A 111,371-nucleotide genomic window follows, 5' to 3' on the forward strand; every position below is an offset into this window, starting at 1 on the left:
AAACGCCCGGTTACATTCCGAACCCGGAAGCTAAGCCTTACAGCGCCGATGGTACTGCAGGGGGGACCCTGTGGGAGAGTAGGACGCCGCCGAACTCCCTTTAGAGCTCCGGCTCTTGGGCATCACAGCCCGAGAGTCGGAGCTTTTTTGCGTTGAGGTAAGGTCAGGGGGCATCGTTGGCACGTTTCCCCAGGAGGCACCCGGGTGGAGGTTCAGGAGACTCGCGTCCAGACGGACCGTGTGCTCACCATCCCGAACATCCTCAGCATGGCGCGGCTCGTCGGCGTGCCCCTCTTCCTGTGGCTGATCCTGAGGCCTGAGTTCGGTGGGCCCAAGAGTGACGGCTGGGCCCTCCTGGTGCTGGCTCTGAGCGGCATCAGTGACTACCTGGACGGCAAGCTCGCACGGCGCTGGAACCAGGTCAGCAGCCTCGGCCGGCTGCTCGACCCCGCGGCCGACCGGCTCTACATTCTCTCGACTTTGGTCGGCCTCACGTGGCGTGAGATTCTGCCCCTGTGGTTGACGGCTGTCCTTCTGGCGAGGGAGCTGGTTCTGCTGGTGATGGTGGGCATCCTCCGCCGGCACGGCTATCCGCCGCCGCAGGTGAACTTCCTGGGGAAGGCCGCCACGTTCAACCTGATGTATGCCTTCCCCCTGCTCCTGCTCAGTGACGGAAGTGGTTGGATCTCGTCACTGGCTGCTATTTTCGGATGGGCGTTCGCCGGATGGGGTACAACGCTGTATTGGTGGGCAGGAGTCCTCTACGTAGTACAAGTCCGCCGCCTGGTCCGTGCGGACGCCCTGACCGATTGAACTCGCGGATTCCTCCGCCCAGCGCGGTGCGATGGCCCGTGGTCGAAAAATGCGGGAGAATCCTCGCGGGGGAAGTCGGCTAGACCGTCGTCTCTTCGAGGAGGACGCTTCCGACATGAAGGCCGTCGTGATGGCCGGAGGCGAAGGCACACGCCTTCGTCCCATGACCTCAAGCATGCCCAAGCCGCTCCTGCCTGTGGCCAACCGCCCGATCATGGAGCACGTGCTGCGGCTGCTCAAAAGGCATGGGCTCAACGAAACAGTCGTGACTGTCCAGTTCCTGGCCTCGCTCGTCAAGAACTACTTCGGTGACGGCGAAGAGCTCGGTATGGAGCTCACCTATGCCAATGAGGAGAAGCCACTCGGTACCGCCGGAAGCGTCAAGAACGCGGAAGAGGCGTTGAAGGACGATGCCTTCCTCGTCATCTCCGGCGATGCGCTGACCGATTTCGACCTCACCGAGCTGATCAATTTCCACAAGGAAAAGGGAGCGCTGGTCACGGTCTGTCTGACCCGCGTCCCCAACCCTTTGGAGTTCGGCATCACCATCGTCGACGAGGAAGGCAAGGTGGAGCGCTTCCTCGAGAAGCCCACCTGGGGCCAGGTCTTCTCCGACACGGTGAACACCGGCATCTACGTCATGGAGCCGGAGGTCTTCGACTACGTCGAGGCCGATGTGCCCGTCGACTGGTCCGGTGACGTCTTCCCGCAGTTGATGAAGGAAGGCAAGCCCATCTACGGCTTCATCGCCGAGGGCTACTGGGAGGACGTCGGCACGCACGAGAGCTACGTGAAGGCGCAGGCCGACGTGCTCGAAGGCAAGGTCGATGTCGACATCGACGGATTCGAGATCTCGCCGGGTGTGTGGGTGGCCGAGGGCGCCGAGGTGCACCCGGACGCCGTTCTGCGCGGGCCCGTCTATATCGGCGACTACGCCAAGGTCGAGGCCGGCGCCGAAATCCGTGAGCACACCGTCGTGGGCTCCAACGTCGTCGTCAAGAGCGGTGCCTTCCTGCACAAGGCCGTCGTCCACGACAACGTCTACGTGGGCCCCCACAGCAATCTCCGCGGCTGCGTGGTCGGAAAGAACACCGACATCATGCGTGCCGCGCGGATCGAGGACGGGGCGGTCATCGGTGATGAGTGCCTGATCGGTGAAGAATCGATCGTGCAGGGCAATGTCCGGGTCTACCCGTTCAAGACCATCGAGGCCGGTGCCTTCGTCAACACCTCGGTGATCTGGGAGTCCAGGGGACAGGCGCACCTCTTCGGTGCCCGGGGCGTCTCCGGAATCCTGAACGTCGAGATCACGCCGGAACTGGCCGTGCGTCTTGCGGGCGCGTATGCGACGACCCTCAAGAAGGGCTCGACCGTCACCACGGCGCGGGACCACTCGCGTGGTGCCCGTGCGCTGAAACGGGCGGTGATCTCCGCACTGCAGGCCAGTGCCATCGACGTACGGGACCTGGAGAATGTGCCGCTGCCGGTGGCACGGCAGCAGACCGCGCGCGGTAGTGCCGGCGGCATCATGATCCGGACGACTCCAGGGGTCCCGGACTCCGTCGACATCATGTTCTTCGACGGCCAGGGCGCCGACCTGTCGCAGGGCAGCCAGCGGAAGCTCGACCGGGTGTTCGCGCGGCAGGAGTACCGGCGGGCCTTCCCCGGCGAGATCGGTGACCTGCACTTCCCGTCCAGCGTCTTCGACTCGTACACCGGTTCGTTGCTGCGGAACGTCGACACGACCGGGATCGCGGACTCCGGGCTCAAGGTCGTCGTGGACGCGTCCAACGGAAGCGCCGGTCTGGTGCTGCCGAGTCTGCTCGGGAAGCTGGGGGTCGACTCGCTGACGATCAACCCCGGCCTCGACGAGTCCCGGCCGACCGAGACGGCCGACATGCGCCGGTCGGGCATGGTGCGGCTCGGGGAGATCGTGGCGTCCTCGGGGGCCGCGTTCGGCGTACGGTTCGACCCTGTCGGTGAGCGGCTGTCGCTCGTCGACGAGAAGGGCCGGATCATCGAGGATGACCGGGCGCTGCTCGTGATGCTGGACCTGGTCGCCGCCGAGCGGCGCAGCGGTCGGGTCGCCCTGCCGGTGACCACGACCCGGATCGCGGAGCAGGTGGCGGCGTACCACGGGACCCAGGTCGAGTGGACGACGACCTCTCCCGACGACCTCACGCGCGTGGGCGGTGAGGAAGGGACGATCTTCGGCGGCGACGGCAAGGGCGGCTTCATCGTCCCCGAGTTCAGCAGCGTGTACGACGCCACCGCGGCCTTCGTGCGGCTGCTCGGGCTGGTGGGGCGGACGCAGCTCACGCTCAGCCAGATCGACGCGCGGATCCCGCGGGCGCACGTGCTGAAGCGGGATCTGGCGACCCCGTGGGCCGTCAAGGGGCTGGTGATGCGGCGGGTCGTCGAGGCGGCCGGGGACCGTTTCGTGGACACCACGGACGGGGTGCGCGTGGTGGAGACCGACGGCCGCTGGGTGATGGTGCTGCCCGACCCGGCCGAGGCCGTCACCCACCTGTGGGCCGAGGGACCGGACGACGCCTCCGCGCAGGCCCTGCTGGACGAGTGGTCGGCGATCGTGGACAGCGCCGGCCGGTAATACCGCCTGCACGCGTGCGTGCCGGACAAGTGTCCCCAACGGGGCCTGTCCGGCACGCCGGTGGGGCCGTTCGGCGGCAGTGGCCGCGACGTGCGACGATGTGCGGCATGCCGCAGCAACCCCCCATTCGGAGCACACCCGCGCGGCCCCGGCGTCCGGACGCGTCCATGTCGTTGATCACCAACGTGATGGACCACAGCCTCGACGACGGCTACGCCGAGGCCGCCGCGCGGAAGAGGGCCGCAGGCGACGGCGGCATGCCGAAGACTCTCCGGGCGAAGCTGGGGCTGGCCGCCGGCCTGGTGCTCGCGGCGCTGGTCGTGACCGTGGGAGCGGCTCAGGCACGGGTCGCCGCCCCCGTCGTCGCCAAGGAGCGCGAGGAGCTGATCGACCGCATCGACCGGGAGACCGAGGCGGCGGACCGGCTGGAGGACACGGTCGACGAACTGCGCGAGGACGTCAGCGCACGCCAGCGCGAGGCGTTGAAGCACAGCGGCGGAAGCGCCCGGTCGGAGCTCGTCGGCATCCTGTCGGGGTCCGTCGCCGTGCACGGTCCCGGTGTGAAGCTCGTGGTGAACGACGCCGAGGAAGCCGGCACCGGCGGTGACGGTGACCCGCGTGGCAGCTCAGGCTTTTCCGACACCGGCCGGGTGCGTGACCGGGACATGCAGCGCGTGGTCAACGGGCTGTGGGAGTCGGGGGCCGAGGCGATCTCCATCAACGGGCAGCGGCTGACGGCGCTGTCGGCGATCCGGGCCGCGGGAGACGCGATACTGGTCGACAACAAGCCGCTGGTGCCGCCGTACACGGTGCTCGCGGTGGGGGACGGGCAGCGGCTGAGCACGCGGTTCCAGGACAGCGCGGACGGGTTGTATCTGAACGCGCTGCAGGAGAGCTACGGCATCAGGACAGGCATCTCCGTGGAGGACGACCTCCGGCTGCCTGCCGCGCCGAGCGTGATCGTACGTACAGCACAGCCGAGCACTGAGAAGAGCGAGAAGGGCACATCGTGATCGCCGTACTGGGCCTCGTCGTGGGAGTCGTGGCCGGCCTGTTGGTCCGGCCTGAGGTTCCGGCGGTGGTGGAGCCTTATCTGCCGATCGCCGTCGTGGCGGCTCTCGACGCGGTCTTCGGGGGGCTGCGGGCCATGCTCGACGGGATCTTCGACGACAAGGTCTTCGTGGTGTCGTTCCTGTCGAACGTGGTCGTGGCCGCGCTGATCGTCTTCCTGGGCGACAAGTTGGGCGTGGGGGCCCAGCTGTCCACCGGTGTGGTGGTCGTGCTCGGTATCCGGATCTTCTCCAACGCCGCGGCGATCCGCCGGCACGTGTTCCGGGCGTGAGGCCGATGAGCGAGCACGACGAGACGCGTCCCGACGAGCAGGGCGACACGCGCGCGGAGCGGCCCGAAGCCGGCGGTGACTCGGGGAACAGGCTCCGCAAGGAGCTGCCGCAGGAGGTGTCCGCCCCGGTGCCCGCCGCTCGGGAGACCCCGCGGGCCGAGGCCGGGTCAGCACCCGAGCCCACGGTCGAACCGGAGGCGGAGTCCGGGCAGCGGCTGACCGGCAGGCAGCGCCTGGTGCAGGGGCTGTGGCCGCCGCGTGTCACCCGGGCTCAACTCATCGTCGCGCTGCTGTTGTTCGGCCTCGGCTTCGGTCTGGCCGTGCAGGTGGCGTCGAACAGCGACGGCGACAGTGCCCTGCGCGGGGCCCGGCAGGAGGATCTGGTCCGCATCCTCGATGAACTGGACGACCGCACTCAGCGTCTTGAGGACGAGAAGCAGGGTCTCGAGAAGCAGCGGGACGAGCTGGAGAACAGCTCGGACCAGGCCGAGGAGGCCCGGAAGCAGACGATCGAGAAGGAACGGCAACTCGGCATCCTGGCGGGCACGGTGGCCGCGCAGGGGCCCGGGATCACCATGACCATCGAGGACACGAAGGGGACGGTCGAGGCGGACATGCTGCTCGACGCGATCCAGGAGCTGCGTGCGGCGGGTGCCGAGGCGATCCAGGTGAACGGCGTACGCGTGGTCGCCGGCACGTACCTCGCGGATTCCGGCAAGGGCGTGAGCGTCGACGGGAACAAGATCAACGCGCCCTATCGTTTCAAGGTCATCGGCAAGCCGCAGGACCTCGAGCCGGCGCTCAACATCCCCGGAGGCGTGGTGCAGACTCTCGAGAAGGAACAGGCCACGGTGATCGTCGAGCGATCGACCAAGATCGTCGTGGATGCCTTGCGAGCGGCGAAGCGGCCTGACTACGCTCGGTCGTCCTCCCAGTGAACCGGGGGTGCATGGGCGACGTTCGGCGAGGGCATGAGGTTGCGGGGGGTCGGCGCACCGAATGGGTGGTGCGTGGTGGAAACTGTCTGGTGCAGACGGACGTTGTCAGGATGTCCGGGTCGGCCAGAGTGTTCAGTCAGGGTTCGTCCTGCCCCACGGGCGGGTCTGTTTCGGTCAAGGGGAATCGCCCGTGAAGTTGTTTGCGAAGTTGTTCGGCAAGAGCGCGCGAGAGGGCAGCGACAACGCCACCGCTCGTCATCGCGCACAGCCTGACGCGGAAGGCCAGCGGCCGCTCTTCCGCGATCAGGTCGCTGGTCCGGGTGGTGACGTCGCCGGAGGTCAGGGCGCGCCGTCGGTTGACCCTGCGCAGCCCGGCGGCATAGGTTTCGGCCAACCGTCAGCCTCAGGTGCGGGTGGAGGGTTTTCCGACCCGTATGCGTCCCACGCTCCCGGCGGGCAGCCGCGGCAGGAGGATCCGATGTCGGCCCTGGTGTGTACGAGGTGCGGTAACCGCAACGCGGAGAACAGCCGCTTCTGCTCGAACTGCGGCGCGCCGCTGCGGGCCGGCGCGACTCCGGAGCGCCCGTCCGAGACGACGTCCACGATCTCCATCTCCGGCCTCGAGGCCTACGACAGCGAGACCACCGGCCAGACGCCGATGCCGACGCTGTCTCCCGAGGCGCAGGCGGCCGTGGACGCGCTTCCCCTGGGTTCCGCGCTCCTGGTCGTGCGTCGCGGGCCGAACTCGGGCAGCCGCTTCCTGCTCGACGGCGACCTGACCACGGCCGGGCGTCACCCGCAGAGCGACATCTTCCTGGACGACGTGACGGTCTCCCGGCGGCACGTGGAGTTCCGCCGCGGCCAGGACGGCTCGTTCACGGTGGCCGACGTGGGCAGCCTGAACGGCACGTACGTCAACCGCGAGCGGATCGACCAGGTCGCCCTGAACAACGGTGACGAGGTGCAGATCGGCAAGTACCGGCTGGTCTTCTACGCGAGCCAGCGGGGCTACTGACCCCCGGCCCGTCCGGGGAGCTCAGCGAAGGTCCGTCCGTCAGGGAAGGTCCATGCTTCGAACACCGAGCGGCGGTGCCGGACACGGCACCGCCGCCACGGACAGTGGGCTGATGAGCATCGGCACGGTGCTGAACGTGCTGCGCGACGAGTTCCCCGAGGTCACCATCTCCAAGATCCGTTTCCTGGAGGCGGAGGGGCTCATCGAGCCGCAGCGGACCCCCTCGGGGTATCGCAAGTTCAGCGCACACGACGTCGAGCGCCTCGGCCACGTCCTGAGGATGCAGCGGGACCACTATCTGCCCCTGAAGGTGATCCGCGAGCATCTGGAGGCCGTGGAGCGCGGGGAGGCCGTCCAGCTGCCCGTGGTGGGCCGCCAGCGTGACGGCGAGCCCGTGGCCGAGGCCCCGGAGGCGCCCACGGCGGCCAGGATCGGGCGGTCGGAGCTGCTCGCCGCCGCCGGCATCGACGAGCAGGAGCTGAAGGAGTGGGAGTCCTACGGGCTGCTCACTCCACTGGAGGACGGCGCGTACGACGCCGAAGCGGTCACGGTGGCCTCGCTCGTCGTCGAGCTGGGGCGGTTCGGGATCGAGCCGCGGCATCTGCGGGCGATGAAGGCGGCGGCCGACCGCGAGGCCGGGCTCGTGGACCAGGTGGTGGCCCCGCTCAGGCGGCACCGGAACCCGCAGACCAGGGCTCACGCGGAGGCGCGCACGAAGGAGCTGGCGGGGCTCACGGTGCGGCTGCACGCCGCGCTGGTGCAGACGGCTCTCGGGGTGCGGCTGCCCTGAGCAGCGGGCCGCGCGGGGGGCCGGATCAGGTGCCCGATCCGGGCCCGACTACCCAAACATCCCGAGCACGGCCTAGGGTTGCTGTGTGAACGAGCTCGATGTCGTAGGTGTCCGGGTCGAAATGCCCTCCAACCAACCGATCGTGCTGCTGCGTGAAGTGGGAGGAGACCGTTACCTTCCCATCTGGATCGGACCGGGGGAGGCGACGGCGATCGCCTTCGCCCAGCAGGGCATGGCTCCCGCACGGCCGCTGACCCACGACCTGTTCAAGGACGTGCTGGAGGCTGTCGGCCAGGAGCTCACGGAAGTGCGCATCACGGACCTGCGCGAGGGCGTCTTCTACGCGGAGCTGGTCTTCGCCAGTGGCGTCGAGGTGAGCGCCCGTCCGTCCGACGCCATAGCGCTTGCGCTGCGCACCGGGACGCCGATCTACGGCAGCGACACGGTGCTCGACGACGCCGGTATCGCCATCCCGGACGAGCAGGAGGACGAGGTGGAGAAGTTCCGCGAGTTCCTCGACCAGATCTCTCCGGAGGACTTCGGCACCAGCAGTCAGTGAGCTCCCGTCCCCGACAAGAGGGGGCCGGAGGCAGCAGCGGTCGGTGAGGCGAAGGGGCGGCCCGGCGGACGGTGTGGTCCGCGGCGGGGTCGCCCGACGCGTTGTGACGGGTGAATTGCCCGCATGTGCCGGTGGCGCGTGAGAGCGTCACACGGCCCGAGCCGAGCGCATTCGGCTAGCCTTTCCCCGCGGTGGGGCACGGGAAACCACTCTCAGGGTGATTATCACTCGGCGTGGCGAGTGTGGCGATCGTTGACGCACCCCTGGTGACTGCCTACCGTCGAGAAGGCAGGTCAAGGACGGAGGTCGGCGTGAGTAGCAGCGGCGGCGGTACGGCTGGGGGCGGCCCCGAGCGCAGTCTCAGGGCGAGCGGTCCGTACCCTCCCCCCGGCTCATGGCTCCGCGCGAGCGGGGGATACCCCCAGCCCGGCGACGCGGCCGATCACGCTCCGCAGCGACCGACGGCCGTGCCGAGCAGCGGAGGGACGACGTCCATGGCGTCCGAGCAGATCGGCTACCGCGGTCCGACGGCCTGTGCGGCCGCTGGCATCACCTACCGGCAACTGGACTACTGGGCCCGTACGGGTCTGGTCGAGCCGAGCGTGCGCCCCGCCCACGGGTCCGGGACACAGCGGTTGTACAGCTTCCGCGACGTGGTCGTCCTGAAGATCGTCAAGCGGTTCCTGGACACCGGGGTGTCGCTGCAGAACATCCGCACGGCCGTGCAGCACCTCAGGGAACGCGGTTTCCGCGACCTGGAGCGGATGACGCTCATGAGCGACGGTGCCACGGTCTACGAATGCACCTCGCCGGACGAGGTCCACGCCCTGCTCCAAGGGGGCCAAGGGGTCTTCGGGATCGCCGTGGGCGTCGTGTGGCGGGACGTCGAGAGCGCGCTGTCCCAGCTGCACGGGGAGCGGATCGACACCGGCGAGACGCTGGTCGGGCCCAATCCGGCGGACGAGCTGGCGCGACGGCGCAACCGAGCCGTCTGAGACCGCCCCACAGGTGGTGTTCCCATTGCTCCCCGGAGGCGGGACGTTTCCGCAACCGGCGCGCGGACCCGTGCGCCGAGCCGCCTGGAAGCGGTTGCCCCGAGGCGGTCACGGCCGGGCGGGGTGGCCGATCGGGGCATTGTCAGTGGCGTAGGGCAGCATCGGAGATGTGAGAACCGCGCCCACGATCCTGCATCTCGACATGGATGCCTTCTTCGCCTCGGTGGAGCAGGCGTCCAAGCCGAGTCTGCGTGGGAAGGCCGTGGTCGTGGGGGGACTCGGGCCGCGGGGTGTGGTGGCCACGGCGTCCTACGAGGCGCGGGTCTTCGGGGTGCATTCGGCGATGCCCATGGGGCAGGCCAGGCGACTCGCGCCCAACGCCGCGTACCTCGTGCCGCGCTTCGGGCTCTACAAGGCGATCAGCGAGCGCGTCATGGAGCTGCTGCGAGCGCTCTCGCCGCTCGTGGAGCCGTTGAGCCTGGACGAGGCGTTCGTCGACCTGGAGGCAGGACAGGTGGCCTGGGACGAGAAGTCCGCGCGGCTGGTCGGCGCCCAGCTGCGTGCGGACATCCGCGCGGTCACCGGGCTCACGGGATCGGTCGGGCTCGCCGCCTCCAAGATGCTCGCGAAGATCGCCTCGGAGCAGGCCAAGCCCGACGGACTGGTGGTGATCGAGCCGGGCACCGAGCGGGCCATGCTCGGGCCGATGTCGGTGCGGACCCTGCCCGGCGTCGGACCGGCGACGGGCGACCATCTGCGGCGCGCCGGGATCACCACGGTCGAGGAGATCGTCGAGGCGGGCGAGGACGAGCTGGTCCGGCTGCTGGGCAAGGCGCACGGGCACGGGCTGTACGCGATGGCCCTGGCGCGGGACGACCGGCCCGTGGTGGCGGAGCGCGAGGCGAAGTCCGTGTCCGTGGAGGACACCTACGACGTGGACATCCACGACCGGGTGCGGGTCGGTCTGGAGGTGCAGCGGCTGGCCGACCGGTGCGTGCGGCGGCTGCGCGGGGCCGGCCTCTCCGGGCGGACGATCGTGCTGAAGGTACGGAGGTACGACTTCTCGACCCTCACCCGGTCCGAGACGCTGCGGGGGCCGACGGACGACCCCGCGGTGATCGGGGAGGCGGCGGCCCGGCTGCTGGACTCGGTGGACACCACGGGCGGGGTGCGGCTGCTCGGGGTCGGGGTCAGCGGACTCGCCGACTACACCCAGGAGGACCTGTTCGCACAGGCCGCGGGGGAGCGAGCGGTGGTCGAGGGGCCGGTCGAGGAGCATGCCGCGGCGCAGGCCGAGGAGCAGCCGTCGCTCGCCGAGCGGCGCTGGCCCGCCGGACACGACGTGCGGCACGCCGAGTTCGGGCACGGATGGGTGCAGGGCAGTGGGCTGGGACGGGTCACCGTGCGCTTCGAGACGCCCGGCTCGGAGCCCGGACGGGTGCGGACCTTCCGGGTCGACGACCCCGCGCTGGAGCCGGCGGATCCGCTGCCGCTGGTGTTACGAAGACCCGGCGGATCCGGGGACGGATTCGCCGGTCCCGTGGTTACGCCGCCGGGGGCCGCTTCGTCCGGGGAGTCCGGGCATCAGGTCGTCTGCTCGTCGGAGCCCGCCAGCTTGCCGAACTCGTGATCGGGCAGCGCGGGAGGGGCGGCGATGTCCAGGCCGTAGTGGTGGTAGAGCTGCAGTTCCTGCTCGGGGGAGAGGTGGCGGCCCACGCCGAAGTCGGGGGCGTCCTTGATCAGGGCGCGTTCGAAGGGGACGTGGAGGGCACCCTCGATCAGCTCGCTGGGCTCCAGAGGGACGAATGCGTCCCTGCTGAACAGGCCCGTCCGTATGGCCGCCCACTCGGGCTCGCCAGTGGCGTCGTCGAGGTAGACCTCGTCGATCGTGCCGATCCGGGTTCCGTTGCGGTCGAATGCCTTGCGGCCGATCAGGTTGCGCGGATCGATATCGGTACGCACGGGACCTCCACAGGGTCGCAACTCATCCGTAAGCACTACAAAACGGCACAATCGAGGAGGCGGCCACTCGAAGGTTCGTGCGTTGACCTCGCTGGTACGCTGGCAACGGCTGCTGACCCCGTGCGGGAGAGTCCTCCGGACACCATCGGAGGCGCCGAAGGAGCAAATCCTCCCCGGAATCTCTCAGGCACACGTACCGCACGGACGAGGTCACTCTGGAAAGAAGAGCGGGTGTCGACGGCTTCCGCTCTCACCGACGGTGAAAGCCGGACGCCTTCGGGCGATCCGGTGAAGCTCTCAGGTTGAGATGACAGAGGGGGAGGCCGTCCGGGTACCCGCGCCGTGGTGCCCCTCGAAGGTCGTGTCAGACCAGGAGGCCTCCGTCCATGACCGCCCATCGCATTCCGCTTTCCGAGCTCGAAGAGGCAGTCCCCTTCGAGCAGCGCCACATCGGCCCCGACCACGAGGCCCAGGCCAAGATGCTCGCGCAGGTCGGCTACGGCTCGCTGGACGAGTTGACGGCCGCCGCGGTCCCGGCCGTGATCAAGAGCGCCGAGGCCCTCGACCTGCCGGGCGCCCGCAGCGAGGCCGAGGTGATCGCCGAGCTGCGCTCCCTCGCCGACCGCAACCAGGTCCTCGGCTCCATGATCGGCCTGGGCTACTACGGCACGTTCACGCCGCCGGTCATCCTGCGCAACGTCATGGAGAACCCGGCCTGGTACACGGCCTACACGCCGTACCAGCCGGAGATCTCGCAGGGGCGGCTCGAGGCGCTGCTCAACTTCCAGACCATGGTCGCCGACCTCACCGGACTGCCGACGTCCGGGGCCTCCCTGCTCGACGAGGGCACCGCGGCCGCCGAGGCCATGGCGCTGTCGCGGCGCATGGGCAAGAACAAGAAGGGCCTGTTCCTGGTCGACGCGGACGCGCTGCCGCAGACCATCGCCGTGATCCAGACCCGGGCCGAGCCGACCGGCGTGGAGGTCGTCGTCGCCGACCTGTCCGACGGCATCCCGGCCGAGGTCGCCGAGCGTGAGATCAACGGCGTGCTCATCCAGTACCCGGGCGCCTCCGGAGCCGTACGGGACATCAAGCCGGTCATCGACCGGGCGCACGAGCTCGGGGCGGTCGTCACCGTCGCCGCCGACCTGCTCGCGCTGACACTGCTGAAGTCGCCCGGCGAGCTCGGCGCGGACATCGCCGTCGGCACCACCCAGCGCTTCGGTGTGCCGATGGGCTTCGGCGGTCCGCACGCCGGTTACATGGCGGTTCAGGAGAAGATGGCGCGCAGCCTGCCCGGGCGGCTCGTCGGCGTCTCCGTCGACGCCGACGGGAACAAGGCCTACCGGCTGGCGCTGCAGACGCGTGAGCAGCACATCCGCCGCGAGAAGGCGACCAGCAACATCTGCACCGCGCAGGTGCTGCTGGCCGTGATGGCCGGCATGTACGCCGTCTACCACGGCCCGGAGGGCCTGAAGGGCATCGCGCGGCGCACCCACCGCTACGCCACGGTCCTGGCCGCCGGGCTCGCCAACGGCGGGGTCGAGGTCGTGCACGGCTCCTACTTCGACACCCTGACCGTGCGCGTCGAGGGCCGGGCCGCCGAGGTCGTGGCCGCCGCGCGTGACAACGGCGTCAACCTGCGTCTGGTCGACGCCGACCACGTCTCGATCGCCTGCGACGAGACCACCACCCGCGCCCAGCTGCGGGCCGTGTGGGCCGCCTTCGGCGTCGAGGGTGTCATCGAGGCGCTGGACGCCGCCACGGAGGACGGGCTTTCGGCCGGTCTGCTGCGGACCGACGACTACCTCACGCACCCGGTCTTCCACCAGCACCGCTCCGAGACGGCCATGCTGCGCTACCTGCGCCGGCTGTCCGACCGTGACTACGCGCTCGACCGCGGCATGATCCCGCTGGGCTCCTGCACCATGAAGCTCAACGCGACCACCGAGATGGAGCCGGTCACCTGGCCCGAGTTCGGGCAGCTGCACCCCTTCGCCCCCGCCGAGCAGGCCCAGGGCTACCTCACGCTCATCCACGAGCTGGAGGACCGGCTCGCCGAGGTCACCGGGTACGACAAGGTCTCCCTCCAGCCGAACGCCGGGTCCCAGGGCGAGCTGGCCGGTCTGCTCGCCGTGCGCGGGTACCACCGGGCCAACGGCGACGAGCAGCGGACCGTGTGCCTGATCCCGTCGTCCGCGCACGGCACCAACGCCGCCAGCGCGGTGATGGCGGGCATGAAGGTCGTCGTCGTGAAGACCGCCGAGGACGGCGAGATCGACGTCGAGGACCTGCGGGCGAAGATCGAGCAGCACCGCGACGAGCTGGCCGTGCTGATGATCACCTACCCGTCCACGCACGGCGTGTTCGAGGAGCATGTCGCCGACATCTGCGCGCAGGTGCACGAGGCGGGCGGCCAGGTCTACGTCGACGGCGCCAACCTCAACGCGCTCGTCGGGCTCGCCAAGCCGGGTCACTTCGGTGGCGACGTCTCGCACCTGAACCTGCACAAGACCTTCTGCATCCCGCACGGCGGTGGCGGCCCGGGCGTCGGCCCGGTGGCGGTGCGCGAGCACCTCGCGCCCTACCTGCCGAACCACCCGCTGCAGCCCGAGGCCGGCCCGGAGACGGGCGTCGGGCCCATCTCGGCGGCGCCCTGGGGCTCGGCCGGCATCCTGCCGATCTCGTGGGCGTACGTCCGTCTCATGGGGGGCGAGGGCCTGAAGCGCGCCACGCAGGTGGCGGTGCTGAGCGCCAACTACGTCGCCAAGCGGCTGGAGCCGCACTACCCGGTGCTCTACACGGGTCCCGGCGGGCTCGTCGCGCACGAGTGCATCATCGACCTGCGGCCGCTGACGAAGGCGACCGGTGTGAGCGTCGACGACGTCGCCAAGCGGCTCATCGACTACGGCTTCCACGCGCCGACCATGTCGTTCCCGGTGGCCGGGACGCTGATGATCGAGCCGACCGAGTCGGAGGACCTGGCCGAGCTGGACCGGTTCTGCGACGCGATGATCGCCATTCGCGCGGAGATCGAGAAGGTCGGTTCCGGTGAGTGGCCCGCCGAGGACAACCCGCTGCGCAGCGCCCCGCACACCGCCGGCGCCCTCGCCGGGGAGTGGGAGCACGCCTACAGCCGTGAAGAGGCGGTCTTCCCGGCCGGGGTCTCGGCGGCCGACAAGTACTGGCCGCCGGTACGCCGTATCGACCAGGCCTTCGGTGACCGGAACCTGGTCTGCTCGTGCCCGCCGCTGGACGCGTACGAGGACTGATCCGGTGAGGTGGCTGATGGGGCGAGCCGGCTGATCCGCCGCCGAGTGGACTGATCTGCCCGATCCACCCATGGGAGGGGCTCCGCGCTGCGGGGCCCCTCCTGTCATGCGGTGGCACGGTCATGTGGTGGCGCGGGGTACCCGGGGCGGCCGTGGTCGATGCCCCTTCGCCGGCCTCGCAAGGTCCGCTGGGCGGCCTCTGGCAGCGGGGCCGCGGCCGCCCGCGGCCCGGCGGGTGATCGCCGTGGCCGGGTCTGGCGGGATTGACCTGATCGGGGGATGGCCGAAGACTATGACGCGATATAGCGTTAGTCCTGTCGGGAGTCGCAGAGTGCGGTGGCCGAGGAATCGGGGTGGGTGTGATGGGGGAACTCGTGCGCAGTGTTGGGTCACCCGAGGTGAGGGCCTCGCACGCGGACCGGGACCGGATCGTCGAGGTGCTGCGTGTCGCCGCGGGTGACGGCCGGCTGACGCTGGAAGAGCTCGACGAGCGGCTGGAGGCCGCGCTGTCCGCCCGTACGGTGGGGGAGCTCGCGGTGCTCACCTCGGATCTGCCCGAGACGGCCGGGGGCCCCGGCTTCGAGGAGGTCATGCGGATCGAACAGGTGGGTTCCTCCACCGGGCGCGCCGACGCCTGGGTGGTGCCGCGGCGTCTGGAGATCCGCTCGGCCTGGGGCGAAGTGACGCTCGACTTCACCGACGCGGTGATCACGCACGACAGCCTGGACATCGACCTGGACCTGCGTGCCGGTGCCCTCAAGCTGGTGACCAGGCCCGGCATCGTGGTGGACACGACCGGGCTCGTGACGAACTACTCCGCGATCAAGGAGCGCCGGGTTGCCGAGGCGCCCGACGTGCTGCGCGTGCGGATCACCGGCGAGATCGAGTACGGGCAGATAGTGGTGCGCCCGCGCCGCCGGGGCCTCGGCAGACGCTGAGGCGCGTGCCGGCTCAGCCCACGTGCACCCTGGGGCGCCGTGCCCGGTCCGGTTCCGCCTCGCGCAGGATCTCGCGGGTCACGGGGGCGACCTCGCCCTGGCCGAACAGGAGGAAGCGCAGCAGGTTGGCGAACGGACCCCCTTCGGTCCACTCGAAGTACATGTGCGGGGTGCGGCCGGTCGTGTCGCGGACGTGCAGCAGGAGAGCCGCCAGCGCGTTGGGGACGGAGGACGACTCCAGGGTCAGCACGCGGTAGCGGTCGTGCAGGACCTCGCCGCGTACGGTCAGGCCCGCCTCGAACTCGGACGGATCGGTCACCGTCACCTCCACGAAGACGAAGTCCTCCGCCTCGGGCACGTCGTTGTCGTGCCGGATCTGCTCGATCTTGTCGCGGTACTCGGCGATGTCCCGCCGGTCGGGCTCATTGGCGATGAACCGCATCCGGCGACTGGCCATGTCCCGGACGAAGCGGTCCGCCACGCCGTCGAGCGTCACGCCGGTCACGCGCAGCTCGAAAGCGCGGGCCAGACGTGACAGCAGGGAGACGAGGATGATGCCGGCGATGAAGCACGCGCCGATCTTCACGCCGTCCGGGCGCTCGATCACGTTCACGACGGTCGTGTAGAGGAACACCGCGGCGATGACGGAGAACGCGATGGTCCAGTTGCGCTGTCCGGCCTTGCGGGCGGCGATGGTCACCGCCATGGCGGCGGAGCTGATCAGGACCAGCACACCGGTGGCGTAGGCGCCGCCCTGGGCGTCCACGTCGGCGTCGAAGATCCAGGTGACCAGGAAGCCGATCAAGGTGAAGACGATGACCATCGGGCGGACGGCCCTGGCCCAGTGCGGGGCCATGCCGTACCGGGGGAGGTAGCGCGGCATGAGGTTGAGCAGGCCGGCCATCGCGGAGGCGCCGGCGAACCACAGGATGGCGATCGTGGAGGCGTCGTAGAGGGTTCCGAAGGTGTTGCCCAGGTAGTCGTGTGCCAGGAAGGCCAGGGCGCGGCCGTTGGCCTGGCCACCCGGTTCGAACTCCTTCGCCGGGATCAGGAGGGTGGTGATGAAGCTGGTCGCGATCAGGAAGACGCTCATGATGACAGCGGCCGTGGTGAGCAGCTTCCTGGTGTCGCGGATACGGCCCGCCGGGCGCGCTTCGGTGTCGTCCGGGTCGCCCTTGACGTGCGGCATCACGGCGACGCCCGTCTCGAAGCCGGACAGGCCGAGGGCCAGCTTCGGGAAGACGAGCAGGGCCACGCCGATCATGACGAAGACGTTGCCGTGCTGGGTGGTCAGAGCGCCGGACCAGTCGGTGACCACATGGCCGGCGGTGGCGACGTGGTAGAGGCCGACCACCACCACGACCGCGTTCAGCGCGAGGTAGGTGCCCACCAGGGCGACGGCCACGCCGATCGCCTCCAGGAAGCCCTTGAGGAACACGGCGCCCAGCAGGGCCACGAGGATGAGGGTGATCAGCATCTGACGGTCGTGCAGGACGCCGTTGAGGTGGGGATTCTCCACCAGGTGGGTGGAGGCGTCGGCGGCCGACAGCGTGATGGTGATCAGGAAGTCGGTGGCGGCGAAACCCAGCAGGGTCAGCACGAACAGCTTGCCCTGCCAGAAGGAGAGCAGCCGCTCCAGCATCGCGATCGAGCCCTCGCCGTGCGGGCTCTCCTGGGCGACCCTGCGGTAGACCGGCAGGGCGCCCGCCAGGGTGACGACGACCAGGACGATCGTCGCGATGGGTGACAGCAGCCCGGCCGCCAGGGCGGCGATGCCCGGCTGGTAGCCGAGGGTGGAGAAGTAGTCGACGCCGGTCAGGCACATCACGCGCCACCAGGGCTGCCCCTGATGGGGAGCCTCGGGCGCGGGACCCGGTCCGGTGCGGCCGCCGTTCTTGCCCATGTCGGACAGGCCCTCCAGCATCCAGGCGCGCAGCCGGCTGGGTGGAGGGGGCTCCGTACGGCTCGGCGGCTGCTCGGTGGTGGCCATCGTCGTGCTCCTGATGTGCGGATCAGCTGGTTCCGGCCATCACTGGACGGCCGGATCAGCGTAAGCGGAGCGTGATGCCGTGGCCCGCGAATGTGGGGGTGGTGCGCGTCAAGCTTCCGTTAAGACTGGTGGCGCGGATGCCCGCCGGAGGTGAAAGGCCAGGTGGGGGAGGGGGTGGCGGCTTTGTCTGGGATGAAGCGGGGCGGCGGGTGCGCGGCTGCCGGGTCAGTACTCAGCGTGATCGGCTGATCCGTAAAGTTCGTCGTTCTGATCGAATGTTTCGGCGGACCCTTACGGGCGCCGTGGCGAGCAAAGATTCACTGTGTACAAGGGGTTGCCACCGTTTACCGGCTGTCTCTAGGGTGCGGCATCAACGCATCTTTCTGGATCTCATTCGAAACTTTCGAGGAGCATGATGGGCGACCCGGCACTGTCCCGCCGCGGCTTTCTGGCGGCCTCCGCCGCGGCCGGTCTGGGAATGACGGCACTGACCGCATGCGGCGGGGACTCGGACGGAGGGTCGTCCGGGACGACCACGATCGAGTGGTGGAACATCTCCACCACCGAACCGACCAAGAGCGTCTGGGCCGCTCTCGCGCGCAAGTTCGAGGCGCAGAACCCCACCGTCAAGGTGAAGATCGTCCAACTGGAGAATGACGCCTACAAGTCGAAGATGACGGCTCTGACCTCCTCCGGGAAGCTGCCCGACATCTTCCACACCTGGGGCGGCGGGGTCCTGCGGCAGCAGGTCGACGCCGGGCTCGTCGAGGACCTCACGGACCGCACCAAGCCCTGGGGCGACGCCCTGCTGCCGGTCGCCCGGGAGCCGTACCTCATCGACGACAAGGCCTACGGCATCCCGTTCGACATCGGCATGATCGGCTTCTGGTACAACAAGGCGCACTTCGCGAAGGCCGGCATCAGCGAGCCCCCGACCACATGGACCGGCTTCCTCGACGCCGTGCGCAAGCTCAAGTCGGCCCGCATCACGCCCCTCGCCCTGGCAGGCAAGGAGAAGTGGCCCGGCATGTACTACTGGGCGTACCTGGCGATGCGCACCGCCGGCGCCGAAGCGCTGCAGAAGGCCTACGAGGACAAGGACTTCACCGGCGCGCCCTTCGTCGAGGCGGGTGAGCACCTGAAGGAACTCGTCGGCCTCCAGCCCTTCCAGAAGGGCTTCCTGGGCGCGGCGTACTCCAGCCCCACCGGCCAGGCCGCCACCGTCGGCAACGGCAAGGCAGCCATGGAACTCATGGGCCAGTGGGCCCCCGTGGTGCAGGCCGACGCCGGCAAGGGCCTCGGCAAGGACCTCGGGTTCTTCCCGTTCCCCGCGGTCGAGGGCGGCCGGGGCGCCATCACCGAGGTGTTCGGCGGAGGCGGCGGACACGCGCTGCGCCGGGACGCCCCGCAGGCGGCCGTCGATTTCCTGAAGTTCTTCGCCTCGGAGGCCACCGACCGGGAGCTGGTGAAGAAGACCGGGGTGCTGCCCGTCGTCCCGGCGGCCGAGAGCGCCATCGCGGACCCGAACATCAAGGCCGTGCAGGCCGAGCTGAAGAAGGCCACCGGTTTCCAGCTCTACCTCGACCAGGCGTACGCGCCCGCCGTCGGCCAGGAGGTCAACGACAGCGTCGCCGCGCTCATATCGGGTTCCAAATCGCCCGAGCAGGTCGCGCAGTCCGTGACGAAGACCGCGAAGGAAGAGCAGTAGCCGGCGATGACGTCCACGTTCCTGCCGAGCGAGCGGACCGGCCCCGACACCGGTCCGCCGCCCCCGGCCCCCGACCGGGCCCGGGGGCGGGCCCGGCGACGCACCCTGAACTGGCTGACGGCCACCGGCTTCCAGCTCCCCGCCCTGGTGCTGTTCATCGGGCTCGTGCTGCTGCCGATGCTGTTCGCCCTGTACGCGGCCTTCTTCCGGTGGGGCGGCTTCGGCATGCCCTCCGACTACGTCGGCGGTGAGAACTTCACGCGGCTCCTCCAGGACGAGGTGTTCCTGGGCGACCTGTGGCGCTGCCTGGTGCTGGTGGTGCTCTCGCTGGCACTGCAGCTGCCGTTCGCGCTCGCCATGGCCGTGCTGCTCAACCAGCGGATGCGCGGCCGGGCGGTGTACCGGATGCTGTTCTTCGCGCCCTACGTCCTGTCGGAGGCGATCACCGGAATCCTGTTCGGCATGATCTTCGCCCCGGACGACGGCTTCGCCGACCAGGTCCTCGGCCGGATCGGGCTGGAAGGGCTGGGCGGGGAGTGGTTCGCCGATCCGTCCACGGTCATGGCGACCCTGTTCCTGGTCATGATGTGGAAGTACTTCGGCTTCCACATGATGCTCTACCTCGCCGGCCTCCAGGCCGTCCCCAAGGAGCTGACGGAGGCGGCGCTCATCGACGGGGCCGGTCCCTGGCAGCGCTTCCGGAACGTGACCCTGCCGCTGCTGGCGCCCACCCTGCGCATCAGCGTCTTCCTGTCGGTCATCGGGTCGATCCAGCTGTTCGACCTGGTGTGGGTCACCACTGCGGGCGGCCCGGACCACCATTCCGAGACCATGGCCGTGACCATGTTCCAGTACGGCTTCAAGCGCTACCAGGTCGGCTATGCCAGCGCCATCAGCGTGGCCATGTTCGCCATCAGCCTCGTCTTCGCCCTCGCCTACCAGCGGTTCGTGCTCCGGCGCGACCTCGAAGGAGCCACCACCACCATGCGGGGTGACGGAAAGTGACGGTCAGTCGCAAGACCCGCGGGGGCGGGAAGCTGTGGAGCCTGCACCTCGTCCTGGTCGTCGTCGGCGCGGTCATGGCCGTGCCCCTGCTCTACGCCGCGCTCTCCGGCTTCAAGTCCACCGACGAGCTCTCCCGCAACCCCGTCGGGCTGCCGGAGTCGTGGATCACCTCCAACTACACCGGGATCCTCGCCTCGGGGGACTTCTGGCGGCTGATCGCGAACAGCACGCTGATCGCCGTGGGCACGACCGTGCTCGTGGTCGCCGTCTCGGCGCTGTCGGCCTTCTCCTTCGCGCGGTTCGCCTTCCGCGGCCGGGAGTTGCTGTTCACGCTGTTCACCATGGGGCTGATGTTCCCGTTCGCGGTCGCGGCCCTGCCGCTGTTCCTGCTGCTGCGCTCCATGGGGCTGCTCGACAACCCGCTCGGGGTGATCCTTCCGCAGGCGGCGTTCGGGCTGCCGATGACCATCATCATCCTGCGCGGCTTCTTCCGGCAGATCCCCGGCGAACTGGAGGAGGCGGCCACGCTCGACGGGTGCGGCCCGTTCGGCTTCTTCTGGCGGGTGCTGCTGCCCATGGCCCGGCCCGCGCTCGGCACGGTCTCGGTGCTCGCCGTCGTCACCAGCTGGAACAACTTCTTCCTGCCGCTGCTGGTGTTCACCGACGCGCAGTGGTGGACGCTCCCGATCGGTGTCCAGCAGTTCCAGGGGCAGTACTCCGCGGACTACGCCAAGGTCTTCGCCTACCTGGTCCTGGCCATGGTCCCCGCCCTCGCCTTCTACTCGGTCGCCGAGCGCCAGCTCGTCGGTGGCCTCACCGCCGGCGCCACGAAGGGCTGACGCGCGCCGCGGACGTACGGCTCTGTCCACCCATTCGTCGTGAGGAGTCGCACCATGCGCAAGAACCGTCTCAGACTCGCCGGTGCCGTCGCCGCCTTCGTGGTCGCCGCCGGGCTCGGTGCCGGCTCGCCCGCCCAGGCGAGTGACCGGCCGGCGAGCGAACGGCAGGCGAGCGAACAGGAGGCAAGTGATCGGCAGGCGGGCGACCGGCAGCCCACCCTCGCCGACCTGGCCCAGCGGCACGGCCGTTACTTCGGCAGTGCCACCGACAATCCCGAGCTGACCGACGGGCCGTACGTGGCACTGCTCGGCAGCGAGTTCGACCAGATCACGCCCGGCAACGGCATGAAGTGGTACGCGACCGAGCCCGAGCAGGGCGTGTTCGACTTCTCGCAGGGCGACGAGGTCGTGAACCTCGCCCGTGCCAACCGGCAGAAGGTGCGCGGCCACACGCTGGTCTGGCACAGCCAGCTGCCCGAGTGGCTCACCGCGCGGGAGTGGACGGCCCCGGAGCTGAGAGCCGTGCTGAAGAAGCACATCCAGACGGAGGTGCGGCACTACCGGGGCAAGGTCTTCGCCTGGGACGTCGTCAACGAGGCGTTCAACGAGGACGGGACGTACCGCGAGACGGTGTTCTACAAGACGCTGGGCCCCGGCTACATCGCCGACGCGCTGCGCTGGGCCCACCAGGCCGATCCGCGGGTGAAGCTGTACCTCAACGACTACAACATCGAGGGGATCGGCCCCAAGAGCGACGCCTACCACCGGCTGGCCAAGGAACTGAAGGCCCAGCGCGTCCCGCTGCACGGCATCGGCTTCCAGGCCCATCTGGCCCTCCAGTACGGCTATCCCACGACGCTGGAGGACAACCTCCGCCGCTTCTCCCGGCTCGGTCTCGACACCGCGCTCACCGAGGTCGACGTGCGGATGCAGTTGCCGGCGACCGAGGAGAAGCTGGCGCAGCAGGCCCAGTGGTACCGGGACCTGACGGAGGCGTGCCTGGCCGTGCGCCGGTGCGTGGGCGTCACCCTCTGGGACTACACGGACAAGTACTCGTGGATACCCGCGTTCTTCCCCGGCGAGGGCGCGGCCCTGCCGTGGGACGAGCAGCTGCTGCCGAAGCCGGCGTACTTCGCGCTGCGGGAGGCGCTCGGGGGGAGGTAGCCGAGGGCGCGGCGGGCCGGGTTCACGGGGGCTGAGGCCCGGGCAGGTCGGTCAGGTTCGGCGCACGGGGGGTGCGGCTCGGGCAGAACCGTCAGGCCCACGGCGATTGCGGCTCGGGACCGTGGGTCAGGGCCGGGTCGGGGGCGGGGCGGTGCTCGATCGGGTCATCAACCGGGTGCCCAGCTCCACCCGTGGGGTGTCCGGGGATTCGCCGTGGGTGAGGCGGAGCACCGTGCGGGCGGCCAGTTTGCCCATGTCGGCCAGCGGCTGGCGGACCGTCGTCAGCGGTGGGGCCGACCAGCGGACCTCCGGCAGGTCGTCGAAACCGACCACGCTCATGTCCTGCGGCACCCGCAACCCGCGCCGGCGCAGTGCCTCGACGGCGCCGAGGGCCATCCGGTCGCCGGCCGCGAACAGCGCGGTCGGCGGCTCGGGCAGGTCGAGCAGGGCGTTGCAGGCGGTGAACCCGGACTCGGGGCGAAAGTCGCCGGGGACGACGAGCGACGGGTCGGGAGCGATGCCGGCGCCTTCCAGGGCCGCGTGGTAGCCGTCCAGCCGGGCTCGGGAGCACAGCAGCCGCGGCGGCCCGGCGATCAGACCGATCCGGCGGTGCCCCAGGGACAGCAGGTGCTCGGTGGCCGCGAGGCCGCCCGACCAGTTGGCGGCGCCGATGGTGGGCACGTCCAGGGCGGGGGTGCCCGCCGGGTCGACGACCACCAGCGGCACGCCGAGGATCCGCAACTCCTCGTGGAGCGTCGGCTCCAGCGCCGAGGTGACGAGGATGACGCCGTCGGAGGCCCGGGCACGGAGGTTGCGCATCCAGTCGCGCGCGTCCCCCGACCGGCCGTGGAGGGCCGAGACGACCGTCCCCACCCCGGACGCGTGCGCGACCTCCTCCACCCCGCGGATGATCTCGACGGCCCAGGGGCTGTCGAGACGGTTGAAGACCAGGTCGATCAGGGCCGCCCGGGTGCCCGGCGGCGCGGGGCGCCTGCGGTAGCCGTGCCGGCGCAGCAGGTCCTCGACGCGGGCCCGGGTCTGGGGCGAGACGTCGGAGCGGCCGTTGACGACCCGGGACACAGTGGGCACGGACACTCCGGCCTGCCGGGCGATCTCCGTGATCGTGACCCTGCCCCCGGCGTCCGCCTCACGTGCCGGCACTGCCCCCACCTCCGTCACCCGGTGATCGCGAAACCTCCAGGAGTCTTCCGGAAGACCGGCATGCGTGGGAAGCCAGACGGGCCGGGAGTGCGGGGCGTCGCCGCCGGTGACGGCGAGTGACCGGGCCCGGACACGCGTCGGGGCCGGTGCGCGGCGTCTCCCGCGTCCGGCCCCTCATGTCTGCGGGCGGGGTCGTGTGCCCGCCCCGGCGACCTCAGGCCGCCGTCATCACCTGGCTGCCCGCCAGGGGGCGGTGCGGGGCGATGATCCTGCCGTCCGGCAGGAGCTCACCGGTGTCCTCGAAGAGCAGCACGCCGTTGCACAGCAGGCTCCAGCCCTGCTCCGGGTGGTGCGCCACGAGTCGGGCGGAGTCCCGGTCGGCGGAGTCGGCGGACGGGCACGGTGTCTGGTGCTGGCACATGGGTGGGATCTTTCGCTCTGTCGTGGTGGACGATGTGAGGGAGTTCGATGAGTCGGTCGTCGTGTCTGTTCCGCGGCTAGAAGTGTCGTTCATGGCCGCCCCCCGTTGTGATAAGTCGTCGGAACCCAGTGTTGCCCCACGGGCGTCGATCCGCAGGGATTTCGCCGCACCGCTTCTCACAGGTTCATGACGCATCACCCGCGCGGACGGTTCATCCCAACTGGACTGTCACTTCGGGTGGTTCGCAGTGGCCTGATGGGGCTAGTCCGTCGGGGTCGGTGGCCTATTCGGCTCGTACGAGCTATTCGGTGCTCGTAAGAGCGATCGAGTGGGCAGGAAAAAGCCGACCCCGTCGCCGGGAATTCGGCGGCGGGGTCGGCAGACGTATGTCCGCTGGGGTGTTTCAGGCGGGTGAGCCGAGCAGCCGTGGCGGAGTGGCCCGGTGGGTCAGCACCGGGAGGAGTTCGTCGACGCGGTGCGGGCGGTGGGCCGCGATGCCGGGAGGGGCGGGCGCCAGCGGGACGAGCAGGTCGGTGGCGGCGGGGTGGCCGGCGGCACCGTCGGCGGTGCTGTCCTCGTGCAGCCAGAGCGTCAGCATGTACAGGCTGGGCACCGACAGCAGGCGGGGCTGGTACGCCTGCGGCATGGTCTCGGCCTGGCGCAGGGCGCGCTCGGTGGAGGTGATGTACGGGCCTTCGAAGAAGTGCGAGAAGGCCCAGCCGTCGGGAGTCAGCATGGTGTCCGCCGCGGCCACGGCCCGGTCGCCGCAGCGGATCAGGAAACGCCAGCCGGCCACCCGGGTGGCGGAGACGCCCTCGGCGGTCACCCGGTCGAGGACGTGGACGGGCAGGGGGAGCTCGGGAGTGGCGGGCCCCTGGCTGCGGAGGAGGGCGGGAGTTCGGGCTTCGCGGACCGCGGTGGGAGAGGAGAGCGCAGTCAGGACGGAACGGAGTGCGGGCGCGGGAGCCGGAGGGACATGCAGCGGCATGGTGGGTCGCCTCTCATTCAAAGGCACGGTGGCGCGAGGGCGGGGGCGGACGGCGCTGTCAGCTCACGAGGGTCAGAGAGGCAGGGGCCGGGGTCGTGAACGAGAGGGGGGTGAGGTCCGCCGAACGTCGCCTCGACGGCAGGACCCGTCGACCGTGGGCGCCAACCTTCTGCCTTGTTCGCGGAGTTTATACGACACGGGTTCAGACTGTGTTTCGCCTAGCCGTTTCCGGTGAGTAGAACAAGGGTACATTCGGTCGGCGATATGCGAGAATCATCCCGATTCCGGGCGGTGGTGTGCGGCGATGACCTCGGCGAATGTCCGCGGACCGGTCGGCCCATTCTCGTCGGCGTTTTTCACGAGTTCCGGGTGCCGTGAAACCTGTCGTGCGCGTCATGCCGGGTGAATGTGCCACCGGTCACAGATGGACAGCGTAGCGGTCGGCGGGTCCGTCCGGGACGTTATCGATCGCTTTCGCTGGGCATCCTCCACCTGACCGGGAGGCCGACGGCCGATCCCGGCCGGATCATCCGAGGAGGGACACGTCGATGGGCGAGAAGGTCGTGGCAGGGCGGTTCGACCTGTCCGATCGCCAGCGCTACCGCGACAAGCTGCGTCAGTGCCTGACGGGGCTGGAGCGACTCCTGGCGGAGCAGCGGTTCGATCGCCCGAAGAACCTCATGGGGCTCGAGATCGAATTGAATCTGGCAGGCGCGGACGGCATGCCGAAAATGTTGAACGGGCAAGTCCTGGAACGGATCGCGAGTCGCGATTTCCAAACAGAACTCGCCATGTTCAACCTGGAAGTGAACATCCCCCCGCACCGATTGGGGGATCGCGTATTCGACCGCCTGGCGGAGGAACTCCGTACGTCACTGGCATATGCCGACCGGAAAGCCGGAGAGGTCGACGCGGGGGTCGTGATGATCGGCATCCTGCCGACCCTCGACCGGGACGATCTGGTGTCGTCGAACCTCTCCGACGTCGACCGCTACACGCTCCTGAACGACCAGATCGTGGCCGCGCGCGGTGAGGAGTTCACGCTCGACATCGACGGCGTCGAGCACCTCACCTGCACCTCGAAGTCGATCGCGCCCGAGGCCGCCTGCACGTCCGTGCAGCTGCACCTGCAGGTCACGCCGGGGCGGTTCGCCGACGTGTGGAACGCCGCCCAGGCGGTCGCCGCCGCGCAGATCGCCGTGGGGGCCAACTCGCCGTTCCTGTTCGGCCGGGAGCTGTGGCGCGAGTCGCGGCCCCCGCTGTTCCAGCAGTCGACCGACACCCGCCCGCCCGAGCTGCAGGCCCAGGGCGTGCGTCCGCGCACCTGGTTCGGGGAGCGCTGGGTGGAGTCGGCGTACGACCTCTTCGAGGAGAACCTGCGCTACTACCCGGCGCTGCTGCCGATCTGTGACGACGAGGACCCGCTGGAGGTGATCGACCGGGGCGGCACCCCGACGCTCGCGGAACTCGTCCTGCACAACGGCACCATCTACCGCTGGAACCGTCCGGTCTACGACGTCGCCGACGGCGTCCCGCACCTGCGCGTGGAGAACCGCGTCCTGCCCGCCGGGCCCACCGTGATCGACGTGGTCGCCAACGCCGCCTTCTACTACGGCGTCGTCCGCGCCCTCGCCGAGGAGGCCCGGCCGGTGTGGACCCGGCTGCCCTTCGAGGCGGCCGCGGCCAACTTCGACGCGGCGTGCAAGGACGGCATCGAGGCCCGCTTCACCTGGCCCCGGCGCGGCCGGTACGGCGGCACCACCGAGGTCGACGCGGTGAGCCTGGTCCGCGACGAACTGCTGCCGCTCGCCGAGGCGGGACTGGACGCCTGGGGCGTCGAGCCGGCCGACCGCGATCTGTACCTGGGCGTGATCGAGGAGCGCTGCCGGCGCCGGACGAACGGGGCGAGCTGGCAGTCCGCGACCTTCCACCAGGCACTCGACGCCGGCCTCGGCCGGGAGGAGGCCCTGGCCGCCACGACCCGGCGCTACCGCGAACTGATGCACAAGGGCGACCCGGTGCACACCTGGCCGGTGGGACTGCCGGAGCCGGTGTCGCTGGGCTGACGCGCCCGCGGGCCGGCGACCCCCTGCCGCCATACTGATCCGACAGGTCGGTGAAGTGGAGGCAGGGGTGCAGGCGGAGGCGAGCCCGGCGGACGGTTCCATTCCCCAGCAGGGGCTCTCGCGGCGGATGCTCCGCAACGAGACGCTGCTGGTCCTCGCGCTGTCGCTGGGCGCGAGCGGCGTTTCCGCGCTGATCAGCTTCATCGGGTCGGTGACCAGGCCGGGCGGGCTGAAGGACCAAGCGGCCACGATGAACGCCTCGGCCGCACCCGGCCGCCCCTGGCTCGACCTCGCCTGGCAGCTCTTCGGGATCACCACGGCCCTGGTGCCGGTCGCGCTCGTCGCGCACTTCCTGCTGCGCGAACGGGCGAGCCTGCGCACGATCGGCTTCGACCGCACCCGCCCCTGGTCCGATCTCGGGCGCGGGGCCGTGATCGCGGCGGTCATCGGCAGCACGGGCATCGCCTTCTACCTGGCGGCCCGGGGGCTCGGGTTCAACCTCACGGTCGTGCCCGAGGCGCTGCCGGAGGTGTGGTGGAAGTACCCGGTGCTGATCCTCGCCGCGATCCAGAACGCCGTACTGGAGGAAGTCATCGTCGTCGGCTACCTGCTGCGCCGTATGGGCCAGCTGGGCTGGACGCCGACGGCCGCGCTGGTGGGCAGTTCCGTCCTGCGCGGCTCCTACCACCTCTACCAGGGCATCGGCGGGTTCATCGGGAACCTGGTCATGGGCCTGGTCTTCGTCCACCTGTACCGCCGCTGGGGCCGTGTCGGCCCGCTCGTGGTGGCGCACTCGCTGCTCGACATCGGGGCGTTCGTGGGCTACGGGCTGCTGGCGGGCAAGGTGGGCTGGCTGCCGACGGCGTGAGATATCGCGGAAGGGGCGTACGACGGCGTCGTACGCCCCTTCGTCGGTCTCAGGCCAGCAGGTCGCCGTCGATGACCGTGACCGCGTGGCCGGTGAGCAGAGTGCGGTCGCCGCGCAGCTCCGTGCGGACGCGGCCCGCGCGGGACGAGGCCTGGAGGCCGGTGAGGGCCGGGCGGCCGAGGCGCTCGGACCAGAACGGGGCGAGCGCGGTGTGGGCACTGCCGGTGACGGGGTCCTCGTCGATGCCCACGTTCGGGAAGAAGCAGCGCGAGACGAAGTCGTAGCCGCGATCCGGGTCGTCGGCGCGGGCCGTGGCGATGACACCGCGCTCGGAGTGGGCGCCGAGGGTCCGCAGGTCGGGAGCGAGGGCGTGCACGGTCTTCTCGTCGGCCACCTCGACCAGCAGGTCGCCGACGAGGGGGCCGGTGTCGAGGGTCGTGAGCGGCTCGGTGCCGAGCGCTCCGGCCAGACCGGCGGGCGGGTCGACCAGGGTGAGCGGGGCCGTCGGGAAGTCCAGGGTGAGGGAGCCGTCGTCCGCCGGCGTGGCGACGAGGACGCCGCTGCGCGTGGCGAACCGCACCGGGCCCTCGTGGGCACCGGTGGCGCGCAGGACGTGGGCGGTGGCCAGGGTCGCGTGGCCGCACATGGCGACCTCGGTGGCCGGCGTGAACCAGCGCAGCGCCCAGTCGGCCGCGCCGCCCGGCGCCAGGGGGTGGGCGAAGGCCGTCTCGGCGTGATTGACCTCGCGGGCGACGTGCTGCAGCCAGGTGTCGTCCGGGAAGGCGTCCGCGCCGTCCAGGAGCAGGACACCGGCCGGGTTGCCGGAGAAGGGTCGATCGGTGAAGGCGTCGACGATTCGGATCCGCATGCCGCTGACGCTAGGGGCCCGGTGAAGCCGCGGGCCAAGGCCAATGGGCGAGTCGTGGACCGATTCCGTGGGGCCGGGTCCGAGCGTCATGGACCGATCCCGTGGCGTCCGGTCCGGCGCGCGCCGGAGGGCCGGGTCTTGCCGACCCAGCGCTACCGATATATCGTTGAAGCATCGCGACAGATCAACGATGGAATGGAGTGGTTGCCATGCGTACCCACGGATTCGAGCACGGCCACGGTCACGGCGGACCACGTCACGGTGGCCGGGGCGGTTTCGAGAGCCTGCGCGCGGCCTTCGGGCCCTTCGGTCCCGGCGGGCCCAACTGGGGAGGCCCTGGCGGCCCGGGGTTCGGCCCCGGCCCCTGGGGCGGCCGAGGGCGCGGCGGGCCGAGGGGAAGGGCGCGGCGCGGTGATGTCCGGGCCTCGATCCTGGCCCTGCTGAAGGACCGGCCGATGCACGGCTACGAGATGATCCAGGAGATCGCCGAACGCAGCGGCGGCGCGTGGAAGCCGAGCCCCGGCTCGGTGTACCCCACCCTGCAGCTGCTGGAGGACGAGGGCCTGATCATCAGTGAGTCAGAGGGCGGCAAGAAGCTGTTCTCGCTCACCGAGGCGGGCCGCGCTGCCGCCGACGAGGGCCCCGAGGCGCCCTGGGAGGAGGCCTCCCGCGGAGTCGACTGGGAAGCCCTGGGCGAGATCCGTCAGGCCGGTTTCGGCCTGATGGAGGCCTTCGGCCAGGTCTGGAAGACCGGCAGCAAGGAGCAGCGGGAGAAGGCGCTCGGCGTCATCAACGAAGCCCGCAAGAAGCTGTACCTGATCCTCGCCGACGAGGACTGAGGCCACCTCGCCGGGCCGGCCGCACCGGCCCGGCGAGGGAGGCGGCCTGATCTCCTCCGTAAGGAGGAGATTCCGGTCGGCCGTGTCCACTTCCCGTGGGAGCCGAAGATGCTTCCCTCCGGGGATGCCCCCGGCCCGCGGGACTGATGGGGTGGGGGATGTGCAATCCCGTATCCCCCGCCAGTCGGCCCCTGAGCCCGGCGTCCACCGCGCGGACAACGATGCCGGGCTCAGCGACGAGCTGGCCTCGGTGGTCGGCGGTGCCCGCCGCAGAGCGGTCAGGGACGGGGACCGCCAGGTCGACACCGCCCATCTGCTCCACTCCCTGCTGGAGTCCGACCCCGAGGCCCGTGCGGTCGTCGGTGACGGGCCGCAACTCGCGCGGCTCCTCGGCTATCTCGTGCAGCGCAGCATCGGTTACGGCCTGCGCTGGCAGAGCGGCGTCGAGGACTCCGGGACCGTCCCCGTGGTGAGCGGGAGCACGGGCTTCTCGCCGCTGGCCGCGGCCTCGATGGAATGCGCCCGCGCCCGTGCCGCCGGGCGCGGTGGACCGGCCCGGGGCACCGACCTGCTCGCGGCGATCGTCGTCGACCCGCAGGCCCGTGCGGTCGAGGTGCTCCAGCGGGCCGGGATCGACGCACGCGCCGTCCTCGCGCGGCTCGACGGCTGGGCGGGCGTCACCGAGGAGTGCGGCGAAGCCACTCACTGAGCCGGTCCGTCCGGCCGTCCAGGCAGTGAGACAGGTGCCATAGGGGATGACGCTCCTGTCATGGCCTGTCATCATGTGCCGGTGCCTACGTCTGACAGCAGCCCGAGCGGACGCGGCAGGGGGATGGGCCTCGGCCTGGCGCTCCTGTCCGCGGTCGCCTTCGGCGGATCCGGTGTCGCGGCCAAGCCGCTGATCGAAGCGGGCCTCGACCCGCTGCACGTGGTGTGGCTGAGGGTGGCCGGGGCGGCCCTGGTGATGCTGCCCCTCGCCGTGCGCCACCGCGGACTGCTGCGCCGCCGCCCCGGGCTGCTCGCCGGCTTCGGCCTGCTGGCCGTCGCGGGTGTCCAGGCCTGCTACTTCGCGGCGCTCTCCCGCATCCCGGTCGGGGTGGCCCTGCTCATCGAGTACCTGGCGCCCGCCCTGGTGCTGGGCTGGGTGAGGTTCGTGCAGCGGCGGCCCGTGACCCGTGCCGCCGCGGTCGGTGTCGTGCTCGCCGTCGGCGGCCTCGCGTGCGTCGTCGAGGTGTGGTCGGGCCTGCGCTTCGACGCCCTGGGGCTGCTGCTCGCGCTCGGCGCGGCCTGCTGCCAGGTCGGCTACTTCGTCCTGTCCGACCAGGGCAGCGACGCCGGCGACGAGGCCCCCGACCCGCTGGGTGTCATCGCCTACGGCCTGCTCGTCGGCGCCGCCGTGCTGACCGTCGTCGCCCGGCCGTGGACCATGGACTGGTCCGTGCTGAGCGGTACCGCGCGCATGGACGGCACACCCGTCAGCGCCGTGGTCCTGCTCGGCTGGATCGTCCTCGTCGCCACGGTCGTCGCCTACGTCACCGGCGTGATCTCCGTGCGCCGGCTCTCCCCGCAGGTCGCCGGGGTCGTGGCCTGTCTCGAAGCGGTCATCGCCACGGTCCTGGCCTGGGTGCTGCTCGGCGAGCACCTGTCGGCGCCGCAGCTCGCCGGCGGGGTGATCGTGCTGGTGGGCGCGTTCATCGCGCAGTCCTCGACGCCCGCGAAGTCCTCCGGGCAGCCGGTGGCGAGCGGCGGCCCGGAAAGGGAATTGTCCCGGCGCGGAACCAGCGCATAGGGTGGCGATCATGCCTTCGACCGCGCTCGTTCTTCCGCCTCCGGCCGCCTGAGGCGGGCCCTCCGGAATCCGCGCCCGGCGCTCTCGCCGGGCCGAACGGTGCTGCCCGCAGACGAAGTCCGCGGACCCCGCTGATCACGACCGATCCGGGGCCCTTCCCGAACTTCCGCGCACCCGCCGCCGCCCCCGGGCCGCGGCGTGCCGTGCGCGTCTGCGGAGAGAACACACGTGTCGAACACTGCCTCCGGCCTGCCCATCGGGCGAGGCCTCCTCTATCTGATCGTGGCCGGTGTCGCCTGGGGCACCGCGGGCGCGGCCGCCTCCCTGGTCTACCGGGCCAGCGACCTGGGGCCCGTCGCCCTCTCGTTCTGGCGCTGCGCCGCCGGTCTGGTGCTGCTGCTCGCCGCGCGCCTGGTGCGGCCGCGCACCGCGCCGGCGGTACGCGAGCCGCTGGGGCGCCGGGCGGTGCGGGCCGGGGTCACCGGCCTCGGGCTCGCGGTCTTCCAGACGGCCTACTTCGCGGCCGTCGCCGCGACGGGTCTCGCCGTCGCCACCGTCGTGACCCTGGGCGCAGGGCCGGTGCTCATCGCGCTCGGCGCGCGGCTGACCCTGGCCGAACGCCTGGGCCGGGGCGGGGCGGCCGCCGTCGTGGGCGCCCTGGCCGGGCTCGGGGTCCTGGTCCTGGGCGGCGGTGGCGCGACCGTACGGCCCACGGGAGTGCTGCTGGCGCTGCTGTCCGCGGCCGGGTACAGCGTGATGACGCTGCTGACCCGGCGGTGGGGCCGGGACGGCGCGGCCGACGCCTCCCGGACGAGCGTCGAGGCGTTCGCCGTGACGAGCCTGTGCCTGCTGCCGTTCGCCCTCGCCGAGGGGCTCGTGCCGCACACCGCCGAGCCCGTGCGGCTGCTGGTGCTGCTGGCGTACGTCGCCGCCGTGCCCACCGCCCTCGCCTACGGTCTCTACTTCGCGGGCGCCGCGGTCGTCCGGTCCGCCACCGTGTCGGTGATCATGCTGCTGGAACCGGTGAGCGCGGCGGTGCTGGCCGTCGTCCTGCTCGACGAGCGGCTGACGCTGGCGACGGTGGCCGGAACCCTGTTGCTGCTGGGGTCGGTGGCGGGACTGGCCGTGGGGGAGGCGCGGACGCCCGCGGCGCGGGTGGTGCTCGTCCGGCGTCGGCCGCGGGCCACCGCCTGGTCGCGTTCTCCGCGTCCCTAGGGGGTCACCTGCCCTGGAGGTAGTCCGGCAGTGCCGTGTCCGCGGACAGGTCGGGGTCGGGGACCGGGGTGCCGTACGTCTTGCGGACCGGCACGACTCCGGCCCAGTGGGGGAGCGCGAGGTCCTCCGGCTCGTCGTTCACGCCGCCGGTGCGGAGCTTGGCGGAGACCTCGTCGAGGTCCAGGCGGAGCACGGCCGTCGCGGCCAGCTCCTTCTTGTTGGCCGGGCGCGAGTCCGCGGAGCGGCCCTGGACGACATGGTCGACCAGGGCGTCCAGGGCCCGGCGCTTCTCCCCGGGGTCCGTGACGTCGCGGGCGACGCCGTGCACCACCACCGAGCGGTAGTTGATCGAGTGGTGGAAGGCCGAGCGGGCCAGGACCAGACCGTCGACGTGGGTGACGGTCAGGCAGACCGGCAGCCCCGGGTCGGCCTGGCCGGCCGCCCGCAGCGGGCGTGAGCCCGTCGAGCCGTGCACGTAGAGCGTCTCGCCCACCCGGGCGTACAGCGTGGGCAGCACGACGGGCGCACCGTCGCGGACGAAGCCGAGGTGGCAGACGTAGGCCTCGTCGAGTATCGCGTGCACCAGGTCCCTGTCGTACGAGGCCCGGTCGGGGGAGCGTGTGGGGACGGTGCGGTCGGTCGGCGTATAGGCGGTCTCGGACGGCGACGGCGTCCGGGCGGTCCCCTGCATGGCACTCCTCATTGCACTAGTGCATAATGTGTTTTGTGCTAGGAGAGTATCCGATCAGTGGGCGTCGTGCAGCGGACATTTCCGCGAGCGTGGAGCGGGCGGTGGGCACCGGTGAGCTGAGGCCGGGGCAACTGCTGCCGCCCATGCGGGAGTTGGCTGAGCGGCTCGGGGTGAATCCCAACACGGTCGCGGCCGCGTACCGGACCCTGCGCGAGCGCGGTGTCATCGAGACCGCCGGCCGGCGCGGCAGCCGGGTGCGCCCGGCGCCGGCCACGACCGGGCGGGACCACATCCGGGTCGACGTCCCCGAGGGCGTGCGGGACGTGGCGAACGGCAACCCGGACCCGGCTCTGCTGCCGCCGCTCGCCGGCGCGTTCGCGGCGGCCGCCGCCGAGGGCGATCGCGCGCCGGTGCTCTACGGAGCGGACCCGCTGGACCCGGAGCTGGCCCGGCTCACCCGCGCCGGATTCGACGCCGACGGGGTACCGGACGGGCCCCTCGCCGTGGTCTCCGGCGCCCTGGACGGGGTCGAGCGGGTGCTCGCGGCCCACCTCAAACCCGGCGACACCGTCGCCGTCGAGGACCCCGGCTGGGGCCGCACCCTGGATCTCGTACCGGCGCTCGGACTGCGCACCGTCCCCGTCGGCGTCGACGACGAGGGACCGCGCCCGGACGACGTGCGCCGGGCCCTGGAGGCCGGAGTGCGCGCCCTGATCGTCACCGGCCGGGCGCAGAACCCGACCGGCGCGGCGGTGAGCGGCCCGCGCGCGCGTGCCCTGCGCGCCCTGCTCCACGCGCACCCCGAGGTGCTGCTCATCGAGGACGACCACGGCCACGGCATCGTCGACGTGCCGCTCCACCCGCTGGCCGGGACCACCCGCCACTGGGCGTTCGTCCGCTCGGCAGCCAAGGCCTACGGCCCCGATCTGCGCCTGGCGCTGCTCACCGGGGACGACGTCACCGTCGACCGGGTCCGCGGCCGGCAGCGGCTCGGGCCCGGCTGGGTGAGCCGGCTGATGCAGCGGGCCCTGGTGCGGCTGTGGGCCGACGGCGCCGTCGACACGCGCGAGGTGGCGGCCGCGTACGGGCGGCGGCGGGACGCGCTGATCGGCGCGCTCGGTCTGCGAGGCATCGCGGCGCACGGGCGCAGCGGCATGAACGTGTGGGTGCCCGTGCCGGACGAGACCGGGGCGGTCGCGCGGCTGCTGCACGCCGGCTGGGCCGTCGCGCCCGGCGCCCGCTTCCGGATGAGCGCGCCGCCCGGCATCAGGGTCACCGTCTCCACGCTCACCGAGCGGGAGACCGAGGCCCTGGCCGACGCGATCGCCTCGGCCCTCGGCCCGGCCCCGCAGCGCGGCTACGTCTGAGCAACCGCCCGCGGCTTCGGCCGCACCTGCGTCAGTGCCGCCCCCGCCAGGACGATCACCGCACCGACCGGGGTCGACCAGACGAGGGACTCGCCGAGGATCGCCACGCCCGCGGCCGTGGCGATGACGGGGATGAAGTACGTGACCATCTGGGCGGTCGTCGGGCCGACCTCGTCGACCAGGCCGTACTGGAGAAGTACCGCGAGGCCGGTGCCGAGGGCGCCGAGGGCGGCGATCGCCAGCAGGGGACCGACGGAGAGGCTGCCGGGCAGGGTCGTGAACAGCGGGGTGACCACGGCCAGCTGCACCGTGGCGAGGAGCAGCTGCGCGCCGGTCATCGACAGGTGCGAGTGGCCGGTGCCCGCCAGGGTGCGGCGGACGTAGATCCAGCCGACCGGGTAGCTGAGGGACGCCAGCAGGGCCAGCGCCGTGCCCGTGGCGTCCAGGCCGTGGAAGCCCTGCCAGGCGCCCAGCACGGTCAGCACGCCCAGGAAGCCCAGCCCGAGCCCCGCCACCCGCACCCGGGTCGGGCGGTCCTCCGACAGGGCCACCAGCGACAGCGCCATGCCCCACAGCGGCGAGGTCGCGTTGCAGATGCCCGCCAGCGTGGACGGGATCGTCAGCTCCGCGTACGCGAACAGCGAGAACGGCAGGGCGTTGAGCAGGAACGCGGCGACCGTGAGATGACCCCACGTGCGTGCGCCGCGCGGCAGCCGCTCACGCCGGACCGCCATCGCCGCCGCCAGCACCGCCGTGCCGAACACCAGCCGGCCGAGCGTCACCTGGAACGGGGCGTACCCCTCGGTGCCCACCTTGATCAGCAGGAAGCTGAAACCCCAGATCAGCGACAGGGCGGCGAAGCGGAGCCGCCAGTCGAGACGGCGGCGGGACGGTGCGGGCGGGACGGAGGCGGCCCGGCCGGGCGAGATGGTGACGGTGCTCATGGAGAACACGATGCGGGACCGAACCTCGTAGCACAATCGAGAATTCGCACGCGATATTGCGTAGCATTGCTTACATGTTGAACCTGGAGCGCCTGCGCACCCTCGACGCCCTCGCCCGGCACGGCTCGGTCAGCGGTGCCGCCGAGGGCCTGCACATCACGACCTCCGCCGTCTCCCAGCAGCTGTCCAAGCTGGAGCGCGAGGTCGGTCAGCAGCTCCTCGCGAAGAACGGCCGGGGCGTGCGGCTCACCGACGCCGGCCGGCTGCTCGCCGAGCACGCGGCGCGGATCCTGTCCCAGGTCGAACTCGCCCAGTCCGATCTGGAGGCGCAGCGCGGGCAGGTCGTCGGCGAGCTCAGACTGGCGGCGTTCCCGACCGCCGCCCGCGGCCTGTTCCCGCAGGCGCTGTCCGCACTGCGCGAGCGGCACCCCGGCCTCCGGCTGCGCTCCTGCGAGCTGGAGCCGGAGCAGGGCATCGCCGGAGTGGTCCGCGGTGACCTGGACCTCGCCGTCGTGCTCGACTGGTACAACAAGCCGATGGCGCTGCCCGAAGGCCTGGTCAAGGCGTCCATTCTGGACGATCCGGCCGACGTGGCCATGCCGGTGGACCACCGGCTCGCGGGACGCGCGGAGGTGGACCTCGGCGAGTTCGCCGACGACGAGTGGATCACCTGGGGCGACGGCGAGTTCTGCCACGAGTGGCTGATGTTCACGCTCCGCTCGAAGGGCATCGAGCCCATCGTCGGCCACCGCGCGGCCGAGACCCACACCCAGCTCGGGCTGGTCGCCGCCGGCCTCGGGGTGTGCATCGCCCCGCTGCTGGGCCGCCACCCGGTGCCCGACGGGGTCGTGACGGTCCCGGTCAGCCAGCGGGTGCGGCGGCACGTGTATGTCGTCTGGCGCGCGGACGCCGACCGCCGCCCGTCGATCCGGGCCGCGGTGCAGGCACTGCGGGAGGCGGGGCAGAGCGTGGGCTGACCGCCCACCGGGGCGCTACCGGCCGGCCAGCTTGCGGAAGTCCCAGGAGACGATCTTCTGCGGGGTCAGCCGCAGCCAGGCGTGCCGGCCGTCGTGCGGCATCTCCTCCAGGCCGAAGTTCTTCCGTGCGAACAGCGTCTCGGGGACGTCGAGTTCGGCGCACAGCTCGCCCGTGCGCGGGATCTCCCCGACGAACTGGACGGTGCCCGACAGCTCGGCGCCGCGCAGCTCGTCGTACTCCTCGCCGGTGTCCACCACGATCGCCACGCGCGGATCGCGCCGCAGATCGGTCCACCGCTTGGAGCGCACGACCGAGTACAGCCACATCGAGGTGCCGTCCCAGGCGAACCACAGCGTGCTCACGTGCGGCGCGCCGTCGGCCGAGACCGTGGCGACCCGGCAGGTGCGCTGCGTGCCGAGGAAGTCGTCCAGCTCACCCGGCGTCATCATGATCTTCCGGCCCCGGCGCTGCTGCGTGACGGTCATGCTCCGCCTCATTCCTTCTCTCACGTCGTGCCAGAGGTGATCCTCTGACATCACGTCAGAAAAAGCATGGGTTCTCTTCCGTCCGTGCGCAACGGTGGCTACGCTCGCCCGACCGGTCGCCGGCGACAGGGGAAAGCCGTGCCCTCGTACGAAGCGCTCAGCGAACTCCTCGATCCGCGGACCACCGCGCTGCTCACCGTCGAGTGCCAGGAAGGCGTCGTCGGAGAGCACAGCGCGCTGCCCGAACTCGCCGACGCGGCACGCTCCGGCGGGATGCTCGGCAACGTCGCACGGCTCGTGGCCGCCGCGCACGGGGCCGGCGTCCAGGTCGTCCACGCCGTCGCCGAACGCCGCCCCGACGGCCGCGGCGCGAGCCGCAACGCCCGCCTCTTCCGCGCCGCGGGACGCCTGCCCGTCCAGCAGCTGTCCGGCACGCCGGCGGTGCGCGTGGCCGCCCCGATCGAGGTCGCCGAGCAGGACCTGGTGGTACGGCGCCTGCACGGGCTGTCGCCGATCCAGGGCACCGACGTCGACCCGCTGCTGCGCAACCTGGGCGTCCGCACCGTGGTCGTCACCGGGGTGTCGGCCAACGTGGCCGTCCCCAACGCCGTGTTCGACGCCGTCAACCGCGGCTACACCGCCGTCGTCCCCGCGGACGCCATCGCGGGAGTGCCCTGCGCGTACACCCCCGCGATGATCCGCCACACCCTCGCGTTGGTCGCCACGGTCGCGACCACGGACGAGGTGCTGGCGTGCCTGACGCGTCCGCGTGACGGCCTCAGGCGAGCGTGATCGAGTCCCCGTCGACAGTGATCTTCATCTCCGGCAGCGGCTTGGTCGCCGGACCGCTCTTCACACTGCCGTCGGTGATCGAGAAGTTGCTGTTGTGGCAGGGGCAGTTGATGACGCCGTCGGCGATGCTCTTCACCGCGCAGCCCTGGTGGGTGCAGGTGGCCGAGAAGGCCTTGAACTCGCCCGCGGTCGGCTGCGTCACGACCACCTTCTGCTCGGCGAACACCTTGCCGCCGCCCTCGGGGATGTCCGCGGTCGACGCGAGAGCGGAGCCGGCGCCGCCTTCTCCGCCCGACGGGGTGCTGCCCGCCCCCTGGTCGCCCTGGGCGGTGCCGGAGGAGTCCGCGGAGCCGGACGAGCCGTCGTCCGAGCCTCCGCAGGCGGTCAGCGCGACGGCGAGGCCCGCCGCTCCGGCCGCCGCCACGACGGTACGACGGGCCGGTCCCGATGCGGGCTGGAGCGATGCGCTGGTCATACTGGCGTTTCCCTTCGGGAGGGTTGCGATGATCTGCCGGGAGGTACGGGCCCGGCGGACCGCCTGTTCAGACGGTGTCGAAATCCTGACCCGCGCGGAGGCGGCTGTGCACCAAACCTCGCTGTCGGTTCGCTGTCGGTTTGCCGTGCACCGCAGCGGTGCCGGTGCGAGAGCCGGCCGGTGCGTCAGTAACCTGGGGCGATGCTCAAGGAAGTGATCGCGACCCGCTTCATCACGCCGCTGCGCGAGGGCGGTTCGCTGCCGGGCCTGGTCGAGGCCGACGACTTCGGCACCTACGTCCTGAAGTTCAGCGGCGCGGGACAGGGGCGCAAGACGCTCGTCGCCGAGGTGGTCTGCGGGGAACTGGCCCGCCGGCTCGGGCTGCGGGTGCCGCGTCTGGTGACCGTCGAGCTCGACCCGGACCTCGGGCTGGGCGAGCCCGACGAGCAGGTGCAGGGGCTGCTGCGGTCCAGCGGCGGCACCAACCTCGGCATGGACTTCCTCTCCGGCGCGCTCGGCTTCGACCCGCTCGCCTTCCGGGTGAGCCCCGAGGAGGCCGGGCGGATCGTCTGGTTCGACGCCCTGGTCAACAACGTCGACCGGTCCTGGCGCAACCCCAACCTGCTGATGTGGCGGGGCGAGGTGTGGCTCGTCGACCACGGGGCGACCGTGATCTGGCACCACAACTGGCGCGGCGCCGAAGCCTCCGCGGGCCGTCCGTACGACGCCTCCGACCACGCGCTGGCGCCCTTCGCGCCGGACGTCGCCGCCGCGGCGGCCGCGCTGGCGCCCCGGGTCACGGAGGAACTCCTCGCGGAGGTCACCGCGAGCGTCCCGGACGCCTGGCTCGCCGGCGAGCCGGGCTTCGACACGCCGGACGACCTCAGGCGGGCCTACGCGCGGCCGCTGCTCGCCCGGGCCGCCGTCATCCACGAGCGCATCCAGGGGATCCAGTGAACGACCGGCACATCATCAGGGGCGGCCCGCGCGACCGCCAGGTGTACGAGTACGCGCTCCTGCGCGTCGTCCCGCGCGTCGAGCGGGGCGAGTGCATCAACGCCGGGGTGCTCGTCTACTGCCGGGCCGAGGCCTACGTCGGCGCGCGCACCCACCTGGACGAGGCCCGGCTGCTCGCCCTCGACCCGCAGGCGGACGTGGCCGGGGTCCGGGCCGCGCTGCGCGCGGTGGAGGGCGTCTGCGCGGGCGGCACGGCGGCCGGCCAGGCGGCGGCCGACGACCCGGGCCGCCGCTTCCGCTGGCTCGTCGCACCCCGCTCCACGATCGTCCAGCCCGGCCCCGTGCACACGGGCCTGACCACGGATCCGGCGGCGGAGACGGAGCGGTTGCTGGACCTGCTGGTGCGCTAGCCGCGGGCGGTGGGTGCTCGTCGGTCAGCGCCTGCGGCGGCGCTTGATCAGGTAACCGGCCATGAGCGAGGCGCCCACGGCGAACGTCAGGCCCAGGCCGACGTCCCAGTCGGTCGGACCCGAGGCGACCGCGCCTCCGACGCCGCCCCGCACGCCTTGCGACGGGGTGGCGGCGGCGGGTGTGGTGGCCCCGGGCGTTCGCGTTGCGGGCGTGACCGGCGTGACCGGGGTGGCCGGCGTCGTGGCCGGTGTGGCGCTCACCGAGGCGGACGGCCGGGCCGGCGACGTGGGGGAGATGATCCCCGTGCCGCGGCGCGGCAGCGCCTCGCACGCGATGCCGTCGTCCGGGCCCCGGTCCTCGTCCAGCCGGTGCGGGTCGCGCGGATCCGCGTCGAACACGGCCTGCGCGTCCTCCTGGAAGGCGAAATCGCGGCAGTCCCGGTCCGGCTGGGCATGGGCGGGGGCGGACAAGGGCACGATCGCGGCGATCGCGAACAGCGTGCCGATGACACCGGTACGACGGCGCATGGTGCGCCTCCTTTCCGGCCACGTGGGGCTCGCGCTCCGACGCTAGGACGGGGCGGACGGCGGCGACCTGCGGTCCTGGGCCGTTCGGGTGTTCCTCGGCGCTGTGCCGGGCAGGTCGGCGCGGGTGATGGATCACATGCCGCGCCCGGCCGTTGACACCGCGTGCCAGGGCTTCTAGCGTCACACCCACTGAAGGTACTAAGCGGTCGCTCACCTGAGGAGAACGAGTCATGTCCACCACTGAGCAGCGGGTCGCCGTCGTCACCGGTGCCGCGCGCGGCATCGGCGCCGCCACCGCCGTACGACTGGCCGCCGAGGGCCGCGCGGTCGCCGTGCTCGACCTCGACGAGGCCGCCTGCAAGGACACCGTCGAGAAGATCACCGCCGCCGGGGGCAAGGCCGTCGCGGTCGGCTGCGACGTCTCGGACGAGGCGCAGGTCGAGGCGGCCGTCGCGCGGATCACCGAGGAGCTCGGCGCGCCGACGATCCTGGTCAACAACGCGGGCGTGCTGCGTGACAACCTGCTGTTCAAGATGAGCGTCTCCGACTGGGACACCGTCATGAACGTGCACCTGCGCGGCGCCTTCCTGATGTCCAAGGCGTGCCAGAAGCACATGGTCGACGCCGGCTTCGGCCGGATCGTCAACCTGTCCTCGTCCTCCGCGCTCGGCAACCGCGGCCAGGTCAACTACTCCGCCGCCAAGGCCGGTCTGCAGGGCTTCACCAAGACCCTCGCCAAGGAGCTCGGCAAGTTCGGCGTGACCGCCAACGCCGTCGCCCCCGGCTTCATCGCCACCGAGATGACCAAGGCCACCGCCGACCGGGTCGGGATGGGCTTCGAGGACTTCAAGGCCGCCGCCGCCACCCAGATCCCGGTCGCCCGGGTCGGTGAGCCGGAGGACATCGCCAACGCCATCGCCTTCTTCACCGGCGAGGCCGCCGGGTTCGTCTCCGGCCAGGTGCTGTACGTGGCCGGCGGACCGCTCGACTAAGGGACCCAGAACATGACTTCCGTGGAACTCTCCGGCAAGGTCGCCCTCGTCACGGGCGCCAGCCGCGGCATCGGCTACGGCGTCGCCGAGGCGCTCGTCGCGCGCGGCGACCGTGTCGTCATCACCGGCCGCAACGAGGACGCCCTCAAGGAGGCCGTCGAGCGGCTCGGCGCCGACCGCGCGGTCCACGTGGCCGGCAAGGCGCACGACGAGGCCCACCAGACCGTCGCCGTCGAACGGGCGATGGAGGCCTTCGGCCGCGTCGACTTCCTGGTCAACAACGCCGGCACCAACCCGGTCTTCGGCCCGATCGCCGACCTCGACCTGAACGTGGCGCGCAAGGTGTTCGAGACCAACGTCGTCTCGGCGCTCGGCTTCGCGCAGAAGACCTGGCACGCCTGGCAGAAGGACAACGGCGGCGCGATCGTCAACATCGCCTCCGTCGCGGGCCTGTCGCCCTCGCCGTTCATCGGCGCCTACGGCGTCAGCAAGGCGGCGATGATCAACCTGACCGTGCAGCTCGCGCACGAGTTCGCGCCCCGGGTGCGGGTCAACGCGATCGCCCCGGCCGTGGTGAAGACCAAGTTCGCCCAGGCCCTGTACGAGGGCCGGGAGGAGGAGGCCGCGGCGGCCTACCCGCTCGGCCGGCTCGGCGTGCCCTCCGACATCGGGGGCGCGGCCGCGTTCCTCACCTCCGAGCAGTCCGACTGGGTCACCGGCCAGACGCTCGTCGTGGACGGCGGCATCTTCCTCAACGCCGGCACCGGCTGACCCGCGCGTACTCGACCGGCACGGGCGCTCCTTGACGCGAGGGGCGCCCGTGTCGACGTAAAAAGGCCGCAAAAGGCGATGACAACGTCGTCAAAGGTTTATCGATCAAGAAGTCATGTTCCAGGGAGGGTCAGCCGCCCCGGCACTGCGGTATGGTCTGCCGACCCTTGGTATGGCAGATCGAGGAGCGTGCGCGTGTTCAACCGGAACCGATGCCTGCGGCGGGTGGCGGCCATCGCGTCCATATCGTCCCTGGTCGCCGGATGCGGCGTGCTGTCGTCCGACACCCCGGACGACGCGGGGCCGATCGTCGTCGGCACCACCAGTTCTCCCAGCACGCTCGATCCCGCCGCCTCCTGGGACAGCTCCTGGGAACTGTTCCGCAACATCTACCAGACGTTGCTGAGCTATCCCGTCGGCGAGACCACGCCCCAGCCGGACGCCGCCGAGAGCTGCGAGTTCAGCGATTCGTCGAACCAGGTCTACCGCTGTGAGCTGCGCGAGGGCCTGAAGTTCTCCAACGGCGAGGCGCTCGACGCCCAGGCCGTGAAGTACTCGTTCGACCGGATCCGCAAGATCAACGTCAACGGCGGGCCCGCCGGTCTGCTGGGCAGCCTCGAACGGGTCCAGGCGCCGAACGACCGCGAGGTGGTCTTCCACCTCAACAAGCCCGACGCCACCTTCCCGTTCGTCCTCGCCACGCCCGCGATGTCCATCGTCTCCCCGAAGGACTACCCGGCCGACGGCCTGCGCAAGAGCACCGACGTCGTCGGCTCGGGGCCGTACACCCTCGACTCCTACGACGAGGGCGAGGAAGCCGTCCTCGTCAAGAACGACGCCTACCAGGGCTTCGCCGAGCGCCGGAACGACGCGGTCACCATCCGCTACTTCCAGGACTCCGGCGAGATGGTCGAGGCCCTGCGGGACAAGCGGATCGACGTGACCTACCGCGGTCTGGCCGCCGGGGACGTCGTCGACCTGCAGAGCAAGACCTCCAAGGAGGAGGAGATCCAGCTCGTCGAGGGCACCGGCACGGACATCAACTACCTGGTGTTCAACCCGAAGGACCCCTGGGCGAACAAGAAGCCGGTGCGCCAGGCCATCGCGCAGGTCGTCGACCGGGCGGCGATCGCCCACAAGGTCTACAAGGACACCGTCGACCCGCTCTACTCCATGGTCCCCAAGGGCCTCACCGGCCACACCACGGGCTTCTTCGACGACTACGGCGACCCGGACGTGGCCAAGGCCCGCAAGATCCTCACCGAGGCCGGCATCAACCAGAAGGTCCCGCTCACCTTCTGGTACACGAGCGACCGCTACGGCTCCGAGACCGCCGCCGAGTTCAAGGAGCTCGAACGCCAGCTGGAGGACTCGGGCCTGTTCTCGATCAGCCTCAAGAGCCGCCCCTGGAAGACCTACGTGGGGGGCTACCAGAAGGGCGAGTACCCGGTCTTCGGACGAGGCTGGTTCCCCGACTTCCCGGACGCCGAGAACTTCATCGCGCCGTTCGTCGGCGAGCAGAACGCCCTCGGCACGCCCTACCCGGCCCCCGAGATCACCGGCGACCTGCTGCCCCGCTCGCGCCGCGAGAGCGACCGCGCGAACGTGGAGAAGGAGTTCGAGGAGGCCCAGCGGATCCTGGTCGACGACGCGCGGCTGCTGCCGCTGTGGCAGGGCCGGCAGTACGTGGCGGCCAGCCGGGACGTCTCGGGCGCCGAGCGGGCCCTGGACCCGTCGACGATCATGATGATGTGGGAACTGCACCGCAAGACCGCCTGGTAGGCAGCCGGGCAGCCGGCGTTCCCGGGCGCGTTGTCAGTGGTCGCCTGTAGGTTCTGGCCTGCAAGTGACCACACATCGTGAGGACGTTGACGTGACCGACATCGCCATGCTGCCCGAGTCCTGGCGCGGGGTTCTGGGTGACGAGCTGCAGCAGCCCTGGTTCAAGGAGCTGACGGAGTTCGTCGAGGAGGAGCGGGCGAAGGGTCCCGTCTACCCGCCGCGCGAGGAGGTCTTCGCGGCGCTGGACGCCACGCCGTACGACCGGGTCAAGGTCCTGATCCTCGGTCAGGACCCGTACCACGGCGAGGGCCAGGGCCACGGCCTGTGCTTCTCGGTCCGGCCCGGGGTGCGGATCCCGCCGTCCCTGCGGAACATCTACAAGGAGATGCACGAGGAGCTCGGCACCCCGGTCCCGGACAACGGCTACCTGATGCCGTGGGCCCGTCAGGGGGTGCTGCTGCTCAACGCGGTGCTCACGGTCCGCGGCGGCGAGGCCAACTCGCACAAGGGCCGGGGCTGGGAGAAGTTCACCGACGCGGTGATCCGGGCGGTGGCCGAGCGCCCCGACCCGGCGGTGTTCGTCCTCTGGGGGAACTACGCGCAGAAGAAGCTGCCGCTGATCGACGAGACCCGGCACGCGGTGGTCAAGGGCGCGCACCCCTCGCCCCTGTCGGCCAAGAAGTTCTTCGGCTCGCGGCCGTTCACGCAGATCAACGCCGCGGTGGCGGCGCAGGGCCACGAGCCGATCGACTGGACGATCCCGAACCTGGGCTGACGAGGGTCCCGCCGGGTCCGGCCGGGACGGTCTCCGGAGCCGCCTGAGCCGGATCCTCGCCCCTTGCGGTTAGCGTCGGGGCGAACAGCCGGCGAGTGCGCGGAGGGCGTCGTGGCGGAGCGACAGGGACGGACGGCGCCGGACGCCGTGCTGACGCGGATCGGGCAGGTCGTCATGCTGCACCACGCGGGGGACCGGGAGGAGGCCCGCCACCGCCTCCTGGACCTGTGGGCGGAGATCGGCGAGCACGGCGACCCGCTGCACCGCTGCACCCTCGCCCACTACCTGGCCGACACCCAGGACGACCCGGCGGACGAACTGGCCTGGGACCTGCGCGCGTTGACGGCGGCGGAGGAGGCCGGGCAGGAAGCCCGCGCCGTGATCGCGTTCTATCCCTCCCTGCATCTGAATCTGGCGGACGACTATCTGGCACTCGGCCGGTTCGACGCCGCCCGCACGCATCTGCGATGGGCCCGGGAGGCCGCCGCCGCCCTCGCCGACGACCGCTACGGCGAGGGCGTACGGGCGGCCATCGGACGGCTGCAGGCCCGGCTGGGGGAGGGCGGCGGCGGGGCGTGGACGCCGCCGCGGCAGCGGCCCTGAGGCGCGGCGGCGGGCGCGCGGCGGGTCAACGTCCGTAGGTGTCACGGCAGATCGTCGCCTCCGGGCTGTCCGCCCGCCACCCCCCGTAGCGCCGGCCCAGTGCGCACACGTCCGTGTCGCCGGGGACCTGCCGGTGGACGTCCTGCCGCACCGACTCGGAGACGTCGGGCAGTTCGGCGCGCGGCCGCTGATGAGTGTCACCGGCCGGCCCGGGGCGGTCGGGGCGGGCGGGCCGGGGCCGGGCGGCGTCGTGCCGGCCGGACGGCGGCTGCCGTGGGGAGGTGGCCGCCGGGGACGCCACCGGACGGGTCGTGGACGCGTCGGCCCCGGGGGTGGCCGGCGCCGGGCGGCGGGACGCCTCCTCGATCAGTTGCAGGGCCTCGCGGGCCGGTGCCTGCACGATCTGCGTCTCCGTCCGCCCCTCGGGCCGCGGCAGCGGCGGCCGGGACGGCGCCGTCGGGGCCCCCGGGGCGGAGGGATGCTGGACCGTCGTACAGCCGGCGAGGGCCGAGACAGCCACGGTCACGAGGAGCGTCGCTGTGGTCGTCGTTCGATGCACCCGCGCCACTCTGGTGCGTCCGGCCCGCGCCGGGACAGCGGACAGGCGCAGGATGCCCCGCACGGGTGATGTCCCGCCCCGTACGGAGGGCGCGGGCCCGCCGGGGCTGACGTCAGTCGCCGGTCGCGCCGTCGATGCGTTCGCGGATCAGGTCGGCGTGGCCGTTGTGCCGCGCGTACTCCTCGATCATGTGGGTGTAGAGCCACCGCAGGTTGTACCGCTCGCCGGTGCGCCGGTGCTTGCCCTTGGAGAGGTCGTCCAGGCCGAAGCGGGCGGCGTGGGCGCGGGCCGCCTCGATCTCGCCCTGCCAGGTGGTGTGGGCCTCCGCCCAGGTGTCGGCCTCGGTCAGGTGGAACTCGCCGTCCAGGTCGTCGTCGGTGTAGTACAGGGGCGGCGCGTCCTCGTTCGCCAGCACCCGGCGGAACCAGCTGCGCTCCACGTCCGCCATGTGCCGCACGAGGCCCAGGAGGGACAGTTCGGAAGGGGCCACGGAGGCGGTCCTGAGCTGCTCGTCGCTCAGCCCTTCGCATTTCCAGGCGAGGGTCTGCCGGTGGAACTCCAGCCACCCCTCCAGCATGGTGCGTTCGTCGGCGGTCGTGGCGGGGATGCGGCGTTCGGTCGTCATGAACGCATCCTTTCCCGGTGCCCCGGCCCGCACCACGGGTTTTTCAGCCCCGGAGCATCCCCGCCAGCAGTTCCCGCAGGCCGGCCCGTACCTCGTCCAGGCTCGGGGACGCGGCGCTGAACGACCCCGCCACGCAGCTGAACATCAGCCCGTCCGCCCAGGCGATCAGCGACAGGGTGTGCCGGTCGGGGTCGGTGGAACCCAGGCCGGTGACGAGGGCGGCCAGCTGGTCGCGGAAGCGGGCGCCCGTCGCGTCGAAGAAGGCGCGCAGCTCGGGACGGCGCGTCGCCTCCAGGGCCAGTTCGTAACGGGCCAGCGTGAGCGCGCGGTGGCCGGTCAGGGCGCGGTGGGTCGCCAGGGCCAGGGCGTCCAGCAGTGCGTCGGCCCCGGCGCGGGGGTCCGGCATCTCGTGCAGTGCCAGCACCCGGGCCTCGCGGTCGGCCAGCCGCCGCACCGCCAGCTCCAGCAGGGCCTGCCGGGTGCGCGCGACGTTGGAGGTGGAGCCCTGCGGGAGCCCGGCCGCCTCGTCGACCGCGCGGTGCGTCAAGCCGCGCATCCCGCGTTCGGCGAGCAGGGCGAGGGCGGCGTCGGCGACGAGATCGGCGCGCGAGGGGCCGGTGGTGCGTACGGACATGACGGCCACGCTACCCGTTTCACTACGGGTGTAGTAACGTCGAAGGTGAACTACAGGTGTAGTGAGCAGTGGAGAGCCACAGGTGCGGTGCCTGGTGGGGTCCGGCGAGGAGGAGCCATGGCAGAGTCGAGGCGGGCCGTCGTGATCGGCGGCGGGATCGGCGGCCTGACCGCCGCGGCCGCGCTGCACGCCCGCGGCTGGCGGGTCACCGTGCTGGAGAGGGCCCGCTCGCTGGAGCCGGTCGGCGCGGCCATCTCGCTCGCTCCCAACTCCCTGCGCGCGCTGGACGTCATCGGACTCGGCGACGAGATCCGTGCCCTCGCCGCCTGGGCCGGGGACGGCGGTCTGCGCGCCCCGGACGGACGGTGGCTCGCCCGCACCTCGGCCGACGCCGCCACCGCGCGCTTCGGTGACCCGCTCGTGCTGCTGCACCGCGCCACCCTCATCACCAGCCTCGCCTCCCGGCTCCCGGCCGGCACCGTCCGCACGGCCGCCGCCGCGGCCCTCGCCGACCCGGGCGGACCCGGCCGGCCCGCCCGCGTCACCACACCCGACGGTGAGCTGGAGGCCGACCTCGTGGTCGGCGCGGACGGCATCCACTCCGCAGTACGCCGCGCGCTCTTCCCCCGCCACCCGGGACCGGTCTACTCCGGCTTCACCACCTGGCGGCTCGTGATCCCCGTGCCCGGCGCGGAGTTCGCCTCGCACGAGACCTGGGGCCAAGGCCGCATCTGGGGCACGCACCCGCTCAAGGACGGCCGGGTCTACGCCTACGCCGCCGCCATGGCCCCGGCCGGCGCACACGCGCCGGACGACGAGCGGGCCGAACTGCTGCGCCGCTTCGGCGACTGGCACCAGCCGATCCCCGCCGTGCTCGCCGCCGCCCGCCCCGGTGACGTGCTGCGCCACGACGTGCACCACATCGCCGAGCCCCTGCCCGCCCACCACCTGGGCCGGGTCGCCCTGGTCGGGGACGCCGCGCACGCCATGCCGCCGACGCTCGGCCAGGGCGGCAACCAGGCCATCGAGGACGCGGTCGTGCTCGCCCACCACTGCGACGACCTGCCCGCCTACACCGCCGCCCGGCTGCCCCGCACCACGGCGATAGCACGCCGGGCCGTGCGGGTCGCGCGCCTCAACCTCGGGGCCGGCCGCGCCGCCGTCGCCGTACGGAACACCGTCATGGCCGCGCTGTCCAAGGCCGCACCCGCCCTGTTCCTGCGCGGCTTCGAGGACATCGCCGACTGGCGGCCGCCGCAGCAGCCGTATGCTTCGCAGCACGACCCGGCAGGCAACCACTAGAGGAGAGCACCAGGTGAAGGTCGGCTGCATCGGACTCGGCGACATCGCGCAGAAGGCCTACCTCCCGGTCCTCGCCTTCCAGCCCGGGGTCGAACTGCACCTGCAGACGCGCACGCCCGCCACGCTCGACCGGGTCGCCGACGGCCTGCACCTCCCGCCCGAGCGGCGGCACACCACCCTCGACTCGCTGCTCGCGGCGGACCTCGACGCCGCCTTCGTGCACGCGCCCACGGTCGTCCACCCGGAGATCGTGACGCGGCTGCTCGAAGTGGGCGTGCCCACGTACGTCGACAAGCCGCTCGCCTACGAACTCGCCGACTCCGCGCGGCTGGTGGCGCTCGCCGAGGAGCGGGGCGTGAGCCTCGCCGTGGGCTTCAACCGGCGCCACGCCCCCGGCTACACCCAGTGCGCCGATCACCCGCGTGAGCTGATCCTCATGCAGAAGAACCGCGTCGGGCTGCCCGAGGACCCGCGCACGATGATCCTCGACGACTTCATCCACGTCGTCGACACCCTGCGGTTCCTCGCGCCGGGCGAGATCGACGACGTGACCGTGCGCGCCCGCGTCCGGGACGGCCTGCTGCACCACGTCGTGCTCCAGCTCGCCGGGGACGGCTTCACCGCCCTGGGCGTGATGAACCGGCTCAGCGGCTCCGCCGAGGAGATCCTGGAGGTGTCCGGGCAGGACACCAAGCGGCAGGTGGTCAACCTCGCCGAGGTGGTCGACCACAAGGGCCAGCCGACTGTGCGGCGGCGCGGTGACTGGGTGCCGGTCGCCCGGCAGCGCGGGATCGAGCAGGCGGTGCTGGCGTTCCTGGACGCCGTCCGGGCCGGCCGGGTGCTCAGCGCCCGGGACGCGCTGGAGACCCATGAGCTGTGCGAACGGGTGGTGCGGGCGGTTCAGGAGCGGACCGCCTGAGCCGCAGCGTCCGCACGCCCTCGCCGGCCGCCCACCCGAAGAGGATCAGCAGGGCGGCGTGCACCGTCCAGTCGCCGTGGCGGACGTAGGGCGTGGTGCCGTGTGCGAGGGGGATCTCGTAGACCTGGGTGGCGGAGGCGTCCGTGCCGAGCCGTGAGCCGACGCGCTCCCCGTCCGGGCCGTGGACGGCGGAGACGCCGGTGAGCGTCGCGTGCACCATGGGGCGGCCGGTCTCGGCGGCGCGCAGCGCGGCGAGCGAGGCGTGCTGTCCCGGCGCCCAGCTCTGCTGGAACGTGGAGGTCGCGGACTGGCCGATGAGCACGTCCACGCCCTCCCGCGTCAGGTGGCGCGTCATGTCGGGGAAGGCCGTCTCGAAGCAGACCATCGGACCGGCGCGCAGGCCGTCGCCCACGTCCATCACGACCGGCTGGGAGCCGCGCCGCCGGTCCTCCCCGGCGGCCTTGCCCACGGAGGTGGCCCAGCCGAGCAGGGACCGGGCCGGGATGTACTCGCCGAAGGGGACCAGGCGCATCTTGTCGTAGCGCTGCCCGGTCAGGCCGTCCGGCCCGACGAGGACCGAGCTCTTGTAGATGCCGGGCTTGTCGGAGCGCCGGGCGTCCACGTTGACCAGGATGTCGGCGCCCGTGGCGCGGGAGAGGTCCGCGAGCCGCCGGGCGAGGTCGGGCCGGTCGCCGAGGTCGAAGCCGACGCTGCTCTCACCCCACACGATCAGGTCGACGCGCTGCCCGGCGAGCCGGCGGGTGAGCTGTTCCTCGCGGTCGAACCGGCGGTCGCCGCTGTCCGGCCCGCCGATCACGCCCGGCTGGACGACGGCGATGCGCACCTGGCCGTCGACGACGGGGCGGGGCGCGTAGATCCAGGCGGCGGAGGTCGCGGCGGCCGTGGCGACGAGCCCGGCCATGGCCGGCACCCGGGCGCCGCGGACCGCGACGAGGACGGCCACGGCCACGTTCAGCGCCACCAGCAGGAAGCTCAGCAGCCACACCCCGCCGACCGAGGCCAGCCGCAGCGCGGGCGCCACCTGCCACTGACTGCTGCCGAGCATGCCCCAGGGGCCGCCCAGCCCCTGCCAGGAGCGGACCAGCTCGGCGGCCAGCCAGCCCGAGGGCAGCACCACCAGCGCCACCGCGACCCGGCTCAGCGACGGAGTCCCGCCCAGGAGGTGGCGCACCAGCCGGCCCCAGGGGGCCCACAGCGCGCCGAGCAGGGCGGCGATGACGAACGTGAACACGTGCAGGCTCGGCAGCAGCCAGTGGTGCATGGCCAGCATGAAGCCGAAGCCGCCGCACCAGCCGTCGTACGCCGCCCGTTTCGCCGTCGGCGCCGTGCGCAGCAGCAGCAGCCACGGGACCAGCGCGACATAGGCCCACCACCACAGGGACGGGGCGGGGAAGGCCAGGACGGGGAGGGCCCCCGCCACCGCGGCGGCGGCCGAGCGCCGCCAGGGGGAGGCGAGCCAGTGGCCGAGCGTCTTCATAGGCGCCTCCTACCCCGCGGTGCCTCCAGTGTGCGCCCTGCGGACGATCTAGGACAGAGGAGGCCGGGTCAGTTGATCACAGGTGCGGTGTGCCGGTCCGGAAGGCGCCGCCACTTCTCCCGTACGACCACCTCGCTCAGCCGCCAGCCGTCGTCCGTGCGCAGCAGCGCGAAGGCGTACCGGCCGCCGCACACGAAGTCCGGCGCGGGCCCGGCGGTGGCCATGGGATTGACGTAGTCGGCCTGGACGCGGGCCGTGTCGCCGGTGTCCTGCTCCCAGACCCCGAAGCGCACGCGGCGGTTGACGATCAGGTGCTGCCGCATCGGGAACAGCCGCAGGCTCTCGGCGAGCCACGCGGCGACCACGCCGGCCTCGCCCTCGATACCGCCGGCCGAGCGGTAGTCCGCCCGTCCCCGGGGCGCGAACAGTCCCCGGTAGGCTCCCAGTCGCCGTCGTCGACCGCCACCGCGTAGTCGGTGATCAGTCCGTCGACGGCCAGCCGGTCCCGCACGGCGGCGAGCTCCCCACGCTGGGTCATCGGCTCAGTGTTGGGCATGGCGGGTGCGGGGCCAAGAGCCGTGCGCCGATATTCGGTGGCCGTCGGGGCCCGGGGCGGTCAGCCTGTCCCTCGTGAACGATCAGAACGAGCCGCGCTTTCGGATACGCGCCCGCCACACCGAGTCCACGATCACGGTCTACCAGGCCTACCGCCCGGAGATCGGCGGTCCCGCCGCCCGCACCGGCCGCTTCCCGACGTCCTGGAAGCGCGACCGCATGACCTGGATCAAGCCGTCGTTCCTGTGGATGATGTACCGCTGCGGCTGGGGCACCAAGGAGGGCCAGGAGGCGGTCCTGGCCGTCGAGATCGAGCGGGACGGCTTCCTCTGGGCGTTGCGGAACGCGTGCCTGTCCCACCACGTGCCCGCCCTGCACGGCGACCGGACCGCCTGGCAGCGGCAGTTGAAGCGGGCGCCGGCGCGGGTGCAGTGGGATCCGGAGCGCGACCTGCGGCTGCGGCCGCTGCCGTACCGGTCGCTGCAGCTGGGGCTCGCGGGAGAGGCCGCCGCGCGCTACGCGGACGAGTGGATCGTGGGGATCGAGGACGTCACGCCGCTCGCCGCGGAGATCCACGCACGGGTGCGGGCCGGTGAACTCGACGCAGCGGCCGGGCTGTTGCCCGAGGAGCGGCCGTATCCGGTCGAGGACGAGGTACTGGCGCGGCTGGGCGCCTGAGGAACGGGACGGAGGGAGCCGGTCGAGCGCCTGAGGGACGGGACGGCGGGAGCCGATCCAGCCGCTTGGGTAGCGGGACGCGGGAGCCGGTCGAACTGCCTGAGGGACGGGAGGGCGGCGGCCGGGCAGGCCGCCCGCGGGACGGAGAAGGGCGAGGGCCGGTCAGGCCGCCCTGACGACGGCGCCGCGGATGGCGGCCGCCCACTCGACGACGAGCAGCTCGTACTCCGCGCGCTCCTCGGCCGACAGGGTGCCGCCCGTGCGCCGCCACAGCGCACGGATCTCCTCGTTCACCTCGGCAGCGGACCGCACGGAACCAGGGGTCACGAAATCGGGGGACATGCGGACAAGCCTAGGGGCAGCCACTGACAGGCCGCTACCGGACGGCTACCGGATCGCTATGCGGTTGGTCACGAGACGCGGCTCACACGCGCCGTCTCAGTGCGCCGGCTCACCCGCGTGCGGGCTGATCGCACCGGTGCTGACCAGGGCGATGATGACGATGCCGAGCGCGATGCGGTAGTAGACGAACGGCATGAAGCTCTTGGTCGAGATGAATTTCATGAACCAGGCGATCACCGCGTAGCCGACACCGAAGGCGATCACGGTGGCGAAGATCGTCGGGCCCCAGGAGACGTGACCGCTCTCGGTGGCGTCCTTCAGCTCGAACAGGCCGGAGGCCAGCACGGCGGGGATGGCCAGCAGGAAGGAGTAGCGGGCCGCGGCCTCGCGCTTGTACCCCATGAACAGGCCGCCGCTGATGGTGGCGCCGGAGCGGGAGACGCCCGGGATCAGCGCCATCGCCTGGCACAGGCCGTAGATCAGGCCGTCCCGGACGCCCAGGTCCTCCAGGGCCTTGCGCTGCTTGGGCGCGCGGTGCCGACCGCCGCTCTCGTCGCGGGCCGCGAGCCGGTCGGCGATGCCCAGGACGATGCCCATGCCGATCAGCATGGTCGCGGTGATCCTGAGGTCGCGGAAGGGTCCCTCGATCTGGTCCTTCAGCGTCACGCCGAGCACGCCGATCGGGATGGAGCCGACGATGACCAGCCAGCCCATCCGGGCGTCCGGATCGCTGCGCAGCGCCTTGTTCGTGAGCGAGCGCGTCCACGCCGAGATGATCCGCCCGATGTCCTTGCGGAAGTAGATCAGCACGGCCGCCTCGGTGCCGATCTGGGTGATCGCCGTGAAGGCCGCGCCCGGGTCCTCCCAGCCCGAGAAGGCCGCCGTCAGGCGCAGGTGGGCGCTGGAGGAGACGGGGAGGAACTCGGTCAGCCCCTGGACGAGTCCGAGGATGAGTGATTCGAACCAAGACATGAGGTAGCGGAGTCCAAGTGCCGATCGTGGGACGGACGACGGGCACACCGGACCGCCGTCGCGAGGAGCGGGGGATCATGTGTGCCGAGGGGGAAGCGTAGCGCCCCCGGGAGACCGCCAGGACACAGGGGTTTGGAAGCGGCCCCGCAGCGGAGCGGATCAGGCCGCGGTCGGTCCGGTCACGGTCCAGCCGGGAGCCTGCGGGCGTGCCGTGAGGTCCTCGTGGCGCACCTCGTCGCCGCAGGCCCGGCAGGTGACGGCCGGGGCGAGGGCGCGACCGCAGGAGTGTTCCACGACCATCGGGTGGTCGCCGTCCGCCCGCAGGTGGCGGTCGCCCCACGCCATGAGGGTCAGCAGCACCGGCTCCAGTTCCAGCCCGGCCCGGGTCGGCCGGTACTCGAAGCGCTGCGGGCGCTCGCTGTAGAGCTCCTTGGTGAGGATCCCGGCGTCCACGAGCCGGCGCAGCCGGGTGGCGAGGATGTCGCGCGGAGCGCCGATGTTGCGCACCAGCTGGTCGAACCGGCCGTTGCCCAGGCACACCTCCCGCAGCACGAGCAGCGAGTACTTCTCGCCGACCAGCGCCAGGGTGTCGGCGATGGAGCAGGGACGCGGATCTTTACGGGCGGCCATGGCGCCCAGTCTACGAGAGGGTTGGATTTTCCAACCCTGCGGGATACCGTGAGTCCGGATTTCCTACTCACCAGTAGTCGTGGAGGCCCGCACATGCGAGACGCAGTCATCGTCGAAGCCGTACGCACCCCGATCGGCAAGGGCAAGCCGAACGGCGCCCTCGCGCACGTCCACCCCGTGGAGCTCCTCGCCCACACCCTGCGCACCCTCGTCGAGCGGTCCGGCGTCGACCCGGAGCTGATCGACGACGTCATCGGCGGCACCGTCGACCAGGTCGGCGAGCAGGCCATGAACACCACCCGCTACGCCGTGCTGTCCGCGGGCTTCCCGGAGTCGGTGCCCGCGACCACCGTCGACCGGCAGTGCGGCTCCTCCCAGCAGGCCGTGCACTTCGCCGCCCAGGGTGTCCTCTCGGGCGCCTACGACCTCGTCGTGGCGTGCGGGGTCGAGTCGATGAGCCGGGTGCCGATGTGGTCGAACGTCCCGCCGGGCAAGGACCCCTTCGGCCCCGGGGTCGCCGAGCGCTACCCCGACGGGCTCGTCCCGCAGGGCATCAGCGCCGAGCTCATCGCGGCCAAGTGGTCGATCGGACGCGACCAGATGGACGCCTTCGCGGTCTCCTCGCACCACAAGGCCGCAGCGGCCTGGGAGGCGGGGTTGTTCGACGCCGAGGTCGCGCCCCTGGAGGGCGTCACGCGCGACGAGTGCGTCCGGCCGGACAGCAGCACCGAGGTCCTCGCCGGGCTCAGGCCCGCCTACCACGACCCCGGCTTCGCCGAACGGTTCCCGCAGATCGAGTGGAACGTCACGGCGGGCAACGCCAGCCCGATCAACGACGGCGCCTCGGCGGTGCTCATCACGTCGAGCGAGACGGCGGCCCGGCTGGGGCTGCGGCCGCTGGCCCGGCTGCACAGCTTCGCCGTCACCGGCTCCGACCCGCTGCTGATGCTCACGGGCGTGATCCCGGCGACCGAGAAGGTGCTGCGCAGGGCGTCGCTCGCCCTCGGCGACATCGACCTGTTCGAGGTCAACGAGGCGTTCTCCAGCGTCGTCCTGGCCTGGCAGCAGGAGACCGGCGCCGCCCTCGACCGGGTCAACGTGCACGGCGGCGCCATCGCGCTCGGCCATCCGCTGGGCGCCAGCGGCACCCGGCTCACGACGACGCTGGTGCACGCGATGCGGGAACGGGGTGCCCGCTACGCACTCCAGACCATGTGCGAGGCGGGCGGGCTCGCCAACGCCATGGTCCTGGAACGCGTCTGAGCCCGAGGGCCGTGACGGCCCGTCACAGGTGGCGCAGGCGGTGCCGCTTGCGCCAGGCCACCACCACGCCCGCCAGCGCGGGCAGGGCGATGCACGCCAGCGCGATCAGGAAGGCGGGGGACGTCGGCGTCGAGGCACGGGCGCCGGCGACCACGTAGGCGGCCGTGTTCGGGATGGACCCGAGGGCCGTGGCCAGCAGGAACGGCAGCAGGCCCATGCGGGAGACGGAGGCGCAGTAGTTCGCGGCCCAGAACGGCACACCGGGGAAGAGCCGGACCGCCAGCATCGAGCGGAAGCCGTGCCGGCTGAGCTGACCGTCCGCCGCCTTCAGCCAGCGCCCCCGCAACAGGGGCCGCAGCGCCTCCTGGCCGAGCGCACGGCCCAGGCAGAAGGCGATCCCGGCGCCCAGCACCGTGCCCGCCAGGGCGACGCCGAGACCGACCTGCGAACCGAACAGGGCACCCCCCGCGAGGTTCAGCAGGGGCCGCGGCACGAACGCCACGGTGCACACCCCGTACGCCGCCGCGAAGACCAGCGCCGCCGCGGCTCCGCTCAGCTGGGGCGGCCACCCCTGGGTCAGCAGCCGCTGCGGCTCGAACAGCAGCATCGTGCAGGCGGCCCCGGCCAGCAGGGCGACGAGCAGGGACAGCCGCGACCAGGGGGACAGCACGACTCTCGTGCAGCGGGCGGCGAAACCGGTGGAGACGGCGGACGAGGCGGTCGCTGCCGGAGAAGCGGCGACGGCGAGCTCCGCGGTGGTGGCCCGGGGAGAGGCCGTGGCGGTGCCCCCAGAGCGGGTGGTGGCATCGAGCATCCGGTGACACTAACCGACAAATGTGTGTGATCGCCGTATGGTTCGTCTCACGACCGTCACAGGAACCCGGTCGCACCCCCTGTACGCAGGCCGGACGAAAACCGTTCGACGCCCGTTGAGGCGTCGGCGATGATCGACCTCATGTTCCGGCACGCCTTCGCCCTCGCAGCATCCGCAGTCGCGGATGCGCCGAAGGCTGCCGTCCCCGTTCTCCCGGCCGCTGTCGACGGCGCCCGAAGCTGACCCTCTCCGGATCGTCCGGCGGACCCCGCAGGGGGAGGGTCGGCCAGTCCCCGGGGTCCCAGTTCCTACGAAGAGGCTTCGAGGTACCGCCATGCCCAAGACGGCGTACGTACGCACCAAACCCCATCTGAACATCGGCACGATGGGTCACGTCGACCACGGCAAGACCACTCTGACCGCCGCCATCACCAAGGTCCTCGCCGACCGCGGCACCGGCGCGTTCGTGCCGTTCGACCGGATCGACCGGGCGCCCGAGGAGGCGGCGCGCGGCATCACCATCAACATCGCGCACGTGGAGTACGAGACCGACACCCGGCACTACGCGCACGTCGACATGCCGGGCCACGCCGACTACGTCAAGAACATGGTCACCGGCGCCGCGCAGCTGGACGGGGCGATCCTCGTCGTCTCCGCGCTCGACGGGATCATGCCGCAGACCGCCGAACACGTCCTGCTCGCCCGCCAGGTGGGCGTCGACCACATCGTGGTCGCCCTCAACAAGGCCGACGCCGGGGACGAGGAGCTGACCGACCTGGTCGAGCTGGAGGTCCGCGACCTGCTCACGGCGCACGGCTACGGCGGTGACTCCGTGCCCGTCGTGCGCGTCTCCGGGCTGAAGGCCCTGGAGGGCGACCCGCGGTGGACGGCGTCGATCGAGGCGCTGCTCGACGCGGTGGACACGTACGTGCCGATGCCCGAGCGGTATCTCGACGCGCCGTTCCTGATGCCGGTGGAGAACGTGCTGACCATCACCGGGCGCGGGACCGTCGTGACCGGTGCGGTCGAGCGCGGCGTGGTCCGGGTCGGGGACAGGGTCGAGGTGCTCGGGGCCTCCGTCGAGACGGTGGTCACGGGTCTTGAGACCTTCGGCAAGCCGATGGAGGAGGCGCAGGCCGGGGACAACGTGGCGTTGCTGCTGCGAGGGGTTCCCCGGGACGCCGTCCGGCGGGGGCACGTGGTGGCCGCGCCGGGGAGCGTCGTGCCCGGCCGTCGCTTCACCGCACAGGTGTATGTGCTGTCCGCTCGTGAGGGCGGGCGGACCACGGCCGTCTCCAGCGGCTACCGGCCGCAGTTCTACATCCGCACCGCGGATGTCGTCGGGGTCGTCGACCTCGGCGAGGCTGCCGTCGCGCGGCCCGGTGACACCGTCGTCATGACCGTGGAGCTGGGGCGGGACGTGCCGTTGGAGGCGGGGCTCGGGTTCGCCGTCCGTGAGGGTGGGCGGACGGTGGGGGCCGGGACCGTGACCTCGGTGGGGTGAGGAGGTGGGGAGCTGCCGGCCGTCCTGGGCCGGTCGCGCAGTTCCCCGCGCTCCTCGACGGCGTCGTGTCCCCCCGCACAATGGAGGGGTGAAGGAAGCCATCCCCGTCGCCCGGTCCGTCGATCAAGGGTTCGCCAAGCTCATGCCCGACGTCGACCGGGAGCGGGCCTGGCTGCTGACCGTCGACGGGGCGCCGCAGTCGTACGTCGACCTGGACGACCCGGCGCACCTGGAATTCGAGTACGCGCGGCGGCTCGGGCACGTGCTGGACGTCGTGGCCGAGCCGGGCCGGGCCCTGGACGTGGTGCACCTGGGGGGCGGGGCGCTCACACTGCCCCGCTACGTGGCCGTGACGCGGCCGGGCTCCCGGCAGGACGTCGTCGAGGCCGACCGGGGGTTGCTGGAGCTGGTCGCCGAACATCTGCCGTTGCCCGCGGGCGCCCGCGTCGCGCTGCACGCGGCGGACGCCCGGGCCTGGGTGGAGAACGCCCCCGCCGACTCGGCCGACGTGATCGTCGCCGACGTGTTCGGCGGTTCCCGGGTGCCGGCGCATCTGACGTCCGTCCCCTACGTGCGCGAAGCTGCCCGGGTGCTCCGGGGCGGCGGGGTCTACCTCGCCAATCTCCCGGACGCGGCTCCCTTCGGGTTCCTGCGGTCCCAACTCGCCACCCTCGCGACCGTGTTCGAGGAGCTCGTGCTGATCGCCGAACCGGGGGTGCTGCGGGGGCGCCGGTTCGGCAACGCCGTGCTCGTGGCCGGGCATCAGGCGGTCGACGTCGCCGCCCTGACCCGGCTCGCGGCCGCCGACGCCTTTCCGGCCCGGGTGGAGTACGGCGCCGGGCTGCGGGAGTTCATCGGCGGGGCGCGGGCGGTGCGGGACGAGGAGGCGGTGCCGTCACCCGAGCCCCCCGACGGGGCGTTCGGCGTCGGCTGAGGGGTGCTCGGAGCCGCCCTTGGCCACCGGGGTGGTCCTGCGGCGCAGGTTGCGCACGTCCGGGACGCACAGCACGGCCGCCGTGACCAGGACGACGAGTCCGGCGCAGCCCCACAGGGCGGCCGTGCGGCCGAAGGCGTCCTCCGCCGGACCGGCCGCCGCCGTGGCGAGCGGTACGAACGCCACCGAGCCGAACCAGTCGTAGGCCGTCACGCGGGAGAGCTTGGCCTCGGGGATCTCCTGGTGCAGGGCCGTCATCCAGGAGACGCCGAACACCTCGACCGTCGCCCCCGCGACGAACATCACCACGAACAGGACGCCGATCGGCACCGGGACGGCGAGCGCGGCCGACGGCAGGGCCAGGGGGAACACGCACAGGGTGCCGGCGAGCAGCAGCCGGCGGGGCTTCCAGCGGGTCATCAGCAGGGCGCCGGCGACGGTGCCCGCGCCGAACGCGCCCAGGGCGAGGCCCCAGGGGCCCGCGCCGCCGAGGTGGTCACGGGCGACCAGCGGGCCGTAGACGGCGTCGGCCGCCGCGACGACCGCGTTGGCGAGGGAGAACTGCACGACGATGCCCCACAGCCAGGGGCGGCCGGCGAACTCCTGCCAGCCCTCGCGCAGATCGGCGAGCAGGCCGCCGCCCGGTTCCCGCGGCGGGATGTGGCCGACGTCGAGGAAGGCGCGCAGCGCGCCGGCGACCGCGAAGGCCGCCGCGTCCGCCGCCAGCACCCAGCCGGGACCCATCGCGGCGACCATGGCACCGCCGAGTGCGGCACCGCCCAGGCCGGCGCCCGACATCGCCATCCGGAACAGGGCGAAGGCGCGGCCCGCCTGCTCGCCCTGGACCGAGGACATCAGCATGCCCTCGGCGGCCGGGCCGAAGAAGGCCTGGCCGGTGCCGCCCAGGGCGGCCAGCAGCATCATCTGCCACAGCAGCGGGTCACCGGTCAGCACGAGCGCGGCGAACAGGGCCTGGGACACACAGTTCAGGGCATTGGCCGCCACCATCACGTGATGCCGGGGCAGCCGGTCGGCGACGGCCCCGCCGATCAGCAGGAACAGCACCAGCGGCAGGGTCCGTGCCGCCGCCACCAGACCGACGTCGCCGCCGTCGCCGCCCGCCTCCAGCACGGCGAACGCCGCCGCGACGAGCGCGCCGTTGCTGCCCAGGTTGGTGACGACCGCGGCGGCGGTCAGCAGGGAGTAGTTGCGGCCCGCCCAGGCGGGTCTGCGGGAGGTCGATATCGGCACCCGGTGACTATCGCCGGGCCGGGGCCGACTTGCCAAACGCCGCGTGGCCGGTCCGCGCCGGTCAGGACTCGGTGGGCGGCTCCTCGGTGAGGCGCACGGTGCTCAGGATCTTCTGGACGGTCGCCTCGGGCACCTCGTCCTTGACGCCCTTGGCGCCGAACAGGTTCCAGGTGACGAAGTCGCCCGCGCCGTTCTTGAACGCGAAGGTGATCGCCTTGCCCTCGCTGTCGCACTTGCCGTTCTGCGGCGTGTTCTCCGAGTGCGCCGTGGCGACGCTGCCCTTGATGCCGGACTTGGTGGTGTACGGCTTGGGCTTGGTGAACTTGACGCTCTTCTTGTCCGGCTGGGTGTAGCCGCCGAAGATCCACCACGGCACGCGCGTCTCGGCCGCCATGTCCGCGTTCTTCGCGCCGTTCTCGCCCCGGGTGCCGACGGTGGCGAGGGCGGTGTCCTCCTCGCGGCCGTCCTTGTTGTCGTCGCTCGTGCACCACTTGGACTTCAGATAGGCCGGGGCCGTGACCGTGGTGCGGTCCAGCTCACCGTCCTTCTTCTCCCACTCGAAGCCCACGCTCGTGTCCTGGGAGTCGATCTCCCAGTCGGCCGGGACGTCGAACTTGGTGCCGAAACGCGTGTTGACGACGACCTTCCAGCCCGGGACGGTCGCCTTCTCGCCCGGGCCGCCGCGCGGGTTGTCGCCGGAGGCGGAGGCGCTCGGCTCCGACTCGGACTCCTTCGTGGCGCTCGGGGCCGGCTTCTTGCCCTTCTTCCCGTCCGCCGTGTCGTCCGAGTCGCCGCCCAGCACCAGGAAGCCGGTGACTCCGGCCGCCACGACCACCGCCGTGGCCGCGACGATCGCGACCAGCTTCGTCCGGTTGCCGCCACCGCCGCCCTGCGGGGGCTGCGGCGCACCGGCCGGTGCGGGAGTGCCCCATTGGGGCTGCTGCCCGTAGGGGTTGGGCTGCTGGTAGCCCGGCTGCTGGTAGGGATTCGGCTGCTGGTACCCCGGCTGCTGGTAGGGGTTGTTCGTCTGCGGGTTCTGCTCGCCCCCGGGCGGCTGCTGTCCTGGCCACATGGGCAGCAACCCTAGCCGCGCCCAGGACACGATTCGGTCACCGCCCGTGGACGGAGACGTAGCAACCCGGAGACGGAGCGGCGCGGGCGGATGCGCGGGAGGGGGTGCGGCGGTCGTCACACAGGCCTGGTCAGCCGTATCTACTCGTGAGTAACATGCGGTCATGAGCGCAGACCAGATGTCCATCGGCGAGATGCTCGCCGCCACGGTGCCCATGGCCCGGACCCTGAACCTCGAGTTCCTGGAGACCACGCCGGAGCGTGCGGTGGTGTCCCTGCCGGACCAGAGCGAGTACCACAACCACGTGGGCGGGCCGCACGCCGGTGCGATGTTCACGCTCGGCGAGTCCGCGAGCGGCGCGATCGTGCTGGCCGCGTTCGGCGACCAGCTCTCCCGGGCCGTGCCGCTCGCCGTCAGCGCCGAGATCGCCTACAAGAAGCTGGCGATGGGCGCCGTGACCGCGACGGCCACCCTGGGCCGCCCGGCCGCCGACGTCGTGGCGGACCTGGACGCCGGCCGGCGGCCGGAGTTCCCCGTCACCATCGCCATCCGGCGGGCCGACGGTGCCGTGACCGGTGAGATGACGGTGGTGTGGACCCTGCGTCCCAACGGCTGAGGGGTCCGCCCCGCACGGGAGCCTGCGGCAGGCGCCGAGGGCTCCCGCCTGTCAGTTTCGGGTGGCGGGCGCCGAGGGCTCTGGCCTGTCAGTTTCGAGTGGCGGGCGCCGAGGGCTCTCGCCTGTCAGTTTCCGGCGGGCGTCGAGGACTCCCGCCATCAGTTTCCGGCAGGCGCCGGGGGCTCTCGCCCGTCAGCTTCCGGTGGGCGTCGGGGGATCCCGCCCGTCAGGCAACGGCGCCGCCGGGCCGGGTCCGGCGGCGCACGCCTCCGTGGGGACGCTCGCGCTGTCCCGGCGCACGGGGCCGCGCCGGCCCGCACCGCGACGAAGTCCTTGAGGCAGGCCGTGAACTCCGCCCCGGATCGGGCCGTTCGCAGGTCGGCCGGACCACCGCTCGCACAGCGGTCGGTCTTGTCGCCGGTGTCGTGGTGCGGGCCCCGGAAGGCGACGCCGTGCGCTCAGGGCGCCCCGTCCGCCTCACCGGCCGACTCCACCGCCCCCGGACGGCCCGGGAAGGGCCCGCGATGGCCCGCTTGTGCCGGCCGGTCGCCGTCGGGACGTCGCCCGGCCCCGCCGCGGCGCCGCCGCTTCGGCGGTGGGCGGGATCGCATGGGAGCGCACTGCGGACGGGGAGATTCCGTGGATCGCCCGCCTTTCCGTGCACACAACTCCGGCCCAAGGGCGGGGCTGTTTCGAAAACCGGTGCGGATACCGACGGTAACGTCTTGGTAATCCCCCTGTTTTGAATCCACGGCACTCGAACTCCTTGTTACCTGTCAGTCGCCTGTGCGAAAGTGAGCCGCCTCACGGCCGGGTCCGCGGCTGACGCGGCCCGGGTATGCACCCATCACCCCCTGCTTTCCGACGGACGCGCAATTCGCCTGCCGTCCTGCGGCTGGAAGGAAATGGTTCCGTGCACTCCCCGAACCCCCCACGACCGCCGTACCCACCGCGCCCCGGAGCGCGGCCGGCGGAGTCCGACCGCAATCTCCTCGCCCAGCTCGCCGAGGCTCGTGAAAGCCCCCGGGCCGTCGCGTTGTTGCTCGCGCGGCACTGGCGGCCCGTCCACGCGTACGCGGTGATCTGTCTCGCCTCCTCGCAGGATGCGGCGTCCATGGCGGCGGCCGCCGCGTTCCGCCGTGAGCTCGCGCGGCCCGGTGGCGGCGCCCTGCGCCCGCGCCTGCTCGCGGCCGTGCGGGAGACGGTCGGCGAGTGGGCCGGCGACGAAGGTATTTCCGGAATCCTTCCGGAACTCCGCAAAACCGTCGGCGGCCGCGGTCTGCGCGCCGCGCGTTCCGTCACACCGGAAAGGCGGCGCCTCGCCGAGCGCGCATTCGGCGCTCTCCCGGCGGCCTCCCAATGCCTCCTCTGGCACACCGAGGTCGAGGCCGAACCCCTATCCGTACCGGCCGGTCTGCTGGGCGTGGATCCGGGAACGGCGTCGGCCGCCCTGGAGCGGGCACGCGAACAATTCCGGACCGGTTGCGTACGGGCCCACCGGGAACTCGCGCCGGCGCCGGAATGCCGCTACTACAACCGTCTGCTGGACGTTCCCATGCGCCGGGGCGGGGCCCTGCTGCCGGATGTGCAGCGGCATCTGATGGCGTGCCGGTACTGCCGTCACGCCGCCGAACAACTCAGCCATTTCGAGGACGGTCTGGAGGAACTCCTCGCCGAGACGGTGCTCGGCTGGGGCGCGCGCCGCTACCTCGACTCCCGGCCGGGCCGGGACCCCGGACACAGTGGCCCGCCGGCCGGTGGCCGTCACCGGCCGCGTGCCCGCCTGCCGCGGCCTGCCGGCCGTTCCGCTCCGCCCCGGCGGCACACGAAGGCACTGGCCGCCGCAGTCGGGATGACCGCCCTCGTGCTGCTCGCGACCGTGCTGGCCGCCCGGGGCTGGACCGAGGAGGGCGGCACGGCCGACCCGCAGGCCACGTGGGGCGTGGTCAGCGGCCACTCGGTCCGCCCGGACGCGGCGGGATCCACGCCGGTGGGCCCCGACCCGTCGCGGACCGGCCCCGACGCCCGGGACGCGTCGTCGGTGGGCTCCCCGCCGGCCGGGCCCGCGGGACACGCCGCCGAAGTGGCCCGGGGGCGGCTGCGCAACGCGGACGAGGAACTGTGCCTGGACGTGCGGGGCGGCCGGATCCGCGCCGGCGCCCGGATCGTGCTGACCACCTGCTCCGCCGGGTCCCCGCAGTGGTCCTACCAGGACGACGGCCTGCTGCGCAGCGCCGCGGACCCCACGCTCTGCCTCGGGGCGGACCCCGACGCGGGCTCGGTGGTCCTGGCCGGGTGCCTGGTGCACGCCGGGGTCGTGCGCTACGACCTGACCGTGCGCGGCGAACTGCTGCCGCGGGGCGGCACGGGGCGGGCCGTCGCCCCCGGGAGGGGCCGGGACGTGATCGTCACCGGCCGCGACGGGTCCGAGGCGCAACGCTGGGTCCTGGAACGGGCGATCGTCCCCGAGCCGCCGTCCGAGCGCCGGGCCGAGGACGCCCCGGCGCAGCGCCCCCGGCAGCAGCGGCAGCCGTACGACGGCACCACGCCGCGTCATCGGCCCGAGCCGGCGCGTCCCGGCGCCCCGGAGGTGCCGGACGAGCCGGGGGAACGGTACGAGACGCGGGTCGCGCAGGTGGACTCCCGCGACGAGGCCGGCCCCGGGACCCCCGTGGGCGAGCTCCCACCCCCGCCCGGGCCGGACACCCTCGTACCCGTCGTCACCCCGGTGACCGACGCCGTCACGTCACTCGAAGCGGCGGTACTGCCGTAGCGGGATGAGGCGTTCGGGGCGCGAGAGTCGGCGTCCTGCGGCGCGCCCGGGACCGGAGAGCCCAGCCTGCGGAACCGCGGCGGCGTGTGAGGGTGTCCACTCGGGACGCCGCGAGTCACCCGCCCGCCCGTGGTGTCCGGACCGGCGCCGCGCCTCGGCCGGTTCATAGTGCGGTGCATGACCGACACCGCCCCCCGATACCCCCGGCGCGCCGCCCTGAGCCTGCTCGGCGGAGCCGTCGCCCTCGCCGCGGCGGCGCCGCTCCGCGCCCACGCACGGGAGGGGCACCCCACCCCCGCGCGGCATGGACAGGCCGTCGCCGCACGGGCAGGACACGGCCCCCACCGGAACGCCCGGGTCGAAGGGCTGCTCGCCCGGCTGACCCTGGACGAGAAGATCTCCCTGCTGCACGGCGCCACCGACCCGCGGCCGCTCGGCCAGGCCGGCTACGTGCCCGGGGTCGAGCGGCTCGGCATCCCGTCGCTGCGGCTCGCCGACGGCCCGGCCGGCGTCCGGGTCACCCGGCACACCACGGCCCTGCCCGCCCCCGTGATGCTGGCCTCCGCCTTCGACCCGGACCTGGCCCGGCGCTACGGCCGCGTCATCGGACGGGAGGGCCGCGCGCTCGGCCAGGACGTGCTGCTGTCCCCGATGGTCAACCTCATCCGCACCCCCTACGCCGGCCGCAACTTCGAGACCTTCAGCGAGGATCCGCTGCTCACCGCCCACCTGGTCGCCGCCGAGATCGAGGGCGTCCAGAGCGAGGGGCTCATCGCGACCGTCAAGCACTTCGCGCTGAACAACCAGGAGCGCGACCGCATGTCGGTCGACGTACGCGTGGACGAGCGCACCCTGCACGAGACCGAGCTGCGCGGCTTCGAAGCGGCCGTCGCCGCCGGGGCCGGCGCGGTGATGGGCGCGTACAACAAGGTCAACGGCGTCCACGCGTGCGAGAACGAAGCCCTGCTCACCGGTGTCCTGCGCGAGCGCTGGGGTTTCACCGGCTTGGTGATGACGGACTGGTCCGCCGCGCACAGCACCCGCGCGGCGCTCCTGGCCGGCCTCGACCTGGAGATGCCCGACGGCACCCACTTCGGCGCACCGCTCACCTCGGCCGTGCGCGACGGGGACGTGCCGGAGGCCCACGTCGACCGGGCCGTCCGCCGTGTCCTGGGCGTCATGGACCGCTTCGGGCTGCTCGACGGGACCGTCCCGCACCGCCCGGACCGGGACGCCGCGGCCGGAGCGGCCGTCGCCCGCGAGGTCGCCGAGGCCGGGGCCACCCTGCTGCGCAACACGGACGGCACCCTGCCCCTGACCCCCGGCGGCAGCGTGGCGGTGATCGGGCCGACCGGCGCCCGCCCCCTGGTCAGCGGCGGCGGCAGCGCCCACGTCGTACCCGAGCACGCCGACAGCCCCCTGGACGCCATCCGGGTGCGCGCCGCACGGGTGACCCACGCGCTCGGCGAGGACGTCTTCGGCAAGCCCCTCCCGGCGAGCGCGCTCGACCCCGCCTTCGACACCGAGGCGCGACGCGTCGAGGCCGGCCGGACCTGGCGGTACGACGGCACCCTCACCGTCGACGCGACGGAGACCTGGACCCTCGTGCTGCACTACTCCGGCACACCTCCGCTGCGCCCCCGGGTCCTCCTCGACGGCGAGGAGCTGTTCCCGGTGCAGCCCGGCTGGGACGAGTACTTCACCGGCGGCCTGCTCACCCACGCGGACGACGGCCTGTCCGTACGCCGCAGGACCCTGACGCTCACCCCGGGCGGCCACCGGCTGTCCGTCACGGCACGGGGCGGGGACACCGGCCTCCTGTTCCGGCTGCGGCACATCACCGAGGAGACCCGCGCCCAGGACGTGCGGGAGGCCGTACGGGCCGCCCGTGCCGCCCGGGACGTCGTCCTCTTCGCCTACGAGGACGCCATGGAGGGCCGGGACCGCACGTCCGTCGCCCTCCCCGGCAACCAGGAGCGGCTGATCGAGGCCGTGACGGCGGCCAACCCGCGCACCACCGTCGTCCTCAACACCTCGTCCGCCACGTCCATGCCGTGGCTGGAGCGCACCGCTGCCGTGCTCCAGATGTACTACCCGGGCCAGGAGGGGGCCGCCGCCACCGCCGCCGTCCTGTTCGGCGAGCGGGACCCCGGCGGGCGCCTCACCCAGACCTTCCCGGCCGACGACGAACACCACCCCGTCGCCGGCGACCCGCGCCGCTACCCCGGCGTCGACGGCATCGAGCACTACACCGAGGGCGTCCACGTCGGCCACCGCTGGTACGACGCCCACGGCGTGCGGCCCCTGTTCCCCTTCGGCCACGGCCTGTCGTACACCTCCTTCGCCTACCGTGACCCGGACGCGCGCTGGACGGCCGACGGCCTCGACGTCGCCTTCACCGTCCGCAACACCGGCCCGCGCGAGGGCGTGGACGTGCCCCAGGTCTACGCCGGCCCGTCCCCGGACCTCCCTTTCGCCCAGCCGGTGCGGATCCTGGCCGGCTACCGGCGACTCGCCCTGCGGCCGGGGGAGGAGCGGCGCGTCACCGTGCGCGTCGAGCGGCGGACCCTGTCCTCCTGGGACCCGGAGCTGCACGACTGGGTGCTCGGCACCGGCCCGCGCACCCTGTGGATCGGGGCGTCGTCACGGGACCTGCGGCTGCGCACACGCGTCCGCGTGGGTGGCTGAGACCGTACGGAACCGTCCCGCCCGGACGCACGGCCGAGAGGCGACCGGCATCGAATCGGACCACACTGGTACTCCTCCTGGAGCCGTCGCAGAACCCAGGGAGTCACCCATGCCCGAGGCCCCGCGCCCGGAGAGCACGACCGCACCGACCGACGAGGAACTGCGCACCCTGGACGCCCACTGGCGGGCCGCCAACTACCTGGCGGCCGGTCAGATCTACCTGCTCGCGAACCCACTGCTGACCGAGCCCCTGCGGCCCGAGCACATCAAGCCCCGGCTGCTCGGACACTGGGGCACCTCGCCCGGGCTGAACCTCGTGTACACCCACCTCAACCGGGTGATCGGGCAGCGCGGTCTGGACGCGCTGTGCGTCTGGGGCCCCGGGCACGGCGGGCCGTCCGTCCTGGCCAACTCCTGGCTGGAGGGCAGCTACAGCGAGAAGTACCCGGACGTCTCACGGGACGCCGAGGGCATGACTCGCCTGTTCCGGCAGTTCTCGTTCCCCGGCGGTGTGCCCAGCCACGTCGCCCCGGAGGTGCCCGGCTCGATCCACGAGGGCGGTGAACTCGGCTATTCCCTGGCCCACGCCTATGGAGCCGCCCTCGACAACCCGGACCTGCTGGTCGCCTGTGTGATCGGCGACGGCGAGGCGGAGACCGGCCCGCTGGCCGGGGCCTGGCACGCCAACAAGTTCCTCGACCCGGTGCACGACGGGGCCGTGCTGCCGATCCTGCACCTGAACGGGTACAAGATCGCCAACCCGACGGTGCTGTCCCGGCTGCCCGAGGCGGAACTGGACGAACTCCTGCGGGGGTACGGGCACGAGCCGATCCACGTCACCGGGGACGAGCCCCTGGCCGTCCACCGCGCCATGGCACAGGCCATGGACACGGCGCTGGACCGCATCGCCGGCGCGCAGCGCGCCGCGCGCGAGCAGGGCGCGGCCGAACGCCCGCGCTGGCCCGTCATCGTGCTGCGCACCCCGAAGGGCTGGACCGGCCCGGCCGAGGTCGACGGCCAACCGGTCGAGAACACCTGGCGCGCCCACCAGGTGCCGCTGTCCGGTGTCCGGGACAACCCGGACCACCTGCGGCAGTTGGAGGCCTGGCTGCGGTCCTACCGCCCCGAGGAACTCTTCGACGACGAGGGGCGCCCGGTCGCGGACGTCCTGGCGCCGATCCCCGGGGGCGAGCGCAGGCTCGGCGCCACGCCGCACGCCAACGGCGGGCTGCTCGTCCACGACCTGCCGGTCCCGTCCCTCGACGACTTCGCCGTCCCCGTCGACAAGCCGGGCACGACGCTGCACGAACCCACCCGGGTCCTCGGCGACCTCCTCGCCCGGATCATGCGGGACACCGCCGACCGCCGGAACTTCCGCCTGGTCGGTCCGGACGAGACGGCCTCCAACCGGCTGCAGGCGGTGTTCGACGCCAGCGGCAAGGCCTGGCAGGCCGGAACCCTCGACGTCGACGAGCACCTCGACCCGCACGGCCGGGTGATGGAGATCCTCTCCGAGCACCTGTGCCAGGGCTGGCTCGAGGGCTACCTGCTCACCGGCCGGCACGGGCTGTTCTCCTGCTACGAGGCGTTCGTGCACATCGTCGACTCCATGGTCAACCAGCACATCAAGTGGCTGCGCACCTCCCGCCGCCTGCCCTGGCGCGCTCCCATCGCCTCCCTCAACTACCTGCTGACCTCACACGTGTGGCGGCAGGACCACAACGGCTTCTCGCACCAGGACCCCGGCTTCGTCGACCACGTGCTGAACAAGAGCCCGGAGGTCGTGCGGGTCTACCTGCCCCCGGACGCCAACACCCTGCTGTCGGTCGCGGACCACGCCCTGCGCAGCCGCGACTACGTCAACGTGATCGTGGCCGGAAAGCAGCCCTGCTTCGACTGGCTCACCCTGGACGAGGCCAAGGTCCACTGCGCCCGCGGCGCCGGCATCTGGGAGTGGGCCGGCACCGAGAACGGCGGCGCGCCCGATGTCGTCCTGGCCTGCGCCGGGGACGTCCCCACACAGGAGACCCTCGCCGCCGCGCACCTGCTGCGCAGGTACCTGCCGGAGCTGTCCGTCCGGATGGTGAACGTCGTCGACCTGGCCCGGCTGCTGCCGCAGGAGGAGCACCCGCACGGGATGAGCGACTTCGAGTACGACGGCCTGTTCACCACCGACAAGCCGGTGATCTTCGCCTACCACGGCTACCCCTGGCTGATCCACCGCCTCGCCTACCGCCGCACCGGCCACCGCAATCTGCACGTGCGCGGCTACAAGGAGGCCGGCACGACCACCACGCCGTTCGACATGGTCGTGCGCAACGACCTCGACCGCTACCGCCTGGTCATGGACGTCGTCGACCGCGTCCCGGGCCTCGCGGTGCGGGCCACGGCCGTGCGCCAGCGGATGGCCGACGCCCGCACCCGCCACCACGCCTGGATCCGTGAACACGGCACCGACCTGCCCGAGGTCGCCGAGTGGAGCTGGAACGCCTGAGGCGCGAGGGACGTCCTCCCAGCCGGTAGGCTTCCCGGGGCTCGCAGGGAAGCACAGGGAAAGGAACCGGCGTTGCACGTCCAGGAATGGCTCGAAACCGTACCCGCGGTCGCCGTCTACGCACTGGTGGGCGTGGTCATCGGCCTGGAGAGCCTGGGCATCCCGCTGCCGGGCGAGATCATCCTGGTCTCGTCCGCGCTGCTGGCCTCGCAGCACGGGGACATCGACCCCGTCGTCCTCGGCGCCAGCGCCACGGCCGGTGCGATCATCGGCGACTCGATCGGCTACGCCATCGGCCGCAAGGGCGGGCGGCCCCTGCTGGCCTGGCTGGGCGGGAAGTTCCCCGGGCACTTCAGCGAGGGCCACATCGCCACCGCCGAGCGCTCCTTCGAGAAGTGGGGCATGTGGGCCGTCTTCTTCGGCCGCTTCGTCGCCCTGCTGCGCATCTTCGCGGGCCCCCTCGCCGGCGTGCTGCGCATGCCCTACTGGAAGTTCGCCCTCGCCAACGTCCTCGGCGGCATCCTGTGGGCCGGCGGCACGACGGCGGTCATCTACTACGTCGGCGTCGTCGCGGAGGCCTGGCTGAAGCGCTTCTCGTGGCTGGGCCTGGTGGCGGCCGTCCTGGTCGGCCTCACGTCCATGCTGCTGATCAAGCGCAAGGCCAAGAAGGCGAACCAGAACCTGGAAGCAGCGGCGGAACCCCAGGTTCCCTGAAGGGCGACGGCGCGATCAGCCCCCGAGGCGCCGCACCGCCTACGCGTGCACATCCCGGTGCGCCTTCGCCAGCTCGGCGTACATCGTGCCGTTGAGGGTGACGCCCTGCCGCTCCTCCTCCGACAGCTCCCGCCGGACCTTCGCGGGCACCCCGGCGACCAGCGACCCGGGCGGCACGACCATCCCCTGCGGCACCAGCGCCTGCGCGGCGACCAGCGATCCGGCGCCGATCACGGCCCCGTTCAGCACGGTCGCGCCCATGCCGATCAGGCAGTCGTCCTCGACCGTCGCCCCGTGCACCACCGCGTTGTGGCCGATGGACACCCGCTCGCCCACCGTGACGGGAAAGCCCGGGTCGGCGTGGAGCGTGCAGTTGTCCTGCACGTTGCTGCTCGCCCCGACGGAGATCGACTCGACGTCCCCGCGCAGCACCGCCCCGTACCAGACACTCGCCCCGACCCCCAGCGTCACGCCCCCGATCACCGACGCCGTCGGCGCCACGAACGCCGTCTCGTCGATCTCCGGCTCCCTGCCGCCGATCCCGGTGATCATCGCCCGCTGTGCCATGCCCGCCTCCAGAGATGTCGTGGACACCCCGCACCGTACGCCACGCGGTAGGGCGAAGATCACAGGCCCTCGGCCCGCTGCGGACTCGGTCCGCTGAGTACGGTGAGCTCGTGCCGAAGCGCAAGAACACGTTCTCATCCTGGCGGCGGGGCCTCACGCAGCGCGCCGTCCACGCGGGCTGGGCCTGGCTGCAGCGCACGGCCTCCGTGACCGCCGAACACCCGGGCCGCTACCGCTTCGGCACGATGGGAACAGGTACCAGGCTCGCGTTCCCGCTCGGCACGGTCTTCGGCGAGCCCTGGATCCACCTCGGCTCCCACTGCATCATCGGCGAACAGGTCACGCTGACCGCCGGTCTGATGCCCGACCTCGACCTCGGCCCGGACCCCATCCTGCGCATCGGTGACGGCGTCGTCCTGGGCCGCGGCAGCCACGTCATCGCGGACACCACGGTCACGATCGGCAGCGACTGCTATTTCGGCCCGTACGTGTACGTCACGTCCACGAACCACTCCTACGACGACCCGCACCAGCCGATCGGCAAGCAGTGGCCGCGGATGGAGCCGGTGGAGATCGGGACCGGCTGCTGGATCGGCACCGGAGCGGTGATCCTGCCCGGGGCGCGGATCGGGCGGAACGTGGTGGTGGCCGCGGGTGCGGTGGTGCGGGGCGCGGTGCCGGACCACGCGGTGGTGGCGGGCGCCCCGGCCCGTGTCGTACGGCGGTGGACCCCGGCGGACGGCTGGCAGCCGCCGCTGCGCACCCCGGCGCCGGTGCCGATACCGGAGGGCGTGACCCCCGAGCAGTTGCGGGCGCTGTCGGATCTCGACGAGGAGACGGCGGCCCGCCTGGCCGAGCTGGACGGGGAGGCGGCAGCCGGCCTGGCGGAACCACAGCCCGGCTCCTGAACCGCCGCTCGGGTGCGGCTGCAGCCCGGGCCGGCGAGAGCGGCGGGGCCTGATCCCGCTGCTGAGCGGCCGGGATCAGCCCGACGCCAGCAGGACCGTCCCGACCAGGGCCAGTCCCGCTCCCGCGGCCTGGATCGCCCGGAGCCGTTCGCGCAGGAAGCCGCGCGCGGCCACCGCCGTCACCACCGGGTAGAGCGAGGCGAGAACGGCCGCCACGGTGACCGGGCCCTGCTGGGCCGCGATCGAGTACGTGCCGTTGGCGGCGACGTCCGCGAGGCCGACGAAGGCGAGGGCGGGCAGGGTGCGCCACGGGAAACCGTCCGCCGGAAGGGCGGGCGCGCCCCGCCGTACCGAGACGTACAGCGCCAGCCCGCCGGCGGCGACGTTGGTCACGCGCTGCACGAACAGCGCGAGGAACAGGCCCGTCAGCGTCGTCGACGCCTCAGCGATCAGGGCCATCACCGCGCCGAAGCCGAACGCCGCGAGCAGGGTCAGCGCGATGGCCCGGCGCTGCACCGGAGCGCCCCGGAACTGGGGGCCGCCCGCGAGACAGACCCCGGCGACGGCCACCAGGATGCCGACGAACTGCAGCAGGCCGGGACGCTCGCCCAGCACCAGACCCACCCCGACCGGCACGGCCACGCCGATCGAGCCGAGCGGCGAGACCACGCCCATGGGGCCCAGCGCGAGCGCCTTGTAGAAGGCCAGCATCGCCACCGGCCCGACGAGACCGGCCGCCACCGCGAACCACAGCTGCGGGCCGGCCTCGCTCCAGCCGCCGGTCGCCACGACGACCGCGCCCAGCACGGCCACCGCGATCGACTGCGAGACGACGACCACCGTGAGGGCGGGCGTGCGCCGGGTGAGCAGCCCGCCGCCGAAGTCGGCCAGACCCCACAGCACGCTGGTGGCCAGGGCGAAGAGCGCTGTCATGGGACTCGGGCCTCGCAGTACAGTTCAGTGAACGATCAGGTCAACCACACCATAGTGCATCGTGTTGCACTGTGTCATACAGAATATTGGACGGAACGTGTCGGACCTCGACCTGCTGACCCAGTCCCTGGCGCGCAGCGTCAAGCACTGGCGTGCGGTGCGCGGCTTCACCCTGGACGTGCTCGCCGCCCGCGCGGGCGTCAGCCGCGGCATGCTCATCCAGATCGAGCAGGCCCGCACCAACCCCAGCCTCGGCACCGTCGTCAAGATCGGCGACGCGCTCGGCGTCAGCATCACCACCCTGCTGGAACACGAGCAGGGCCCGAACGTCCGCATCGTCCCCGCCGAGCAGGCCGTACGGCTGTGGCACACCGACGCCGGCAGCTACAACCGGCTGCTCGCCGGCACCGAGGCGCCCGGCCCGCTGGAGATGTGGGACTGGCGGCTCATGCCCGGCGAGAGCAGCGCCTCGGACCCGCACCCCGCGGGCACGACCGAACTCCTCCACGTGACGGCGGGCGAGCTGACCCTCACCGTCGACGGCGTCGAGCACCGCGTCCCCGCGGGCGCGACCGTCCACTTCGAGGCCAACGTCCCGCACACCTACGGCAACACCGGCGAGGCGCCGATGGAGATGGTCATGGCCGTGTCGGTGCCGCCCGTGCCCTGAGACGGCCGGTCCGAGGGCGGCCGGGAGTTGTTAGCGTGCGGCCATGCGCGCACCCATCGGACACTTCGACGACGCCCGCCCGGCGCCCCACTGCCTCGACGAACTCACCGGCCCGGTCGCCGACGCCGTACGCCGCTGGCCGGGCGCCGTCCCGGCCGAGCGGATCCTCTACGTGGACACCGAGCCGGAGTGGGCCGACACGGCCACCTTCGTGGAGCACTACGGCCGGGAGCTGCTGGAGCAGTCGGCGAACTGCGTGGTGGTCTCCGCCAAGCGCGGCGGCGAGACCACACGCGCCGCCTGCGTCGTGCTGTCCACCACCCGGGTCGACGTGAACAACACCGTGCGCCGCCGGCTCGGCGCCCGCAAGGCGTCCTTCGCGCCCATGGACACGGCGACCGGCGAGACCGGCATGGAGTACGGCGGCATCACCCCGCTCGGTCTGCCGGACGGCTGGCCCGTGCTCGTGGACGCCGCCGTCGTCGATCTGCCGTACGTCCTGGTCGGCAGCGGCCGGCGGCGCGGCAAGCTCCTGGTGCCGGGCAAGGCGTTCGCGGAACTGCCGGGCGCGGTGGTCCTGGAAGGGCTCGGGGTGTCCTGACCTACGCCGCCGCGTGGTGTGCCAGCGGCAGATGGGGGTCGCTCTCGCCGGGAGCCGGTTCCGGGTCCGCGTGCACCAGGGCCGCGGTGAGGCGGGGCACCGCGTGCAGCAGCGCGTGCTCGGCGTCGACGGTGATCCGGTGGGCCTCGCGCACCGTCACGTCGCCGTCCACCACGACCGCCACCTCGGCGCGCAGCCGGTGGCCGATCCAGCGCAGTCGCAGCTCACCCACCCCGCGCACGCCGGGAACCCCGGCCAGAGCCCCCTCGGCCCGGTCGACCAGGGCCGGGTCGACGGCGTCCAGCACCCGCCGGAACACCTCTCGCGCCGCGTCCCGCAGGACCAGCGCGATCGCCGCCGTGATGGCCAGGCCGACGACCGGGTCGGCCAGGTGCAGGCCCAGGGCCGAGCCGCCGGCGCCCAACAGCACGGCCAGGGACGTGAACCCGTCGGTGCGGGCGTGCAGACCGTCGGCGACCAGGGCCGCCGAACCGATCGCGCGGCCCACGCGGATCCGGTAGCGGGCCACCCACTCGTTGCCCGCGAAGCCCACCAGGGCGGCCACGGCGACCGCCGGGACGTGCTCCACGGGGCGGGGATCGAGGAGGCGGTCGACCGCCGTCCAGCCGGCGAAGACCGCCGACGCGGTGATCGTCAGCACGATCACCAGGCCCGCCAGGTCCTCGGCACGGCCGTAGCCGTAGGTGAAGCGGCGCGTGGCCGCCCGCCGCCCCAGCACAAAGGCGATGCCGAGCGGCACGGCGGTCAGCGCGTCCGCGGTGTTGTGCACCGTGTCCCCGAGCAACGCCACCGAACCGGAGGCGGCCACCACGAACGCCTGCGCCAGCGCCGTCACGCCGAGCACCGCGAGCGAGACCCACAGCGCCCGCATCCCGCGCGCCGAGGACTCCAGGGCGGAGTCGACCTTGTCGGCGGCCTCGTGGGAGTGCGGGGTGAGCAGGTGCGCCAGGCGGTGGCGCGGGCCGTGCCGACGGGTGCGCGCATGGCCGTGTTCGTGCCCGTGGTCGTGGGGGCGGCTGTGCGGGTGGGAGTGCTCGTGCCGGTCGCTCACGGGGGTCCCTTCCGGTGCGGGCGAGTGGACGCGCGTGCGTCCCTGGCGCCATTATGTGCGTATGAGCGCACGCATGCACCTGTCACCTGCGCACCATGCGCATCCGCGCAGCCCGGGCGAGGAGCAGTTCGCACTCGCGGCCGAACTCCTCGCGCTGCTCGGTGACCGGACCCGGCTCGCCCTGCTGCACGCCCTGACCGGGGGAGAGGCCGACGTCACCACGCTCACCGAGGCGTGCGGGGCGGCCCGCCCGGCGGTCAGCCAGCACCTGGCGCGCCTGCGGCTCGCGGGCCTGGTGAACACGCGGAAGGAAGGCCGCCGCGTCGTCTACTCACTGCGCGACGGCCATCTGCGCCGCTTGGTGGACGAGGCGCTGAACGTGGCCGACCACCGGCTCGGCGACCACCCCGCGCACGACTGAGGTCAGTACCGCGCGGCCGTCCCCAGGTACTGCTCGGCGAAGGCGGCCGCCGCGGCGGGCGAGGTGAACAGGCGGCGCAGCCGGGCCAGGGTGGTGCCCGCCCGGAACGGGTCGCCCGCCGCCGTGCCGTGGTACACCTCGGACAGCCACTGGGAGAACTCCTGGTAGTCCCACACGCGCCGCAGACACGCCCGGGCGTAGCCCGCCAGGCCGCCGTCGTCGCCCCTGGTCAGACGGTCCGTCAGGGCGTCGCCCAGCAGGAACGCGTCGTGCAGGGCGAGGTTCATGCCCTTGGCGGCGATGGGGGCGACCAGGTGGGCCGCGTCGCCGGCGAGGTAGAGCCGACCGTGCACCAGGGGCTCGACCACGTAGTCGTGCATGTCCAGCACGCGCTTCTCGATCAGCCGCCCCTCCGCCAGCGGCGGCGCACCGGACGCCCCGAGCCGCTCCCGGAGCTCCGCCCATACGCGCTCGTGCGGCCAGTTCTCCGGATCGTCGCCCGGCGGGCACTGCAGGTAGTAGCGGGTCACCTCGGGGCTGCGCGGCATCTGCCCGGCGAACCCGCGGGCGTGACAGCCGAACAGCACGCAGTCCGTGGACGGCGGCGCCTCGGCGAGCAGCGCCAGCCAGCCGATGCCGTAGTCGTGCCGGGCGATCCGGACCCGGTCCGGGGGCAGCGACGCCCGGGTCACCCCGCGCGCCCCGTCGCACCCGGCGACGAACTCCGTCCGCACCACCCGCCGTTCGCCCGTGTCCGGGCAGACGTACGACACCGAGGGCCGGTCGGAGTCGAGGTCGTGGAGCCGTACGTCCCGGACGCCGAAGCGGATCGCGCCGCCGCGCACGTCGGCGTACTCCCGGACCAGGTCCGTCACCAGCAACGGCTGCGGGTAGACGAAGTGATGGCTGCCCGTCAGCTCCCCGTAGGGGAAGCGGTAGCGCTCCCCGTCGAAGCGGAACTCGCACGCGCTGTGCAGCTCCGCCCGGTCCAGCAGGTTACGGGCGAGACCACGCTTCTCCAGGCCGCGCACGGCCCATTCCTCGATGACCCCGGCCCGGGGCCGCTGTTCGACGAACTCCCGGGTCTCGGTCTCCAGGACCAGGCAGTCCACCGAGGCGGCCCGCAGGATGTTGCCGATGGTCAGCCCCGCGGGGCCGGCGCCCACGATCACGACCGGGAAGCGGGGTGGGGCGCCTGGGCCGGCGGGCGGCGGGAGCTCGGTCATGCCGCTCATTATGGAGGCCGGGCCCCGCGGACGGGCACGTTCGGGACGCCCGTCCGGCAAGCGCCTCAGGAACCCTGAGCGCCGTCCCGGCCGAGCCGCGGGATCTCGATCGCCGGGCAGCGGTCCATCACCATCTCCAGGCCGGCGGCGCGGGTGCGCTCGTACGCCGCCTCGTCGACGACGTCCAGCTGGAACCAGACGCCCTTGGCGCCCTTGGCGACCGCCTCGTCCGCGACCGCCCCGGCCAGCTCGCTGTTCACGAACACGTCCACGACGTCCACCTCGAAGGGGATGTCCGCCAGGCTCGCGTACCCCTGCTCGCCGTGCACCGTCTCGGCCTTCGGGTGCACCGGCACGACGCGCTTGCCGAAGCGCTGGAGCACGGCCGCGACGCCGTACGCCGCGCGCTGCCGGTTCGACGACAGGCCCACCACGGCCCAGGTGTCGCCGAGCTCGTTGAGGATCCTGCGGACCGTTGCCTCGTCGCCGTACACCGGCGGCCTCCTCGGAACGTCGTGAACGAAGTGCTGTCCCGGCAACGACGCGGGACGCGCGGTGATTCCCGCGCAGGCGCCGTGATAGCTTGCCGAGGCCAGTCGAACCCATGTACGTGGGTCAGGGAATCCGGTGCGAATCCGGAACTGACGCGCAGCGGTGAGGGGGACGGGCGGGGCCTCGGCCACTGGACTCCTGCACGGACGTCCGGGAAGGCGCTCCGTTCCGGGTGAACCCGAGTCCGAAGACCTGCTGGCGGCCCCCGCGGCCGGTGCGCGGCGGGGGAGCACCGTACGACCGGGCTCCGCGATCGGGCCCTCGACGACTGAGGACTGGTTCCCCGTGCCCCTCGCCCCACCCGCCCGTGCCGCCGTCCTGCTCGCGGCCGGCTCCCTGCTCCTGACCGGCTGCGGCGACACGAAGCCCGCCTCCGCGAAGGCCGCCTCCGTCTCCCTGCGCAACTGCGGTCACGAGGTGCGGGTCGACGCCCCGCCGCGGCACGCCGTCTCCCTCAACCAGGGCACCACCGAGATCCTGCTCTCCCTCGGTCTCGCCGACCGCCTCGCGGGCACGGCCACCTGGACCGACCCCGTGATGAAAGGGCTGGAGAAAGCCAACGCGCGCGTGCCGCGCATCGCCGACGACAACCCCTCCTTCGAGCGGGTCCTGGACGCGGACCCCGACTTCGTCACCGCCTCCTTCGTCTCCACCCTCGGCCGGGGCGGCGTCGCCACCCGCGAGCAGTTCGAGAAGCTCGGCGTCCCCACCTACGTCTCCCCGTCCGACTGCGCCGGCAAGGACAACTCGGGCGGCGGCGACGGCGCCCGCGACAAGGCACTCGGCATGGACACCGTCTACGGCGAGGTGCGGGACCTCGCGGCCGTCTTCGGCGTGAAGGAACGCGGCGACGAGCTCGTGGCCTCCCTCCGGCAGCGGATGGAGAAGGCCACCGCGGGTGTCGACGCCTCCGACGTGACCCTCCTGTACTGGTTCGCCAACTCCGAGTCGCCCTACATGGCGGGCTGTTGTGGGGCGCCCGGCATCATCACCCGCTCCCTCGGTGCGAAGAACGTCTTCGACGACACCCACGAGGAGTGGCCGCAGATCAACTGGGAGACGGTCGCCGACCGCGACCCCGACGTCCTCGTCATCGGCGACCTGACCCGCAAGTCGCAGACCGCCGAGTCGGCCGCCCGGAAGATCGCCTTCCTGGAGTCCGACCCGGTCACGAGGAACATGACCGCGGTCCGGCACAAGCGGTACGTGCTGCTCAGCGGGCAGGCCATGAACCCGACCATCCGCACGGTCGAGGGCGTGGAACGAGTCGCCGCCGGTCTGCGCCGGTTCGGGCTGGTGAAGTGACCGCCCCGGGCCTGCCGGACGCCGGGGCCCGGCGCCGGCGCGGGGCCGGGCTCGCCCTGGGCGCCGCGGGGGTCCTCGCGCTCGTCGCCTCCCTCGCCGTGACCCTCACGATCGGGCCCGCCGACATCCGGGTCGGTGACGTGTGGTCGGTCGTGGCGGCCCATCTCGGCCTCGGCAGCTCGGGCCTGACACCGATCCGGGACGGCATCGTCTGGCAGCTGCGGCTGCCGCGCACCCTGCTCGCCGCCGTGTGCGGGGCCGGACTCGCCGTGTGCGGCGTGGTGATGCAGTCGCTGCTGCGCAATCCGCTCGCCGATCCGTTCGTGCTCGGGGTCTCCTCGGGCGCCTCCACCGGCGCGGTCCTCGTGGTCGTGCTCGGCGCGGGCGGCGGTGCCGTCTCCGTCTCCGCGGGGGCCTTCCTCGGGGCCCTGGTCTCCTTCGCGCTGGTGCTGCTGCTCAGCCACACCCTGGGCGGCACCACCGACCGGGTGGTCCTCGCCGGGGTCGCGGCCATGCAGTTGTTCTCGGCGCTCACGTCCTTCGTGGTGATGACCTCCGCCGACGCCGAGACGACCCGGGGCGTGCTGTTCTGGCTCCTCGGCTCGCTCGGCGGCACCGGCTGGACCGACGTGTGGCTGTGCCTGGCCGTGCTGGCCCTGGCGCTGGTGGTGTGCCTCGCGTACGCCCGGACCCTCGACGCCTTCGCCTTCGGGCAGGACGCGGCGGCCGCGCTCGGGGTGTCCGTGGCCCGCACCCGCCTGGTACTGCTCTGCGTCACGGCCCTGCTCACGGCGGCGCTGGTCAGCTCGGCCGGCGCCATCGGCTTCGTCGGGCTGGTCCTGCCGCACGCCGCGCGGGCGCTGGCCGGGCCCGGGCACGTCCGGCTGCTGCCGGTCACGGCACTGGCCGGTGCGGTCTTCCTGGTGTGGGTCGACACTCTGGCCCGGACCGTGCTCGATCCGCGCGAGGTGCCGGTGGGTGTGGTGACCTCGCTGATCGGGGTCCCGGCGTTCGTGGCGGTGCTGTACCGGACCCGGAGGACACGGTGAGCGGGGCGGAGGCGACGGCGGGCAACGCCGACGGGCGGGCCGAGCGGCCCGGCGACCGTGCCGTCGGGCCGGAGGCCGGGCGGGCCGACCGGGTGGACGGTGCGGACGGTGGGGAAGGGCTGTGGGCCGACCGGGTGGACGGTGCGGACGGTGGGGAAGGGGTGCGGGCCGACCGGGTGGACGGTGCGGACGGTCTGGAAGGGCTGCGGGCCGACCGGATGGACGCGGCGGACAGTGTGGACGGGCTGCGGGCCGAACGGGTCGGGCGCCGGACCGACGGGCGTCTGATCCTCGACGACGTCGTCCTCGCGCCGGAGCCCGGCTCCACGCTCGGCGTCCTCGGCCCCAACGGCTCGGGCAAGTCCACGCTCCTGCGGCTGCTGGCCGGGCTGCTCGCGCCGACCGCGGGAGTCGTCACGCTCGACGGGAGCCCACTGGGCGACCTGCCCCGCCGCACGGTCGCCCGCCGTCTCGCCGTCGTCGAGCAGCACGCGGACACCCAGGTCGAGCTGACGGTCGAGGACGTCGTACGGCTGGGCCGCATCCCCCACCGGCGGGCCTGGGCCTCCGCCTCGGCGGACGACGAGCGCGCCGTACGGGCCGCCCTGGAGCGCACCGGCCTCGCCGACCGGGCCGGCCGGCGCTGGCACACCCTCTCGGGCGGCGAGCGCCAGCGGGTCCAGATCGCCCGCGCGCTCGCCCAGGAACCGCGCGAGCTCCTCCTGGACGAGCCCACCAACCACCTCGACATCCACCACCAGCTCGGCCTGCTCGCCCTGGTCGCGCGGCTGCCGGTCACCACCGTCGTCGCGCTGCACGACCTCAACCTCGCGGCGATGTACTGCGACCGGGTCGTCGTGCTGAGCGCGGGCCGGGTCGTCGCGGGCGGGACCCCGGCCGGCGTCCTCACGGAGGAACTGATCGCCGAGGTGTACGGGGTGCGGGCCGCCGTCCGGACGGACGGTCCCGACGGGCGCCCCCACGTGCGGTTCCTGGGCACGCTGGACTGAGCGACGGCCGGCCCGGGGCCCGGGCGGGTACGCCGGGGTGACCGAAAACGGCGCGCATGACTGCGCGTCCGCGCCCGCCCGCCTACGCTCGCCTCGTGCTGCGCATCATCGACGCCCGTACCGGCGAGCCGGCCGACGCCGCCCCGGCCCGCCGGGGCCTGACGCGAGTCGAGGCGCACGCGCCCGGCTCCGACCCGACACACCTGCGGGTGCTGCTCGTCGCGGACCTCCTCGCCCGGGCGCTGGAGATCGGCGGCACGCCCGTGTGGGCCCTGCTGACCGGCGGTCACCGCCAGGCCGAGCTGCTCGCCCGGGCCACGGCCCTCGGCATCCGCCCCTTCGAGGACAGCCACGACGTCGGCGCCGGCCTCGGCGAGGCCCAGGCCGTCCACGTCGCGGCCGAGGGCGGGGCGGCACCGGACGGGGTCCGGATCGCGGTCGCGCCGGTGCGGCCCGGTCCGCCGGACCCCGCCGACCCCGCGGTCCTGCGGCTCGCCCTGCTGACCCGGCACCACAGCGCCGGCGTCCCGCTGGACGAGGCCGCCTTGGCCGAGGCCGCCGCCACCCTCGCCCGCTGGCGCACCGCGGTCGCGCGGTGGGCCCGCAGCCCGTCCCGGCCCGTCCCGGACGACGTGCGAAGACGCCTGCGCCACGCCTGGGAGGACGACCTGGACGTGCCCGGGGTGCTGGACGTGCTGCGCCGGGTGGAGAGCGACCCGGACCTGCCGGACGGCGCCCGCTTCGAGACCTACGCCCACGCCGACCGCCTCCTCGGCCTCGACCTCACCCGCGACCTGGGGAGCTCCTGATGATCGACCGTGCCGGTACCGGTCCGCTGCGCCGCCTGGTGGTGCTGCGGCACGCCAAGTCCGCCTGGCCCGTGGACGTCGCCGACCACGAACGCCCGCTGACGCCCCGGGGCCGCCGTGACGCCCCCGCGGCCGGACGGGCCCTGGCCGAGGCCGACTGCCTGCCCGACCTGGCCCTGTGCTCCACCGCCGTACGCGCCCGCCGCACCTGGGAACTGGCCGCCGCCGAGTGGGGCACGCCCCCGCCGGTCCGCCACGACCGCCGCCTGTACGCCGCCGGACCCGCCGGCCTGCTGACCGTGGTGCGCGAGGTGCCCGCCGAGGTGGAGACGCTGCTGCTGATCGGCCACAACCCCGGCCTGGAGGAACTGGTCCTCGCCCTCGCGGGCGACGGCCTCGACGACACCCTGGAACGGGTCCGCACCAAGTTCCCCACGTCGGCGATCGCCGTCCTGTCCTGGCGCGGCACGACCTGGCGGGACCTCGGCCCCGGCACGGCCCTGCTGACGTCGGTCACGGTGCCCCGGGGCGCGAAGAAGTAGCCGCCGTCCGGCGGACGGCGCGGCCGTGGCGCACTCCCGGCCGCCGCATGCGGACGGTACCGGCCGGGCCGCCGCCCCTGACCAGGGGCTTAGGCTGGCCCGATGCAGGACGAATACCGCACGGTCGCCCACGCGGGCGTGCACGAGACCGAGGTCAACCGCTCCCGGTTCCTGTGCGCCCTCGCGCCGGCGGCCACCGAGCAGGAGGCCCAGGCGTTCATCGCCACGGTCCGCAAGGAGCACGCCGACGCCACCCACAACTGCTGGGCCTACGTCATCGGCGCCGACGCCTCCGTCCAGAAGGCCTCCGACGACGGCGAACCCGGCGGCACCGCCGGCGTCCCCATGCTCCAGATGCTGCTGCGCCGCGACATGCGGTACGTCGTCGCCGTCGTCACCCGCTACTACGGCGGGGTCAAGCTCGGCGCGGGCGGTCTGATCCGGGCGTACGGCGGGGCGGTCGGCGAGGCCCTGGACGCCGTCGGCACCCGCACCCGCCGCAGGTTCCGCCTCGCCACCGTCACCGTCGACCACCAGCGGGCCGGGAAGCTGGAGAACGACCTGCGCGCCGGCGGCCGCCAGGTCCGGGACGTGCGCTACGCCGAGGCGGTCACCATCGAGATCGCCCTCCCGGACACGGAGGTCGCGCCCTTCCGGGCCTGGCTCGCCGACGTGACCTCCGGCACGGCCCGCTTCGAGCCGGGCGGCGAGGCGTACGGAGACGCCTGACGTTCCACCCCGAAGCGGTCATAAGGGGCGCGCCGGTGGCGGGAGATGACGGTCGATACGGGAGTAACCGCCCGTGCTGTCAGGCCCGGCGGATAGTCTCGGGGGATCATGAGACTGCTGCACACTTCCGACTGGCACCTCGGCCGGGCGTTCCACCGGGTCAACATGCTCGGGGCCCAGGCCGAGTTCATCGCCCACCTCGTCACGACCGTGCGGGAGCGGGGCGTGGACGCGGTGCTGGTGTCGGGAGACGTGTACGACCGGGCGGTGCCGCCGCTCGCCGCGGTCGAGCTGTTCGACGACGCCCTGCACCGCCTCGCGGACCTCGGCGTGCCGACGGTGATGATCTCCGGGAACCACGACTCGGCCCGCCGGCTGGGCGTCGGCGCCGGCCTGATCGGACGGGCCGGCATCCATCTGCGCACCGAGCCGTCGGCCGCCGGCACCCCGGTGGTGCTGTCCGACGCCCACGGGGACGTCGCCCTGTACGGACTGCCCTACCTCGAACCGGCCCTGGTGAGGGACGAGTTCGGGGTGGAGAAGGCGGGGCACGAGGCCGTGCTCGCCGCCGCCATGGACCGGGTCCGGGCCGACCTCGCCGGCCGCGCCCCCGGCACCCGCTCCGTCGTCCTCGCGCACGCCTTCGTCACCGGCGGCGAACCCAGCGACAGCGAGCGGGACATCACCGTCGGCGGCGTCGCCGCGGTGCCCGCCGGGGTGTTCGACGGCGTCGACTACGTGGCGCTCGGGCATCTGCACGGCTGCCAGACCCTCACCGACCGCGTCCGCTACTCCGGCTCCCCGCTGCCCTACTCCTTCTCGGAGGCGGCGCACCGCAAGAGCATGTGGCTCGTCGACCTGGCCGCCGACGGCTCCGTCACCGCCGAGCGCGTCGACTGCCCGGTGCCGCGCCCCCTGGCCCGCATCCGGGGCGCCCTGGAGGACCTCCTCGCCGACCCGGAGCTGGCCCGGCACGAGGAGGCGTGGGTCGAGGCGACGCTCACCGACCCGGTCCGCCCGGCGGAGCCGATGGCGCGGCTCACCGAGCGCTTCCCGCACACGCTCAGCCTCGTCTTCGCCCCGGACCGGGCCGAGGACGACCCGGAGGTGTCCTACGCCCGCCGCCTCGCCGGCCGCAGCGACCAGCAGATCGCCGAGGACTTCGTCGCCCACGTGCGCGGCGCCGGACCCGACGCGCACGAACAGGGCGTCCTGCGCGACGCCTTCGACGCGGTGCGGTCCGACGAGGCCGTACGGGAGGTGGCCCGGTGAGGCTCCACCGGCTCGCGGTCACCGCCTTCGGGCCCTTCGGCGGCACCCAGACCGTCGACTTCGACGCGCTGTCGGCGGCCGGGCTGTTCCTGCTGCACGGGCCGACCGGCGCGGGCAAGACGTCCGTCCTGGACGCCGTGTGCTACGCCCTCTACGGCTCGGTTCCCGGGGCCCGGCAGGGCGGCGGGCAGGGCACCACCCTGCGCAGCGACCACGCCGCCCCGGCCACCCGCACCGAGGTCACCCTCGAACTGACCGTCGCCGGACGCCGTCTGGAGGTCACCCGCCAGCCGCCCTGGGAGCGTCCCAAGAAGCGCGGCACGGGCACCACGGTGGACAAGGCCCAGACCTGGCTGCGCGAGTACGACGCGGCGGCCGGGACCTGGAAGGACCTCAGCCGCTCCCACCAGGAGATCGGCGAGGAGATCACCCAACTGCTCGGCATGAGCCGGGAGCAGTTCTGCCAGGTCGTGCTGTTGCCCCAGGGCGACTTCGCGCGGTTCCTGCGCGCCGACGCCGAGGCCCGCGGCAAGCTGCTGGGCCGCCTCTTCGACACCCGCCGGTTCGCCGACGTGGAGAAGCGCCTCGCCGAACGCCGCCGGGCCACCGAGACCCGGGTCCGCGACGGCGACGCCGCCCTGCTCGCCGACGCCCACCGCATGCAGCAGGCCGCGGGTGAGGCCATGGAGCTGCCGGAGCTGGCCCCCGGCGAACCCGGGCTCGCCGAGGCCGTGCTGAGCGCCGCCGCCGTCGCCCGCAGCACCGCCCGGGAGCAGCTCACCGTCGCCGCGTGCCGGCTCGCCGCCGCCGAGTCCGCGCAGGCCGCCACCGGCCGTGCCCTGGACGACGTCCGCGAACTCGCCCGGCTGCAGCGCCGGTTCGCCGACGCGCGGGAGAAGGCGGCACGTCTGGAACAGGGCGCCGACGCGTACCGTCAGGCACAGGCGCTCATGGAGCGGGCCCGCAAGGCCGAGGCCGTGGCCCCCGCCCTGGACCTGCGGGAATCCGCCGAGGCCGAACACCGCCGGGCGGCCGACGCCGAGGCACGCGCGCGTGCCCTGCTGCCCGAGCGCTTCGCCGCCGAGGGCGCGGCCGGACTCGCCGCCGCCGCACGCCGGGCGGCCGAGGAACTGGGCGGACTGGACTCCGCCCGCCGCGCCGAACGGCGCCTGGCCGAACTCCACGCCGAACGCACCGGCCTGGACCGCCAGGAGCGCGCCGACGCCGACCTCCTCCAGGAGGCCGAGGCCTGGCTCGACGGCTGGGAGGAGACCCGCGCCGCCCTCCAGGACCGGGTCGAGACCGCCCAGCGGGCCGCCTCCCTCGCCGAACAGCTCGCCGTCCGGCGCGAACCCGCGCGGCAGCGCCTGACGGCCGCGCGGCTGCGTGACCAGCTCGCCGAGGACACCGAACGCGCCGTCGAGCAGGTCCGCTCCGCGCAGCAGGCGGCGCTGCGTGCTCAGCAGCACTGGCTGGAGCTCAAGGAACAGCGCCTGACCGGCATCGCCGCCGAGCTGGCCGCACAGCTCAGCGACGGGGAGCCCTGCTCCGTGTGCGGCGCGACCGAGCACCCCGCCCCCGCCCGCAAGGTCGCCGGGCACGTCGACCGCGAGGCGGAGGAGCGGGCGCTCGCCGCCTACCGGCGCGCCGACGAGGAGCGCGCCGAGCACGAGCAGCGGCTCGGTGTCGTCCGCGAGGCGCTCGCCGCCGCCACCGCCGAGGCCGGTGACACCCCCACCGGGCAGCTCGCCCGGGAGGCCGAGGAACTGGAGCAGCAGTACGCGCACGCCCGCGGGGGCGCCGCCGAACTGCACGCCGCGCAGGAGCGGCTGCGGCAGGCCGGGCAGGAACACGAGCGCCGTGTCGCCGCCCGGCAGGAGACCGCCGTCCGGGCCGCCGCCCGGGTCGGTCACCGGGAGCGGCTCGACCGCGAACGCGCCGCCCTCCAGGAGGAACTGGACCACGCGCGGGGCGCCCTGGACAGCGTCGCCGCGCGGGCCGCGCAGCTCCAGCGGCGTACCACGCTGCTCACGGACGCCGCCGACGCCGCCCGCGCCGCCGAGGACGCCGCCCAGCGGCTCAAGGACGCCGACGCCCGCCTCGCGGACGCCGCCTTCCGGGCCGGATTCGAGACCCCGCAGGCGGCGGCCGACGCGCTGCTCGACCCCGCCGCCCACCGCGCACTGCAGCACCGGCTCGACGCGTGGCAGACCGAGGAGGCCGCCGTCCGGGCCGTCCTCGCCGAGGCCGACACGGCCGCAGCGGCCCGGCAACCACCGGCCGACGTCGAGTCGGCGGAGCAGGCCGCAGACCTGGCCGCCCGCCGGGTGCGCGAGGCCGCCTCCGCCCACGACGCCGCGGGCCGGCGCTGCGCCGAACTGGACCGGCTCTCCGCCCGGGCGGCGCAGGCCGTGCGCCGGCTCGCCCCGCTGCGCGAGGAGCACGACCGGGTCGCCCGCATGGCCGGGCTCACGGCCGGCACCTCGGCGGACAACGAACGCCGGATGCGCCTGGAGTCGTACGTCCTGGCCGCCCGGCTGGAACAGGTCGCCGCGGCGGCGACCGCACGGCTGCTGCGCATGTCGTCCGGCCGCTACACCCTCGTCCACTCCGACGACCGCACGGGGCGCGGCCGCAGCGGACTCGGACTGCACGTCGTGGACGCCTGGACCGGCCGCGAACGTGACACGGCGACCCTGTCGGGCGGCGAGACGTTCTTCGCCTCCCTCGCCCTCGCCCTCGGCCTCGCGGACGTCGTGACCGACGAGGCCGGAGGAGTGCGGCTGGACACCCTCTTCATCGACGAGGGCTTCGGCAGCCTCGACGACCAGACCCTCGACGAGGTCCTCGACGTCCTCGACGCGCTGCGCGAACGCGACCGCAGCGTCGGCATCGTCAGCCACGTGCCCGACCTGCGGCGGCGCATCCACGCGCAGCTGGAGGTCGTCAAGGGCCGGTCCGGTTCGGTGCTGCGGCAGCGCGGCACCGGCTGAGTCAGCGGCCCAGGGGGCGCCGGGGGAGGGGCGAGGAGTACACGACACTCGTCGTCACCGAGCCCAGCGCCCCGATCTTCCCGGACACCTCCTCCAGGTGGCGCATCGAGCGGGCCGTCACCTTGATGACGAAACAGTCGTCACCCGTGACGTGGTGAGCCTCCAGGATCTCCGGCGTCGCGGCGACGAGGTCGTGGAAGGGTTTGTAGTTGCCGGTCGGATAGCGAAGGCGCACGAACGCAAGGATCGGCAGACCGAGCCGTTCCGGGTCGACCACCGCTGCGTAGCCCTGGATGACGCCGGCCTCCTCCAGCCGCCGCACCCGTTCGGTGACCGCGCTCGCGGACATGGAGACGGCACGGGCCAGCTCGGCGAAACTGGCCCGGCCCTCACGCTGGAGGACGTCGAGGATGCGCCAGTCGGTGGCGTCCGGGGAATACGCGGTCATCACCGAGAAATAGCAGGGGAATCCCCGCCGGATCAAGCAGAACGCAGCGGATCCTCACTTCTGGAAGCGCGTCGGCGGCCGTAGTTTTTGGTCATGACCACGACCGTGAACCCCGTCCTGCGTGTCGCCCCCGCCGCCCCGGCCGAGGCCGCCGCCCACTTCCGCGCCTCCCTCGCCTTCCACGCCGACGTCTCCGACGTCGCCGCCGCACTCGCGTCCGGCGACGACCCCGGCTTCGTCCTCGTCGACTCCCGCTCCACCGAGGCCTGGGACCAGGGCCACGTCCCCGGCGCCCTGCACCTGCCGACCGCGCTCATGGCCGAGCAGGCCGGCCGGCTCCTCGACCCGGTCGTGCCGGTCGTGACGTATTGCTGGGGTCCGGGCTGCAACGGTGCCGCCCGGGCGGCCCTCGCCCTCGCCGAACTCGGCTACCGGGTCAAGGAGATGCTCGGCGGGTTCGAGTACTGGGTGCGGGAGGGCCTGGTGTTCGAGACCTGGCAGGGACGCGAGCGCCGCGAGCCGGACCCGCTGACGGCCCCCGTGGAGTCCGGGGACTGCGGCTGCTGAACCCCCGTGTTTTTTCCGCGAGTTGACCCTGTAGGTTCTTGCGCCATGGTGCGATACGCGGAACCGGGCGTCGTGGAGTGGGTGGAGTCGGGCGGCGGGCCGCTGATAGCGGTGCCCGAGACGGTCCTGCCGTTCTGGGCGGGCGCCGACGGCGAGGAGACGGCGTCGGACTACGACCGGGCCTGCGAGGTGGACGGACAGGCCGGGCTCCTGCCCGTCGGCGACGGCACCGCCCTCGTCCTGGGCGACGAACCGGCCGCGACGGCGTACCTGCCCGGCCACGGCCTGTTCGTCCGCTGGTGCGCGGCCGACTCCGAGGAGGAGGTGCTGGCGAGCGTTCCCTCGGCGGCCGCCACGGCCGAGTGGGGACCCGAGCTGACCTGGAAGGTGCCCGGGCCCGTCCGCCTCTTCGACGCGGCCTGGCCCGGAACGGGTCTCACGGGCTCCGGCCAGGTCCGGGTCGCCCTGGAACCCGGTACCTACGCGGTCGGCGCGGCGCGGGTCCAGCCGGGCCCGGAGACCTGGCTGGACCTCGTCCGGCTCCGCCTCGTGCCGCCGCGCTGAGAACGCCCCGGGGCGCGGGGAACTGCGCGACCGGCCACGACGGACCGGCGCCCGTCCGGGGACGCCGCCCCCCGGGAGCACCGGCGGGACAGCTACAGCTGCGACAGCTCGTCCACCAGGTCGTCCAGCCCCAGTGAGCCCTGGGACAGCGCCGCCATGTGCCACGCCTTCGGGTCGAAGGCGTCGCCGTGACGCTCGCGGGCCTTCTCGCGGCCCAGCAGCCAGGCCCGCTCGCCGAGCTTGTAGCCGATGGCCTGGCCCGGCATCGACAGGTAGCGGGTCAGCTCGCTCTCGACGAAGTCCGCCGGCCGGCTGCTGTGCGCGCCGAAGAACTCCTGCGCCAGCTCGGGCGTCCAGCGCTCGCCGGGGTGGAAGGGCGAGTCGTCCGGGATCGTCAGCTCCAGGTGCATGCCGATGTCGATGATCACGCGCACGGCCCGCATCATCTGGGCGTCCAGGTAACCCAGCCGGCGCTCGGCGTCGGTCAGGAAGCCCAGCTCGTCCATGAGCCGCTCCGCGTACAGGGCCCAGCCCTCGGCGTTGGCGCTCACCATGCCGACGCTCGCCTGGTACCGGGAGAGGTCCTCGGCCACGTGCTTCCACTGGGCCAGCTGCAGGTGATGGCCGGGCACGCCCTCGTGGTACCAGGTCGACACCAGGTCGTACACCGGGAAGCGGTCCTTGCCCATGGTCGGCAGCCAGGTGCAGCCCGGCCGGGAGAAGTCGTCCGACGGCGGTGTGTAGTAGGGGGCCGCGGCGCTGCCCGGAGGCGCGATGCGCGACTCCACCCGGCGCACCCGCTCGGCCAGGTCGAAGTGCGTGCCGTCCAGCGCGTCCATCGCCTCGTCCATCAGGCCCTGCAGCCAGTCGCGCACCTCGTCGACGCCCTCGATGTGCGTCCCGTGCTCGTCGAGGTGGGCCAGGGCCACCCACGGCGTGGCCGCGCCCGGCAGGATCTTCTCCGCCTCGGCCCTCATCTCGCCGAGGAGACGGTGGTACTCGGACCAGCCGTAGGCGTACGCCTCGTCCAGGTCGAGGTCCGTGCCGTTGAAGTACCGCACCCAGCGCGCGTACCGCTCCCGCCCGACCACGTCCGGCGCGCCCTCGATCGCCGGCGCGTACACGTCCCGCATCCAGTCCCGCAGCGCCACCACGGCCCCGGTGGCCGCCCGGGCAGCGGTGTCCAGCTCCGACCGCAGCGACTCGGGTCCGGCCGCCGCGTACTGCTCGAACCAGCCGTGGCCCTGCCCGTCCGCGTCGGCCCACTCGCCGAGCTGCGTCACGAACGTCGCCGTGGCGCGGGGTCCGGCGTACAGCTTGCGCTCCAGACCGAGCGCCAGGGACTCCCGGTAGCCCTCCAGGGCGGCCGGCACCCCGCGCAGCCGCTCGGCGATCGCCGCCCAGTCCTGCTCGGTCTGCGCCGGCGTCACCGTGAACACCTGGCGCACCGCGTGGGCGATGGAGCTGAGGTTGCTGACCGAGCGCAGGCTCTCGTCGGCCTCGTGCACGGCCAGTTCGGCGGTGAGCCGCTCGCGCAGCAGCCGGCCGCAGCGGCGCTCGATGTCGCTGTCGGCGCCGGGCAGCCGCTCGGCCTCGTCCAGCCGGGCCAGTGTCCGGCGTGCCAGCTCCGCGAGCGCCTCCTGGCCCGCGGGCGAGGTGTCGGGCAGCCTGCTGGAACTCTCCGGCGCGCCGAGGAACGTACCGGTGATGGGGTCGAGGGCGATGAGCTCGTCGACGTACGCGTCGGCGACCTCACGGGGCAGCGGGCTCTTGATCTCAGACATGCGGCCATCCTCGTACGGCGCACCGCGCACGTCACGCGGATTGAGCCGTGGGCGAAGGCGGCAGCAGCGGCCCGCACTCCCACTGCTGGAAGATCAGCCGGGTCTCCACCCGCGCCACCTCCCGCCGTGCTGTGAACTCGTCCAGCACGAGCCGCTGCAGATCCGCCATGTCGGCGACCGCGACATGGACCAGGTAGTCGTCCGGCCCGGTCAGATGGAAGACGGTCCGCGACTCCGGCAGCGCCCGGATCCGTTCCACGAACGGCCCGACCAGCTCCCGCCGGTGCGGCCGGACCTGCACCGACAGCAGGGCCTCCAGACCGCGCCCCAGCTTGGCCGGATCCAGCTCCAGCCGGTGCCCGAGGATCACCCCCGAGCGGCGCAGCCGGGCCACCCGGTCCAGACACGTCGACGGCGCCACCCCGACCTGCGCGGCGAGATCCCGGTACGTCGCCCGGGCGTCGTTCTGCAGCAGCCGCAGCAGATGGAGGTCCACCGGGTCCAGTACGACAGATTCGGCCATCGGCCGAACGTAGCACGGGGTCCGCCCTGCGGAGCCCGTTCGGTGTTCACCCTGCCGTCATGGACACAGCGAGCATGGACGCGCACGACGACGTACGCACCACGAAGCGAGCACTCGCCACCGAGGCCGTGCACGCCGGGCGGGACGACCTGGCCCGGCAGGGCCTGCACGCCCCGCCGATCGACCTGTCCACCACCTACCCCTCGTACGACAGCCGAGGCGAGGCGGCCCGGATCGACGCCTTCGCCACCACCGGCGCCGAGCCGGACGGCCCGCCCGTGTACGGGCGGCTGGGCAACCCGACCGTCGCCCGCTTCGAGACCGCGCTGGCCCGCCTGGAGGGCACCGAGGCGGCGGTCGCCTTCGCCAGCGGCATGGCCGCGCTGAGCGCCGTCCTCCTCGTGCGCGGCTCGATGGGCCTGCGCCACGTCGTCGCCGTGCGTCCCCTGTACGGCTGCAGCGACCATCTGCTGACCGCGGGGCTGCTGGGCACCGAGGTGACCTGGACCGACCCGGCCGGTGTCGCCGACGCGCTGCGCCCGGACACCGGTCTGGTCCTGGTGGAGTCCCCGGCCAATCCCACCCTCGCCGAGGTCGACCTGCGGGCCGTGGCGCACGCCTGCGGCTCGGTGCCGCTGCTGGTGGACAACACCTTCGCCACGCCGGTGCTCCAGCGCCCGGCCGAACACGGGGCGCGGCTGGTGCTGCACAGCGCCACCAAGTACCTCGGCGGGCACGGGGACGTGCTGGCCGGTGTGGTCGCCTGCGACGAGGAGTTCGCGGGCCGGCTGCGGCAGGTGCGGTTCGCGACGGGCGGGGTGCTGCACCCGCTGGCCGGCTATCTGCTGCTGCGGGGCCTGTCGACCCTGCCCGTCCGGGTGCGGGCCGCGTCCGCCACGGCCGCCGAACTCGCCCGCCGTCTCGCCTCCGACCCGCGCGTGGCCCGGGTGCACTATCCCCGCATCGGCGGCGCCATGGTCGCCTTCGAGGTCCACGGTGACCCCCATGCGGTCATCGCCGGGGTCCGCCTCATCACTCCGGCCGTGAGCCTCGGCAGCGTCGACACCCTCATCCAGCACCCGGCGTCCATCAGCCACCGCATCGTGGACGCGGAGGACCGCAGGGGGGCCGGTGTCGGCGACCGGCTGCTGCGCATGTCCGTGGGCCTGGAGGACGTGGAGGACCTCTGGTCGGATCTCGACCAGGCCCTGAAGCGCTCCGAAAAGGGCGCGGGGAACGGCGCGACCAGCCACCGCGCGCCCGCGCCCGCCCACTGAGGCACGCCCCTACGGTGCGGAGGCGCTGCCCAGTTCCTCCGCACCGGTCGTCACCACGGACTCGTCCAGCCGCGCCGTGATGACCAGCGTCCCCTCCTCGACCTGGTAGTCGAGCGGCAACCCGAGCCCTCGCATCGCGGCGACCATGCCCGTGTTGGACGACTGCGTCACGGCGTACACACTGGCGCACCCGGCTTCGCGGGCCAGCGCGACCAGCCGTCCCAGCAGCTCCGCGCCCACACCCCGCCGCTGCCACGCGTCCTCCACCAGCAGCGCGACCTCCGTCTCGTCCCCGTCCCACAGGAGGTGACCGAGTCCGACGATCCGCCCGGAGGCGGTCTGCACGGCGAGGGTGCGGCCGAAGCGCGGGCTCAGCAGGTGGTTGAGGTACCGGTCCGCGTCACGGACCGGCCCGTGGTACCGCAGCCGCAGCGTGCCCGCCGAGCACCGGCCGTGCATCGCCCGGGCCGCTTCGAGATCGCGCGGGTCGGCCCGCCGCACGGTGATGTCGCTGCCCTCGGCGAGGGTCAGCACGTCCCGGCCGCGCGGGACACGCGGCCCGAGCCGGGCGTCCAGCTCCACCAGGGCCCGGGCCCGGGCGAACTCGGTCGGCGTGAACGGCAGATAGGGCCGCTCGACCGTGATCACTCCGCCCTCCGGGGCGCGCAGCCGCATCACCGTGTCGTCGAGGGCGCCCTCCACGGGGAGGCCTCCCGGTCCCCGTTCGCCACCGGCCGGCGCGGGCCGCGAGCGGATGGTGCACCGGCCCAGCAACTGGCGCAGCGCCAGCGGCAGTTCGGCCGCGTCCAGGGCGGTGCGGGCGGCGAGGGAGAGGACCCGGGTCGGCGCGTCCACCAGGTCGTGCGCGTCGGCCCGCTCGATCCAGGTGTCGCTGCCGCCGGCCGACGAGACCGCCGCGGTGATCACGGAGGACGGCAGCTCGCCGGGGGCCCGCAGCAGGAACTCGTCCACCGTGCCCGCCGCCAGTGGATGCGTCTGAAGACTGAGGATGTCGACCCGGTGCCCGGCCAGGGCCGCGCACAGGACGGCCAGCGATCCCGGTTCGTCCTTCACCGTGGTCCGCATCCGCCACAGGGTGTTCGCCCCCGGCACCGGCTCCGGTGCCGGGGACTCGGTATCACTCGTCGGCGGCGCGTGTTCGTGGCGTCGTGTTCGCCGTGCCCGGAACGCCTCCGCGAGCCGCTGCCACGGGGTGGCGGGGCGGCGGTCGTCGTTCCGGTGCGGTACGTGGGTCACTTCTCGCGTCATGCACCCACTGTGACGGAACGGTGTTGCGTGATCGAGAACGCACTGTGACCAGAGGGTAAAGGGCCCAGTTTCCCCCCTTTGTCGACCCTTCAAACGTTGCGTTCCGTGCCTACTGGCCGACCCGGCCCGGCTGGAGGACCTTGGTGTAGAGCACGGTGCCGTCCTGCTCGCGCAGACGTACCGTCAGCTCGCCGCTGCCGCCGTCGATGTCGACCTCGCCGAAGAACTGGTAGCCGCCCGCGGGCGAGACGTTGGCGGTCGCCGGGGCTTTCACGAACACGCGCTCGGGGCCGAAGGTGGCGTCCAGCGCGCTCGCCGGGAAGGCGCCGGCGTTGAGCGGGCCCGAGACGAACTCCCAGAACGGCTCGAAGTCGGTGAAGGCGGCCTTCGACGGCTGGTAGTGCTGGGCCGAGGTGTGGTGCACGTCGGCGGTCAGCCACACCGTGCCGGTGATCCGCCGGTGCTTGATGTGCCGGAGCAGCTCGGCGATCTGCAGTTCCCGGCCGAGCGGCTTGCCGGGGTCGCCCTGGGCGACGGCCTCGATGTCCGTACCGTCCGGCACGACCAGGCCGAGCGGCATGTCCGAGGCGATCACCTTCCACACCGCCCGCGAGCGCGACAGCTCGCGCTTGAGCCACTCCAGTTGCTCGCGCCCCAGGATGCCCTGCGCGTCGACGGGCTGGGTGCCGGGGGAGTTGGCGTTGCGGTAGGTGCGCATGTCCAGGACGAACACGTCCAGCAGCGGGCCGTGGCGCTGCACCCGGTAGACCCGGCCGTCGGGGCGGCGCAGCGTGGAGATCGGGTAGTACTCCGAGAACGCCCGGCGGGCCCGGGCGGCGAGGACGTCGACGCGCTTCTCGGTGTAGCGGGCGTCGGTGAGGACCTCGCCCGGGTACCAGTTGTTGGTGACCTCGTGGTCGTCCCACTGGATGACGGACGGCACGCGGGCGTTGAAGGCGCGCAGGTTCTCGTCGAGCAGGTTGTAGCGGAAGTTGCCGCGGAACTCCCCGAGCGTCTCGGCGACCTTGGACTTCTCCTCGGTGGTGATGTTCCGCCAGGTGCGGCCGTCGGGCAGGGTCACGGTCTCGCTGATCGGGCCGTCGGCGTAGATGTTGTCGCCGCTGCACAGGAAGAAGTCGGGGTCCAGGGCGGCCATCGCGTTGTAGATGGTGTAGCCGCCGAACTCCGGGTTGATGCCCCAGCCCTGGCCGGCCAGGTCGCCGGACCAGACGAAGCGGACGCCGTCGCGGCGCTTCAGGGAGGCCGTGCGGAAGGTGCCGGTGACCGGCTCACCCGTGCGGCGCGGGTCGTCCGGGTCGGCGAGCAGCACGCGGTAGTGGATCTGCTCGCCGGACGGCAGGCCGCGCAGCCGGGTCGTGCCGGTGAAGTCCGTGCCGGAGCCCAGCAGCGGGCCGTGCCATCTGCGCGGAGTGCGGAACGACTCGGTCGCCGACGTCTCGACGATCATCCGGGCCGGCCGGTCGGAGCGCACCCACACCAGCCCGGAGTCGCAGGTCACGTCTCCCGTCTGGACGCCCCACGCCGCGCCGGGACGACCCGAGCGCGCGAAGGCGGGCGCCGCGCCGAGCGCGGTGGGCAGGGACAGGGCCGCCGACGCGGCGAGGGAACCGCGCAGGACGCTACGGCGCCCGGGGAACGGACGGTGGGACATGGATACGCCTCCAGGGACGGGATCCGGCCAGTGTGCAGACCCACACCTACTGGGCCGCCGCAGCGCACACGCGAACCCCAAGTGAACAACCGACCGCGCGGCGGGGGAACCCGGCGGGGCGTCCGCGTCAGCCGGTGGCGGCCTGCGCCATCAGCCGCACGCCCTCGGCGATCCGGGCGGGCGGCACGTGCGCGTAGCCCAGGACGAGCCGTGTCTCCTTCGCCCCGGCGTCCTCGCCGGGGGCATGGGCGTAGGCCGACAGCGGGCGTACCGCCACTCCGGCCGCCGCCACGCGCGCGAGGAAGCGCTCCTCGGGGCCGTACCGCTCCGGCAGCGTGGCGATGACGTGCAGTCCCGCGGCGATCCCGGACACCCGTGAGCCGGGGAAGTGCGCGTCCAGAGCCGCGGCCAGCGCGTCGCGCCGCTCGCGGTAGGCACGCTGGCAGCGGCGCAACTGGCGGTCGTAGTCGCCGCGTTCCAGGAAACGGGCGAACAGGGCCTGGTCGAGAGCCGGATGACCGAGGTCCATGGTGCGCTTGCGTTCCACGACGCCGTCCATCCACGACTCCGGCACCAGCAGCCAGCCCAGCCGCAGCCCGGGCGCGAGCGACTTGCTGACCGAGCCCGTGTAGGCGACGCGGTCCGGATCGAGTCCCTGGAGGGCGCCGACGGGGGCGCGGTCGTAGCGGAAGTCGCCGTCGTAGTCGTCCTCCAGGACGATGCCGTCCACGGACCGCGCCCAGTCCAGCAGCGCGGCACGGCGGCGGGCCGAGTAGGCGATGCCGGTGGGGAACTGATGGGCCGGGGTCGTCACCACGGCCCGGACGCCCGAAGCCCGCAGCGGCTCCAGAGCGAGTCCCTCGCCGTCCACGGGCACCGGCACGGCGTCGACCCCGGCCGCCGCGTACAGCGCGTCGTGCTGGGGACTGCCGGGATCCTCCACCCCGACCGTGCGCACCCCGCGCGCGTGCAACGCGAAACCGAGCAGGGTCGTCGCCTGGGCGACCCCGGAGACGACCACGATCCGCTCCGGGTCGGCCACCACGCCCCGCCGCCGGGCCAGCAGTTCGGCCAGCGCGGTGCGCAGCCGGGGCAGGCCGCGCGGATCCGGATATCCCAGCTCGTGGTGCGGCAGCTCGGCCAGCACACCGCGCTGCGCGGCCGCCCACGCCGCGCGCGGGAAGAGCGCCAGATCCGGGGTCCCGGGCACGAAGTCGGCGCGGGCGCCGGGCGCGCGCGGGGCGGGGTCGTGCGCACGCGGCGGCGCCGCGCGCACGGCCGCGCCCACCCAGGTCCCGGCGCCCCGGCCGCTGCGCAGATAGCCCTCCGCCGTCAGCTGCTCGTACGCCTCCGTGACGAGCCCCCGAGACACGCCGAGGTCGGCCGCGAGATCCCGGCTCGACGGCAGCCGGGTGCCCGGTGCCAGCCGGCCCGAGCGGACCGCCTCGCGCAACGCCGCCTGGAGAGAACGGCCACGCGTGCGTGCCGGTGCCGCGGCAGCCGGCAGCAGCAGCTCCCAGGCGGCGGACGCGGCATCTCCGCCCGGTGCGCTGTGCGGTGGCCTCATGGGGGAGACCTTAGATGCTCCCGGGCCCGGCCGGCCGCGGCCGCCGGATCAGCGGCTGCCGTCGAGGACGACCCGGGCCACCAGCGCCGGGTCGTCGTTCATCGGGACGTGACCGCAGCCGGGCAGCCGCACCAGCCGGGCCTTCGGGATGACGGTCTTGGCGCGCACGCCCTGGCGCGGGACGAGCAGCCGGTCGCGGTTGCCCCACGCCACGGTGACCGGCGTGCCCACGATGTCGTCGGTGAACCGCACGGTCCGGCCCGAGTGGAGCGTCTCCGAGAAGCCCTGGGCCCGGGCCAGCGCGAGCGTCTCGGCGACCACGGCCTCGGGCGAACGGCGGCCCGGGCGGGCGTAGATGGTGCTGGTCAGCAGGGTGCGGCCGAGCGCGGGCCGGGCCAGGCGCTCGACCACGGGCGGCGGGATCCGCCGGGCGATCCGTCGCATCGCGCCGAGCACCGTGAAGGCGTAACGCCGCTCGGCGTCGTTCCAGAACCCGGCGGGGGACAGGGCCGTGACGGAGCGGACCAGCCGCGCCCGTGCCAGGTCCAGGGCCAGCAGGCCGCCCAGCGAGTTGCCCGCCACGTGCGGCCGCTCGATCTCCAGCGCGGCGCACAGCGCCACGAGCACGGCGCTCATCGTGGGCAGGTCGTGCGCCATGCCGTCCGGGAGCGCCGGCGACTCACCGCAGCCGGGCAGGTCCACGGCGATGACGTCGCGCTCGGCCGCCAGCGCGGGCAGCACCGGGTCCCACGCCTGCCGGTGGTGCCCGATGCCGTGCAGCAGCAGGAGCGGGGCGCCGCTGCCCCGGCGCGTGTACGCCAGGGTCACGCGCTGCTCGCCGTGCGCGGTGGCGACTTCGAAGGAGACGGTGGTGGACATGCGAAGCTCCTCGGCTGGACTCGCTGACGAACGCCGTAGACAGCTTGTCAGCAATTGCTACCGGCGGGTAGCCCCACGGCGTCCCTTCGCGGCCCGTCGTTGCGCAAGCCGATCGGAACCGGCCGCCGTTCTGTCCGGGAAGGGGCGAATCCGCCTGGACAGGGCCGCTGCCGTGGGCTGGGATGGAGCCGTGACCACCGAGACCGCGACCGACGTCTTCGAAGCCCACCGCCCCGTCCTGCTGGGCGTCGCCTACCGCATGCTGGGCCGCGTGGCCGACGCGGAGGACGTCGTCCAGGACGCCTGGCTGCGCTGGTCCGGCGCCGACCGCGCCGACGTGCGCGAGCCGCGCGGCTACCTCGTCCGGATCACCACCCGCCTCGCCATCGACCGGCTGCGCCAGATCAAGGCACGCGGCGAGACCTACGTCGGCCCCTGGCTGCCCGAGCCGTACGTCACCGACTTCGCAGCCACCGCGCCGGACACCGCCGAGCGGGCCGTGCTCGCCGACTCCGTCTCGCTCGCCGTCCTCGTCGTCCTGGAGTCGCTGTCACCGCTGGAGCGGGCGGTGTTCGTGCTGCGCGAGGCCTTCGGCTTCCCGTACGCGGACATCGCCGCCATGCTCGACCGCGGAGAACCGGCGGTGCGTCAGCTCGCCGGGCGGGCCCGCAGACACGTCGAGGAGGGCAGGCCCCGCTACGAGGTCGACCCCGCCCAGCGCCGCGACCTCACCGAACGGTTCCTGGCCGCCGCCGCCGAGGGCGATCTCGAAGGGCTGCTCGCGCTGCTGGCCCCGGACGTCCGGCTCGTCGGCGACAGCGGCGGCAAGGCGCGGGCACCGCTGCGGGTGCTGGAGAGCGCCGACAAGGTGGGGCGTTTCCTCGTGGGCGCCGCGCGCAAGGGTCTCCAGGACTTCTCCGTGCGGTTCCTGGAGATCAACGGCGGCCCGGCCGTGCTGGTCCTGTCGGGCGACAAGCCCGACTCGGTCTTCCAGCTCGACGTCGCCGCGGGGCGCATCCAGGCCGTCTACGTCGTCCGCAACCCCGACAAGCTGCGGTCGCTGGCCGTCTGACGCGGCGCGGGACAGCCCCCGCGACGGCCTCATTGCGGTGCCGTGAACGTTCCCGGCATTGGTCTTGACCAAGCATCAGGGCCGCCCTATGGTCGCAGATAAGTGCAACAACCTTTAATAAACAAGGGCGCTAAAACGCCGCCGACCACGGCTCTTGCGGAGGACAGGGTGGGGACCACGCAGCTGGAATCGGTGCCGGAACCGAAGTACTGGCATCTCAAGACCGTGCTCAGCCAAGCGCTCGACTCGGAGTTCTCGGTGGGGGAGATCCTGCCCAACGAGCGCGATCTGGCGGCCCGTTTCGGCGTCGCCCGCGCCACGCTCCGCCAGGCCCTGGAACAGCTCGAACTGGAAGGCAGGCTGCAGCGCCGCCGCGGGGTCGGCACGACCGTCGCCCCGCCGCGCATGGGCGTCTCCCTCGGCACCGGCCCGCACACCTGGCCGGGCGGCCCCGACGACGCCTGGAAGCCGGTCGACTGCACGACGGCGGTGCCGCCCGCGGCCGTTGCCGAGGCCCTGGAGACGGGCCGGGACGAGCCCGTGCACATCGTGCGCCGCTCGCGCGTCTCGCACGGCCGGCCGGTGGCCGCCGAACTGCTCTACGTCCCGCAGTTCTCGGTGCCCGAGCTGTCCGGCATCGACGCGCCGTCCGGGGCGGCACGCGCGCGTGCGGTGCTGCGCGAGCTGCAGCGGCCGGCGCTGGAGCGGCAGGAGAACGCGGTGGAGCTCGGCTCCGCCGGGGCGGACGACGCGAAGGAGCTGGACCGGCTGCCCGGGGCGCCCGTCCTCGTCGTCACGACCCGGTTCGTCGCGGCCGGGCGTACGGCCGCGCTGTCGGTGGCCACGTACCGCGCCGACACGTGCCGGCTGACCTTCGGTGACGCGGGGGGTGTGGAGATCCACACCGGGCCACAGCGGAAGGCGTCCTGAGAGGCGGCCAAGGGCCGGTAGGGCCGGAAGCGCAGAGGTCGGAAGCGCTGGAAGGCCGAAGCTCAGGGCCGAAGCCGGAGGGGCCGGTTGTGGGGGCGGGGCCGGTTGTGGGGGCGGGGCCGCTTGTGGGGCCGCCTGCGGGGCCGAAGGACCCGGCGCTGAGCCGCAGCTGCGGGGCCGAAGGCCGAAGGCCCCGAGCTGTGGTGCGCCGGGCTGTGAGGCCCGGAGCTGTGGTGCGCCGAGGTGGGCGGTCCCGGGCTGTGAGGCCCCGAGCCGGGCGGTCCCGAGGTGGGCGGTCCGGGGCTAGAAGGCCGTCGTCCTGCCCTCCACCGTGAAGAGCTGTTCCTCCACGTGGTCGAGGGCGAGGCGCAGAGCCCCCGTCGCCACGGCCGCGTCGCCGAGGCGGGAGAGAGTCACCTGCGGAGGGCGCAGGCAGTACCGGGCGAGTTCCTGGCGGAGGGGGTCCAGGACGCCGTCCAGGCCCGCCGCCCAGCCGCCGATGACGACGAGCTCCGGGTCCAGGGCGAGGGCCAGAGCCGCCACGTCGTGGACCAGGCGCTGGATGAAGCGGTCCACGGCGGCCCGGGCCCGCTGGTCGCCCTCGCGGGCCTGCGCGAAGACCTCGGCGACCGCCTGCTCGTCGAGGGGGTGCAGGGGTTCGTCCGTGGTCGACAGCAGCGTCTCGGGCGTCACCTCGCGGCCCAGCAGGTGCAGCGCCCCGATCTCCCCGGCCGCGCCGCCGTAGCCCCGGTGCAGCCGTCCGCCGATGAGCGAACCGGCTCCCGGGCTCAGCCCCGCCAGGACGTACACCACGTCGTCGGACTCGGTGGCCGCGCCCTTCCAGTGCTCGGCGACGGCCGCCGCGTTGGCGTCGTTCTCCACGAGCACCGGGCACTTGAACGACCGGCTCAGCCGCTCGCCCAGCCGCAGCCCCGTCCACCCCGGCAGGGCGGTTCCCAGCCGCACGGTGCCGTCGGCCTCGACGATCCCGGGCGTCGCCACGCCCACCGCCCGCAGCGAGCCCCGTGCCACCCCGGCCCGCCGCAGCAGCTCCGCGACGGCCCCGCGCAGCCGCTCCAGCCGCTCGTCGGCCTCCGCCGTCTCCGCCACGTCCTTGGCCTGCGAGCCGATCACCCGGCCGTCCAGGTCGGACAGGAGCACGGCCACGCGGCGCGCGCCGACCTCCACGCCGAGCAGATGCCCGGCCTCCGCCCGGAACCGGAACCGCCGCGCCGGCCGCCCCTGCCGCCGGGCCGCGCCCTCCTCGGCCGCCTTCTCGACGACCAGGCCGGCCTCGATGAGTCCCTCCACGACGCCCTCGACCGTCGGTCGCGACAGGCCCGTCACCCGGGTGATCTCGGTCAGCGTCGCGCAGTCCGTGGCACGCAGCGCGTGCAGCACCACCGCGGAGTTGATCCTTCGCAGCAGCGAGGGATCCCCGCCGGTCAGCCGCCCCACCGTCCGTCCTCCCAGGTCGTGCGCGTGTTGGCCGGATCGTACTTCGGCGCGGCGGGCCCCGGCGAGGGGCGGGGGCCACGCCGCGGTGATCAGCCCGGTGCCACGAACCCCGACTCGTAGGCCGCGATCACCGCCTGCGTGCGGTCCCGAGCCCCCAGCTTCGCCAGCACCGAGCTGACGTGCGACTTCACCGTCTCCGTCCCGACGACCAGCCGGTTCGCGATCTCCGCGTTGGACAGTCCGCGCGCCATCAGCCGCAGCACCTCCGCCTCACGCTCGGTCAGCTGCGCCCGCTCCATCGCGGCCCGCGCCGCGCGGTTCCCGCCGTCCACGCCGTACTCGGCGGCGAGCCGGCGCACCGAGGCCGGGAACAGCAGCGACTCGCCCTCCGCGATCAGCCGGACCGCGTGCACGATCTCCGCGGGCCGGGCCCGCTTCAGCAGGAACCCGTCGGCGCCCGCGCGCAGCGCCTCGTAGACGTACTCGTCGTTCTCGAACGTCGTCACCACGAGGATGCGCGGCGGTTCGGCGACCGTCCGCAGCAGGGCCCGGGTGGCCTCGATGCCGTCCAGCAGCGGCATCCGCACGTCCATGGCCACCACGTCCGGCCGCAGGCGCCGCACCAGCGGGATCACGGCGGCCCCGTCGGCCGCCTCGCCGACCACCTCGATGTCGGGCTGCGCCTCCAGCACGGCCCGCAGACCCGCGCGCACGAGGGGTTCGTCGTCGACGAGGAGAACGGTGACCGGCACCGGACCAGCCTAGATCACCTCAACGGCAGCTCTGCATGGACCTGCCAGTCGCCCTCGTCGGGTCCGGTCCGGGCTCGTCCGCCGAGCAGGGCCGCGCGTTCGCGGATGCCGCGCAGACCGCTGCCGCGGCCGGCATCCGGTGTCCCGTCGGGCAGCGGATTGCGTATCGCGAGGACGAGCGTGTCGTCGGCGACCCGCACCCGGACCCGGACCGGGACCGCCCCGGCGTGCCGCAGCACGTTCGTGAGCGCCTCCTGCAGAATCCGGTAGCCCTCCCGGGACACCGGCCCGGGGACCGCGTCCACCGGGCCCGTGACCTCGGCGTCGACCTTCGCACCGGAGGAACGCGCGGAATCCAGCAGCCGGTCGGCGTCCGCCAGGGTAGGTCGGGCGCTGACCGGTTTCTCCGATTCGCGCAGGACGCCGAGCACCCGCTCCAGGTCCTCCAGGGCGGCCCGGCCGGTCTCCTCGATGGCGTCCAGCGCCCGGTCGGTGAAGGCGGGGTCACCCGCCGCCCGCGCGGCACCCGCCTGCACGACGGCGACCGTGAGCGCGTGGCCGATGGAGTCGTGCAACTCGCGGGCGATCCGCGTGCGTTCCAGGAGCTGCTCGGTCCGCTCCTCCAGCGCGGCGACCCGCTCGGCGGGCGACGGGCCGAGGAGCCGCACGGCCAGCGCGGTGATGAGGTGGCCCGACCGGACGACCACCACGGGCAACAGCAGCAGGGGCACGGGCGCCAGCACGCCGTACCACCAGTGGTGCCCCGGGACGTGCGGCAGCGCACCGCCCCCCGGCTCCCCGCCCAGGGCCGTCGTCGTCAGGTCGATCGACAGGAGCGGCAACTGCACGGAGAGCATGGCCACGACGTAGCCGATGACGAGCCGGGCCTGGAGCCACACCACCGTGCGGCCCCGGTCGGCCCAGGTCGCCGACGGGGCGGCCACGATCTCCGCGCTCGCGCTGTCGTGCCGGTGGCCGGTCAGCAGCAGCCGGGCCTGGAGCCCCTCCACGAGCCGCATCGCCGGCACCAGACCGGCGAGGCCCAGCAGCACGGCCGCCGTGGCCTGCGTCCACCACGCCTCGTCGACGAACAGCCACAAGGACGGCCACACGACGGCCATGGCGAGATGCAGCCACCGTGTGTACGTCACCGCCCTCGTCAACGGGCGCAGCATGCGGACCATGGCGTCATCGTGCCAGCCGCCACCGACAGCGGACCTCCCCCGCACGGGGGAGACGATCTCCACCGCCGGGGGAGGCCCTGGCCCCGTGCCGACGGCCATGCTTGCTGCCATGACCAGCATCGACGTCCAGGACCTCACCAAGGAGTTCGGCGGCCGGCGGGCCGTGGACCGGCTCACGTTCCGGGTGCGGCCCGGCCGCGTCACCGGTTTCCTCGGCCCCAACGGCGCGGGGAAGTCCACCACCATGCGGCTGGTGCTCGGCCTCGACCGGCCGACCGCCGGGACCGCCACGCTCGGCGGCCGCGCCTATCGGGACCTGCGCGAACCCCTGCGCCACGTGGGCGCCCTGCTCGACGCGCAGGCCGCGCACGGCTCCCGCACCGCCCGCGACCACCTCCGGATCCTGGCGGCGAGCAACCGCATCCCGGACCGCCGGGTCGGCGAGGTCCTCCAGGAGACGGGCCTCGCGTCCGTGGCCGGCCGCCGCGTACGGACGTACTCACTGGGCATGCGGCAGCGGCTCGGCATCGCCGCCGCCCTGCTGGGCGACCCCGAAGTGGTCATGCTGGACGAGCCGTCCAACGGACTCGACCCCGAAGGCATCGTGTGGATCCGGCGGTTGCTGCGCCGCCTCGCGGAGGAGGGGCGCACGGTGCTGGTCTCCAGCCACCTGATGAACGAGACCGCGTCCTTCGCCGACCACCTCGTCGTCCTCGGCCGCGGCCGGCTCCTCGCCGACACCCCGATGCGGGACTTCATCGACGCGCGCGTGCGCCCCCGCGTACGGATCCGCACGGCCGACCCCGACGCCCTCGTCCGTGCCCTCGCCCGGCACGGCCACGACGCCGTGGCACACCCGGACGGGCACTGGTCGGTGCAGCACGCGCGCGTGGACGACATCGGCCGCATCATCTCCGCGGCCGGTGTCCCCGTCCTCGAACTCGCGGCCGAGGAGGCCACGTTGGAGCAGGCCTACTTCGACCTCACCGGGGCCGAGACCGAGTTCACCGCACAGCCGCAGGAGGCCTGACCATGGACCACACGCTCGTCCGCACGCCCGTACTCCGTTCCGAATGGCTGAAGATCCGCACCCTGCGGTCCCTGCCCGGAGCGCTCCTGGCCCTGTTCACCGCCACCACGGCGTTCTCCGCGATCGCCGGTGTCTCCGAGACGTCGGGCCCGGGCTTCGACCCGCTGTTCACGGCCCTGTCCGGAGTCATCCCGGGGCAGATCGCGGCCGTCTCCTTCGGCGCCATGGCCGTGTCGGCGGAGTTCCACCCGGGCGCGCTGCGGCTCTCACTGGCCGCGGTGCCGCGGCGGGGCCGGTGGTTCGCGGCCAAGGCGGCCGTGATCGCCGCAGCGGTGTTCCCGGTGGGGCTGGTGACGGCCGCGGCGGCGCTCCTCGCGGCGCGCGCGGGGCTCGGCACCGCGGCCGGGGGGCTCGACGCCGCGGAGCAGGTGCGCGCCGTCGTGGGCTGCGCCGTCTACCTGACGCTGATGGCCCTGTTCGCGGCCGGGGTCGCCGCGCTCCTGCGCAGCGGGGTCGCCACCCTGTCCCTGCTGATCCCGTTCCTCCTCGTCGTGTCCTTCGTGATCGGCGACGCGACCGGCACCCTCGCCGACCTCCTGCCCGACAAGGCCGGACAGCTGGTCCTCCACGAGAGGCCCGACGGGACCCTGGGCCCCTGGTCGGGGCTCGCGGTGACCGCGCTGTGGACGGGCGCCGCCCTGCTGCTGGGAGGGTGGCGGCTGCGGCGCCGGGACGCCTGACCGGGGCCGGGCCGGGGCCGGCCTGATGCCCCGCCAAGTGTCAGTGGGGGCGGGTTTACTGGAGGCATGAACATCGCCCAGCACATCGCTCTCATCGACGAGCTGTGCTACCGCCCCTTTCCGGCGGAGCACGGCCCGTCGGACGTCGGCGCCTCGGGGCCCGGCCGGCACGTCGCGGTGCTGGACGCCGCGGCGGACGGCGACCCGGCGCGATGGGCGGTGATGGTGGACCAGCTGGAGAAGGAGCGGGATGCCGTCTGCGAGTTGCTGGCCTCGCGCTGGGGAGACACCCCGCCGTACAGCCTGCAGACCGTCCTGCTGCGGACCGGGCACGAGGAGATACCCGCGCCGTGGGCCGAGTTGAGCGTGCGCGCGCGCCTCGCGTACGTGTGGGAGGTGGAGGGCACCGGCCGCTGGGTCGCCGTGGCGGTCACCGACCGTGACCCGCCCCAGGACCTCCAACTGCTCGCCCTGGTCACGGAGATCGCCCCGCCGTGAGGGGGCGCGGCGACCGGGATCGGCCGGGCGGGCAGCGGTTCGTCGTTCGACCGACGGTGACCGGGGGACCGCGGGACCGCGGGACCGGCTCTCCGGGCGATCAGCCCTCGGCCGCTTCCCGCAGGCGGGCGAACTCCTCGGCCATCGTCTCGGCCGTCCAGTGCGCGTTGAGCCCGCTCGGATTGGGCAGCACCCACACGCGCGTGTCCCCGATCGTCCGCGCCTGTGGCCCGACCCGGGCCTTGCGGTCGTCGAACGCCGCGCGGTACGCGGTCACCCCCACCACCGCCAGCCAGCGCGGCCGCAGCCGCTCCACCTTCCGCGCGAGCAGCCGGCCACCCTCCCGGTACTCCTCGGCGGTCAGCTCGTCGGCCCGGGCGGTCGCCCGGGCCACGACGTTGGTGATGCCGAGCCCGTACGACAGCAGCTCCCGCTGCTCGGCGGGCTTGAGCAGGCGCGGGGTGAACCCGGACCGGTACAGCGCCGGCCAGAAGCGGTTGCCCGGGCGGGCGAAGTGATGGCCCGTCGCCGCGGTCATCAGACCGGGGTTGATGCCGCAGAACAGCACGTGCAGCCCCTCCGCGACCACGTCGGGCACGACGCGGTCGCGGGCGGCCTCAAGCTCCTCCGGGGTGAAACGGGGCATGGCGTGCGGCGCGTCAGAGGATCGCGCCGGGCGTGTAACCCGCCGCCCGGGGGTGCTGCTTGACGATCTCCTCGACCCGGGCGACGACCGTGGCGACCTGGTCGCCCGCGGCGCCCGTGAAGGACAGCTTGTCGGCCATCAGCGCGTCCAGCTGGGCACGGTCCAGCGGGATGCGCGTGTCGGCGGCCAGCTTGTCGAGCAGTTCGTTGCGCTCGGCGCCCTGCTCACGCATGGCGAGCGCGGAGGCGACGGCGTTCTCCTTGATGGCCTCGTGCGCGAGCTCCCGGCCGACGCCCGCGCGCACGGCGCCCATCAGCACCTTGGTCGTGGCGAGGAACGGCAGGTAGCGGTCCAGCTCCCGGGCGACGACCGCCGGGAACGCGCCGAACTCGTCGAGCACCGTCAGGAACGTCTCCAGCAGACCGTCCAGCGCGAAGAACGCGTCCGGCAGGGCGACCCGGCGCACCACCGAGCAGGACACGTCGCCCTCGTTCCACTGGTCGCCCGCCAGCTCGCCGGTCATCGAGGCGTAGCCGCGCAGGATGACCATGAGGCCGTTGACGCGCTCGCAGGAACGGGTGTTCATCTTGTGCGGCATCGCCGAGGAGCCGACCTGGCCCGGCTTGAAGCCCTCGGTGACCAGCTCGTGCCCGGCCATCAGCCGGATGGTCCTGGCCAGCGAGGAGGGGGCCGCCGCCAGCTGCACCAGCGCGGTGACGACCTCGTAGTCCAGCGAGCGCGGGTAGACCTGGCCGACGGAGGTGAAGGCCTGCGAGAAGCCCAGGTGCGCGGCGATCCGCTGCTCCAGGTCGGCGAGCTTCGCGGCGTCCCCGCCCAGCAGGTCGAGCATGTCCTGCGCGGTGCCGACCGGGCCCTTGATGCCGCGCAGCGGGTAACGGCCCAGCAGCTCCTCGACGCGGCCGTAGGCGACGAGCAGCTCGTCGGCGGCGGTCGCGAAGCGCTTGCCGAGGGTGGTGGCCTGCGCGGCCACGTTGTGGGAGCGGCCGGCCATGACCAGCTCGCCGTACTCGCCGGCCAGCCTGCCCAGGCGCGCCAGGACCGCCACCGTGCGGTCGCGCATCAGCTCCAGGGAGAGCCGGATCTGCAGCTGCTCGACGTTCTCCGTGAGGTCGCGGGAGGTCATGCCCTTGTGCACGTGCTCGTGCCCGGCGAGGTCGTTGAACTCCTCGATCCGCGCCTTCACGTCGTGGCGCGTGACCTTCTCGCGCTCGGCGATGGAGGCCAGGTCGACCGTGTCCAGGACCCGCTCGTAGTCGGCGAGCGCCGCGTCCGGCACCTCGATCCCGAGGTCCTTCTGGGCGCGCAGCACGGCGAGCCAGAGCTGCCGCTCCAGCCTCACCTTCTGCTCGGGCGACCAGAGCGTGGCGAGCTCGGCGGAGGCGTAGCGTCCGGCGAGGACGTTCGGGATGCGGGGCTTGGCGGGAGCGGAAGTCACGTGCACGGATTCTACTGGCGATTCATGCAGGCCAGCGCATCGGGTGGGTTCGTCGGAACCTACGAGAGCGCCCCGGTGCGGCCGGAGGTGTGCGCGGCGGGTGCCCGGAGCGGTCGCCGAGGCACGGCGGAGCCGCAGGTGGCGGCCCGCTACGCCAGGTCCTCCCACCGCAGCAGGTCCGGCCGCTTGGGCGGGAGGCCGTCGCCCGAGGAGCGGCCGGTCAGGCGGCGGCCGATCCACGGCAGCAGGTGCTGCCGGGCGAACCGCACGTCCGCCGTGCGCCGCATGACCCAGCCCGGCGGCAGGGTGGCCGGCATCGGTGTGCGCCACTCCGGGTCCTCGGGCTCGTAGCCGAGCCCCTGCCAGACCGCCTCGGCGACCCGGCGGTGGCCCTCGGCCGTCAGGTGCAGCCGGTCCACGTCCCACAGCCGCGGGTCGGCGAGCGAGGGCGCGCCGTACAGGTCGACGACGAGGGCGCCGTGCCGCGCGGCCAGCTCGTCGACGCACGCGAACAGCTCCTCCATGCGCGGCCGGAACCGCTCCAGGACGGGGCCCTGGCGACCCGGGCTGCGCATCAGCACGAGGCGGCGGCAGGCGGGGGCCAGCTTCTCCACCGCCTCCTCCAGCAGGCCGCGCACCCGGCCCATGTCGCACTTGGGCCGCAGGGTGTCGTTCAGCCCGCCCACCAGGGTGATCACGTCGGCGCCCATGGCCGCCGCGAGGTCCACCTGCTCGTCGACGATCTGGCGGATCAGCTTGCCGCGCACCGCGAGGTTGGCATAGCGGAAACCGGGCGTACGGGCGGCCATCCGCGCGGCGAGCAGGTCGGCCCAGCCCCGGTAGGTGCCGTCGGGCAGCCGGTCCGACATGCCCTCGGTGAAGGAGTCGCCGAGGGCGACGAGGCTGCTGTAGGTGGGGTTCGTGTCCATGGCGGCGGAAATGATATCCCGTGCACATACCCAGCAGTCGGTCACCCGTCCCCGGGCATCGCTCTCCGGCGGCTCACGCCCGCTGCCCGAACAGCTCCCGCAGCACGTCCTCCATGGTCACCAGCCCGGACAGCCGCCCGTCCGAGCCGAGGACGGCGGCGAGGTGCGTCCGGCTGCCGCGCATGGCGGTGAGGACGTCGTCCAGCGGCGTGTGCTCCCGCACGCGGGCGATGGACCGCATGTCGCGCAGCCGGAACGGCACATCGCGGCCCAGGGCGTCCAGGGCGTCCTTCACGTGCAGGTAGCCGACGATCCGTCGGCCCTCGTCCACCACCGGGAACCGCGAGAACCCGGACTCCGCCGACAGCCGCTCCAACTGCTCCGGAGTGACGCCCACGCGCGCGTAGACCACGCGTTCCAGCGGCAGCACCACGTCCCGCACCGGGCGGCGGCCCAGTTCCAGCGCGTCGTGCAGCCGTTCCTGGGCGCGGTCGTCGATGAGGCCCGCCTCGCCCGAGTCCTTCACGATCTGGGCGATCTCGGCGTCCGAGTAGGAGGCGGCGACCTCCTCCCGGGCCTCCACGCGCAGCAGCTTCAGCAGCAGGTTCGCGAAGGCGTTCACCGTGAAGATCACCGGCCGCAGCGCCCGGGACAGCGCCACCAGGGGCGGGCCGAGGGCCAGTGCGCTGCGCACCGGCTCGGCCAGCGCGATGTTCTTCGGCACCATCTCGCCGAGCAGCATGTGCAGATACGTGGCCAGGGACAGCGCGATCACGAAGGACACCGCGTGCCCGGCGCCCTCGGGCACGCCCATGGCGTGGAACGCCGGTTCCAGCAGGTGCGCGATCGCCGGCTCGGCGACCACGCCCAGCACCAGCGTGCACAGCGTGATGCCGAGCTGCGCGGCCGCCATCAGCGCGGACACGTGCTCCAGCCCCCACAGCACGCTCTTGGCGCGCCGGTCGCCCTGGTCGGCGTAGGGCTCGATCTGGCTGCGGCGCACCGAGATCAGCGCGAACTCCGCGCCCACGAAGAAGGCGTTGACGACGAGCGTCGCCAGGCCGATCAGCAGCTGGACGGCGGTCACAGCTCCACCCCCTTCTCGTCGCGCTGCAGGTCCGGCTTCTCGTCGTCCAGGGGCGCGCGCAGCAGGACGCGGGCGGCCCGGCGGCCGGTGGCGTCCAGGACCTCCATCCGCCAGCCGGCGACCTGGAGGGTGTCACCCGCGGCCGGTATGCGGCCCAGTTCCGTCGCCACCAGCCCGGCGAGCGTCTCGTAGGGTCCCTCGGGGGCGCGCAGGCCGACGCGCTCCAGGTGGTCCACGCGGGCGGAGCCGTCGGCCGAGTAGAGCAGATGCCCGCTCTCGTCCGTACCCGCCGGCGCGAGGTCCGGCAGCTCGTGCGGGTCGTGCTCGTCGCGGACCTCGCCCACGACCTCCTCGACGATGTCCTCCAGGGTGGCCACGCCCGCGGTGCCGCCGTACTCGTCGATCACGACGGCCATGGTGCGCTTGCCGGAGAGCCGGTCCAGGAGGCGGTCGACGGTGAGCGTCTCGGGGACCAGCAGCGGCTCGCGCATCAGCTCGGAGACGTGGATCCTGGTCCGGTGCTCGGCGGGCACCGCCAGCACGTCCTTCACGTGCGCCGTGCCGACGACCGAGTCGAGCGTCCCGCGGTAGACGGGGAACCGGGACAGGCCGGTCGCCCGGGTCGCGTTCGCCACGTCCTCCAGGGTCGCCTGCACCTCCAGGGCGACCACCTGCACCCGGGGCGTCATCACGTTCTCCGCCGTCAGGTCGGCGAGGTTCAGCGTCCGCACGAACAGCTCGGCGGTGTCGGCCTCCAGGACGCCCTCCTTGGCGGAGTGCCGGGCGAGCGCGGCGAGCTCCTGCGGCCCGCGTGCCGAGGCCAGTTCCTCGGCGGGCTCGACCCCGATCCGGCGCACGACACGGTTCGCCGTGTTGTTCAGGTGCGTGATGAAGGGCCGGAACGCGGCGCTGAACCAGCGCTGCGCGTTGCCGACGGTCTTGGCGACTGTCAGCGGCGAGGAGATCGCCCAGTTCTTGGGCACCAGCTCACCGACGACCATCAGGAACACCGTCGACAGGGCCGTGCCGATCACCAGCGCGATACTGCGCGACGCCGAGTGCGAGACACCGGCGTCCTGCAGCGGGCCGGCGATCAGCGCGGCGATGGACGGCTCGGCCAGCATGCCGACGACCAGGTTCGTGACAGTGATGCCGAGCTGCGCGCCGGAGAGCTGGAACGTCAGGTTCCGTACGGCCTTCAGCGCGCCCTGGGCGCCGCGTTCACCGCGCTCCACCGCACGCTCCAGCTCGGCGCGCTCGACCGTGGTGAGGGAGAACTCGGCCGCCACGAAGGCGCCGCAGGCCAGCGAGAGCAGGATCGCGGCCAGGAGGAGGAGCACTTCGGTCATCGGTTCACCCCCGTTCCATGGTTCTCCAGGACCGGGCGGGGCGCGCGGTGACGCGCGCGGGGAGGCTCGCCCATGGGCGGACGCTCACAACCTTTCATAAAGAACCGAGTGGCCATCCAAGAGTAAAGGATGGGCAAAGTCCTTCAGTCGGTCAGTGGTTTCACCCATCGGCGCCACTGTTCCTCGGCCGCGTACCCGGCGGCGCCCCACGCGGCGTGCGCACTCTCGTTGCGGGTGAGGACCATCGCGTCGGCCCGCCGCCCGCCGAGCCGGACGAACCGCTCCTCGGCGGCGGCCAGCAGCGCGGAGGCGATGCCCCGGCGGCGGTGGCCGGGGTGCACGGCCAGCCGGTACAGATGGCAGCGCCAGCCGTCGAACCCGGCGATGACCGTGCCGGCCAGCTCGCCGTCGCGCTCGGCCAGGACGAGCGCCTCGGGGTCGCGCGCCACCAGCCGCTCCACACCGGCCCGGTCGTCACTGATGCTCGTGCCCTCGGCGGCCACCTTCCAGAAGGCCAGCACGGCGTCGAGGTCGTCGGGCGTCGCGGGCCGGATGCGCAGTTCGCTCATGCGGTGATCACACCACGCGCCGTCCGGAAGGACAGGCGGTTCCAGGATGCGGACAGACCGCTCCGCGCCCCGGTCCCGTGACCGCAGCGAACACACGTGTCCCCCCCCGGTGATCGCCTCACTCGTGCGCGATGGCCGCAAGCACGTTCATGCGCGAGGCGCGCAGCGCCGGCAGCAGCGCCGCGGCGACCCCGACCACCGCCGAACCCACCACCACCGCGACGATCGTGAACCAGGGGATCGCCAGGGCCGTCATCCCCTGCAGCGCCAGCACCTGCTGCATGCTCAGGCCCCACACCAGCCCCAGCGCGAGCCCCAGGACCGCGCCGAACACCGCGATCACCACCGACTCCAGCCGGATCATCCGCCGCAGCTGACGCCGGGCCAGTCCGATGGCCCGCAGCAGTCCGATCTCCCGGGTGCGCTCGACGACCGAGAGGGCCAGCGTGTTGACCACGCCGAGCACCGCGATGATGATCGCCAGCCCGAGCAGCGCGTACACCAGGTACAGCAGCACCGAGATCTGGTCGCGGACCAGCTGCTTGTAGTCGGCCAGGTCCCGCACCTGCACCTGCGGGTACGGCTCCAGGGTCTCCTCCAGGGCGGCACGCAGGGAGCCGTCGCTCGTACCCGGGGCGGCGTTGACGTACAGCGCGGAGTCCTGCCCGCCCGGCGCGTACCGCTCCAGGGTGGCCAGACCGAAGTAGAGCCCGCCCTGTGTCCCGAAGCCCTCGGCGGAGTCCTGGTCGGTGAGCGCGCCGACCCTGAGCGCGGCGCCGCGCCCGCCCTGGAACGACACCGGGAGCGTGCTGCCCACCCGTACGCCGTGGTCGCGGGCGAAGTCCCGGTCCATGGCGAGGTGCCCCCGCGCGAGCGCGGCCGCGGTGTCCCCCTGCACGTAGGTGATGTTGGCGACCTC

Annotated in this window: 106 protein-coding genes, 1 rRNA gene, 1 pseudogene and 2 riboswitches (1 of these 110 running past the window's edge); of the genes and pseudogenes, 64 read left to right on the forward strand and 44 right to left on the reverse strand. The window is 72.9% G+C overall.

All coding sequences use genetic code 11. The features are described from left to right. The 11 genes from rrf to ACIGAQ_RS24070 all read left to right on the forward strand — a co-directional run. Nucleotides 1-95, forward strand: a 5S ribosomal RNA gene (gene rrf / locus ACIGAQ_RS24020); the annotation flags it as partial. A gap of 109 nt (nt 96-204) precedes the next feature. Further along, nucleotides 205-813, forward strand: a complete 609-nt coding sequence (locus ACIGAQ_RS24025; protein ID WP_311682298.1) for a CDP-alcohol phosphatidyltransferase family protein — start codon at nt 205-207, stop codon at nt 811-813. Nucleotides 814-928: 115 nt separating this feature from the next. Next, complete coding sequence (locus ACIGAQ_RS24030; RefSeq protein WP_399785941.1) at nt 929-3,424, forward strand: sugar phosphate nucleotidyltransferase; 2,496 nt, start codon at nt 929-931, stop codon at nt 3,422-3,424. A 98-nt stretch (nt 3,425-3,522) separates the two neighbouring features. Continuing rightward, nucleotides 3,523-4,437 carry a DUF881 domain-containing protein gene (locus ACIGAQ_RS24035; protein WP_399785944.1) on the forward strand — a complete coding sequence of 305 codons (915 nt, stop codon included), beginning with the start codon at nt 3,523-3,525 and terminating at the stop codon, nt 4,435-4,437. Beyond that, nucleotides 4,434-4,766: a small basic family protein gene (locus ACIGAQ_RS24040; protein WP_003988855.1), complete on the forward strand. Its 333-nt coding sequence runs from the start codon at nt 4,434-4,436 to the stop codon at nt 4,764-4,766. Before ACIGAQ_RS24035 ends, ACIGAQ_RS24040 begins: the two co-directional genes overlap by 4 nt. A 5-nt stretch (nt 4,767-4,771) precedes the next feature. Next, nucleotides 4,772-5,704 (forward strand): DUF881 domain-containing protein, encoded by a 933-nt coding sequence (locus tag ACIGAQ_RS24045; RefSeq protein WP_399785947.1) that lies wholly within the window; start codon nt 4,772-4,774, stop codon nt 5,702-5,704. A gap of 61 nt (nt 5,705-5,765) precedes the next feature. Continuing rightward, complete coding sequence (locus ACIGAQ_RS24050; RefSeq protein WP_311682291.1) at nt 5,766-6,719, forward strand: FHA domain-containing protein; 954 nt, start codon at nt 5,766-5,768, stop codon at nt 6,717-6,719. Between the two features lie 52 nt (nt 6,720-6,771). Continuing rightward, entirely contained in the window at nt 6,772-7,509 is a 738-nt protein-coding gene (locus ACIGAQ_RS24055; protein ID WP_399785951.1) for a MerR family transcriptional regulator, read from the forward strand. An 85-nt stretch (nt 7,510-7,594) separates the two neighbouring features. Beyond that, nucleotides 7,595-8,068: a bifunctional nuclease family protein gene (locus ACIGAQ_RS24060; protein ID WP_026253112.1), complete on the forward strand. Its 474-nt coding sequence runs from the start codon at nt 7,595-7,597 to the stop codon at nt 8,066-8,068. Between the two features lie 311 nt (nt 8,069-8,379). Further along, nucleotides 8,380-9,063: a MerR family transcriptional regulator gene (locus tag ACIGAQ_RS24065; RefSeq protein ID WP_311682286.1), complete on the forward strand. Its 684-nt coding sequence runs from the start codon at nt 8,380-8,382 to the stop codon at nt 9,061-9,063. Nucleotides 9,064-9,232: 169 nt separating this feature from the next. After that, nucleotides 9,233-10,693 (forward strand): DNA polymerase IV, encoded by a 1,461-nt coding sequence (locus tag ACIGAQ_RS24070; protein ID WP_399785954.1) that lies wholly within the window; start codon nt 9,233-9,235, stop codon nt 10,691-10,693. Here ACIGAQ_RS24070 and ACIGAQ_RS24075 read toward each other — a convergent pair. Then, a complete protein-coding gene (locus tag ACIGAQ_RS24075) occupies nt 10,648-11,025 on the reverse strand; it encodes a PRC-barrel domain-containing protein (RefSeq protein ID WP_311682283.1) in 378 nt (125 codons plus the stop codon). The two genes, ACIGAQ_RS24070 and ACIGAQ_RS24075, sit on opposite strands and share 46 nt — an antisense overlap. 113 nt (nt 11,026-11,138) lie before the next feature. Next, nucleotides 11,139-11,234: riboswitch (glycine riboswitch) on the forward strand. A gap of 177 nt (nt 11,235-11,411) precedes the next feature. On the opposite strand from ACIGAQ_RS24075, the gene gcvP reads away from it, so the two are divergent. Together gcvP and ACIGAQ_RS24085 are read left to right on the forward strand one after the other, a co-directional pair. Then, a complete protein-coding gene (gcvP, locus tag ACIGAQ_RS24080; protein WP_399785957.1) occupies nt 11,412-14,297 on the forward strand; it encodes an aminomethyl-transferring glycine dehydrogenase in 2,886 nt (961 codons plus the stop codon). Nucleotides 14,298-14,671: 374 nt separating this feature from the next. Then, nucleotides 14,672-15,235 carry a DUF1707 domain-containing protein gene (locus tag ACIGAQ_RS24085; protein WP_399785960.1) on the forward strand — a complete coding sequence of 188 codons (564 nt, stop codon included), beginning with the start codon at nt 14,672-14,674 and terminating at the stop codon, nt 15,233-15,235. A gap of 13 nt (nt 15,236-15,248) precedes the next feature. Here the strand turns inward: ACIGAQ_RS24085 and ACIGAQ_RS24090 are convergent, their stop codons facing one another. Beyond that, nucleotides 15,249-17,225: an amino acid transporter gene (locus ACIGAQ_RS24090; protein ID WP_399785963.1), complete on the reverse strand. Its 1,977-nt coding sequence runs from the start codon at nt 17,223-17,225 to the stop codon at nt 15,249-15,251. 415 nt (nt 17,226-17,640) lie between these two features. Between ACIGAQ_RS24090 and ACIGAQ_RS24095 the strand changes: the two genes are divergently transcribed. Genes ACIGAQ_RS24095 through ACIGAQ_RS24110 form a run of 4 tightly spaced genes read left to right on the forward strand, consistent with a single transcriptional unit; the run spans nt 17,641 to nt 21,941 of the window. Continuing rightward, nucleotides 17,641-18,933: an extracellular solute-binding protein gene (locus ACIGAQ_RS24095; RefSeq protein ID WP_311682277.1), complete on the forward strand. Its 1,293-nt coding sequence runs from the start codon at nt 17,641-17,643 to the stop codon at nt 18,931-18,933. Nucleotides 18,934-18,939: 6 nt separating this feature from the next. Further along, entirely contained in the window at nt 18,940-19,938 is a 999-nt protein-coding gene (locus tag ACIGAQ_RS24100; RefSeq protein ID WP_399785966.1) for a carbohydrate ABC transporter permease, read from the forward strand. Next, a complete protein-coding gene (locus tag ACIGAQ_RS24105; protein ID WP_399785969.1) occupies nt 19,935-20,777 on the forward strand; it encodes a carbohydrate ABC transporter permease in 843 nt (280 codons plus the stop codon). Before ACIGAQ_RS24100 ends, ACIGAQ_RS24105 begins: the two co-directional genes overlap by 4 nt. Nucleotides 20,778-20,831: 54 nt before the next feature. After that, nucleotides 20,832-21,941 carry an endo-1,4-beta-xylanase gene (locus ACIGAQ_RS24110; RefSeq protein ID WP_311682275.1) on the forward strand — a complete coding sequence of 370 codons (1,110 nt, stop codon included), beginning with the start codon at nt 20,832-20,834 and terminating at the stop codon, nt 21,939-21,941. A 126-nt stretch (nt 21,942-22,067) separates the two neighbouring features. Here the strand turns inward: ACIGAQ_RS24110 and ACIGAQ_RS24115 are convergent, their stop codons facing one another. The 3 genes from ACIGAQ_RS24115 to ACIGAQ_RS24125 all read right to left on the reverse strand — a co-directional run bounded on the left by ACIGAQ_RS24115 (nt 22,068) and on the right by ACIGAQ_RS24125 (nt 24,511). Beyond that, entirely contained in the window at nt 22,068-23,102 is a 1,035-nt protein-coding gene (locus ACIGAQ_RS24115) for a LacI family DNA-binding transcriptional regulator (protein ID WP_311682274.1), read from the reverse strand. A gap of 214 nt (nt 23,103-23,316) precedes the next feature. After that, nucleotides 23,317-23,523, reverse strand: a complete 207-nt coding sequence (locus ACIGAQ_RS24120) for a DUF5999 family protein (protein WP_311682272.1) — start codon at nt 23,521-23,523, stop codon at nt 23,317-23,319. A 403-nt stretch (nt 23,524-23,926) separates the two neighbouring features. Beyond that, entirely contained in the window at nt 23,927-24,511 is a 585-nt protein-coding gene (locus ACIGAQ_RS24125; protein WP_399785973.1) for a hypothetical protein, read from the reverse strand. A 548-nt stretch (nt 24,512-25,059) separates the two neighbouring features. Here ACIGAQ_RS24125 and ACIGAQ_RS24130 point away from each other — a divergent pair. Next, nucleotides 25,060-26,577: a glutamate-cysteine ligase family protein gene (locus ACIGAQ_RS24130; RefSeq protein ID WP_311682269.1), complete on the forward strand. Its 1,518-nt coding sequence runs from the start codon at nt 25,060-25,062 to the stop codon at nt 26,575-26,577. Between the two features lie 67 nt (nt 26,578-26,644). Next, nucleotides 26,645-27,445: a type II CAAX endopeptidase family protein gene (locus ACIGAQ_RS24135; RefSeq protein ID WP_311682268.1), complete on the forward strand. Its 801-nt coding sequence runs from the start codon at nt 26,645-26,647 to the stop codon at nt 27,443-27,445. Nucleotides 27,446-27,494: 49 nt separating this feature from the next. On the opposite strand, the gene ACIGAQ_RS24140 is transcribed toward ACIGAQ_RS24135, so the two are convergent. After that, on the reverse strand, nt 27,495-28,313 hold the full coding sequence (locus ACIGAQ_RS24140) for a PhzF family phenazine biosynthesis protein (protein WP_399785977.1): 819 nt from the start codon (nt 28,311-28,313) through the stop codon (nt 27,495-27,497). Between the two features lie 209 nt (nt 28,314-28,522). Between ACIGAQ_RS24140 and ACIGAQ_RS24145 the strand changes: the two genes are divergently transcribed. The 4 genes from ACIGAQ_RS24145 to ACIGAQ_RS24160 all read left to right on the forward strand — a co-directional run bounded on the left by ACIGAQ_RS24145 (nt 28,523) and on the right by ACIGAQ_RS24160 (nt 32,156). Next, on the forward strand, nt 28,523-29,152 hold the full coding sequence (locus ACIGAQ_RS24145) for a PadR family transcriptional regulator (protein ID WP_362278696.1): 630 nt from the start codon (nt 28,523-28,525) through the stop codon (nt 29,150-29,152). A gap of 160 nt (nt 29,153-29,312) precedes the next feature. Beyond that, the gene (locus tag ACIGAQ_RS24150; protein WP_311682264.1) at nt 29,313-29,861 is read left to right on the forward strand and encodes a Clp protease N-terminal domain-containing protein; all 549 of its coding nucleotides are present in this window, start codon (nt 29,313-29,315) and stop codon (nt 29,859-29,861) included. Between the two features lie 75 nt (nt 29,862-29,936). Next, the gene (locus tag ACIGAQ_RS24155; RefSeq protein ID WP_311682330.1) at nt 29,937-30,941 is read left to right on the forward strand and encodes an EamA family transporter; all 1,005 of its coding nucleotides are present in this window, start codon (nt 29,937-29,939) and stop codon (nt 30,939-30,941) included. Between the two features lie 228 nt (nt 30,942-31,169). After that, the gene (locus tag ACIGAQ_RS24160) at nt 31,170-32,156 is read left to right on the forward strand and encodes a DMT family transporter (RefSeq protein WP_399785981.1); all 987 of its coding nucleotides are present in this window, start codon (nt 31,170-31,172) and stop codon (nt 32,154-32,156) included. 4 nt (nt 32,157-32,160) lie between these two features. Here the strand turns inward: ACIGAQ_RS24160 and ACIGAQ_RS24165 are convergent, their stop codons facing one another. Further along, the gene (locus ACIGAQ_RS24165; RefSeq protein WP_362278699.1) at nt 32,161-32,847 is read right to left on the reverse strand and encodes a pyridoxamine 5'-phosphate oxidase family protein; all 687 of its coding nucleotides are present in this window, start codon (nt 32,845-32,847) and stop codon (nt 32,161-32,163) included. 35 nt (nt 32,848-32,882) lie between these two features. On the opposite strand from ACIGAQ_RS24165, the gene ACIGAQ_RS24170 reads away from it, so the two are divergent. After that, nucleotides 32,883-34,214, forward strand: coding sequence for an aminotransferase class I/II-fold pyridoxal phosphate-dependent enzyme (locus tag ACIGAQ_RS24170; RefSeq protein WP_311682260.1), 1,332 nt, complete (start codon nt 32,883-32,885; stop codon nt 34,212-34,214). On the opposite strand, the gene ACIGAQ_RS24175 is transcribed toward ACIGAQ_RS24170, so the two are convergent. Then, nucleotides 34,205-35,158: a DMT family transporter gene (locus ACIGAQ_RS24175; RefSeq protein WP_399785986.1), complete on the reverse strand. Its 954-nt coding sequence runs from the start codon at nt 35,156-35,158 to the stop codon at nt 34,205-34,207. The genes ACIGAQ_RS24170 and ACIGAQ_RS24175 overlap by 10 nt on opposite strands. A gap of 74 nt (nt 35,159-35,232) precedes the next feature. Here ACIGAQ_RS24175 and ACIGAQ_RS24180 point away from each other — a divergent pair, with 74 nt between their 5' ends. Beyond that, nucleotides 35,233-36,135: a LysR family transcriptional regulator gene (locus ACIGAQ_RS24180; RefSeq protein ID WP_311682258.1), complete on the forward strand. Its 903-nt coding sequence runs from the start codon at nt 35,233-35,235 to the stop codon at nt 36,133-36,135. A gap of 15 nt (nt 36,136-36,150) precedes the next feature. Here ACIGAQ_RS24180 and ACIGAQ_RS24185 read toward each other — a convergent pair whose 3' ends face one another. Further along, on the reverse strand, nt 36,151-36,621 hold the full coding sequence (locus ACIGAQ_RS24185; protein ID WP_399785989.1) for a pyridoxamine 5'-phosphate oxidase family protein: 471 nt from the start codon (nt 36,619-36,621) through the stop codon (nt 36,151-36,153). 138 nt (nt 36,622-36,759) lie between these two features. Here ACIGAQ_RS24185 and ACIGAQ_RS24190 point away from each other — a divergent pair, with 138 nt between their 5' ends. Then, a complete protein-coding gene (locus ACIGAQ_RS24190; RefSeq protein WP_399785992.1) occupies nt 36,760-37,413 on the forward strand; it encodes an isochorismatase family protein in 654 nt (217 codons plus the stop codon). On the opposite strand, the gene ACIGAQ_RS24195 is transcribed toward ACIGAQ_RS24190, so the two are convergent. Further along, nucleotides 37,400-37,888, reverse strand: a complete 489-nt coding sequence (locus ACIGAQ_RS24195; protein ID WP_362278703.1) for a Rieske (2Fe-2S) protein — start codon at nt 37,886-37,888, stop codon at nt 37,400-37,402. The two genes, ACIGAQ_RS24190 and ACIGAQ_RS24195, sit on opposite strands and share 14 nt — an antisense overlap. Nucleotides 37,889-38,089: 201 nt before the next feature. Between ACIGAQ_RS24195 and ACIGAQ_RS24200 the strand changes: the two genes are divergently transcribed. Continuing rightward, on the forward strand, nt 38,090-38,845 hold the full coding sequence (locus ACIGAQ_RS24200; RefSeq protein WP_362278704.1) for a HipA family kinase: 756 nt from the start codon (nt 38,090-38,092) through the stop codon (nt 38,843-38,845). Then, nucleotides 38,842-39,255, forward strand: coding sequence for a DUF3037 domain-containing protein (locus ACIGAQ_RS24205; RefSeq protein ID WP_311682252.1), 414 nt, complete (start codon nt 38,842-38,844; stop codon nt 39,253-39,255). The genes ACIGAQ_RS24200 and ACIGAQ_RS24205 overlap by 4 nt, the downstream gene beginning before the upstream one ends. A 24-nt stretch (nt 39,256-39,279) precedes the next feature. On the opposite strand, the gene ACIGAQ_RS24210 is transcribed toward ACIGAQ_RS24205, so the two are convergent. Next, nucleotides 39,280-39,783 (reverse strand): excalibur calcium-binding protein, encoded by a 504-nt coding sequence (locus ACIGAQ_RS24210; RefSeq protein WP_399785996.1) that lies wholly within the window; start codon nt 39,781-39,783, stop codon nt 39,280-39,282. Between the two features lie 230 nt (nt 39,784-40,013). Between ACIGAQ_RS24210 and fabG the strand changes: the two genes are divergently transcribed. From fabG to ACIGAQ_RS24235, 5 genes are all read left to right on the forward strand, one after another. Continuing rightward, nucleotides 40,014-40,775, forward strand: a complete 762-nt coding sequence (gene fabG, locus ACIGAQ_RS24215) for a 3-oxoacyl-ACP reductase FabG (RefSeq protein WP_311682250.1) — start codon at nt 40,014-40,016, stop codon at nt 40,773-40,775. A 12-nt stretch (nt 40,776-40,787) separates the two neighbouring features. Continuing rightward, a complete protein-coding gene (locus ACIGAQ_RS24220; RefSeq protein WP_311682249.1) occupies nt 40,788-41,546 on the forward strand; it encodes an SDR family oxidoreductase in 759 nt (252 codons plus the stop codon). Nucleotides 41,547-41,741: 195 nt separating this feature from the next. Continuing rightward, a complete protein-coding gene (locus ACIGAQ_RS24225) occupies nt 41,742-43,328 on the forward strand; it encodes an ABC transporter substrate-binding protein (protein WP_399786000.1) in 1,587 nt (528 codons plus the stop codon). Between the two features lie 91 nt (nt 43,329-43,419). Then, nucleotides 43,420-44,103 (forward strand): uracil-DNA glycosylase, encoded by a 684-nt coding sequence (gene ung / locus ACIGAQ_RS24230; protein WP_311682245.1) that lies wholly within the window; start codon nt 43,420-43,422, stop codon nt 44,101-44,103. A gap of 111 nt (nt 44,104-44,214) precedes the next feature. Next, entirely contained in the window at nt 44,215-44,706 is a 492-nt protein-coding gene (locus tag ACIGAQ_RS24235; RefSeq protein ID WP_311682243.1) for a hypothetical protein, read from the forward strand. A 25-nt stretch (nt 44,707-44,731) separates the two neighbouring features. Here the strand turns inward: ACIGAQ_RS24235 and ACIGAQ_RS24240 are convergent, their stop codons facing one another. From ACIGAQ_RS24240 to ACIGAQ_RS24250, 3 genes are all read right to left on the reverse strand, one after another. Beyond that, nucleotides 44,732-45,226 (reverse strand): hypothetical protein, encoded by a 495-nt coding sequence (locus ACIGAQ_RS24240; protein WP_399786004.1) that lies wholly within the window; start codon nt 45,224-45,226, stop codon nt 44,732-44,734. 151 nt (nt 45,227-45,377) lie between these two features. Continuing rightward, entirely contained in the window at nt 45,378-45,890 is a 513-nt protein-coding gene (locus ACIGAQ_RS24245) for a DinB family protein (protein ID WP_311682241.1), read from the reverse strand. Nucleotides 45,891-45,933: 43 nt separating this feature from the next. Next, nucleotides 45,934-46,524 carry a TetR/AcrR family transcriptional regulator gene (locus ACIGAQ_RS24250; RefSeq protein ID WP_399786007.1) on the reverse strand — a complete coding sequence of 197 codons (591 nt, stop codon included), beginning with the start codon at nt 46,522-46,524 and terminating at the stop codon, nt 45,934-45,936. Between the two features lie 117 nt (nt 46,525-46,641). Here ACIGAQ_RS24250 and ACIGAQ_RS24255 point away from each other — a divergent pair, with 117 nt between their 5' ends. Both ACIGAQ_RS24255 and ACIGAQ_RS24260 read left to right on the forward strand, forming a co-directional pair. After that, nucleotides 46,642-47,826: an FAD-dependent monooxygenase gene (locus tag ACIGAQ_RS24255; RefSeq protein WP_399786010.1), complete on the forward strand. Its 1,185-nt coding sequence runs from the start codon at nt 46,642-46,644 to the stop codon at nt 47,824-47,826. Nucleotides 47,827-47,839: 13 nt separating this feature from the next. Further along, the gene (locus tag ACIGAQ_RS24260) at nt 47,840-48,745 is read left to right on the forward strand and encodes a Gfo/Idh/MocA family protein (protein WP_399786013.1); all 906 of its coding nucleotides are present in this window, start codon (nt 47,840-47,842) and stop codon (nt 48,743-48,745) included. Here the strand turns inward: ACIGAQ_RS24260 and lnt are convergent. Both lnt and ACIGAQ_RS24270 read right to left on the reverse strand, forming a co-directional pair. Then, nucleotides 48,669-50,243, reverse strand: a complete 1,575-nt coding sequence (gene lnt / locus ACIGAQ_RS24265) for an apolipoprotein N-acyltransferase (RefSeq protein ID WP_399786015.1) — start codon at nt 50,241-50,243, stop codon at nt 48,669-48,671. The two genes, ACIGAQ_RS24260 and lnt, sit on opposite strands and share 77 nt — an antisense overlap. A 68-nt stretch (nt 50,244-50,311) precedes the next feature. Continuing rightward, nucleotides 50,312-50,781 (reverse strand): annotated as a pseudogene (locus ACIGAQ_RS24270) (nuclear transport factor 2 family protein). A 92-nt stretch (nt 50,782-50,873) separates the two neighbouring features. On the opposite strand from ACIGAQ_RS24270, the gene ACIGAQ_RS24275 reads away from it, so the two are divergent. Continuing rightward, complete coding sequence (locus ACIGAQ_RS24275; RefSeq protein WP_399786018.1) at nt 50,874-51,476, forward strand: DUF4291 domain-containing protein; 603 nt, start codon at nt 50,874-50,876, stop codon at nt 51,474-51,476. A gap of 162 nt (nt 51,477-51,638) precedes the next feature. On the opposite strand, the gene ACIGAQ_RS24280 is transcribed toward ACIGAQ_RS24275, so the two are convergent. The 3 genes from ACIGAQ_RS24280 to ACIGAQ_RS24290 form a co-directional block, all read right to left on the reverse strand. After that, nucleotides 51,639-51,818: a hypothetical protein gene (locus ACIGAQ_RS24280; protein WP_311682229.1), complete on the reverse strand. Its 180-nt coding sequence runs from the start codon at nt 51,816-51,818 to the stop codon at nt 51,639-51,641. Nucleotides 51,819-51,914: 96 nt separating this feature from the next. Continuing rightward, on the reverse strand, nt 51,915-52,790 hold the full coding sequence (locus ACIGAQ_RS24285) for an undecaprenyl-diphosphate phosphatase (RefSeq protein WP_362278713.1): 876 nt from the start codon (nt 52,788-52,790) through the stop codon (nt 51,915-51,917). 159 nt (nt 52,791-52,949) lie between these two features. Further along, nucleotides 52,950-53,420 carry a helix-turn-helix domain-containing protein gene (locus ACIGAQ_RS24290; protein ID WP_362278714.1) on the reverse strand — a complete coding sequence of 157 codons (471 nt, stop codon included), beginning with the start codon at nt 53,418-53,420 and terminating at the stop codon, nt 52,950-52,952. Nucleotides 53,421-53,513: 93 nt separating this feature from the next. Here ACIGAQ_RS24290 and ACIGAQ_RS24295 point away from each other — a divergent pair, with 93 nt between their 5' ends. Beyond that, nucleotides 53,514-54,683, forward strand: coding sequence for a thiolase family protein (locus ACIGAQ_RS24295; protein WP_399786023.1), 1,170 nt, complete (start codon nt 53,514-53,516; stop codon nt 54,681-54,683). Nucleotides 54,684-54,705: 22 nt separating this feature from the next. Here the strand turns inward: ACIGAQ_RS24295 and ACIGAQ_RS24300 are convergent, their stop codons facing one another. Then, a complete protein-coding gene (locus ACIGAQ_RS24300; RefSeq protein WP_311682222.1) occupies nt 54,706-55,497 on the reverse strand; it encodes a TVP38/TMEM64 family protein in 792 nt (263 codons plus the stop codon). Nucleotides 55,498-55,831: 334 nt separating this feature from the next. On the opposite strand from ACIGAQ_RS24300, the gene tuf reads away from it, so the two are divergent. After that, nucleotides 55,832-57,001, forward strand: coding sequence for an elongation factor Tu (gene tuf / locus ACIGAQ_RS24305; RefSeq protein ID WP_311682221.1), 1,170 nt, complete (start codon nt 55,832-55,834; stop codon nt 56,999-57,001). An 88-nt stretch (nt 57,002-57,089) separates the two neighbouring features. Beyond that, nucleotides 57,090-57,935: a spermidine synthase gene (locus ACIGAQ_RS24310; protein ID WP_399786026.1), complete on the forward strand. Its 846-nt coding sequence runs from the start codon at nt 57,090-57,092 to the stop codon at nt 57,933-57,935. On the opposite strand, the gene ACIGAQ_RS24315 is transcribed toward ACIGAQ_RS24310, so the two are convergent. Both ACIGAQ_RS24315 and ACIGAQ_RS24320 read right to left on the reverse strand, forming a co-directional pair. Beyond that, complete coding sequence (locus ACIGAQ_RS24315; protein WP_394814255.1) at nt 57,897-59,222, reverse strand: MFS transporter; 1,326 nt, start codon at nt 59,220-59,222, stop codon at nt 57,897-57,899. The genes ACIGAQ_RS24310 and ACIGAQ_RS24315 overlap by 39 nt on opposite strands. A gap of 25 nt (nt 59,223-59,247) precedes the next feature. After that, a complete protein-coding gene (locus ACIGAQ_RS24320; protein ID WP_311682217.1) occupies nt 59,248-60,258 on the reverse strand; it encodes a hypothetical protein in 1,011 nt (336 codons plus the stop codon). Between the two features lie 163 nt (nt 60,259-60,421). Here ACIGAQ_RS24320 and ACIGAQ_RS24325 point away from each other — a divergent pair, with 163 nt between their 5' ends. The 5 genes from ACIGAQ_RS24325 to ACIGAQ_RS24345 all read left to right on the forward strand — a co-directional run bounded on the left by ACIGAQ_RS24325 (nt 60,422) and on the right by ACIGAQ_RS24345 (nt 69,543). After that, nucleotides 60,422-60,874, forward strand: a complete 453-nt coding sequence (locus ACIGAQ_RS24325) for a DUF4442 domain-containing protein (RefSeq protein ID WP_311682216.1) — start codon at nt 60,422-60,424, stop codon at nt 60,872-60,874. Between the two features lie 913 nt (nt 60,875-61,787). Next, nucleotides 61,788-63,647: a ricin-type beta-trefoil lectin domain protein gene (locus ACIGAQ_RS24330; RefSeq protein WP_399786031.1), complete on the forward strand. Its 1,860-nt coding sequence runs from the start codon at nt 61,788-61,790 to the stop codon at nt 63,645-63,647. A gap of 177 nt (nt 63,648-63,824) precedes the next feature. Beyond that, complete coding sequence (locus ACIGAQ_RS24335; protein ID WP_399786034.1) at nt 63,825-66,335, forward strand: beta-glucosidase; 2,511 nt, start codon at nt 63,825-63,827, stop codon at nt 66,333-66,335. Between the two features lie 109 nt (nt 66,336-66,444). Further along, a complete protein-coding gene (locus ACIGAQ_RS24340; RefSeq protein ID WP_399786037.1) occupies nt 66,445-68,829 on the forward strand; it encodes a phosphoketolase in 2,385 nt (794 codons plus the stop codon). Nucleotides 68,830-68,901: 72 nt separating this feature from the next. Further along, entirely contained in the window at nt 68,902-69,543 is a 642-nt protein-coding gene (locus ACIGAQ_RS24345; protein WP_399786040.1) for a DedA family protein, read from the forward strand. A gap of 39 nt (nt 69,544-69,582) precedes the next feature. Here the strand turns inward: ACIGAQ_RS24345 and ACIGAQ_RS24350 are convergent, their stop codons facing one another. After that, nucleotides 69,583-70,110 carry a gamma carbonic anhydrase family protein gene (locus tag ACIGAQ_RS24350; protein WP_094054369.1) on the reverse strand — a complete coding sequence of 176 codons (528 nt, stop codon included), beginning with the start codon at nt 70,108-70,110 and terminating at the stop codon, nt 69,583-69,585. Nucleotides 70,111-70,220: 110 nt separating this feature from the next. Between ACIGAQ_RS24350 and ACIGAQ_RS24355 the strand changes: the two genes are divergently transcribed. Next, the gene (locus tag ACIGAQ_RS24355; protein WP_311682207.1) at nt 70,221-71,018 is read left to right on the forward strand and encodes an acyltransferase; all 798 of its coding nucleotides are present in this window, start codon (nt 70,221-70,223) and stop codon (nt 71,016-71,018) included. A gap of 75 nt (nt 71,019-71,093) precedes the next feature. Here the strand turns inward: ACIGAQ_RS24355 and ACIGAQ_RS24360 are convergent, their stop codons facing one another. Further along, nucleotides 71,094-71,951 (reverse strand): EamA family transporter, encoded by an 858-nt coding sequence (locus tag ACIGAQ_RS24360; RefSeq protein WP_399786045.1) that lies wholly within the window; start codon nt 71,949-71,951, stop codon nt 71,094-71,096. A 97-nt stretch (nt 71,952-72,048) separates the two neighbouring features. Here ACIGAQ_RS24360 and ACIGAQ_RS24365 point away from each other — a divergent pair, with 97 nt between their 5' ends. Further along, the gene (locus ACIGAQ_RS24365) at nt 72,049-72,621 is read left to right on the forward strand and encodes an XRE family transcriptional regulator (RefSeq protein ID WP_311682203.1); all 573 of its coding nucleotides are present in this window, start codon (nt 72,049-72,051) and stop codon (nt 72,619-72,621) included. 43 nt (nt 72,622-72,664) lie between these two features. Beyond that, nucleotides 72,665-73,222, forward strand: a complete 558-nt coding sequence (locus ACIGAQ_RS24370) for a YbaK/EbsC family protein (RefSeq protein ID WP_362278722.1) — start codon at nt 72,665-72,667, stop codon at nt 73,220-73,222. Between the two features lies 1 nt (nt 73,223). Here the strand turns inward: ACIGAQ_RS24370 and ACIGAQ_RS24375 are convergent, their stop codons facing one another. Then, nucleotides 73,224-74,294 (reverse strand): cation diffusion facilitator family transporter, encoded by a 1,071-nt coding sequence (locus ACIGAQ_RS24375; RefSeq protein ID WP_399786049.1) that lies wholly within the window; start codon nt 74,292-74,294, stop codon nt 73,224-73,226. Nucleotides 74,295-74,355: 61 nt separating this feature from the next. On the opposite strand from ACIGAQ_RS24375, the gene ACIGAQ_RS24380 reads away from it, so the two are divergent. Continuing rightward, nucleotides 74,356-74,715, forward strand: a complete 360-nt coding sequence (locus ACIGAQ_RS24380; protein ID WP_179272463.1) for a metalloregulator ArsR/SmtB family transcription factor — start codon at nt 74,356-74,358, stop codon at nt 74,713-74,715. A gap of 2 nt (nt 74,716-74,717) precedes the next feature. On the opposite strand, the gene ACIGAQ_RS24385 is transcribed toward ACIGAQ_RS24380, so the two are convergent. Both ACIGAQ_RS24385 and ACIGAQ_RS24390 read right to left on the reverse strand, forming a co-directional pair. Next, entirely contained in the window at nt 74,718-75,941 is a 1,224-nt protein-coding gene (locus ACIGAQ_RS24385) for a 4-hydroxybenzoate 3-monooxygenase (RefSeq protein ID WP_399786053.1), read from the reverse strand. Nucleotides 75,942-76,006: 65 nt separating this feature from the next. Next, a complete protein-coding gene (locus ACIGAQ_RS24390; protein WP_362278725.1) occupies nt 76,007-76,435 on the reverse strand; it encodes a CoA-binding protein in 429 nt (142 codons plus the stop codon). Nucleotides 76,436-76,517: 82 nt separating this feature from the next. After that, nucleotides 76,518-76,708: riboswitch (cobalamin riboswitch) on the forward strand. A 70-nt stretch (nt 76,709-76,778) separates the two neighbouring features. Here ACIGAQ_RS24390 and ACIGAQ_RS24395 point away from each other — a divergent pair. The 8 genes from ACIGAQ_RS24395 to ACIGAQ_RS24430 all read left to right on the forward strand — a co-directional run bounded on the left by ACIGAQ_RS24395 (nt 76,779) and on the right by ACIGAQ_RS24430 (nt 86,202). After that, the gene (locus ACIGAQ_RS24395; protein WP_399786057.1) at nt 76,779-77,798 is read left to right on the forward strand and encodes an ABC transporter substrate-binding protein; all 1,020 of its coding nucleotides are present in this window, start codon (nt 76,779-76,781) and stop codon (nt 77,796-77,798) included. Then, complete coding sequence (locus tag ACIGAQ_RS24400) at nt 77,795-78,847, forward strand: FecCD family ABC transporter permease (RefSeq protein WP_399786060.1); 1,053 nt, start codon at nt 77,795-77,797, stop codon at nt 78,845-78,847. Before ACIGAQ_RS24395 ends, ACIGAQ_RS24400 begins: the two co-directional genes overlap by 4 nt. 218 nt (nt 78,848-79,065) lie before the next feature. Then, nucleotides 79,066-79,857, forward strand: a complete 792-nt coding sequence (locus ACIGAQ_RS24405) for an ABC transporter ATP-binding protein (RefSeq protein ID WP_399787122.1) — start codon at nt 79,066-79,068, stop codon at nt 79,855-79,857. A gap of 56 nt (nt 79,858-79,913) precedes the next feature. Then, the gene (locus ACIGAQ_RS24410) at nt 79,914-80,666 is read left to right on the forward strand and encodes a hypothetical protein (RefSeq protein ID WP_399786063.1); all 753 of its coding nucleotides are present in this window, start codon (nt 79,914-79,916) and stop codon (nt 80,664-80,666) included. Further along, nucleotides 80,666-81,208 (forward strand): histidine phosphatase family protein, encoded by a 543-nt coding sequence (locus ACIGAQ_RS24415; RefSeq protein ID WP_311682186.1) that lies wholly within the window; start codon nt 80,666-80,668, stop codon nt 81,206-81,208. The genes ACIGAQ_RS24410 and ACIGAQ_RS24415 overlap by 1 nt, the downstream gene beginning before the upstream one ends. Nucleotides 81,209-81,310: 102 nt before the next feature. Beyond that, nucleotides 81,311-81,937, forward strand: a complete 627-nt coding sequence (locus ACIGAQ_RS24420; protein ID WP_311682183.1) for a YigZ family protein — start codon at nt 81,311-81,313, stop codon at nt 81,935-81,937. Between the two features lie 108 nt (nt 81,938-82,045). Continuing rightward, entirely contained in the window at nt 82,046-83,209 is a 1,164-nt protein-coding gene (locus tag ACIGAQ_RS24425; protein ID WP_399786067.1) for an exonuclease SbcCD subunit D, read from the forward strand. Further along, nucleotides 83,206-86,202, forward strand: coding sequence for an AAA family ATPase (locus tag ACIGAQ_RS24430; RefSeq protein WP_399786070.1), 2,997 nt, complete (start codon nt 83,206-83,208; stop codon nt 86,200-86,202). The genes ACIGAQ_RS24425 and ACIGAQ_RS24430 overlap by 4 nt, the downstream gene beginning before the upstream one ends. Nucleotide 86,203: 1 nt before the next feature. Here ACIGAQ_RS24430 and ACIGAQ_RS24435 read toward each other — a convergent pair whose 3' ends face one another. Then, on the reverse strand, nt 86,204-86,650 hold the full coding sequence (locus ACIGAQ_RS24435) for an Lrp/AsnC family transcriptional regulator (protein WP_094054352.1): 447 nt from the start codon (nt 86,648-86,650) through the stop codon (nt 86,204-86,206). Between the two features lie 93 nt (nt 86,651-86,743). Here ACIGAQ_RS24435 and ACIGAQ_RS24440 point away from each other — a divergent pair, with 93 nt between their 5' ends. Together ACIGAQ_RS24440 and ACIGAQ_RS24445 are read left to right on the forward strand one after the other, a co-directional pair. After that, nucleotides 86,744-87,217 carry a rhodanese-like domain-containing protein gene (locus ACIGAQ_RS24440; RefSeq protein ID WP_399786073.1) on the forward strand — a complete coding sequence of 158 codons (474 nt, stop codon included), beginning with the start codon at nt 86,744-86,746 and terminating at the stop codon, nt 87,215-87,217. A gap of 45 nt (nt 87,218-87,262) precedes the next feature. Continuing rightward, complete coding sequence (locus ACIGAQ_RS24445) at nt 87,263-87,781, forward strand: immunity 21 family protein (RefSeq protein ID WP_362278733.1); 519 nt, start codon at nt 87,263-87,265, stop codon at nt 87,779-87,781. 92 nt (nt 87,782-87,873) lie between these two features. Here the strand turns inward: ACIGAQ_RS24445 and ACIGAQ_RS24450 are convergent, their stop codons facing one another. Beyond that, nucleotides 87,874-89,565, reverse strand: a complete 1,692-nt coding sequence (locus ACIGAQ_RS24450) for a DUF885 domain-containing protein (RefSeq protein WP_362278734.1) — start codon at nt 89,563-89,565, stop codon at nt 87,874-87,876. Nucleotides 89,566-89,596: 31 nt separating this feature from the next. Beyond that, a complete protein-coding gene (locus ACIGAQ_RS24455) occupies nt 89,597-90,088 on the reverse strand; it encodes an Lrp/AsnC family transcriptional regulator (RefSeq protein ID WP_311682166.1) in 492 nt (163 codons plus the stop codon). Between the two features lie 59 nt (nt 90,089-90,147). On the opposite strand from ACIGAQ_RS24455, the gene ACIGAQ_RS24460 reads away from it, so the two are divergent. Next, complete coding sequence (locus tag ACIGAQ_RS24460; RefSeq protein WP_362278736.1) at nt 90,148-91,365, forward strand: PLP-dependent transferase; 1,218 nt, start codon at nt 90,148-90,150, stop codon at nt 91,363-91,365. 9 nt (nt 91,366-91,374) lie between these two features. On the opposite strand, the gene ACIGAQ_RS24465 is transcribed toward ACIGAQ_RS24460, so the two are convergent. The 4 genes from ACIGAQ_RS24465 to ACIGAQ_RS24480 all read right to left on the reverse strand — a co-directional run bounded on the left by ACIGAQ_RS24465 (nt 91,375) and on the right by ACIGAQ_RS24480 (nt 96,752). Continuing rightward, a complete protein-coding gene (locus ACIGAQ_RS24465; RefSeq protein ID WP_399786079.1) occupies nt 91,375-92,634 on the reverse strand; it encodes a GNAT family N-acetyltransferase in 1,260 nt (419 codons plus the stop codon). A gap of 109 nt (nt 92,635-92,743) precedes the next feature. Beyond that, nucleotides 92,744-94,306: an alkaline phosphatase D family protein gene (locus ACIGAQ_RS24470; protein ID WP_399786082.1), complete on the reverse strand. Its 1,563-nt coding sequence runs from the start codon at nt 94,304-94,306 to the stop codon at nt 92,744-92,746. A gap of 127 nt (nt 94,307-94,433) precedes the next feature. Next, nucleotides 94,434-95,873, reverse strand: coding sequence for a PLP-dependent aminotransferase family protein (locus tag ACIGAQ_RS24475; RefSeq protein ID WP_399786084.1), 1,440 nt, complete (start codon nt 95,871-95,873; stop codon nt 94,434-94,436). Between the two features lie 48 nt (nt 95,874-95,921). After that, nucleotides 95,922-96,752: an alpha/beta fold hydrolase gene (locus tag ACIGAQ_RS24480; RefSeq protein WP_362278740.1), complete on the reverse strand. Its 831-nt coding sequence runs from the start codon at nt 96,750-96,752 to the stop codon at nt 95,922-95,924. A gap of 190 nt (nt 96,753-96,942) precedes the next feature. Between ACIGAQ_RS24480 and ACIGAQ_RS24485 the strand changes: the two genes are divergently transcribed. Together ACIGAQ_RS24485 and ACIGAQ_RS24490 are read left to right on the forward strand one after the other, a co-directional pair. Further along, nucleotides 96,943-97,824: an RNA polymerase sigma-70 factor gene (locus tag ACIGAQ_RS24485; RefSeq protein WP_311682160.1), complete on the forward strand. Its 882-nt coding sequence runs from the start codon at nt 96,943-96,945 to the stop codon at nt 97,822-97,824. Nucleotides 97,825-97,992: 168 nt separating this feature from the next. After that, the gene (locus ACIGAQ_RS24490; RefSeq protein ID WP_311682159.1) at nt 97,993-98,754 is read left to right on the forward strand and encodes a GntR family transcriptional regulator; all 762 of its coding nucleotides are present in this window, start codon (nt 97,993-97,995) and stop codon (nt 98,752-98,754) included. 303 nt (nt 98,755-99,057) lie between these two features. Here ACIGAQ_RS24490 and ACIGAQ_RS24495 read toward each other — a convergent pair whose 3' ends face one another. From ACIGAQ_RS24495 to ACIGAQ_RS24505, 3 genes are all read right to left on the reverse strand, one after another. Continuing rightward, nucleotides 99,058-100,212: an ROK family transcriptional regulator gene (locus tag ACIGAQ_RS24495; protein WP_311682158.1), complete on the reverse strand. Its 1,155-nt coding sequence runs from the start codon at nt 100,210-100,212 to the stop codon at nt 99,058-99,060. A gap of 89 nt (nt 100,213-100,301) precedes the next feature. Next, on the reverse strand, nt 100,302-100,964 hold the full coding sequence (locus ACIGAQ_RS24500) for a response regulator (protein WP_399786089.1): 663 nt from the start codon (nt 100,962-100,964) through the stop codon (nt 100,302-100,304). Nucleotides 100,965-100,978: 14 nt separating this feature from the next. Continuing rightward, on the reverse strand, nt 100,979-102,148 hold the full coding sequence (locus ACIGAQ_RS24505; RefSeq protein ID WP_399787125.1) for a sensor histidine kinase: 1,170 nt from the start codon (nt 102,146-102,148) through the stop codon (nt 100,979-100,981). A 109-nt stretch (nt 102,149-102,257) separates the two neighbouring features. Between ACIGAQ_RS24505 and ACIGAQ_RS24510 the strand changes: the two genes are divergently transcribed. From ACIGAQ_RS24510 to ACIGAQ_RS24520, 3 genes are all read left to right on the forward strand, one after another. Next, entirely contained in the window at nt 102,258-103,178 is a 921-nt protein-coding gene (locus tag ACIGAQ_RS24510) for an ABC transporter ATP-binding protein (protein ID WP_399786092.1), read from the forward strand. Nucleotides 103,179-103,180: 2 nt separating this feature from the next. Continuing rightward, nucleotides 103,181-103,918 carry an ABC transporter permease gene (locus tag ACIGAQ_RS24515; protein ID WP_399786095.1) on the forward strand — a complete coding sequence of 246 codons (738 nt, stop codon included), beginning with the start codon at nt 103,181-103,183 and terminating at the stop codon, nt 103,916-103,918. A gap of 66 nt (nt 103,919-103,984) precedes the next feature. Continuing rightward, on the forward strand, nt 103,985-104,416 hold the full coding sequence (locus ACIGAQ_RS24520) for a hypothetical protein (protein ID WP_311682151.1): 432 nt from the start codon (nt 103,985-103,987) through the stop codon (nt 104,414-104,416). 100 nt (nt 104,417-104,516) lie between these two features. On the opposite strand, the gene mug is transcribed toward ACIGAQ_RS24520, so the two are convergent. From mug to ACIGAQ_RS24555, 7 genes are all read right to left on the reverse strand, one after another. Further along, a complete protein-coding gene (mug, locus tag ACIGAQ_RS24525; RefSeq protein WP_311682150.1) occupies nt 104,517-105,062 on the reverse strand; it encodes a G/U mismatch-specific DNA glycosylase in 546 nt (181 codons plus the stop codon). Between the two features lie 13 nt (nt 105,063-105,075). Continuing rightward, nucleotides 105,076-106,518, reverse strand: a complete 1,443-nt coding sequence (purB, locus tag ACIGAQ_RS24530) for an adenylosuccinate lyase (RefSeq protein WP_399786100.1) — start codon at nt 106,516-106,518, stop codon at nt 105,076-105,078. A gap of 149 nt (nt 106,519-106,667) precedes the next feature. Then, on the reverse strand, nt 106,668-107,447 hold the full coding sequence (locus ACIGAQ_RS24535; protein ID WP_399786103.1) for an SGNH/GDSL hydrolase family protein: 780 nt from the start codon (nt 107,445-107,447) through the stop codon (nt 106,668-106,670). 73 nt (nt 107,448-107,520) lie between these two features. Continuing rightward, nucleotides 107,521-108,534: a hemolysin family protein gene (locus ACIGAQ_RS24540; RefSeq protein ID WP_311682146.1), complete on the reverse strand. Its 1,014-nt coding sequence runs from the start codon at nt 108,532-108,534 to the stop codon at nt 107,521-107,523. Then, nucleotides 108,531-109,883, reverse strand: coding sequence for a hemolysin family protein (locus ACIGAQ_RS24545; protein ID WP_311682145.1), 1,353 nt, complete (start codon nt 109,881-109,883; stop codon nt 108,531-108,533). Before ACIGAQ_RS24545 ends, ACIGAQ_RS24540 begins: the two co-directional genes overlap by 4 nt. Nucleotides 109,884-110,026: 143 nt before the next feature. Next, nucleotides 110,027-110,452: a GNAT family N-acetyltransferase gene (locus ACIGAQ_RS24550; protein ID WP_362278747.1), complete on the reverse strand. Its 426-nt coding sequence runs from the start codon at nt 110,450-110,452 to the stop codon at nt 110,027-110,029. A 118-nt stretch (nt 110,453-110,570) separates the two neighbouring features. Beyond that, a protein-coding gene (locus tag ACIGAQ_RS24555; RefSeq protein ID WP_399786107.1) for an ABC transporter permease crosses the window boundary here: on the reverse strand, nt 110,571-111,371 show its end. The gene runs 1,767 nt beyond the window's last position; the window shows 801 of its 2,568 coding nt (coding positions 1,768-2,568); its start codon lies off the right edge, out of view — the gene reads right to left on this strand; its stop codon occupies nt 110,571-110,573.

Source organism: Streptomyces sp. NPDC085932, assembly GCF_044540525.1.
Lineage (GTDB): Bacteria > Actinomycetota > Actinomycetes > Streptomycetales > Streptomycetaceae > Streptomyces > Streptomyces levis.

Excerpts from the sequence above, each read along its gene's own strand:
- ACIGAQ_RS24030 (WP_399785941.1), top strand. The coding sequence starts at position 929 with ATGAAGGCCGTCGTGATGGCCGGAGGCGAAGGCACACGCCTTCGTCCC.
- ACIGAQ_RS24035 (WP_399785944.1), top strand. The coding sequence starts at position 3,523 with ATGTGCGGCATGCCGCAGCAACCCCCCATTCGGAGCACACCCGCGCGG.
- ACIGAQ_RS24045 (WP_399785947.1), top strand. The coding sequence starts at position 4,772 with ATGAGCGAGCACGACGAGACGCGTCCCGACGAGCAGGGCGACACGCGC.
- ACIGAQ_RS24050 (WP_311682291.1), top strand. The coding sequence starts at position 5,766 with ATGGGTGGTGCGTGGTGGAAACTGTCTGGTGCAGACGGACGTTGTCAG.
- ACIGAQ_RS24055 (WP_399785951.1), top strand. The coding sequence starts at position 6,772 with ATGCTTCGAACACCGAGCGGCGGTGCCGGACACGGCACCGCCGCCACG.
- gcvP (WP_399785957.1), top strand. The coding sequence starts at position 11,412 with ATGACCGCCCATCGCATTCCGCTTTCCGAGCTCGAAGAGGCAGTCCCC.
- ACIGAQ_RS24090 (WP_399785963.1), bottom strand. The coding sequence starts at position 17,225 with ATGGCCACCACCGAGCAGCCGCCGAGCCGTACGGAGCCCCCTCCACCC.
- ACIGAQ_RS24095 (WP_311682277.1), top strand. The coding sequence starts at position 17,641 with ATGGGCGACCCGGCACTGTCCCGCCGCGGCTTTCTGGCGGCCTCCGCC.
- ACIGAQ_RS24100 (WP_399785966.1), top strand. The coding sequence starts at position 18,940 with ATGACGTCCACGTTCCTGCCGAGCGAGCGGACCGGCCCCGACACCGGT.
- ACIGAQ_RS24110 (WP_311682275.1), top strand. The coding sequence starts at position 20,832 with ATGCGCAAGAACCGTCTCAGACTCGCCGGTGCCGTCGCCGCCTTCGTG.
- ACIGAQ_RS24120 (WP_311682272.1), bottom strand. The coding sequence starts at position 23,523 with ATGTGCCAGCACCAGACACCGTGCCCGTCCGCCGACTCCGCCGACCGG.
- ACIGAQ_RS24125 (WP_399785973.1), bottom strand. The coding sequence starts at position 24,511 with ATGCCGCTGCATGTCCCTCCGGCTCCCGCGCCCGCACTCCGTTCCGTC.
- ACIGAQ_RS24130 (WP_311682269.1), top strand. The coding sequence starts at position 25,060 with ATGGGCGAGAAGGTCGTGGCAGGGCGGTTCGACCTGTCCGATCGCCAG.
- ACIGAQ_RS24140 (WP_399785977.1), bottom strand. The coding sequence starts at position 28,313 with ATGCGGATCCGAATCGTCGACGCCTTCACCGATCGACCCTTCTCCGGC.
- ACIGAQ_RS24145 (WP_362278696.1), top strand. The coding sequence starts at position 28,523 with ATGCGTACCCACGGATTCGAGCACGGCCACGGTCACGGCGGACCACGT.
- ACIGAQ_RS24165 (WP_362278699.1), bottom strand. The coding sequence starts at position 32,847 with ATGCAGGGGACCGCCCGGACGCCGTCGCCGTCCGAGACCGCCTATACG.
- ACIGAQ_RS24175 (WP_399785986.1), bottom strand. The coding sequence starts at position 35,158 with ATGAGCACCGTCACCATCTCGCCCGGCCGGGCCGCCTCCGTCCCGCCC.
- ACIGAQ_RS24180 (WP_311682258.1), top strand. The coding sequence starts at position 35,233 with ATGTTGAACCTGGAGCGCCTGCGCACCCTCGACGCCCTCGCCCGGCAC.
- ACIGAQ_RS24185 (WP_399785989.1), bottom strand. The coding sequence starts at position 36,621 with ATGACCGTCACGCAGCAGCGCCGGGGCCGGAAGATCATGATGACGCCG.
- ACIGAQ_RS24195 (WP_362278703.1), bottom strand. The coding sequence starts at position 37,888 with ATGACCAGCGCATCGCTCCAGCCCGCATCGGGACCGGCCCGTCGTACC.
- ACIGAQ_RS24200 (WP_362278704.1), top strand. The coding sequence starts at position 38,090 with ATGCTCAAGGAAGTGATCGCGACCCGCTTCATCACGCCGCTGCGCGAG.
- ACIGAQ_RS24210 (WP_399785996.1), bottom strand. The coding sequence starts at position 39,783 with ATGCGCCGTCGTACCGGTGTCATCGGCACGCTGTTCGCGATCGCCGCG.
- fabG (WP_311682250.1), top strand. The coding sequence starts at position 40,014 with ATGTCCACCACTGAGCAGCGGGTCGCCGTCGTCACCGGTGCCGCGCGC.
- ACIGAQ_RS24220 (WP_311682249.1), top strand. The coding sequence starts at position 40,788 with ATGACTTCCGTGGAACTCTCCGGCAAGGTCGCCCTCGTCACGGGCGCC.
- ACIGAQ_RS24245 (WP_311682241.1), bottom strand. The coding sequence starts at position 45,890 with ATGACGACCGAACGCCGCATCCCCGCCACGACCGCCGACGAACGCACC.
- ACIGAQ_RS24250 (WP_399786007.1), bottom strand. The coding sequence starts at position 46,524 with ATGTCCGTACGCACCACCGGCCCCTCGCGCGCCGATCTCGTCGCCGAC.
- ACIGAQ_RS24255 (WP_399786010.1), top strand. The coding sequence starts at position 46,642 with ATGGCAGAGTCGAGGCGGGCCGTCGTGATCGGCGGCGGGATCGGCGGC.
- lnt (WP_399786015.1), bottom strand. The coding sequence starts at position 50,243 with ATGAAGACGCTCGGCCACTGGCTCGCCTCCCCCTGGCGGCGCTCGGCC.
- ACIGAQ_RS24280 (WP_311682229.1), bottom strand. The coding sequence starts at position 51,818 with ATGTCCCCCGATTTCGTGACCCCTGGTTCCGTGCGGTCCGCTGCCGAG.
- ACIGAQ_RS24285 (WP_362278713.1), bottom strand. The coding sequence starts at position 52,790 with ATGTCTTGGTTCGAATCACTCATCCTCGGACTCGTCCAGGGGCTGACC.
- ACIGAQ_RS24290 (WP_362278714.1), bottom strand. The coding sequence starts at position 53,420 with ATGGCCGCCCGTAAAGATCCGCGTCCCTGCTCCATCGCCGACACCCTG.
- ACIGAQ_RS24295 (WP_399786023.1), top strand. The coding sequence starts at position 53,514 with ATGCGAGACGCAGTCATCGTCGAAGCCGTACGCACCCCGATCGGCAAG.
- ACIGAQ_RS24300 (WP_311682222.1), bottom strand. The coding sequence starts at position 55,497 with ATGCTCGATGCCACCACCCGCTCTGGGGGCACCGCCACGGCCTCTCCC.
- tuf (WP_311682221.1), top strand. The coding sequence starts at position 55,832 with ATGCCCAAGACGGCGTACGTACGCACCAAACCCCATCTGAACATCGGC.
- ACIGAQ_RS24320 (WP_311682217.1), bottom strand. The coding sequence starts at position 60,258 with ATGTGGCCAGGACAGCAGCCGCCCGGGGGCGAGCAGAACCCGCAGACG.
- ACIGAQ_RS24325 (WP_311682216.1), top strand. The coding sequence starts at position 60,422 with ATGAGCGCAGACCAGATGTCCATCGGCGAGATGCTCGCCGCCACGGTG.
- ACIGAQ_RS24335 (WP_399786034.1), top strand. The coding sequence starts at position 63,825 with ATGACCGACACCGCCCCCCGATACCCCCGGCGCGCCGCCCTGAGCCTG.
- ACIGAQ_RS24340 (WP_399786037.1), top strand. The coding sequence starts at position 66,445 with ATGCCCGAGGCCCCGCGCCCGGAGAGCACGACCGCACCGACCGACGAG.
- ACIGAQ_RS24350 (WP_094054369.1), bottom strand. The coding sequence starts at position 70,110 with ATGGCACAGCGGGCGATGATCACCGGGATCGGCGGCAGGGAGCCGGAG.
- ACIGAQ_RS24360 (WP_399786045.1), bottom strand. The coding sequence starts at position 71,951 with ATGACAGCGCTCTTCGCCCTGGCCACCAGCGTGCTGTGGGGTCTGGCC.
- ACIGAQ_RS24370 (WP_362278722.1), top strand. The coding sequence starts at position 72,665 with ATGCGCGCACCCATCGGACACTTCGACGACGCCCGCCCGGCGCCCCAC.
- ACIGAQ_RS24380 (WP_179272463.1), top strand. The coding sequence starts at position 74,356 with ATGAGCGCACGCATGCACCTGTCACCTGCGCACCATGCGCATCCGCGC.
- ACIGAQ_RS24385 (WP_399786053.1), bottom strand. The coding sequence starts at position 75,941 with ATGACCGAGCTCCCGCCGCCCGCCGGCCCAGGCGCCCCACCCCGCTTC.
- ACIGAQ_RS24405 (WP_399787122.1), top strand. The coding sequence starts at position 79,066 with ATGGACGCGGCGGACAGTGTGGACGGGCTGCGGGCCGAACGGGTCGGG.
- ACIGAQ_RS24410 (WP_399786063.1), top strand. The coding sequence starts at position 79,914 with ATGACTGCGCGTCCGCGCCCGCCCGCCTACGCTCGCCTCGTGCTGCGC.
- ACIGAQ_RS24415 (WP_311682186.1), top strand. The coding sequence starts at position 80,666 with ATGATCGACCGTGCCGGTACCGGTCCGCTGCGCCGCCTGGTGGTGCTG.
- ACIGAQ_RS24420 (WP_311682183.1), top strand. The coding sequence starts at position 81,311 with ATGCAGGACGAATACCGCACGGTCGCCCACGCGGGCGTGCACGAGACC.
- ACIGAQ_RS24425 (WP_399786067.1), top strand. The coding sequence starts at position 82,046 with ATGAGACTGCTGCACACTTCCGACTGGCACCTCGGCCGGGCGTTCCAC.
- ACIGAQ_RS24435 (WP_094054352.1), bottom strand. The coding sequence starts at position 86,650 with ATGACCGCGTATTCCCCGGACGCCACCGACTGGCGCATCCTCGACGTC.
- ACIGAQ_RS24440 (WP_399786073.1), top strand. The coding sequence starts at position 86,744 with ATGACCACGACCGTGAACCCCGTCCTGCGTGTCGCCCCCGCCGCCCCG.
- ACIGAQ_RS24445 (WP_362278733.1), top strand. The coding sequence starts at position 87,263 with ATGGTGCGATACGCGGAACCGGGCGTCGTGGAGTGGGTGGAGTCGGGC.
- ACIGAQ_RS24450 (WP_362278734.1), bottom strand. The coding sequence starts at position 89,565 with ATGTCTGAGATCAAGAGCCCGCTGCCCCGTGAGGTCGCCGACGCGTAC.
- ACIGAQ_RS24455 (WP_311682166.1), bottom strand. The coding sequence starts at position 90,088 with ATGGCCGAATCTGTCGTACTGGACCCGGTGGACCTCCATCTGCTGCGG.
- ACIGAQ_RS24460 (WP_362278736.1), top strand. The coding sequence starts at position 90,148 with ATGGACACAGCGAGCATGGACGCGCACGACGACGTACGCACCACGAAG.
- ACIGAQ_RS24465 (WP_399786079.1), bottom strand. The coding sequence starts at position 92,634 with ATGACGCGAGAAGTGACCCACGTACCGCACCGGAACGACGACCGCCGC.
- ACIGAQ_RS24470 (WP_399786082.1), bottom strand. The coding sequence starts at position 94,306 with ATGTCCCACCGTCCGTTCCCCGGGCGCCGTAGCGTCCTGCGCGGTTCC.
- ACIGAQ_RS24475 (WP_399786084.1), bottom strand. The coding sequence starts at position 95,873 with ATGAGGCCACCGCACAGCGCACCGGGCGGAGATGCCGCGTCCGCCGCC.
- ACIGAQ_RS24480 (WP_362278740.1), bottom strand. The coding sequence starts at position 96,752 with ATGTCCACCACCGTCTCCTTCGAAGTCGCCACCGCGCACGGCGAGCAG.
- ACIGAQ_RS24505 (WP_399787125.1), bottom strand. The coding sequence starts at position 102,148 with ATGGTCCGCATGCTGCGCCCGTTGACGAGGGCGGTGACGTACACACGG.
- ACIGAQ_RS24510 (WP_399786092.1), top strand. The coding sequence starts at position 102,258 with ATGACCAGCATCGACGTCCAGGACCTCACCAAGGAGTTCGGCGGCCGG.
- ACIGAQ_RS24515 (WP_399786095.1), top strand. The coding sequence starts at position 103,181 with ATGGACCACACGCTCGTCCGCACGCCCGTACTCCGTTCCGAATGGCTG.
- ACIGAQ_RS24520 (WP_311682151.1), top strand. The coding sequence starts at position 103,985 with ATGAACATCGCCCAGCACATCGCTCTCATCGACGAGCTGTGCTACCGC.
- mug (WP_311682150.1), bottom strand. The coding sequence starts at position 105,062 with ATGCCCCGTTTCACCCCGGAGGAGCTTGAGGCCGCCCGCGACCGCGTC.
- ACIGAQ_RS24535 (WP_399786103.1), bottom strand. The coding sequence starts at position 107,447 with ATGGACACGAACCCCACCTACAGCAGCCTCGTCGCCCTCGGCGACTCC.
- ACIGAQ_RS24545 (WP_311682145.1), bottom strand. The coding sequence starts at position 109,883 with ATGACCGAAGTGCTCCTCCTCCTGGCCGCGATCCTGCTCTCGCTGGCC.
- ACIGAQ_RS24550 (WP_362278747.1), bottom strand. The coding sequence starts at position 110,452 with ATGAGCGAACTGCGCATCCGGCCCGCGACGCCCGACGACCTCGACGCC.